107 protein-coding genes, 1 tRNA gene and 1 other RNA gene (1 of these 109 running past the window's edge) are annotated in these 115,343 nt (G+C 44.8%); 63 read left to right on the top strand and 46 right to left on the bottom strand.

Going from position 1 to position 115,343, the window contains the following annotated elements; all coding sequences use genetic code 11:
- The 3 genes in view from GVN20_RS22450 to GVN20_RS22440 are tightly spaced (at most 6 nt apart) and all read right to left on the bottom strand, a layout consistent with a single transcriptional unit that may run on beyond the window.
- Positions 1 to 344: the 5' portion of a Uma2 family endonuclease gene (locus tag GVN20_RS22450; RefSeq protein ID WP_166560507.1), read on the bottom strand. 247 nt of this gene lie to the left of the window's left edge; the window shows 344 of its 591 coding nt (coding positions 1-344); the start codon lies at positions 342 to 344; the stop codon falls past the left edge of the window.
- A gap of 4 nt (positions 345 to 348) precedes the next feature.
- Positions 349 to 924 carry a Uma2 family endonuclease gene (locus GVN20_RS22445; RefSeq protein ID WP_166560506.1) on the bottom strand — a complete coding sequence of 192 codons (576 nt, stop codon included), beginning with the start codon at positions 922 to 924 and terminating at the stop codon, positions 349 to 351.
- A 6-nt stretch (positions 925 to 930) separates the two neighbouring features.
- On the bottom strand, positions 931 to 2,100 hold the full coding sequence (locus tag GVN20_RS22440; protein WP_166560505.1) for a 1-deoxy-D-xylulose-5-phosphate reductoisomerase: 1,170 nt from the start codon (positions 2,098 to 2,100) through the stop codon (positions 931 to 933).
- Between the two features lie 275 nt (positions 2,101 to 2,375).
- On the opposite strand from GVN20_RS22440, the gene GVN20_RS22435 reads away from it, so the two are divergent.
- The 3 genes from GVN20_RS22435 (at position 2,376) to GVN20_RS22425 (ending at position 6,196) form a co-directional block, all read left to right on the top strand.
- The gene (locus GVN20_RS22435; RefSeq protein WP_166560504.1) at positions 2,376 to 3,158 is read left to right on the top strand and encodes a rhamnogalacturonan acetylesterase; all 783 of its coding nucleotides are present in this window, start codon (positions 2,376 to 2,378) and stop codon (positions 3,156 to 3,158) included.
- Between the two features lie 38 nt (positions 3,159 to 3,196).
- Entirely contained in the window at positions 3,197 to 5,704 is a 2,508-nt protein-coding gene (locus GVN20_RS22430; RefSeq protein WP_166560503.1) for a glycosyl hydrolase family 95 catalytic domain-containing protein, read from the top strand.
- Positions 5,705 to 5,776: 72 nt separating this feature from the next.
- Positions 5,777 to 6,196: a DoxX family protein gene (locus GVN20_RS22425; RefSeq protein ID WP_166560502.1), complete on the top strand. Its 420-nt coding sequence runs from the start codon at positions 5,777 to 5,779 to the stop codon at positions 6,194 to 6,196.
- 55 nt (positions 6,197 to 6,251) lie between these two features.
- On the opposite strand, the gene folP is transcribed toward GVN20_RS22425, so the two are convergent.
- Complete coding sequence (gene folP / locus GVN20_RS22420; protein WP_166560501.1) at positions 6,252 to 7,088, bottom strand: dihydropteroate synthase; 837 nt, start codon at positions 7,086 to 7,088, stop codon at positions 6,252 to 6,254.
- 123 nt (positions 7,089 to 7,211) lie between these two features.
- Between folP and GVN20_RS22415 the strand changes: the two genes are divergently transcribed.
- The 7 genes from GVN20_RS22415 (at position 7,212) to GVN20_RS22385 (ending at position 13,119) form a co-directional block, all read left to right on the top strand.
- Positions 7,212 to 7,763, top strand: coding sequence for a DUF1599 domain-containing protein (locus tag GVN20_RS22415; protein ID WP_114069833.1), 552 nt, complete (start codon positions 7,212 to 7,214; stop codon positions 7,761 to 7,763).
- Between the two features lie 66 nt (positions 7,764 to 7,829).
- A complete protein-coding gene (locus GVN20_RS22410) occupies positions 7,830 to 8,021 on the top strand; it encodes a hypothetical protein (RefSeq protein ID WP_166560500.1) in 192 nt (63 codons plus the stop codon).
- Between the two features lie 124 nt (positions 8,022 to 8,145).
- Positions 8,146 to 9,234 carry a BT_3928 family protein gene (locus tag GVN20_RS22405; protein WP_166560499.1) on the top strand — a complete coding sequence of 363 codons (1,089 nt, stop codon included), beginning with the start codon at positions 8,146 to 8,148 and terminating at the stop codon, positions 9,232 to 9,234.
- A gap of 65 nt (positions 9,235 to 9,299) precedes the next feature.
- Entirely contained in the window at positions 9,300 to 9,815 is a 516-nt protein-coding gene (locus GVN20_RS22400) for a shikimate kinase (RefSeq protein ID WP_166560498.1), read from the top strand.
- Positions 9,816 to 9,901: 86 nt separating this feature from the next.
- Entirely contained in the window at positions 9,902 to 10,546 is a 645-nt protein-coding gene (locus tag GVN20_RS22395) for a bifunctional 2-polyprenyl-6-hydroxyphenol methylase/3-demethylubiquinol 3-O-methyltransferase UbiG (protein WP_166560497.1), read from the top strand.
- Between the two features lie 7 nt (positions 10,547 to 10,553).
- On the top strand, positions 10,554 to 11,804 hold the full coding sequence (locus GVN20_RS22390; protein WP_166560496.1) for a DUF2029 domain-containing protein: 1,251 nt from the start codon (positions 10,554 to 10,556) through the stop codon (positions 11,802 to 11,804).
- A gap of 64 nt (positions 11,805 to 11,868) precedes the next feature.
- Positions 11,869 to 13,119, top strand: a complete 1,251-nt coding sequence (locus GVN20_RS22385; protein WP_166560495.1) for a hypothetical protein — start codon at positions 11,869 to 11,871, stop codon at positions 13,117 to 13,119.
- A gap of 26 nt (positions 13,120 to 13,145) precedes the next feature.
- Here GVN20_RS22385 and dapF read toward each other — a convergent pair whose 3' ends face one another.
- Positions 13,146 to 13,934 carry a diaminopimelate epimerase gene (gene dapF / locus GVN20_RS22380; protein ID WP_166560494.1) on the bottom strand — a complete coding sequence of 263 codons (789 nt, stop codon included), beginning with the start codon at positions 13,932 to 13,934 and terminating at the stop codon, positions 13,146 to 13,148.
- A gap of 79 nt (positions 13,935 to 14,013) precedes the next feature.
- Positions 14,014 to 14,370 (bottom strand): 50S ribosomal protein L19, encoded by a 357-nt coding sequence (rplS, locus tag GVN20_RS22375; RefSeq protein WP_041343967.1) that lies wholly within the window; start codon positions 14,368 to 14,370, stop codon positions 14,014 to 14,016.
- 247 nt (positions 14,371 to 14,617) lie between these two features.
- Here rplS and metF point away from each other — a divergent pair, with 247 nt between their 5' ends.
- On the top strand, positions 14,618 to 15,577 hold the full coding sequence (gene metF / locus GVN20_RS22370) for a methylenetetrahydrofolate reductase [NAD(P)H] (RefSeq protein WP_166560493.1): 960 nt from the start codon (positions 14,618 to 14,620) through the stop codon (positions 15,575 to 15,577).
- A 65-nt stretch (positions 15,578 to 15,642) separates the two neighbouring features.
- Here metF and GVN20_RS22365 read toward each other — a convergent pair whose 3' ends face one another.
- Positions 15,643 to 15,969 (bottom strand): hypothetical protein, encoded by a 327-nt coding sequence (locus GVN20_RS22365; RefSeq protein ID WP_166560492.1) that lies wholly within the window; start codon positions 15,967 to 15,969, stop codon positions 15,643 to 15,645.
- Positions 15,970 to 16,414: 445 nt separating this feature from the next.
- On the opposite strand from GVN20_RS22365, the gene GVN20_RS22360 reads away from it, so the two are divergent.
- Genes GVN20_RS22360 through GVN20_RS22350 form a run of 3 tightly spaced genes read left to right on the top strand, consistent with a single transcriptional unit; the run spans position 16,415 to position 18,427 of the window.
- Complete coding sequence (locus GVN20_RS22360) at positions 16,415 to 17,308, top strand: OmpA family protein (RefSeq protein ID WP_166560491.1); 894 nt, start codon at positions 16,415 to 16,417, stop codon at positions 17,306 to 17,308.
- 33 nt (positions 17,309 to 17,341) lie between these two features.
- Positions 17,342 to 17,863, top strand: a complete 522-nt coding sequence (locus GVN20_RS22355) for a hypothetical protein (protein WP_166560490.1) — start codon at positions 17,342 to 17,344, stop codon at positions 17,861 to 17,863.
- A 30-nt stretch (positions 17,864 to 17,893) separates the two neighbouring features.
- Positions 17,894 to 18,427, top strand: a complete 534-nt coding sequence (locus tag GVN20_RS22350) for a hypothetical protein (protein WP_166560489.1) — start codon at positions 17,894 to 17,896, stop codon at positions 18,425 to 18,427.
- Positions 18,428 to 18,485: 58 nt separating this feature from the next.
- Here GVN20_RS22350 and GVN20_RS22345 read toward each other — a convergent pair whose 3' ends face one another.
- From GVN20_RS22345 to GVN20_RS22335, 3 genes are all read right to left on the bottom strand, one after another.
- On the bottom strand, positions 18,486 to 19,760 hold the full coding sequence (locus GVN20_RS22345; RefSeq protein WP_166560488.1) for a mandelate racemase/muconate lactonizing enzyme family protein: 1,275 nt from the start codon (positions 19,758 to 19,760) through the stop codon (positions 18,486 to 18,488).
- Between the two features lie 44 nt (positions 19,761 to 19,804).
- The gene (locus GVN20_RS22340; protein WP_166560487.1) at positions 19,805 to 20,749 is read right to left on the bottom strand and encodes an RraA family protein; all 945 of its coding nucleotides are present in this window, start codon (positions 20,747 to 20,749) and stop codon (positions 19,805 to 19,807) included.
- A gap of 112 nt (positions 20,750 to 20,861) precedes the next feature.
- Entirely contained in the window at positions 20,862 to 22,001 is a 1,140-nt protein-coding gene (locus GVN20_RS22335) for a hypothetical protein (protein WP_166560486.1), read from the bottom strand.
- A gap of 53 nt (positions 22,002 to 22,054) precedes the next feature.
- On the opposite strand from GVN20_RS22335, the gene GVN20_RS22330 reads away from it, so the two are divergent.
- The 3 genes from GVN20_RS22330 to GVN20_RS22320 are packed head-to-tail and all read left to right on the top strand — an operon-like array spanning position 22,055 to position 23,731.
- Positions 22,055 to 22,549 (top strand): dCMP deaminase family protein, encoded by a 495-nt coding sequence (locus GVN20_RS22330; protein ID WP_114070497.1) that lies wholly within the window; start codon positions 22,055 to 22,057, stop codon positions 22,547 to 22,549.
- A gap of 58 nt (positions 22,550 to 22,607) precedes the next feature.
- Positions 22,608 to 23,204, top strand: a complete 597-nt coding sequence (locus GVN20_RS22325) for an ACP phosphodiesterase (RefSeq protein WP_166560485.1) — start codon at positions 22,608 to 22,610, stop codon at positions 23,202 to 23,204.
- Between the two features lie 26 nt (positions 23,205 to 23,230).
- Positions 23,231 to 23,731, top strand: a complete 501-nt coding sequence (locus tag GVN20_RS22320; protein WP_166560484.1) for an MOSC domain-containing protein — start codon at positions 23,231 to 23,233, stop codon at positions 23,729 to 23,731.
- On the opposite strand, the gene GVN20_RS22315 is transcribed toward GVN20_RS22320, so the two are convergent.
- Positions 23,728 to 24,624: a hypothetical protein gene (locus GVN20_RS22315; RefSeq protein ID WP_166560483.1), complete on the bottom strand. Its 897-nt coding sequence runs from the start codon at positions 24,622 to 24,624 to the stop codon at positions 23,728 to 23,730. The two genes, GVN20_RS22320 and GVN20_RS22315, sit on opposite strands and share 4 nt — an antisense overlap.
- An 89-nt stretch (positions 24,625 to 24,713) precedes the next feature.
- On the opposite strand from GVN20_RS22315, the gene GVN20_RS22310 reads away from it, so the two are divergent.
- Positions 24,714 to 26,546: a DNA polymerase III subunit gamma/tau gene (locus GVN20_RS22310; RefSeq protein ID WP_166560482.1), complete on the top strand. Its 1,833-nt coding sequence runs from the start codon at positions 24,714 to 24,716 to the stop codon at positions 26,544 to 26,546.
- 71 nt (positions 26,547 to 26,617) lie between these two features.
- The gene (locus GVN20_RS22305; RefSeq protein WP_166560481.1) at positions 26,618 to 27,703 is read left to right on the top strand and encodes a Gfo/Idh/MocA family protein; all 1,086 of its coding nucleotides are present in this window, start codon (positions 26,618 to 26,620) and stop codon (positions 27,701 to 27,703) included.
- A gap of 158 nt (positions 27,704 to 27,861) precedes the next feature.
- Here the strand turns inward: GVN20_RS22305 and GVN20_RS22300 are convergent, their stop codons facing one another.
- From GVN20_RS22300 to GVN20_RS22265, 8 genes are all read right to left on the bottom strand, one after another.
- On the bottom strand, positions 27,862 to 28,053 hold the full coding sequence (locus tag GVN20_RS22300; RefSeq protein ID WP_166560480.1) for a hypothetical protein: 192 nt from the start codon (positions 28,051 to 28,053) through the stop codon (positions 27,862 to 27,864).
- 61 nt (positions 28,054 to 28,114) lie between these two features.
- Positions 28,115 to 28,867 (bottom strand): amidohydrolase family protein, encoded by a 753-nt coding sequence (locus GVN20_RS22295; RefSeq protein WP_166560479.1) that lies wholly within the window; start codon positions 28,865 to 28,867, stop codon positions 28,115 to 28,117.
- Positions 28,854 to 30,200, bottom strand: coding sequence for a dipeptidase (locus GVN20_RS22290; RefSeq protein WP_166560478.1), 1,347 nt, complete (start codon positions 30,198 to 30,200; stop codon positions 28,854 to 28,856). The genes GVN20_RS22295 and GVN20_RS22290 overlap by 14 nt, the downstream gene beginning before the upstream one ends.
- 2 nt (positions 30,201 to 30,202) lie before the next feature.
- Positions 30,203 to 31,210, bottom strand: a complete 1,008-nt coding sequence (locus GVN20_RS22285; RefSeq protein ID WP_166560477.1) for a hypothetical protein — start codon at positions 31,208 to 31,210, stop codon at positions 30,203 to 30,205.
- Between the two features lie 180 nt (positions 31,211 to 31,390).
- Entirely contained in the window at positions 31,391 to 32,074 is a 684-nt protein-coding gene (locus GVN20_RS22280; RefSeq protein WP_166560476.1) for a hypothetical protein, read from the bottom strand.
- Between the two features lie 45 nt (positions 32,075 to 32,119).
- Complete coding sequence (locus GVN20_RS22275; RefSeq protein WP_166560475.1) at positions 32,120 to 34,600, bottom strand: hypothetical protein; 2,481 nt, start codon at positions 34,598 to 34,600, stop codon at positions 32,120 to 32,122.
- Between the two features lie 24 nt (positions 34,601 to 34,624).
- On the bottom strand, positions 34,625 to 35,995 hold the full coding sequence (locus tag GVN20_RS22270; protein WP_206023347.1) for a hypothetical protein: 1,371 nt from the start codon (positions 35,993 to 35,995) through the stop codon (positions 34,625 to 34,627).
- Positions 35,907 to 36,620: a hypothetical protein gene (locus GVN20_RS22265; protein ID WP_166560474.1), complete on the bottom strand. Its 714-nt coding sequence runs from the start codon at positions 36,618 to 36,620 to the stop codon at positions 35,907 to 35,909. Before GVN20_RS22265 ends, GVN20_RS22270 begins: the two co-directional genes overlap by 89 nt.
- 262 nt (positions 36,621 to 36,882) lie before the next feature.
- On the opposite strand from GVN20_RS22265, the gene GVN20_RS22260 reads away from it, so the two are divergent.
- The gene (locus GVN20_RS22260; RefSeq protein ID WP_166560473.1) at positions 36,883 to 38,256 is read left to right on the top strand and encodes a sigma-54 dependent transcriptional regulator; all 1,374 of its coding nucleotides are present in this window, start codon (positions 36,883 to 36,885) and stop codon (positions 38,254 to 38,256) included.
- A 3-nt stretch (positions 38,257 to 38,259) separates the two neighbouring features.
- Here the strand turns inward: GVN20_RS22260 and GVN20_RS22255 are convergent, their stop codons facing one another.
- The 4 genes from GVN20_RS22255 to GVN20_RS22240 all read right to left on the bottom strand — a co-directional run bounded on the left by GVN20_RS22255 (position 38,260) and on the right by GVN20_RS22240 (position 43,998).
- Positions 38,260 to 39,393: a hypothetical protein gene (locus GVN20_RS22255; protein ID WP_166560472.1), complete on the bottom strand. Its 1,134-nt coding sequence runs from the start codon at positions 39,391 to 39,393 to the stop codon at positions 38,260 to 38,262.
- Positions 39,394 to 39,511: 118 nt separating this feature from the next.
- On the bottom strand, positions 39,512 to 40,159 hold the full coding sequence (locus tag GVN20_RS22250; RefSeq protein ID WP_166560471.1) for an ABC transporter ATP-binding protein: 648 nt from the start codon (positions 40,157 to 40,159) through the stop codon (positions 39,512 to 39,514).
- Between the two features lie 48 nt (positions 40,160 to 40,207).
- Positions 40,208 to 41,566, bottom strand: coding sequence for a vanadium-dependent haloperoxidase (locus tag GVN20_RS22245; RefSeq protein WP_409033846.1), 1,359 nt, complete (start codon positions 41,564 to 41,566; stop codon positions 40,208 to 40,210).
- Positions 41,567 to 41,754: 188 nt separating this feature from the next.
- Entirely contained in the window at positions 41,755 to 43,998 is a 2,244-nt protein-coding gene (locus GVN20_RS22240; RefSeq protein ID WP_166560469.1) for a choice-of-anchor A family protein, read from the bottom strand.
- A 533-nt stretch (positions 43,999 to 44,531) separates the two neighbouring features.
- On the opposite strand from GVN20_RS22240, the gene GVN20_RS22235 reads away from it, so the two are divergent.
- The 8 genes from GVN20_RS22235 (at position 44,532) to GVN20_RS22200 (ending at position 54,622) form a co-directional block, all read left to right on the top strand.
- Positions 44,532 to 45,488 carry a PhoH family protein gene (locus tag GVN20_RS22235; RefSeq protein ID WP_166560468.1) on the top strand — a complete coding sequence of 319 codons (957 nt, stop codon included), beginning with the start codon at positions 44,532 to 44,534 and terminating at the stop codon, positions 45,486 to 45,488.
- Positions 45,466 to 46,827 (top strand): T9SS type A sorting domain-containing protein, encoded by a 1,362-nt coding sequence (locus tag GVN20_RS22230; RefSeq protein ID WP_166560467.1) that lies wholly within the window; start codon positions 45,466 to 45,468, stop codon positions 46,825 to 46,827. The genes GVN20_RS22235 and GVN20_RS22230 overlap by 23 nt, the downstream gene beginning before the upstream one ends.
- Positions 46,824 to 48,887, top strand: a complete 2,064-nt coding sequence (locus GVN20_RS22225) for a ComEC/Rec2 family competence protein (RefSeq protein ID WP_166560466.1) — start codon at positions 46,824 to 46,826, stop codon at positions 48,885 to 48,887. Before GVN20_RS22230 ends, GVN20_RS22225 begins: the two co-directional genes overlap by 4 nt.
- A gap of 292 nt (positions 48,888 to 49,179) precedes the next feature.
- A complete protein-coding gene (locus tag GVN20_RS22220) occupies positions 49,180 to 51,669 on the top strand; it encodes a TonB-dependent receptor (protein WP_409033845.1) in 2,490 nt (829 codons plus the stop codon).
- 117 nt (positions 51,670 to 51,786) lie between these two features.
- Positions 51,787 to 52,041 (top strand): ACT domain-containing protein, encoded by a 255-nt coding sequence (locus GVN20_RS22215; protein ID WP_166560464.1) that lies wholly within the window; start codon positions 51,787 to 51,789, stop codon positions 52,039 to 52,041.
- Between the two features lie 61 nt (positions 52,042 to 52,102).
- The gene (locus tag GVN20_RS22210) at positions 52,103 to 52,861 is read left to right on the top strand and encodes a DUF2490 domain-containing protein (RefSeq protein WP_310586845.1); all 759 of its coding nucleotides are present in this window, start codon (positions 52,103 to 52,105) and stop codon (positions 52,859 to 52,861) included.
- Positions 52,862 to 52,996: 135 nt separating this feature from the next.
- Entirely contained in the window at positions 52,997 to 53,605 is a 609-nt protein-coding gene (locus tag GVN20_RS22205) for a redoxin domain-containing protein (RefSeq protein WP_166560463.1), read from the top strand.
- A gap of 120 nt (positions 53,606 to 53,725) precedes the next feature.
- Positions 53,726 to 54,622, top strand: a complete 897-nt coding sequence (locus GVN20_RS22200; RefSeq protein WP_166560462.1) for a DUF1684 domain-containing protein — start codon at positions 53,726 to 53,728, stop codon at positions 54,620 to 54,622.
- 138 nt (positions 54,623 to 54,760) lie between these two features.
- Here the strand turns inward: GVN20_RS22200 and GVN20_RS22195 are convergent, their stop codons facing one another.
- Positions 54,761 to 56,047, bottom strand: coding sequence for an O-acetylhomoserine aminocarboxypropyltransferase/cysteine synthase family protein (locus GVN20_RS22195; RefSeq protein ID WP_166560461.1), 1,287 nt, complete (start codon positions 56,045 to 56,047; stop codon positions 54,761 to 54,763).
- Between the two features lie 768 nt (positions 56,048 to 56,815).
- On the opposite strand from GVN20_RS22195, the gene rpsF reads away from it, so the two are divergent.
- Genes rpsF through rplI form a run of 3 tightly spaced genes read left to right on the top strand, consistent with a single transcriptional unit; the run spans position 56,816 to position 57,907 of the window.
- Positions 56,816 to 57,190, top strand: a complete 375-nt coding sequence (gene rpsF / locus GVN20_RS22190; protein ID WP_114069875.1) for a 30S ribosomal protein S6 — start codon at positions 56,816 to 56,818, stop codon at positions 57,188 to 57,190.
- Positions 57,190 to 57,441, top strand: a complete 252-nt coding sequence (rpsR, locus tag GVN20_RS22185; RefSeq protein WP_013930944.1) for a 30S ribosomal protein S18 — start codon at positions 57,190 to 57,192, stop codon at positions 57,439 to 57,441. The genes rpsF and rpsR overlap by 1 nt, the downstream gene beginning before the upstream one ends.
- Positions 57,442 to 57,463: 22 nt before the next feature.
- Positions 57,464 to 57,907 (top strand): 50S ribosomal protein L9, encoded by a 444-nt coding sequence (gene rplI / locus GVN20_RS22180; protein ID WP_114069876.1) that lies wholly within the window; start codon positions 57,464 to 57,466, stop codon positions 57,905 to 57,907.
- Positions 57,908 to 57,970: 63 nt separating this feature from the next.
- Here rplI and GVN20_RS22175 read toward each other — a convergent pair whose 3' ends face one another.
- On the bottom strand, positions 57,971 to 58,279 hold the full coding sequence (locus GVN20_RS22175) for a YtxH domain-containing protein (RefSeq protein ID WP_166560460.1): 309 nt from the start codon (positions 58,277 to 58,279) through the stop codon (positions 57,971 to 57,973).
- Positions 58,280 to 58,494: 215 nt separating this feature from the next.
- Here GVN20_RS22175 and GVN20_RS22170 point away from each other — a divergent pair, with 215 nt between their 5' ends.
- The 4 genes from GVN20_RS22170 (at position 58,495) to GVN20_RS22155 (ending at position 61,048) form a co-directional block, all read left to right on the top strand.
- Positions 58,495 to 59,712, top strand: coding sequence for a cysteine desulfurase (locus GVN20_RS22170; RefSeq protein WP_310586844.1), 1,218 nt, complete (start codon positions 58,495 to 58,497; stop codon positions 59,710 to 59,712).
- Between the two features lie 61 nt (positions 59,713 to 59,773).
- Entirely contained in the window at positions 59,774 to 60,202 is a 429-nt protein-coding gene (locus GVN20_RS22165; protein ID WP_166560459.1) for a SufE family protein, read from the top strand.
- A gap of 42 nt (positions 60,203 to 60,244) precedes the next feature.
- Positions 60,245 to 60,556: an SUF system Fe-S cluster assembly protein gene (locus GVN20_RS22160; protein WP_114069879.1), complete on the top strand. Its 312-nt coding sequence runs from the start codon at positions 60,245 to 60,247 to the stop codon at positions 60,554 to 60,556.
- A 63-nt stretch (positions 60,557 to 60,619) separates the two neighbouring features.
- On the top strand, positions 60,620 to 61,048 hold the full coding sequence (locus tag GVN20_RS22155; RefSeq protein ID WP_166560458.1) for a BrxA/BrxB family bacilliredoxin: 429 nt from the start codon (positions 60,620 to 60,622) through the stop codon (positions 61,046 to 61,048).
- 70 nt (positions 61,049 to 61,118) lie between these two features.
- On the opposite strand, the gene GVN20_RS22150 is transcribed toward GVN20_RS22155, so the two are convergent.
- Positions 61,119 to 61,853: a bifunctional 2-polyprenyl-6-hydroxyphenol methylase/3-demethylubiquinol 3-O-methyltransferase UbiG gene (locus tag GVN20_RS22150; protein ID WP_166560457.1), complete on the bottom strand. Its 735-nt coding sequence runs from the start codon at positions 61,851 to 61,853 to the stop codon at positions 61,119 to 61,121.
- Between the two features lie 153 nt (positions 61,854 to 62,006).
- Between GVN20_RS22150 and GVN20_RS22145 the strand changes: the two genes are divergently transcribed.
- From GVN20_RS22145 to GVN20_RS22125, 5 genes are all read left to right on the top strand, one after another.
- Positions 62,007 to 63,110 (top strand): VWA domain-containing protein, encoded by a 1,104-nt coding sequence (locus tag GVN20_RS22145; protein WP_166560456.1) that lies wholly within the window; start codon positions 62,007 to 62,009, stop codon positions 63,108 to 63,110.
- Positions 63,111 to 63,167: 57 nt separating this feature from the next.
- On the top strand, positions 63,168 to 64,361 hold the full coding sequence (locus tag GVN20_RS22140; RefSeq protein WP_166560455.1) for a multiheme c-type cytochrome: 1,194 nt from the start codon (positions 63,168 to 63,170) through the stop codon (positions 64,359 to 64,361).
- A 187-nt stretch (positions 64,362 to 64,548) separates the two neighbouring features.
- Positions 64,549 to 65,124 (top strand): Crp/Fnr family transcriptional regulator, encoded by a 576-nt coding sequence (locus GVN20_RS22135; RefSeq protein ID WP_166560454.1) that lies wholly within the window; start codon positions 64,549 to 64,551, stop codon positions 65,122 to 65,124.
- A gap of 68 nt (positions 65,125 to 65,192) precedes the next feature.
- Entirely contained in the window at positions 65,193 to 65,984 is a 792-nt protein-coding gene (locus GVN20_RS22130) for an SDR family oxidoreductase (protein WP_166560453.1), read from the top strand.
- Between the two features lie 116 nt (positions 65,985 to 66,100).
- Positions 66,101 to 66,613, top strand: coding sequence for a GNAT family N-acetyltransferase (locus GVN20_RS22125; RefSeq protein ID WP_166560452.1), 513 nt, complete (start codon positions 66,101 to 66,103; stop codon positions 66,611 to 66,613).
- Between the two features lie 6 nt (positions 66,614 to 66,619).
- On the opposite strand, the gene GVN20_RS22120 is transcribed toward GVN20_RS22125, so the two are convergent.
- The 4 genes from GVN20_RS22120 to GVN20_RS22105 all read right to left on the bottom strand — a co-directional run bounded on the left by GVN20_RS22120 (position 66,620) and on the right by GVN20_RS22105 (position 70,787).
- Entirely contained in the window at positions 66,620 to 67,456 is an 837-nt protein-coding gene (locus GVN20_RS22120; protein WP_166560451.1) for an alpha/beta fold hydrolase, read from the bottom strand.
- A gap of 162 nt (positions 67,457 to 67,618) precedes the next feature.
- Positions 67,619 to 68,980 carry a dihydrolipoamide acetyltransferase family protein gene (locus tag GVN20_RS22115; protein WP_166560450.1) on the bottom strand — a complete coding sequence of 454 codons (1,362 nt, stop codon included), beginning with the start codon at positions 68,978 to 68,980 and terminating at the stop codon, positions 67,619 to 67,621.
- Between the two features lie 47 nt (positions 68,981 to 69,027).
- Complete coding sequence (locus GVN20_RS22110) at positions 69,028 to 70,272, bottom strand: competence/damage-inducible protein A (protein ID WP_166560449.1); 1,245 nt, start codon at positions 70,270 to 70,272, stop codon at positions 69,028 to 69,030.
- A 164-nt stretch (positions 70,273 to 70,436) separates the two neighbouring features.
- Positions 70,437 to 70,787: a DoxX family membrane protein gene (locus tag GVN20_RS22105; RefSeq protein ID WP_166560448.1), complete on the bottom strand. Its 351-nt coding sequence runs from the start codon at positions 70,785 to 70,787 to the stop codon at positions 70,437 to 70,439.
- 280 nt (positions 70,788 to 71,067) lie between these two features.
- On the opposite strand from GVN20_RS22105, the gene GVN20_RS22100 reads away from it, so the two are divergent.
- On the top strand, positions 71,068 to 71,973 hold the full coding sequence (locus GVN20_RS22100; protein WP_166560447.1) for an SPFH domain-containing protein: 906 nt from the start codon (positions 71,068 to 71,070) through the stop codon (positions 71,971 to 71,973).
- A gap of 47 nt (positions 71,974 to 72,020) precedes the next feature.
- Positions 72,021 to 72,464: an NfeD family protein gene (locus GVN20_RS22095; RefSeq protein WP_166560446.1), complete on the top strand. Its 444-nt coding sequence runs from the start codon at positions 72,021 to 72,023 to the stop codon at positions 72,462 to 72,464.
- A gap of 86 nt (positions 72,465 to 72,550) precedes the next feature.
- Here the strand turns inward: GVN20_RS22095 and GVN20_RS22090 are convergent, their stop codons facing one another.
- The 3 genes from GVN20_RS22090 to GVN20_RS22080 all read right to left on the bottom strand — a co-directional run bounded on the left by GVN20_RS22090 (position 72,551) and on the right by GVN20_RS22080 (position 77,141).
- Entirely contained in the window at positions 72,551 to 73,882 is a 1,332-nt protein-coding gene (locus tag GVN20_RS22090) for a Gfo/Idh/MocA family protein (RefSeq protein WP_166560445.1), read from the bottom strand.
- A gap of 176 nt (positions 73,883 to 74,058) precedes the next feature.
- Complete coding sequence (locus GVN20_RS22085) at positions 74,059 to 75,492, bottom strand: DUF1080 domain-containing protein (protein ID WP_166560444.1); 1,434 nt, start codon at positions 75,490 to 75,492, stop codon at positions 74,059 to 74,061.
- 140 nt (positions 75,493 to 75,632) lie between these two features.
- Complete coding sequence (locus GVN20_RS22080; RefSeq protein WP_166560443.1) at positions 75,633 to 77,141, bottom strand: VCBS repeat-containing protein; 1,509 nt, start codon at positions 77,139 to 77,141, stop codon at positions 75,633 to 75,635.
- Between the two features lie 35 nt (positions 77,142 to 77,176).
- Between GVN20_RS22080 and GVN20_RS22075 the strand changes: the two genes are divergently transcribed.
- Positions 77,177 to 78,286: an endonuclease/exonuclease/phosphatase family protein gene (locus GVN20_RS22075; RefSeq protein ID WP_166560442.1), complete on the top strand. Its 1,110-nt coding sequence runs from the start codon at positions 77,177 to 77,179 to the stop codon at positions 78,284 to 78,286.
- Here GVN20_RS22075 and GVN20_RS22070 read toward each other — a convergent pair.
- Positions 78,271 to 79,023 carry a hypothetical protein gene (locus tag GVN20_RS22070; protein WP_166560441.1) on the bottom strand — a complete coding sequence of 251 codons (753 nt, stop codon included), beginning with the start codon at positions 79,021 to 79,023 and terminating at the stop codon, positions 78,271 to 78,273. The genes GVN20_RS22075 and GVN20_RS22070 overlap by 16 nt on opposite strands.
- A 193-nt stretch (positions 79,024 to 79,216) precedes the next feature.
- Here GVN20_RS22070 and GVN20_RS22065 point away from each other — a divergent pair, with 193 nt between their 5' ends.
- The 4 genes from GVN20_RS22065 (at position 79,217) to dprA (ending at position 83,233) form a co-directional block, all read left to right on the top strand.
- Positions 79,217 to 79,654 carry a hypothetical protein gene (locus GVN20_RS22065; protein ID WP_166560440.1) on the top strand — a complete coding sequence of 146 codons (438 nt, stop codon included), beginning with the start codon at positions 79,217 to 79,219 and terminating at the stop codon, positions 79,652 to 79,654.
- A gap of 66 nt (positions 79,655 to 79,720) precedes the next feature.
- Entirely contained in the window at positions 79,721 to 80,563 is an 843-nt protein-coding gene (locus tag GVN20_RS22060) for a serine hydrolase (RefSeq protein WP_229599155.1), read from the top strand.
- A gap of 6 nt (positions 80,564 to 80,569) precedes the next feature.
- Positions 80,570 to 82,135: an FMN-binding glutamate synthase family protein gene (locus GVN20_RS22055; RefSeq protein WP_166560439.1), complete on the top strand. Its 1,566-nt coding sequence runs from the start codon at positions 80,570 to 80,572 to the stop codon at positions 82,133 to 82,135.
- Between the two features lie 9 nt (positions 82,136 to 82,144).
- The gene (gene dprA, locus GVN20_RS22050) at positions 82,145 to 83,233 is read left to right on the top strand and encodes a DNA-processing protein DprA (protein WP_166560438.1); all 1,089 of its coding nucleotides are present in this window, start codon (positions 82,145 to 82,147) and stop codon (positions 83,231 to 83,233) included.
- Positions 83,234 to 83,298: 65 nt separating this feature from the next.
- Here the strand turns inward: dprA and GVN20_RS22045 are convergent, their stop codons facing one another.
- Positions 83,299 to 84,783: a M48 family metalloprotease gene (locus GVN20_RS22045; protein ID WP_166560437.1), complete on the bottom strand. Its 1,485-nt coding sequence runs from the start codon at positions 84,781 to 84,783 to the stop codon at positions 83,299 to 83,301.
- A gap of 201 nt (positions 84,784 to 84,984) precedes the next feature.
- On the opposite strand from GVN20_RS22045, the gene GVN20_RS22040 reads away from it, so the two are divergent.
- Entirely contained in the window at positions 84,985 to 85,797 is an 813-nt protein-coding gene (locus GVN20_RS22040; RefSeq protein ID WP_166560436.1) for an aldo/keto reductase, read from the top strand.
- A gap of 62 nt (positions 85,798 to 85,859) precedes the next feature.
- Here GVN20_RS22040 and GVN20_RS22035 read toward each other — a convergent pair whose 3' ends face one another.
- Positions 85,860 to 86,987, bottom strand: coding sequence for a DegT/DnrJ/EryC1/StrS aminotransferase family protein (locus GVN20_RS22035; RefSeq protein ID WP_166560435.1), 1,128 nt, complete (start codon positions 86,985 to 86,987; stop codon positions 85,860 to 85,862).
- Between the two features lie 67 nt (positions 86,988 to 87,054).
- Between GVN20_RS22035 and nagA the strand changes: the two genes are divergently transcribed.
- The 4 genes from nagA (at position 87,055) to GVN20_RS22015 (ending at position 90,833) form a co-directional block, all read left to right on the top strand.
- On the top strand, positions 87,055 to 88,203 hold the full coding sequence (gene nagA / locus GVN20_RS22030; protein ID WP_166560434.1) for an N-acetylglucosamine-6-phosphate deacetylase: 1,149 nt from the start codon (positions 87,055 to 87,057) through the stop codon (positions 88,201 to 88,203).
- 49 nt (positions 88,204 to 88,252) lie between these two features.
- A complete protein-coding gene (locus GVN20_RS22025) occupies positions 88,253 to 88,684 on the top strand; it encodes a DUF5990 family protein (RefSeq protein WP_166560433.1) in 432 nt (143 codons plus the stop codon).
- A gap of 74 nt (positions 88,685 to 88,758) precedes the next feature.
- Positions 88,759 to 89,214 carry a hypothetical protein gene (locus GVN20_RS22020; protein WP_166560432.1) on the top strand — a complete coding sequence of 152 codons (456 nt, stop codon included), beginning with the start codon at positions 88,759 to 88,761 and terminating at the stop codon, positions 89,212 to 89,214.
- Positions 89,215 to 89,270: 56 nt separating this feature from the next.
- Positions 89,271 to 90,833, top strand: a complete 1,563-nt coding sequence (locus GVN20_RS22015) for a serine hydrolase (protein ID WP_166560431.1) — start codon at positions 89,271 to 89,273, stop codon at positions 90,831 to 90,833.
- A gap of 1 nt (position 90,834) precedes the next feature.
- Here GVN20_RS22015 and GVN20_RS22010 read toward each other — a convergent pair whose 3' ends face one another.
- Positions 90,835 to 91,893 carry a hypothetical protein gene (locus tag GVN20_RS22010; RefSeq protein WP_166560430.1) on the bottom strand — a complete coding sequence of 353 codons (1,059 nt, stop codon included), beginning with the start codon at positions 91,891 to 91,893 and terminating at the stop codon, positions 90,835 to 90,837.
- A gap of 225 nt (positions 91,894 to 92,118) precedes the next feature.
- Between GVN20_RS22010 and GVN20_RS22005 the strand changes: the two genes are divergently transcribed.
- From GVN20_RS22005 to GVN20_RS21995, 3 genes are all read left to right on the top strand, one after another.
- Positions 92,119 to 92,529: a VOC family protein gene (locus GVN20_RS22005; protein ID WP_166560429.1), complete on the top strand. Its 411-nt coding sequence runs from the start codon at positions 92,119 to 92,121 to the stop codon at positions 92,527 to 92,529.
- 259 nt (positions 92,530 to 92,788) lie between these two features.
- Complete coding sequence (locus tag GVN20_RS22000) at positions 92,789 to 93,772, top strand: kelch repeat-containing protein (RefSeq protein ID WP_166560428.1); 984 nt, start codon at positions 92,789 to 92,791, stop codon at positions 93,770 to 93,772.
- Positions 93,773 to 93,853: 81 nt separating this feature from the next.
- Complete coding sequence (locus GVN20_RS21995; RefSeq protein ID WP_166560427.1) at positions 93,854 to 94,693, top strand: amidohydrolase; 840 nt, start codon at positions 93,854 to 93,856, stop codon at positions 94,691 to 94,693.
- Between the two features lie 39 nt (positions 94,694 to 94,732).
- On the opposite strand, the gene GVN20_RS21990 is transcribed toward GVN20_RS21995, so the two are convergent.
- The 4 genes from GVN20_RS21990 to GVN20_RS21975 all read right to left on the bottom strand — a co-directional run bounded on the left by GVN20_RS21990 (position 94,733) and on the right by GVN20_RS21975 (position 101,062).
- Positions 94,733 to 96,943 (bottom strand): patatin-like phospholipase family protein, encoded by a 2,211-nt coding sequence (locus tag GVN20_RS21990; protein ID WP_166560426.1) that lies wholly within the window; start codon positions 96,941 to 96,943, stop codon positions 94,733 to 94,735.
- A gap of 276 nt (positions 96,944 to 97,219) precedes the next feature.
- Positions 97,220 to 97,915: an HAD family hydrolase gene (locus tag GVN20_RS21985; RefSeq protein ID WP_166560425.1), complete on the bottom strand. Its 696-nt coding sequence runs from the start codon at positions 97,913 to 97,915 to the stop codon at positions 97,220 to 97,222.
- A 38-nt stretch (positions 97,916 to 97,953) separates the two neighbouring features.
- Complete coding sequence (locus GVN20_RS21980; RefSeq protein ID WP_166560424.1) at positions 97,954 to 100,113, bottom strand: carbohydrate binding family 9 domain-containing protein; 2,160 nt, start codon at positions 100,111 to 100,113, stop codon at positions 97,954 to 97,956.
- Between the two features lie 94 nt (positions 100,114 to 100,207).
- A complete protein-coding gene (locus GVN20_RS21975; RefSeq protein ID WP_166560423.1) occupies positions 100,208 to 101,062 on the bottom strand; it encodes a fumarylacetoacetate hydrolase family protein in 855 nt (284 codons plus the stop codon).
- Positions 101,063 to 101,333: 271 nt separating this feature from the next.
- Here GVN20_RS21975 and GVN20_RS21970 point away from each other — a divergent pair.
- Positions 101,334 to 101,406, top strand: a tRNA-Lys gene (locus tag GVN20_RS21970).
- A gap of 163 nt (positions 101,407 to 101,569) precedes the next feature.
- Here the strand turns inward: GVN20_RS21970 and GVN20_RS21965 are convergent.
- Complete coding sequence (locus GVN20_RS21965; protein WP_166560422.1) at positions 101,570 to 101,791, bottom strand: hypothetical protein; 222 nt, start codon at positions 101,789 to 101,791, stop codon at positions 101,570 to 101,572.
- A 297-nt stretch (positions 101,792 to 102,088) separates the two neighbouring features.
- Between GVN20_RS21965 and GVN20_RS21960 the strand changes: the two genes are divergently transcribed.
- The 4 genes from GVN20_RS21960 to GVN20_RS21945 all read left to right on the top strand — a co-directional run bounded on the left by GVN20_RS21960 (position 102,089) and on the right by GVN20_RS21945 (position 107,441).
- On the top strand, positions 102,089 to 103,744 hold the full coding sequence (locus tag GVN20_RS21960) for a beta-N-acetylhexosaminidase (RefSeq protein WP_166560421.1): 1,656 nt from the start codon (positions 102,089 to 102,091) through the stop codon (positions 103,742 to 103,744).
- Positions 103,745 to 104,005: 261 nt separating this feature from the next.
- Entirely contained in the window at positions 104,006 to 105,313 is a 1,308-nt protein-coding gene (locus GVN20_RS21955; RefSeq protein WP_229599154.1) for a DUF4403 family protein, read from the top strand.
- Between the two features lie 98 nt (positions 105,314 to 105,411).
- An RNA gene (gene rnpB, locus GVN20_RS21950) (RNase P RNA component class A) lies at positions 105,412 to 105,816 on the top strand.
- A gap of 59 nt (positions 105,817 to 105,875) precedes the next feature.
- On the top strand, positions 105,876 to 107,441 hold the full coding sequence (locus GVN20_RS21945; protein ID WP_166560419.1) for an OmpA family protein: 1,566 nt from the start codon (positions 105,876 to 105,878) through the stop codon (positions 107,439 to 107,441).
- A gap of 123 nt (positions 107,442 to 107,564) precedes the next feature.
- Here GVN20_RS21945 and GVN20_RS21940 read toward each other — a convergent pair whose 3' ends face one another.
- Positions 107,565 to 108,857, bottom strand: coding sequence for a dienelactone hydrolase (locus tag GVN20_RS21940; RefSeq protein WP_166560418.1), 1,293 nt, complete (start codon positions 108,855 to 108,857; stop codon positions 107,565 to 107,567).
- Between the two features lie 134 nt (positions 108,858 to 108,991).
- Positions 108,992 to 109,714 (bottom strand): LytTR family DNA-binding domain-containing protein, encoded by a 723-nt coding sequence (locus GVN20_RS21935; protein ID WP_166560417.1) that lies wholly within the window; start codon positions 109,712 to 109,714, stop codon positions 108,992 to 108,994.
- A gap of 892 nt (positions 109,715 to 110,606) precedes the next feature.
- Here GVN20_RS21935 and GVN20_RS21930 point away from each other — a divergent pair.
- Positions 110,607 to 111,077, top strand: coding sequence for a hypothetical protein (locus GVN20_RS21930; protein ID WP_166560416.1), 471 nt, complete (start codon positions 110,607 to 110,609; stop codon positions 111,075 to 111,077).
- A 21-nt stretch (positions 111,078 to 111,098) separates the two neighbouring features.
- Positions 111,099 to 111,947, top strand: a complete 849-nt coding sequence (locus tag GVN20_RS30050) for a sensor histidine kinase KdpD (RefSeq protein ID WP_166560415.1) — start codon at positions 111,099 to 111,101, stop codon at positions 111,945 to 111,947.
- On the opposite strand, the gene GVN20_RS21920 is transcribed toward GVN20_RS30050, so the two are convergent.
- Together GVN20_RS21920 and GVN20_RS21915 are read right to left on the bottom strand one after the other, a co-directional pair.
- Positions 111,914 to 112,633 carry a LytTR family DNA-binding domain-containing protein gene (locus tag GVN20_RS21920; RefSeq protein WP_166560414.1) on the bottom strand — a complete coding sequence of 240 codons (720 nt, stop codon included), beginning with the start codon at positions 112,631 to 112,633 and terminating at the stop codon, positions 111,914 to 111,916. The genes GVN20_RS30050 and GVN20_RS21920 overlap by 34 nt on opposite strands.
- An 806-nt stretch (positions 112,634 to 113,439) precedes the next feature.
- Positions 113,440 to 114,999 (bottom strand): FtsX-like permease family protein, encoded by a 1,560-nt coding sequence (locus GVN20_RS21915; protein WP_229599153.1) that lies wholly within the window; start codon positions 114,997 to 114,999, stop codon positions 113,440 to 113,442.
- Between the two features lie 96 nt (positions 115,000 to 115,095).
- Here GVN20_RS21915 and GVN20_RS29775 point away from each other — a divergent pair.
- Positions 115,096 to 115,343 (top strand): hypothetical protein (locus GVN20_RS29775; protein ID WP_229599152.1); only part of this gene is annotated, 248 nt, incomplete at its 3' end.

The following is a 115,343-nucleotide window of genomic DNA, read 5'->3' as shown; positions in this document are numbered from 1 at the left end:
CAGATGGGAGCAAATTTTTTTCGTAATTCACGAGGTATTTGCTCCCATCTGTCTCTTCGAATCCATGCCACATCAGGCGACTTAATGGAGCTATCGGGGAGAGTAAAACCAGTAGCTGGGCCAAAAGCAACTCCAGTTTTATTTTGTTTGGCCCAATAGCCAACTTCAATAGCGATGTCTAAATCGCGTGCGCCTCCGATAGTTCCAGGGGGTGACATAAAAATAATGTGTCCGTACTTATCTCTTTCAAAATGCATCCCATTTAGGCGATTGGCTTCGCAAAGTGCGAAAAACTCATCGTCGTTCATGGTATCCATGGTGGGTATGTTTAAGACTTGAGGCATTATTTTATTGAATCCATTTAAGTTCAAAAACAAAATTGGGCAGAACCTCTTCACCATTGAGAACAGACTCGAACGTCTCTACAGTTTCAACGTCTTTATTTAGACGGTAAATGTACGTTTTCTCTTCTAAACGGTCGATGAGCCATCCCAAACGGCATCCGTTGGTAATGTATTCATTCATTTTGTCTTGCAAATACGTTAAACTATCCGTTTTGGAGCGGACTTCCACCACAAAATCGGGGCAAAGCGGAGCAAATTTTTCTTTTTGTTCGTTAGTAAGCTTTTCCCATCGTTCTTTTTTTATCCAAGCCGCATCTGGTGAACGAACGGCGTCGTTGGGCATTAGAAAGCCAGTAGATGAATCAAAGCAATAGCCAAGATTTGATTGTTTGTTCCAAAAATAAAGTTCACCCAGAATGGTTGAAGTAGTATTTCCAGTAGAAGAGCCTGTTGGTGACATACAAATAATGTTGCGCTCACTATCGCGTTCAAAGTCAAGGGTATCGTTCAACTGACAAAAAGTAAAAAACTCCTCGTCAGTCATTAAATCCCCCATTTTTATCAGCACCGGTGTTTGCATAATCTCCTAAATATGAATGTTGCCCCAATTTTCGGCTACTTTTCGGGTTTCGGCGTCGGTTTCGATGTAATCATCGAGCGTTGGCTGTTGTATAAACGTCACGCGTTGCATACAAGTTTCGATAAGGTCCGACATTTCCAGAAATCCAATCTCGTCGCGAAGAAAAGCGGCTACGGCTACTTCATTGGCGGCATTGACGATACAGGCCATGTTTCCGCCCCGCTCGATGGCATCAAAAGCGAATTGCAAATTACGAAAAGTTTTCAAATCGGGTTGTTCAAACGTCAGCGCGGGATAATTGGCGAAGTTGAACCGAGGAAAATCAGCTGGCAGGCGGTGCGGGTACGTGAGCGCAAATTGAATCGGCAAGCGCATATCGGGCAGGCCCATCTGGGCTTTGATGCTGCCATCCTCAAACTGCACCATAGAATGAATGATGCTTTGTGGGTGCACTACTACTTCAATTTGTGAAACATCTAAACCAAACAGCCATTTGGCTTCAATCACCTCTAGCCCTTTGTTCATCAGGGAGGCAGAGTCGATGGTGATTTTAGCCCCCATACTCCAATTGGGATGTTTTAGGGCTTGTGCTTTGGTTACGTGCAGTAGTTCATCGCGGGTTTTACCTCGAAATGGCCCACCAGAAGCAGTCAGGAAAATCTTTTCGATGGGATTATGAAATTCACCCACTAGGCATTGAAAAATCGCGGAATGCTCGGAGTCCACGGGATAAATGCTGACGCCTTTCTTTTGGGCGAGGGCCGTCACCAACTCGCCCGCTACAACGAGGGTTTCTTTGTTGGCTAAGGCAATCTGTTTGCCTGCTTCAATGGCTTTGACGGTCGGAATCAGTCCCGAATACCCCACCATTGAGGTCAAAACGGTATCAATGGTGTCCATTTGAACCACATCAGCGATGGCTTTCGAACCCGCGTAGACTTTGATACCGAGTGGGTCGAGGGCATCAAAAACCTTGTCGTATAAGTCTTCGTTAGCAATAACCACCACGTTGGGACGAAACTGTCCTGCTTGCTGAATCAGCAATTCAGCGTTGTTTTGGGCGGTGAGAATCTCAACGCAGAAGGCGTCGGGGTTGGCGGCTATTACGTCGAGGGCTTGGGTTCCGATGGAACCCGTTGAGCCGAGAATGGCTAAATGTTTTTGAGGGAACTTCATGCAGTAAGCAGATAATCGTGAGCAAAATTACACATTCTTCTCGCTTTTAGGTATTTGTGTGTCTGTTAATCGCTAATCGTTATCTATCATAGATGGTTATAAATTGATTATCAGTTGATTAGTAATTTTGATTACCATGTTTTCCGCCTAATACCTATCATTGCATTTTCTTTTTTGCGTAGTAATAAAATCAACTCACAACGAAAAGTACAAAACAATTCATAGTAAAAGAGTTGTTTTTACGCTCTTTTGAATTCTATAAATCGCTAAATACCATGAAAACTATCTACTCTTTGTTTGCCTCCATTCTTCTTCTCTGGGGAATCATCGCCGCCGTATCTCCCAAACCTACCCTGTACATTATTGGCGATTCGACCGTTAAAAATGGCTCTGGAAGAGGACAAGATAATATGTGGGGATGGGGAAGTTTTCTCCATGAACATTTTGACACGACCCGGATACACCTCGAAAATCACGCCATCGGAGGGCGCAGCAGTCGTACTTTTATCACGGAAGGTCGTTGGGATAAAATTCTGACCGACCTCAAGCCTGGCGATTTTGTAATTATGCAGTTTGGCCACAATGACAACAGCGCCATCAACGACTCCACCCGCGCCCGTGGAACCATCAAAGGATTGGGAGAAGAAACCGAAGAAATTGATAATCTTTTGACCAAAAAGCACGAGATTGTTCATAGCTACGGTTGGTATATGCGCAAGTATGTTGACGAAACCAAAGCCAAAGGAGCGATTCCAATTATCTGTTCGCCCGTACCGCGCAACAGTTGGAAAGAAGGCAAAATAGCCACTTCAGAAGCGGGGCATCGGCAATGGGCCGAAGCCGTTGCCGCCTCCAACGGAGCGTTTTACCTTGATTTGTTTGGCCTGATTGTGCCCCAATACGAAGCCGTGGGAGAGGAGAAAGTAAAGAATGAATTCTTTACTCCCAAAGACAATACCCACACCAATGAAGCAGGAGCAAAACTAAACGCTTCTTCGGTGGTGAAGGGATTGAAATCCCTGAAAAAATGTTCTCTGAAACAGTATTTGAAAAAATAATGCTGCTGATTTTAAATGATTAATTAATCTCAATCTGCATGAAAAAAAGCTTTTTCCCGCTAGTCTTCTGTCTATTAACGCTTTGCAGCGCCTTTGCTCAAGCTCCTATTTATTATAAACAACCCGCCCGTAACTGGAACGAGGCCTTGCCCGTAGGAAATGGCCGATTGGGGGTTATGACGTTTGGTAGGGTCAATGAAGAGCTGCTGCAGCTGAACGAAGAAACGCTCTGGTCGGGCGGCCCCGTGGAGAAAAATCCCAACCCTGATGCCATTAAACATTTGCCAGCGGTGCGGGAAGCGCTCAATCGGGAAGAGTACGAAACGGCCTCCAAAGAATTACAAAAGATTCAGGGCCTTTATACCGAGGCCTATCAGCCCCTGGGCGATTTGCTCATAAAACAGCCTTTCGATGCGCAGCCCAGCGCTTATTTTCGCGATTTAGACCTGCAAAATGCCACGGCGCACACGCAGTTTACGATTGAGGGTGTCACTTATAGCCGCGAGTTGTTTGTGTCGGCACCCGACCAAGTCATTGTGCTTCGTTTGACGGCGTCGCAAAAAGGAAAATTGAATTTTTCGGCGTCTACCAAAAGCCCGCACCCATTGCTTAAACAAATAACGGGGAAAAATGAACTCAGTATGCGCGGAAAAGCGCCCGCTCATGCTGACCCTAATTATGTGAATTACAATGCCAAACCTGTATATTATGAGGACCCATCGGGATGTAAAGGAATGCGTTTTGATTGGCGCGTCAAGGTGCAAACCACCGACGGAAAAGTAACTGCCGACACATCAGGGCTCAGCATCAGCAATGCCACCGAAGCTATTTTGCTCATTACTGCCGCTACCAGTTTCAATGGCTTCGATAAATGCCCCGATAGCCAAGGACGAGATGAGAAAGCGTTGGTGGAATCGTATCTAAAAAAAGCGTCAGCCAAATCTATTGAGTTGATTCGGAAGGCACACATTGCCGATTATCAGAAGTATTTTAATCGGGTAAAACTAACCCTTGGTCAATCGGGCGAAGCGGCATTCTTGCCGATGGATTCGCGGTTGGTTCGCTACGCTCAAATGGGAAATGACCCGCAATTGGAGGCGTTGTATTTTGATTTTGGGCGATATTTGTTGATTTCAAGTTCACGGCCAGGCGGCATTCCCGCCAACTTGCAAGGAATTTGGAATCCCATGACTCGTCCGCCGTGGAGCAGTAATTACACCACCAACATCAACGCACAAATGAACTATTGGCCCGCCGAAGCCGCCAACCTCTCGGAGTTGCACACCACCTTTACCGATTGGATAGCTGGCGCTGCCGCAACGGGACGCGAAACAGCCAAGAATTTTTATGGCATGAGCGGCTGGACAGTTCACCACAATTCAGACATCTGGGGGGCATCCAATCCCGTGGGCGACAAAGGCAAAGGGAGTCCGTCGTGGGCCAACTGGGCCATGGGCGGCGCGTGGTTGAGCCAGCATTTGTGGGAGCACTATGTGTATTCGGGCAACGAAGCCTACTTAAAAAACTATGCCTATCCGCTCATGCGCGATGCCGCTCAGTTTTGTTTGGACTGGCTGGTCAAAGATGCTAATGGTAAATGGATTACGTCGCCTTCTACCTCGCCAGAAAACATTTTTATTACTGACAAAGGCGTAAAACAATCCGTATCGGTGGCCACGACGATGGACATGGCTTTGGTCTACGATGTGTTTACAAACGTAATTCACGCGGCCGAACACCTCAAAGTTGACGCGGAGTTATGCAAGACTTTGGAAGAAAGACTACAAAACCTGTTTCCATTGCAGATTGGTAAAAAAGGAAATTTGCAGGAATGGTACAAAGATTGGGAAGATCAAGAACCGCAACACCGTCATGTTTCGCACCTGTTTGCGCTGCACCCTGGCCGTTACATTTCTCCCTTGCGGACGCCTAAGTTTACCGATGCCGCCCGCAAAACCCTTGAGTTGCGCGGGGATGGCGGTACGGGTTGGAGCAAATCTTGGAAAATTAACTTTTGGGCACGACTCCACGACGGCAACCACGCCTATAAACTCTTACGTGAATTGCTCAAAGTGACGGGCGTAGAAGGTACTGACTATGCCAATGGGGGCGGTACGTACCTCAATTTATTTTGTGCACACCCGCCGTTTCAGATTGACGGGAATTTTGGGGGCACTTCGGGCATTGCAGAAATGTTGCTTCAAAGCCAAGATGGGTTAATTAATGTGCTGCCTGCCTTGCCCGACGCATGGGCCACGGGCGAAGTAAAATGCTTGAAAGCACGCGGTGGTTTTGAGCTCGACATGGTGTGGAAAGACGGAAAAATCACGCGTTTAATCATAAAATCAACATTAGGCGGCAATTGTCGATTGAAACTGCCCAATGCACTGCCCAATGCCAAACTTCAGCCAGCCAAGGGCAACAACCCTAATTCGTTTTATGCCGTGTTTGAAAATAAATATCAAACCACTACCCCCGAAGCAAGTGGATTCGTTTACGATTTGACAACCGAAAAGAATAAGATTTACATCTTGGGCGGAAATTAGAAGTTAGTTTTTCTGTACACTGTGAACCCAGCATTTACCGTTTCTATTATTCCACTTAAAAATTATCCGGCTATGTTTGATTTCTTTAAACCAAATTCAAAAGTTGCCTACACGGATTGGGGTGTTTTGGTGTTGAGGGTGTGTGTTCCGTTGTTGCTGCTTACGCACGGATACGACAAGTTGTTGAGTTTATTGAACGGTGCCGATGGTTTTCCCGACCCCCTGCACGTAGGGGCGCAGGTTTCGCACGCCTTGGCGGTAGTGGGCGAAGTGATTGCCCCGATTTTGGTCATACTTGGGCTATGGACTCGGGTGGCCTGTTTGATTGAAATTATTCATTTTATGGTAGTGGCCTTTATGATGCACGCCGGCGAGCCGCTGAGTGAGAAAGAACACGCGCTTCTGTTTCTGATTCCTTATACAACGATTTTGTTGATAGGCCCAGGAAAATATTCGCTGGATAAATCTTTGTACCAAAAAAGAAGATTCTGACGGTATTACTTACCGACTTTCCAAGTTTTTTTAAACTTGGAAAGTCTTACTATTTTCAATAGTCGTGTCGTAGCAAACCCACCAATTTTACCGCTTCAACCGCTTCTCTTACATCGTGTACCCGTAAAATACTTGCACCGTTGAGCAGCGCCACGGTGTTCAAAACGGTTGTTCCATTGAGCGATTGGTCGGGCGTAATATTAAGTTTTCGCCAAATCATGGACTTGCGCGAAACCCCCGCTAGAATGGGCACATTGAGCGCTTTAAACGATTTCAGTTCGTTCAATAAAACGTAATTTTGGTCGGCGTTTTTGGCAAATCCAAACCCCATATCAGCCACAATGTCTTTGACGCCAAACTGTTGAAGTTGATAAATTTTTGCCTGTAATTCACGCAAGACATCCGTCACCAAATCCTCGTATTGATTGAGGTCTTTCATGGTTTGGGGCGTACCGCGACTGTGCATCAGGATGTACGGAACGTTGAGCGCCGCCACCGTTTCAAACATCTGTGGGTCAAGGTTTCCACCCGCAATGTCGTTGATGATATGCGCGCCCGCTTCTACCGCCTGCCGTGCTACCGACGCCCGAAAGGTATCAATGGAGAGGATAGCATTGGGGAAATTTTTGCGAAGCATTTCTACCACGGGCAAAATGCGTTTACGTTCTTCTTCCTCACTGACGGCATCAGCACCGGGCCGCGTAGAGTGTCCACCCAAATCTAGTATGGAAGCCCCTTCTGAGAGCATACGTTCCGCCTTCTTGTAAGCTTCGTCGAGTTGATTAACTCGGCTTTCTGAATAAAATGAATCAGGGGTAATATTCATGATTCCCATGACTTGCGGCGTTGACAAGTCCAGTAATTTACCACCGATGTTCAGCGTTTTTTTCATAATTTAGCGGCGAAAAAGTCACAAATTGTCATTTGTAGTCCACGTAAAGTCATAAAATTGATTAAAAACAATAAATGATGGATACACCACACTTGACCTTTTTTTGACGTGAATCTAATGACTATGAATGACCAAAGTAAAACCGAGCGCGAATATCGGAGTGTAATGACTCGTTGCAAAGATATTTTCACTAAAAAAAACCAAGACTACGGCCCTTCTTGGCGAATTTTGCGATTGCCGTCCATTACAGACCAAATTTTTATCAAAGCGCAACGCATACGGACGTTGCAGGAAAATGGCTTTTCGAAAGTAGACGAAGGGGAAGTGCCCGAGTTTATTGGTATCATCAATTATTGCGTTATGGCTCTGATTCAGATTCAGTTAGGAGATAACAAAAGGACAGATTTTACGGCGGCCGAACTGACTGAACTGTACGACGCTCAGATGAATGAGGTCTATGAATTGCTGTTTAACAAAAACCATGATTATGGCGAAGCTTGGCGCGATATGCGCGTGAGTAGCATGACCGATATTGTTTTGATGAAGTTGTTTAGAATCAAGCAGATAGAAGACAATGAAGGCGTAACTATCATCTCTGAAGGTGTAAAGTCAGGGTATCAGGACATTATCAATTATTCGGTTTTTTGCCTGATAAAACTAGGCTTGGCGGTTTAAGACTAAATAGGATTCTTTTCTGGCCTGATTTTTGAAATTTATGCAACTCAACAAAAGGAGCCTTTTATGAAGCGTAAAATAACCATCTTTAAAAATCTGAACGAACCTTATGAGGCGATGCTTCAACGGGGGCTACAGGAAACACCTGATGAGCGCTTTGTGCGGTTCTTTGAAGAAAGAGCGAAATTCAGGGCATTTATGGGGATAAAAAAATCGCTCAAAAGGGAAATTGTTATTCGCAAAGTTTCATGGATTTAGAAAACAATGAATTTTTGTTGTCCACAGCATAGTGATAGCCCACAGACCTCAAGAATTTGAGAGATGTGATTATGATTGATGATTTTTTAAAATTTCAAAAGATAAATAACGAACCCACTGATTAATGAAAATAGTAGCCCACATTGTTCGCTTCCTGGTTGGGGGCATTTTTATTTTTTCGGGATTGGTCAAACTCAATGACCCCGTCGGTACGCAAATCAAACTGGAAGAATACTTTGAAGTGTTTGCCGCCGATTTTCCAGCAATGCACGATTTTTGGATGTCGTTGGTGCCTTATGCATTGTATTTTTCGGTGTTGATGTGCGCCGCTGAGGTGATTTTGGGAGTGGCGCTTCTCGTGTCGTGGCGGCTTAAAGTGGTCAATTGGATTCTCTTAGCGCTGATTATTTTCTTTACGTTTTTGACGTTCTATTCTGCCTATTACAACAAAGTGACTGATTGCGGCTGTTTCGGTGATTTCCTTAAACTCAAGCCTTGGACTTCTTTTACCAAAGACGTTATCCTGTTGGTGCTGATTTTGTTCCTCATTTGGCAACGAAAAGTCTTCCGAAATCTTTTGACGGGCTCGTTGGTGGGCTTTTCGGCTATTTTTTCGCTGGCGTTGGCCATTTATGCCATTCGCTACTTGCCACCTTTTGATTTTTTGCCCTACAAAATCGGTAACAACATTCCGCAATTGATGCAGCCTTCGGAGCCGTTGCGCTACAAATACATCATGGAAAAAGACGGAAAATCGGAAGAGTTTGAGAAATTTCCGACTGATACAACCTATAAGTACAAAGAAATGGTGCTTATCAACGAAAATGCCAAGCCCAAAATTACGGATTATAAAGTGTGGAACAATGAGGGAGATTTTACGCAAGAAACCTTCAAAGGGAAAAAGCTCATCATCATCATTAAAAACGGCCCCGACCTCAATGGCGCTAGTTTGGCAAAGATTCGTTCGCTGGTGAATTCATTGAAAGGTACCGACGTTGAATCATTGATTTTAACCTCCAACAGCGATGCCGAAATTCAGGAAATCCGTAAAGCCTACGCGCTGGATGTTCCTTATTTCTTTGCCGATGGTACCGTACTGAAAACCATTTCGCGCTCCAATCCGGGTGTGTGGCTGCTCGACAACGGTACCGTTAAAGGAAAATGGCATTATAATAAAACGCCTGATAAAGAAGGGGTTGTAAGTAAATTGTAAAAAAAGTAGCGGGCTGTTAGGCGGTAGAAAAATTTGCCACACCTGACTCCCCGCTACTCGCTTCTATGAAAAACATATTCTTAGTAGGCCTTCCTTCGTCAGGAAAAACGACGCTTGGTAAACAATTGGCTCGGCATATTCGGTACCGTTTTGTGGATACAGATGTGCTCATTGTTAAAGAAGAAGGCATGAGCATCAATGAAATTTTTGCCCAGAAAGGGGAGCCTTATTTCCGCGAAGCCGAAGCCCGAATTCTGCGGGCCATTCGCCCCGATTCCAAATTGATTGTGGCAACGGGCGGTGGAATCCCTTACTTTCATGACAATATGGCGTACATCAAAGCAAACGGAATTAGTGTGTTTCTGGATGTGTCGCCCGAAGAAATTGTGGCGCGTATCCAACGGCACGCATCCAATGACCGGCCCACGTATCGTAAACAGGATACGCAACTTTTACAGAATCTTCAACAAAAATACCACGACCGTTTGCCGTTTTATTCGCAGGCTGATTTTACGTTGAAGGGAGAAAATCTTCAAATCAAACAACTGCTCGACGTTTTACAAGAAGTAGTAACTGAGTAATCATGGCCATTGTCCATTATTTGTATATTCTTTTAAAGGGTCGTTTCTTTGCGTTACTAACTACACTAAACTCTTTTTAAGTCCGAATGAATTACGAGAGAATTTACGAGTACCGCTTCAAGCAAGTAGCTCACGAGAAGAAAAAGGTGATATGGACCATTATCGCTGACTATTTTTATCATAAACTTGGAAAGCCACAACGTATTTTGGACTCGGCGGGTGGAATGTGTGAGTTTATCAACGCGGTTCCTGCTCCCGAAAAATGGACAGTAGATATTGTTGATGCCATTAAAAATTATGCGGCTCCCGAGGTAAATCTTATCATTGGCGATATTTTGAAAGTGGATTTGCCTGAAAATTATTTTGATGCGGTATTTATTTCAAATTTTCTTGAACACCTACATTCGCAGGAAGAGGTGGCTTTTTTTCTGGAAAGAATGTATAAATCGCTCAAACCCGGGGGGAAAATTGGTATCATAGGGCCAAATTTTAAGTATTGTTATAAGCAATATTTTGATTTTGCCGATCATACAGTCGTTCTTTCAGAATTGGGAGTGGAAGAGCATTTGTACGGAGCAGGATTCAAAATCAGTGAATCACACGCCCGATTTTTACCTTTGTCGTTTAGGGGAGGCTTACCTGTCCATCCGTTACTTGTAAAACTCTACCTGTCGTTGCCCTTCACGTGGTGGGTTTTAGGAAAACAATTTTTGATAGTGGGCGAGAAATAAAGGTGATATGTCAACACTTACGGTATTTTATATAAAGCTTGTATTGATTGCGTTTTCGTCGGCAGCCATTTGGTTAGGTGCTCGTTCGGATTCTTTTTGGCAACAAATTCACGAAAAGCGGCAAGAAAATCGTCTGCTCGGTCTTGGGCTCATTTTGTTCAGATTGTTGCCCTTCATTTTGGTGTATGTAGTAATGAATTATTCACCGCGAGGCGATGTGCCTTTTTTCTGGGGCAAAGCCACCGTAGCGTACCAAGGAGGCTTAGTTTATCGAGATTTTGCTTCTTACCACGCCCCGCTGTTTTCGTATATCATAACTCTACCTATTTTGCTTTGGTACACCCCTAAAGCCATAGTATTGTTGATGGTGGTGATCGAAGCTGCCATTATTTGGGGTACTTATCGTACTTATACGTCTTTGAAAACCAATGCATTTAAGCTGATAATGCTATACATGACGCTCTCTGCACCAGCGGTGATGGTTTTGTTGGGTGGACAAGAAGATATTTGGTTGTGGGGGATTGCGGTTTGGATGTTGTACTACTTTTTACAGATCAAAGACGACGGGTTAGGACTTGGACTTCGTTTTTCGGCAGGATTGATTGTTATTAAAGCCACCGCAGGTTTTTGGTTATTTCCGCTGTGGTTTTTGCTAAAAAAACGCTGGTCTTTCCTATTGGGGATGATTTTGGTCGGTGTTCCATCGTTGGTTATTTTGTATTTTTTGATGGAGATGGATTTTTTGATGCCCCTGCAAATGACCACCAACTTGTTGACCCCCAATCTATTTACGGTAGTGAGGCCACTCATCACCGCTGTGCTAGGACACGCGCCCGACCTGCCCACTTTTAGTTGGATTGGTATGGTGATTACGCTTTCTTCGGCGATTGGGATGGTATATTTTGCTCGACATAAACCCTTGACGCAGACTTTGCCTCTGGCGTTTTTGGCAACCTATATTGCCATGACTATTTTCCAACTTAGTTCGCCAGGCTATTATGTATTTACGTACATGCTGCCTTTGGTGATGGAGTTGGTAGATTGGAAAAAAAGCCGAGATGTAGCCATTTTGCTGATTTTCAACGCACTGCTTGTAGTGCAGCCTTTCCTCTTTACGCATTTGAATAGCCCCACCTACGACGATATTACTGTATTAGGCGAGCCTTTATTTCTGTTGGAATATACGTTACAGCTCCTCAACGTGGCTTGTTATGGGTGGTATTTTTTGAAAGTATATCAAAAGGCGCGCTTCGCTTGAGTAGTGTGATGTGAGTTTTTTGGTCTAACCATCGATTTTAAACTGTAAATCAAATATTTAATTAATGCTCGTTATTGTTGCAAAAACCATTGTATCGCTGATTTGTATAAGTCTGGTGGGTATTTTACTTGTCTATCGGACCGCAATAGAACAGTGGATTGTGCGTCAGAATGAGCGGTTATTGCTCGGTGGCGTTTGGGTGGCTACTCGGCTTGTGCCCTTTATCGTCATCTTTGTTATCGTTGGTTTTACGCCATTTTCAGACCTTGACGGTTTTTATAATCAGGCCCGTGAAGCGGTACAACTCAAAATGGTTTACCGCGATTTTTATTGCATGTATTCACCCTTCTTTCCGTACGTAAACGCGTTGGCATTGGGGTTTTGGATGGATAAAAAAGCCATTATTTTCATCATGATTCTTATCGAAGGTGGCGCATTGTGGGCTACTAATCGATATTTCCAAGCACTGTTGCCAAGTAGTGAACGGATTTTTAAAAGCTTGATTTACTTGTTGTTGCCTGGGTCGCTGGTGTTCTGTGTGTTTGGCGGACAAGAAGATGAGTGGATGTGGTTTTTGCTAATAAGTGCTTATATGGTGTGGCAACGTACCAAGCGAGTGGAATGGTTTGGGGTAGGGCTGGTGGTTGGTTTTGTGTTTACCAAAGCCGTTTTTATATTGGTGGGGCCTGCATTGTTGTTCTTGGTTCCTAAGCCCGTCAAATGGATTGGTGCGGCGGCGACGGCGGGAATAGTATGCTTAGGGGCGTTGTATTATTTTACCGAATTTCTGTGGTTGGAGCAGCCCTTGCACGAAGCCGCCACCCTTCGCGCACCCAATTGGCTTTCGGTTCTTAATCCGCTTACGTTTGGGGTGCTTCAAGCTGGGGCCAAAGGTTGGAATTGGTTAGGATTGCTGACTACAGTGGGTGTGGGTGTAGGTTTGGCGTATCGTCTACAAAAATTGGATTTCGTCCCGGCTTTTTCGGCGGTCTTTGTGGTGGTGTACGGCACCATGATGGTGGTGCAGCAAAGTGCTTACAGCAGCTATATATTCATATTTCTTTTGCCGCTTACGTTTGTCTGGGTTGATTTTAGTAATCGGAAAGAGATTGTTATGTTTCTGCTATTCAACGTATTGTCGGTCATTCACCCTTCTTTGTGGTGGCGGCTTAAAAGTCCTTATTACTCTTCTCCTGCCGCTATTTTTGTCCAGCCAATGTATATTCTGGACTATATCCTGCAAGTTGGTGTTGTGATTTGCACAATCTATTTTTTACGAATGGTTTGGAAAAAATCCCTTCTTCTGGCCCAATAATTCTGACTCAGAAGAAGGGATAAGGCCTATAAATCGTCTACTTTGAACACGCCTTCGAACACTTTGATGGCGGGACCAATGAGGTAAATATTGTCAAATTTTCCAGGGGCTTGGGCCACGAAAGACACCCGCAGGTTGCCGCCCCGGGTCTTGACGTTGATGGGTGATTCCATCTGTAAGCGGTCATGCGCCGACAGTGCGCAGGCCGTCACGCCGGTGCCGCAGGAGTAGGTTTCGTCTTCGACGCCGCGCTCGTAAGTGCGAACGTATAGTGAATCTTCGTTGAGTACTTCCACAAAATTGACGTTGGTGCCGCCAAGAGGACCATACACATCGCCATATCGGATTTTTTTGCCTTCATTGAAGACTTCGGCGGCTTCGATATCTTCAACGTAGGTTACCAAGTGCGGAGAGCCAGTGTTCATAAAATCATCGTTGCCGTCGTGTTGAATACCCGATACATCAATCATGTTGAGGAATATTTCGTCTTCACAGGCCACGGCTTTGTGCTCACCGTCTACCGCAATAAACGTGGTGTTTTCCTCAAAAAGACCTAAATCCTGCGCAAACCGAACGGTGCAGCGGCCGCCGTTGCCGCACATGCTACCTTCGCCGCCGTCGGCGTTGAAATACACCATCCGAAAATCATAGTTTTCGGCATTTCTCAATAAGATAAGTCCATCGGCTCCGATGCCAAAACGGCGGTGGCACAAAAAAGCAATCAGGTTTTTATCAACCGGAAACTGTTCGGCGCGGTCATCAATCATGATGAAGTCATTGCCGGTACCTTGGTATTTTGAAAATGAAATCTTCATTGTTGGTTTTGGGGTTAAATTAGGTACAAAAAAAGCCGCCTATAAAGACAGCTTTTTATGACCACTCTGTGAAAGGAAATTATTTCTTCTCCTTAACACGAGCGGCTTTGCCTTGCTTACCACGAAGATAGAACAAACGTGCACGACGTACTTTACCGCGACGAATTACTTCGATTTTGTCGATACTTGGTGACAAAATAGGAATGATACGCTCAACACCTACACCGTTTGAAATTTTACGAACTGTAAACGTTTCGCCGTTTCCGCCGTTGTTACGACGTTGGATAACGGTTCCGGTAAATACCTGAATACGTTCTTTGGCACCTTCAATAATTTTAAGGTGAACGCTGATAGTATCTCCCGCACCGAATGCAGGATGGCTGTCGCGTCTTCCTGCGAATTCAGCATCTACCAGTTTGATTAACTCATTAGTCATTGTTTTAGTAAAATTGTAGCTTTTTCCAGCGGACGGCTTATCGGCCTTCATTCAAAAAAGCGAGTTTATCAGAAAAATTGCCCGCAAAAGTACTGTTTTCTGCGGATAAATGCAATCGAAATGCAGGAGTTTTTAGCTTTAGTGAATGTTTTTTTTCCTGAATTGTTATCATACAAACGCAGGAAGCACTTTTTAGGCTAGATAATCGGCCACTTGTGTATCTTTGCATTCCAAATGAACAGCACGCATGACCAAAATTACCGACTACATTCAGCAGGCCAACGGAAAAACTTTGTTTTCACTGGAAGTTATTCCACCACTTAAGGGGAGCAGCATCAAGGAGTTATTGGCCAACATTGAGCCATTGATGGATTTTAAACCTCCATTTATTGATGTTACCTACCACCGGGAAGAGTACATCGAACAGATGCTCCCCGACGGGACCGTAAAACACATCGTAACGCGCAAACGTCCTGGAACATTAGGGATTTGTAGCTCCATCATGCACAAATTTGGCGTGGATGCGGTTCCTCACGTACTGTGTGGTGGATTTTCGCGGGAAGAAACCGAAGATTTTTTGATGGATTTACACTATTTGGGTATTGATAATGTGTTGGTTTTGCGCGGAGATCCCGCCAAGCCTTACAAGACCTTTAAACCCAAAACAAACGGCCACGAGTACGCCAGTCAATTGGTGGAGCAAGTAGCCAACATGAACAAAGGCCAGTACCTGCATGAAGGCGTAGAAGCACTGACACCGACAGATTTTTGTATTGGAGTGGCGGCGTATCCTGAAAAACACTTTGAAGCGGTTGATTTCGATGCTGATTTTGAATATTTAAAACAAAAAATTGCGCTGGGAGCCGATTACATCGTTACACAGATGTTTTTTGATAACAGCAAATATTTTGAGTTTGTAAAGCGCTGCCGAGAAGCGGGCATTACGGTTCCGATTATTCCGGGTTTAAAGCCGCTTTCAACCAAAAAACAACTAAGTGTTTTGCCGCGTATTTTTTATCTACACATGCCCGATGATTTTGTGAAAGCAGTTGAAGCTTGTGAAAACGATGTGCAGGCCAAACAGGTAGGTAATGAATGGTGTACGCAACAATGCAAAGAATTGATGGCGTTTGGCGTGCCTGTTTTGCACTTTTATACAATGGGTAAGTCTGAAAATATTTACAAAATAGCGTCTCAGTTGTATTAATCTGAACGTAGAGAAACGAGAAAAGCCGCTCATTGAGCGGCTTTTCTCGTTTTGTTAGGTGTTGATTACTTATCGCCAGTACGACGAATCTCAACTTTTACTTCTGCCTTTGGGGCAATCATGGTGTCAGTTGTTTTTTTGGCAATCTCCGTTTTTTCATCAATGCTGATTTTGGTATCTACGACTGTATCCATGGTTGGGAGTAGAGAAATCAGGCGCTGCTCGTTAAGTGAAAAAACGGGGGCCGTTGGTGTATACGTATCTTGCGTTGGTAAAGAAGCCAACAATTCTACAATCTGATTTTGGGTGCGAAGGCTCTTTCCATCTTGAGCTACGGCAATATGTCCAAGTGATAAAACACTTAAAGCGGCGGTGATGATGAACGTTTTCATAATGGGTACTTTGTTTTAATTTAACGATTTAGTATTTGTTATTGGCTGTTATTCCTTTTTTGACACTGCAAAGGTGCAGGGTTCTGTCGACTTCGAAAAGTGAAATTGGATGAGTGGGTATTTTTTAGTGATGAATGGTGTGAAATTTTCGGTCAAACCAAAATATATTCTGTTTTTGTCTGTATAATTGTATGTTGTAAATAAAAAATTATATATTAAATACGTTTTATTATATATTTAACAGAATTATATTTTGTTTATAATTTGTTGAAATATGATAATGGTGTATTCTAATTTCCTGTTTTCTTACCAATAAAGTTTAAGTTATTTTATTGTACTATTTTTATTACTTTTTGTAAAAATCATTGTTATTGAGATACTTATTGTTATTTTCACAGTCATAAGTGCTGTTATTCTATTCTTCCCTCTTTAACCTCTTATTTCTATGGCTTCAAGTGTCAAAACGCTTGCGTGGATTTTGCTCATTGGCTGGATGGGCGGGTCCACTTACTGGCACATTTGCAAAATCAAAATGTTATGTGACGGTCCTTCCGAAGTAAGTACCGCTACGCCCGCTGGTTATTCTGTCCCTGCCCTCAGTATAGTGGATGGAAACACTCTTAGTTTATCTTCGGCGATGAATTTTGGCTTTAAAAAGTCGATGCCCGAGCCTAATTATGCCAATGTTAAAAAAGAGTTGGACTCATTAGCGGCCTACCTTAAAGTAAATTCTGGCCGAAAACTGACAATTACTGGGCTTTATTCTTCTGTTGAACAAAATGACACCTCCTTCCCTGATTTGGGCTTAGCGCGTGCGGATGCCCTGAAACAGTATTTGGTACAGGCGGGAGTGCCAGGAAGTCAGTTGGCGACGACAAGTAAATTGATTGACTTAACCTTTAGCGCCGATGACTCTACGCACGGGATGGAGTTTGGGTTTGACAGTTTGATGATTCCAAAAACGGAAGAGGCGCTTGCCGCGGCGGAGAAATACGAAAATGTATTCAAAACCATGGATTTGTACTTCAAAACCGCCAAAGCGGATTATATCAAAACGCCCGAGAATGAGAAATTTATCGAAGAAGCAATCAAATACCTAGCGGCCAATAAGGATAAAAAACTTGCCTTAACGGGTCATACCGACAACGACGGTACGGATGAAACAAACCTGAAGCTTTCTAAAATCCGGGCAGGAAGTGTGAAGGCATTATTGATGAAAAGAGGAATTTCAGAAGCCCAGTTGGTGACTGATGCCAAAGGTGAGTCGCAACCAAAAGCCTCCAACGACACTCCTGAGGGCCGTAAAGCCAACCGTCGGGTAAGTATTATTGTGCAATAAATTTGTCAATTCGGTAAAACTCCTATTTATATTATGTACTCACATTTTAATCCGTTTGCTTCGGGAGATGCCTGGTGGCAACATATATTGATGCTGGTGATAGCGGCTGTATTGGGTTACATCATTGGCTATATTTCGGCAAAAAGTAAGGCCGATAGTTTACGGGCAGAATTGCAGGCGCTCGAAATCGATATTGATGAATGTCAACAGAGCAAAAAGGAAATAGGCGCGGTTACTCCGCCGGTCGCAAAGGCGGCCGCTATTGTAGCTCCCTTTCCTGCACCCGTTGTTGTTACTACGCCCGATGATTTGAAAGTCGTGGAAGGGATTGGGCCGAAAATTGAGAAACTGCTCAATCAAGAAGGTATTTTGACCTTTGCTCAGTTGGCGAAAACCTCGCCTGAGCGAATCAAAGAAATATTGGTGGCTGCGGGGCCCCGTTATCAAATGCACAACCCCGCTACGTGGCCCGAACAATCAGCACTAGCCCGCGACGGCCAATGGGACGCGCTCAAGACATGGCAGGATGAGCTCAACAAAGGCCGTACACATTAATGGTTTTACCCTTAAAATAGATTAATCACTATGATTATACTACAAGCTACTTCAATAAGTCAGAACTTTTGGATTGCAGGATTGGAGGCCCTCGCCCTGTTGGCCTTAGCCGCTTATATTGGCTGGTGGATTGCCCGCCGTACTTTTGCGGTTGAGTTGGCCAGTCTGGAAGCCGACGTTCATACGCGTCATAAAGAACTCAATGATTGCCACAAGAGCAAGTTGATACACTCAACGCCTGCCCCAGGCCGAATTCCAGAGCCAGTTCAACCAGAAAGTCTTAAAGTGATGCCCGTAATTCCGAGTGAACCCGACGATTTGGAAATTATTGAGGGCATTGGACCCAAAATCGAGGAGTTGCTCAATCAGAAAGGGATTTTGACGTTTGCGCAGTTGGCCCAAACGCCCGCCGAATCTATCAAGGAAATACTCAATGCAGCGGGGCCGCGTTTTCAGATTCATGACCCTACTACTTGGCCAGAACAAGCTTCTTTGGCCCGTGATGGGAAATGGGATGAACTCAAAAAATGGCAAGATGAGCTGAATAAAGGCAGATTGGATTGAGGTCATTTATCAATCAGAAAGCCCCAATTTTCGGGGCTTTCTGATTGAAGTAGAGGGCTTATTCAAAGAAAGGAACCCCTTTTGGGGCGTATTTACGCATTCCCTCTTCGTTGATTTCCACACCGACCCCTGGTTTTTCAGAAAGCGGAATATACCCGTCTTTCACCATTGGCCCGTCAAACGTCACGATTTCTTTGAACATCGGTTCTTCGTGGAAATAAATCTGCCACTCCAAAATCAAAAAGTTAGGTACCGAAGCGCACACGTGGCTGGAAGCCATGGCCCCCAAATACGAAGCCACCATGTGTGGTGCAAACGGCACGTAGTATAAGTTGGCGAGGTTGGCTATACGCTGGCCTTCACCGAGCCCGCCTGCTTTTTGGAGATCGGGCATCACGATGTCTACTGCCCCCAACTCCAACAGTTTTCGGAAGCCGTGCGCCAAATAGTGGTTCTCTCCCGCACAAATGGGCGTTTGGGTAGAGTCCCGGACTGTCTTATAGGCTTCGGGGTTTTCGGCGGGAAAGGGCTCTTCCAAAAACAATAATTTCAGCGGTTCCATCATCTTAGCTACACGCTTGCCAGTGGTGGTGTCGTAGCGTCCGTGCATGTCCACACAAATGTCGATTTTGGGCCCGACTGCTTCCCGAACAGCGGCAATTTGGTTATACATTCGTTCCAGTTCTCCATTGCTTGCGGTCCAGTTGTAAGCGTCGTACTTGTTGGGGTCATTGCGCTCGTCAATGTCGTATTTTACAGCGGTAAAGCCCATTTTGACAGCGGCTTTGGCGCTTTCGGCAAAGGCAGCAGGGCCTGTTTGGGTGGTTCTGTACGCACCAGTATCGCAATAAACGCGGATTTTGTCCCGAAATTTTCCGCCCAATAACTGATATACGGGCATTCCGAGCGCTTTGCCAGCCAAATCCCACAGGGCAGACTCGACCGCAGACAAAACGGCAATGTACATCCCCGCCTGCGCTCCTTCAAAAAAACCAGCCCGGCGCACATCTTCAAACAAGCGGTGTACATTGAGCGGATTTTTTCCCTTGATACGCTCGCCCATCATTTTGACCAGATGGTAGGTACCAGGCGTTGCATCCACGCCTTCACCGCAACCGTGAATGCCCTGATTGGTATAAATTTTAACAAATAAACTGTGCCCGTTACGGATAAATCCACATTTAATATCGGTGATTTTTAAATCAGAAGGGGCAGAAGATTGGGGCGTGCGTTGGAGTGCAGTTTCAAGTCCTTGGCCATAACTGCTGAGGGTTGAAAGCCCCAAAGCAGTGGTAATGGCACTTTTGGTTAAAAAGTCGCGGCGGGAGGTCATTGGATTTTAGAAAGGTTAAAAATGGAAGGAAAAGGGTTTACACTTTACCAAGTGCGATTTTTCAAATATTCTTGAATTTGTTCTTTCGGTACAGGAAGCTCATTGATGTGCGAATTGAGCCATTTCGAAAAATCTTTTTCAATCTCGTCCGACCAGCGATTGTCGATTTGGCCCGCCGTGTATTTTTGCTCGCGGAGCCGTTCGTGGCCAAACATGTCCCGCAGGCGCACGATTTCTGAAGTAGTTACTACCTTTTCGGCCAAATGCGGCGGAATAAACGTCACGGCCCCGTCGCGCCCCAGCACTACGTCGCCGGGCATGACCATTACCTTGCCAATGCGCGTGGGGTGATTAATGCCCACCAAGGTAGTATTCAGTTCACCATCAGGATTATTGAGGTGGTGCGAAGGGTGATAAGTGCGGAAGAAAGAGGTAAAACCGCCGATTTCTTTCAGACCCGCAATGTCGCGAATGGCACCTTCGTACACGATGCCGTTGCCCGTTTTGGCGTAGATAGAATTTCCTAGATTATCGCCAATGGTGGGGCCGTTTTCGTGCGCTCCGAATTGGTCCACCACGTACACATCGCCTCTGACGAGCAGGTCAATCGGCCATGAATTCTGGGACTTGATGCGCCCCTCTTTTTCGTGCCCTTTTTTATCAATCACGCGGTGAACATCTGGCCGCCCGGGCATAAACGTTGCGGTCAAGGCTCGGCCCACCAACACGCTGTCGGGGTTGATGCATTGCCAGCCTTCGGCATATTGAAATTTATAATTTGCCCCTTTCATCACCGCCCATGCTTCTTCGTGGGTGACGAGCCTCATGCGTTTGAGGAGTGCATCGGAAACTTTGGGGCGACCGTCGGCAAAGCGTTCTCCTTTCCATTCGGGGGTCAGAAAAAGGAGCTCTTCTTTGGAAATTTGTTGGGCAAATAGGGGTAAGGTAAGTACCCCCCATAGAATAGCGGAGAAAAAGAGTGGTTTCACAAGATACTAAGTTGAAGATTAAAGGTTTTACTTTAAAAGCATGTGCTCCTCAAAACTTACTTTTGCGCTATTTTTTCTATTAATGTTTCTGTTTTATGGATTAAAATTAACCCTATTTTGCTGAAGGTTTTATTCCGTAACTGTGCAATTCGTCGCGTATCTTTTTTACCCAACTTGCCTGCATTCCTTGGTTGATTCCGTGGTTGGTTTCGTCGTCGTATTGCTGCTGAAGCTGCGTATGAAGCCGAAAATATTCCAGATACTGATATTGAATCTCGCTACTAAAGTCTTCGACCGAAAATGTCATGCTTTGTACTTTTCTTTTGAAGCGCTCCGCTATGATGCGAGTTACGTCAAAATGAAGCTGTTCGTGGTCGAGAACGTAGGCGTTTTTGGAATCGGGCCGAACCCATGAGATGGTTTTGTCAATCCAAACTTTGGTCCGAACCCGCAGCTCTACGGTGCGATTTTTGACGGAGGAGCGAGCTTCAAATCCGAAACTCGTAAACACCTGCGCTGCCCAACGGTTAAATACGCTGGGGGCACCCTGAAAATCCAACCACGTAAGCGGGCGATTGGGGTTATAATACACCAGTGAGTCGGCTTTGGCGGGCGCGATAAGGCTATCATCCTCGATAATGACAGTGACACTTTTCGCAAAAATATCGGATACGTTCACGCTTTGGGCGTACCATTTACCGAACCCCTTCAATTCATTTTCCAATAACCGCCTGATTTGGGGCTCAATAATATCCTCGGGCGCAATCCCGCTGCGGGTGTAGGTCGTGGTGGCATTGCCGCCAGTAAGGAAGACTCGTTTGCCGTCACGGTATGTTTCAAAGCCTAGGTTCATTTTGATTTTTCCAGTTACTTTGGCGGGAGGTAGCAGGGTTTCACTCACTTGTAATTCTTTGATTACAAGAATAATGGGTGTTAGTGAGTCGGTGTTGGTGGGGTTGAATTGCCGCCTTAAAAACTTGTCGATGGCGGGGGCTGTTCCACCTTGAAGCACGGTGGTTAGGGGCTGGGGCTTACTCCAAACCGTCCCGATATTGGTAGTAATGGGGCGGCTGTCAATGACTTCGACGATAAAAAAACCTTTGGGCTGTACGTTGAGCCTTTCGGATTTCAGGGTGATGGTTTGGGTCTGCGAGAAGCACGGCGTTTTGAGGGCATATTGCACGATAAAAAACAACAAAACCCATGCGATACTACGCTGTATACCTTTCTTATTTGTTACTTTGTCTTTCATTACGTACAAATTACAACGAATACACGACACTTTTAAACTCACTGTTCAAGAAAATGCGTCCTGCTTTTGACGATATATTTATGGAATTGGCCCAAAATCTGGCGCGGCGGTCGCATTGCATCAAAGCGCAGGTAGGGTCTGTCCTCACCAAAGATACGCGGATTATTTCAATCGGTTATAATGGCCCTCCGTCGGGAACCCACAATTGTGATGAAGAATTTCCGGGCGTCGGTTGTCCACGAGATTCAAAAGGAAGTTGTTCTTTGGCCTTACATGCGGAGCAAAATGCCATTTTGTACGCGGTCAAAAATGGCGCAAATCTGGAAGGAACCACGCTGTATGTAACACTTTCGCCCTGTATCGCCTGCGCTCGGGTGATTTTTACGATGAAAATCAAGCGGGTTATTTATCTAAATTCTTACGCTGAATACAAAGGCATCGGTATTGATGAAGGAGTAGAGTTTTTGCGCAAGTTTGGGGTAGAAGTAGATCGGTATATTCCGAAAGAGAATGTTGAAAGTCAATTGTCTATTGACCATTTAAAATAACATTTTCTGCGCTTTTTCTGACAAAACCCCATCGGTCATCCGTAATTGAACCTCGCCAATGAACTACCTCGCCCATTTTTATTTGTCTTTTGAGCAGGAACCATTAATCATTGGCAATTTACTGGGCGATTTTGCCCGTGGCCGCCTTGACCACCCGCGCAATGACCGATACAATTCGTCTATCAAGCAGGGAATTTTGTTGCACCGCCAGATTGATTCATTTACTGATTCACATCCGTTGGGTCAGGCCTGCCGGCAGGCATTACCCAACCATTTTGGCAAATACAAAGGCGTGATTACGGATATGTATTTTGATTATTTTCTGGCAAAACATTTTGCCGATTACCATCATTTATCACTAAAACACTTTACGACGTACGTGTACGGGGTGTTGGAAAAACACCGTTCGGTCTTGTCACAGGAAGCGTTCGGGTTGGTAGATTCGATGATTAAGTACGATTGGTTGTACAATTATCAGTTTCTGGAAGGCATGAATCGGTCGTTTGGTGGAATGTCGCGGCGATACCCTTTTTTGGCGGGCATTGAGCGGGCAGGAGCGGAGCTTTCTGAAAATGAAGCCCTCTATGAGCCGTATTTTCGCGCGTTTTTTCCTGATTTAATTAGCAGCTGCAAAGATTTTCTTTCGTACGATTAGATGAAATTTATCTAACTACTTTAACCATGTTTAATGAACCTACCCCTTTAAAAGAACTGATGAGCCACTTTCCGCAGGCGGGAGAGGTAATTTGGATTGGACTGCGTACGGCTACGCGACAAGAGATTAATATTGTTGAAGAAACCTACGCCCGTATCGGTACGGGATTGGAAGGCGACCGCTACAAAGGTACTGCCGATAGCAAACGCCAGGTGACGCTCATTCAGGCCGAACATTTGGCGGCGGTAGGGTCATATTTAGGGCGTGGAATCATTAACCCTGTGCTGACGCGACGCAACATTGTAGTGCAGGGAATCAACCTATTGGCACTCAAAGACCATCAAATACAGATTGGAGATGCTGTACTTGAGATGACTGGGCTGTGCCATCCCTGCAGCCGCATGGAAGAAGTCCTAGGGCCAGGAGGCTACAACGCCATGCGCGGCCACGGTGGTATCACTGCGCGCGTGGTGCAGGAAGGAAGCATCAAAAATGGAGATAAGGTCACTGTTGTGGGTAAACCTTAAAGATTTACAAAATCTTTGGTGGCGAGATGGTATTTTTTAGTGCCCAGGTGGCCATTTGCTTTTAACTCCTGAAGTTTAGTTTTGAGGGTTTTGATACGCTCTGGATAGTGTACTCGCCCAAGTTCTAACAAGTTTTGCAGTGCTTTTTGGGTATTGCCGTTGGTATTGAGGGCGCTGATAATGTGGCTACTTCTGGCTCTTCCCTGATGCCTAATATCACAAATGACCAGACAAATTTCGTCCAAGACCCCGTCTAGGTTGTATTGGCGGGCATAGCTAGCCATGTTGTTTTTGAAAAGTGAAATGCCCACCTCTACCTGCAACTTGCGATGGGCGGGGTCATTCATGGCCCAATGTACAAACCTGGCGGCAGTGATGAGCTCCTGAAACTCAATTTCATCCAGAGAGGGATTGAGGTATTTCATCAATGCGGTATTTTCCTCTGCACCGGGCGCTGGTTCAAGTGATGAAAGTGTACCATTGGCATTGAGGTAATGAATTAATCCCTCCTTCAGTTGCAATCGTGGAAAGTACTCACGGGCTGCGTCCAAACCCAACAACTTTCTTAGAAAAATTACAAAATCGCCGTTGGGGACGTGGGCCGCATATTGCATAAAACTAAAGGTGAATTTGGCGCGGTCATAGGTATTAAGGCAGAAAAAAGAGCCTTGGCTTTCACACATTGCCGTGGGCGTAATAAAGTAAGCCCAGAAGCCAAATTCTGCTTCATAATCTTCGGGTTTATAAGAAAGCCCGGGGCTGACAGTAACGTTAAAAAGGCCGCTATTGCCCTGATAAACCGTTTCTCTGCCAATCAAAAACTTATTGGGCGTACCGATTACTTTTCCGAAATGGGAAGAATTCTGCTTGGAAAATTCAAAGTTGAGAGCCATGAAATTGAGGTTTAGGAAGATGAGTTGAAATTAAATTGAATTTCTAAAAACTCATTTACCGTTTAATAAATCTTGCGTAACTTGCGGCCATGGCAGACAATTTTGTAGTATCGGCTCGAAAATATCGCCCCGTTACGTTTGATACGGTGGTCGGACAGTCGCACATTACCACTACCCTCAAAAATGCAATTCGTACCAATCACCTTGCACAGGCTTTTTTGTTTTGTGGCCCGCGTGGGGTAGGAAAAACGACCAATGCGCGTATTCTAGCCAAAACCATTAATTGCCAGAGCCTTACGGAAGATGTTGAGCCCTGCGGTGAGTGTGAATCATGCGTTGCGTTTCAAAACAATGCCTCTTTCAACGTGCATGAATTGGACGCGGCTTCCAACAACTCCGTCGATGATATTCGAAATCTGATTGACCAGGTACGATATCCGCCACAAACGGGTAAGTACAAAATCTACATCATTGACGAGGTCCACATGCTGTCTTCGGCGGCGTTCAATGCGTTTTTGAAGACGCTCGAAGAGCCACCCAGCTACGCCATCTTTATTCTGGCAACCACGGAAAAACACAAGATTTTGCCGACGATTCTGTCACGTTGTCAAATCTTCGATTTTAACCGGATTCAACCGCGCGACATTGCCGACCATATTGAGCAAATTGCGAAGAAAGAAGGCATCAAAACCGAGCGCGAAGCCCTCGAACTTATTGCCCAAAAAGCCGACGGTGGGCTTCGTGATGCGCTTTCGATGTTTGACCTCAACGTGACCTTTTCGACCGATAATACGGTGCGCTACAAAGAGGTTCTCCAAAATCTTCACATTCTAGACTACGATTATTATTTCCGATTGACGGATGCGCTTTTGGCGGGAAATCTTTCGGAAACACTTTTGATATTTAACGAAGTTCTGAAAAAAGGCTTTGACGGGCATTTGTTCGTAATTGGAATGTTAGAGCATTTTCGTAACCTGTTGGTATCCAAAGATGCAGCCACGGTGCAGTTGCTCGAAGTATCCGAAACCGCCAAGAATAAATACCTTGATCAATCAACGCGGGCGTCGCTTTCCTTCTTATTGTCGGCCCTGAGCGTTGGGGGGCAGTGCGATATTAACTACAAAGCCTCTAAGCAGCAACGGCTACACGTAGAGCTGTGCCTAATGAAAATGGCCAAGCTTACCGAGGTGCTGGACTTGGAAGCCCTCGCGGCCGACGAAAAAAAAAAGCCTAACGTAGGGGCAGGCCTTGCGTCTGCCCAACCAGGGCTGGGCGGTGTACCGCTTGCGTCTGCTCAAAACGGTAATAACGGTTCTTCGCCAAACGCGCAGGCAAGCCCTGCAAATAGGATAGACGCCAATCCCGCATCCTCGTCGTCGTTGCCCACAACGGCTGAGCCTACCATAACCTATCAAAATGCACCTAGCGGCAAAGGATTGCCGTTGGGGAAACTGCGCTCAACGGTCAATTTAAGCACCTCCATTACCGATACACCCGCGCCTACGCAGGTTTCCAAACCCGTAGAAGTCGCGCTGGATGCCTTGCCCGAAAAAGACCTTCCCGTGACTATGGAGGCCCTGAAAGAAGTTTGGGCTGAATTTTCTCGAATGCGTGAGCAAAACGGTGGTGCCGTGAGTGAGCAGATTATGCTTAATCGTGATTTTATATTTGAGAATATGACCATTGAGTTGGTATTGGACAACCTGCATCAGGAAACCCTGCTCAATGAAATCAAACCGACGTTATTGGGTTATCTTCGCCGAAAGCTCCAAAACCGTCAGATTCAGCTTTCTCACCAAATTGCGCAAAGTGATGGGAAGCGCAACCCCTACACGCCGCAGGAGAAATTCAACGTATTGGCCGAGCGCAATCCCGCCCTCATTGACTTGCAGCGGCTGCTAGGGCTGGAGGTTGATTTTTAGGGATTTTTGAGTAGATTAAGAGGATTATCGCGTTTATTACTAAACGTTTAACCCTCTTAATTATCTTGTCTATGTTCTCTCGTCGCGACTTTCTCATTCAGGCTGCTTTAGGTGGTGCTGCTTCGCTTATATCTCCCAATACGTTGTTTTCGGCTACGCGCCCCAAAAAAGATAAATTGGGCGTGGCATTGGTGGGGTTGGGCTACTACAGCACCGATTTGTTGGCCCCTGCTTTGCAATTGACCAAGAATTGCCAGTTGGTAGGAATTGTGACGGGTACGCCTTCAAAAGCTGAAACCTGGAAAAAGAAATATAATCTCGCCGATAAAAATATTTATAATTACCAAAATTTCGACCAAATCGCCAACAATCCCGACATCGACATCGTCTATGTGGTGTTGCCGCCCAGTATGCACCGCGAATTTGTGGTGCGGGCTGCCAAAGCGGGCAAGCAGGTGTTTTGCGAAAAGCCCATGGCACCGAGCGTGGCGGATTGTGAAGCCATGATTAAGGCTTGTGCTAATAACAAGGTAAAATTGGCGATTGGGTATCGCTGTCAGCATGACCCCAACACGCAGGCGTATCAGAAATTTGCCAAAGAGAGCACCTTCGGCAAAGTTCGTATGGTGACCTGCGGCGCGGGATATTTTGACGCTCGTACTACGCACTGGAAACAAAACAAAGCCCTCGGGGGCGGTGTCATGGGCGACATGGGTGTGTATGCCCTTCAGGGAGCGCGCTTGGCCACGGGCGAAGAACCGATTTCGGTCACGGCGCAGTTTCATACTACACGTCCCGATATTTACAAAGAAGTGGAAGAGACGGCTACGTTCCAATTGGAATTTCCGAGTGGTGCATTGGCGGCTTGCCATACCAGTTTCGGTATCAATATGAATTATTTACAAGCCAATTGCGAAAAAGGTTGGTTTAAAATGGAGCCGTTTTCGAGCTACACCGGAAACAAAGGAAGTAGCCCGCTGGGACCCATCAATTTCCCCCTCGAAAATCAGCAGGCCCGACAACTCGACGAAGATGCCGAAGCCCTCATGAAAGGTACTGCGCTGATTGCCCCTGGCGAAGAAGGTCTGCGCGACATTCGCGTGGTAGAAGCTATTTACAAATCCGTAGCTGCGGGCGGGAAGATGATTAAAATTTAAGTCGGGACTTTATTCAACTTTATAATAGGGGGCGAGGCATTTGTCTCGCTCTTTTTTGTCATAAGGATTTCGTATTCTAAATGCTCCGCGTCAGGCTTAGGGAACCGAAAAACTGCAAAATGAAAACCGCAGGACGGCCCCGTGTAAAATGCAAAAGACTAATCAGTTACTTTGTTTAGCATTCCTACGCCCACAAACAAAAACAATGCGCCGACGATAAAAGGCACGAGGGTTTCCCATTTGGTGAGTGTGAATCCTAAGACTGCTTTGTCGGACATGAAGGCGATACACGCAAAAAGTATAAAAATGATGCCCATGCTGGTGAGAATTGTTCCAATCGTACGTTTCATTATCAATGTTGGTTTATGGGGGCGAAAATAGGTCTTTTAAGGTAAGTATCCAATTTGTGCATCAATAGGCGGATTGTTTTGTCTTAACCTTAGACGTTAATTTTAGAAAATTCTCACCCAACATGAGCTGAAGGTCTTCTTGGGGCGCTTTCAGCGCGTATATTTTTGCGATTTCAACGGCAGGATGCAGCCACGGCCCATCGGTTCCGAATAAAATCTTGCTTGCACCCGCTCGTTGATAGGCCATTTCCAACAAATCGAAACGTCGTACGCCAGATGTGTCGGTGTACACATTCGGGTGCCGGGCCAAAAGGTCCAGAAAAGCTAACTGCGCTCGCCAATCATCGGCAAAACTGCTCAAATGGGGAATAATAAAGTTGACGTCCCGGTACTCAGTTGCGATGAGTTCAATGGTCGAGGTTTCGCCAGTGGGGTCGTACAAAACGGGAATGTTGAATGTCCGGGCGGCGGTACATATTTCACGTGAGATGCGGGCGTCGTGTCGATGTACCTTGATACCGCAAAAGCCGTACTCTTCTACGGCCGTTTGTACCATAGAATGAATTCTACCCCGGTCGCGCTCGGCATGAACAAACGCAAATCCATAAAAACGCGCTGGATAGCGACCGACGATTTGGGCTGTTTGGGCATTGGCCTTGGCATAATCGGTGTGAAAAGCGGCAAATAAAACCGTTTTTTGAATTCCCGCTTCGGTCGACCATTGCATAAATTTTTTCAACGGAGCGCGGGTATCCCAAGGGCCCGTAAGCCCGTCGCCCTCCCCGGCGTGGCAGTGGCAATCAATGATAAGCATGGTGCTCAAGGTTTTTGATAAACTGTTTGGACGTTTCTACCCCACGAAAGAAATTGGGAATGTAAAATCTTTCGTTTGGGGCGTGCAGGTTGTCGAACGGAGAAGCAAAACCCATCATGACTACGGGGAGCTGTAACTGTTCTGCCAAGGTGCTTACGATGGGAATGCTGCCTCCTGAGCGCAGCAATACAGGTTTGCGACCGAATACGGTTTGACAAGCGGAAGAAGCTGCCTGAAAAACACCTTCGTCGGGATTCACTTGGTAGGCGTTGCTTTGGGCCGTAACGGAGACTTCTACGCGCAGCCCAGAGGGGCACTGTTGAGCAACATACCGCGATAAAGATTGGGCTACCTGCTTAGAATCCTGATGAGGAACCAACCTGAAATTTATTTTTGCCCGGGCCTGCCGAGGAATCACGCCCTTGCTGCCTTCTCCTTCGTATCCTCCCGAAATGCCCGTGACGGTGAGAGAAGGCCGAATGGTAAGTCGCTCGTAGGCGGTATAATTTTCTTCACCTTTGCCATCCGCCATTTGTATCTCCTGTCTTAGCTGGGCATCAGAGGGGCCATTTTTTCTCATATATGTACGTTCTGCGGCCGAGATTTTGAATACGTCATCATAAAAGCCGGGTAGTGCTATTTGTCCTTTCGAGGTATGCAACTTGGCAATGATATGAGCTAAACCGTGGATTGGGTTTGATGCAATTCCGCCGTATATTCCAGAATGCAGATCGGTACCTTGGCGTGTTACCAATAGCTCGGCGTGGATATTGCCACGAAGGCCGTAGGTTAGGGCGGGTTGGTGCAGGTCCAGCATACGCATATCTGACACCACGGCGCAATCAGCTTTAAACAAAGCTTGGTGTGTGCCTAAAACATTGCTTAAATGTTGGCTTCCGATTTCTTCTTCACCTTCAAATAAACACTTAATATTGATGGGAAGTCGATGTTCGGCCATGAGGCTTTCCACGGCTTTAAGGTGTAAAAACAGTTGACCTTTGTCGTCAGAAACGCCCCTCCCGTAGAGATAATCGCCCCGAATTGTAGGCGCGAAAGGGGGTGTTTCCCATTCGTTTAATGGGTCGGGGGGCTGTACATCATAATGCCCGTAAATCAATAAGGTAGGTTTGGCAGTATCAATCCACTCTTCGGCATATACGACGGGGGGCGCTACCCCAGAGGTCAATTGTGCTACCTGTTGCATTCCCATCTTCTGGAGATGCCTAGCCAGCCAATCGGCGCAATCAAACAGGTGAGAACGATAAGCAGAACCTGAACTCACGCTTGGAATTCGAACGAATTCTTTCCATTCGTTGAGCGTGCGAGTGTACATGTTCAAAAGAAATTTACTGCTTCAAATTCCAGTTCTTTCGATAGTCCGAAGTGTGCCTTAAAGTTAGGGATGTTGCGCAGTACCCCGATTTTTACGCCTTTACCCGTCCGCGAAGAGGGCAAAAAGTTTCGATCTTCTTTGTAATCGAAGTAAGTCGGATTGAGTACGATTTTTTGCCCTTTAAATTCTCCCATTCTTTTCAGCACGTTGATGATGGCGGCTTTCTTTTGGTCTTTGGTCGTTTTGCCCGCAACAGCCTTGTCAATCGCCGCCCCTACGATTGCGTGAGTGGTGGCAGAGAGTGGAATGGTTTGTTTATTCAACTGCTCCAGCGTAACATTGTCAAACAAATCGGCATATTTGAAAGGAATCCAGTGATGTACTTCAATGCCAATGGGTTGAAGTGAGGTAGGGTTGCCAAAGTGATGTTTTCGGGCGTCAAATCGGGCGCTGGCCTTGATGGCATTTTCGGCTTTGAACCCCTGCGTTTTGATGTCCGACCATTTTTTGGTTTTGTTTTGCTCGTAGGTTTCTAATTCTAGTGCTTCCAACAATATTTCCGCCAATATCGATTGAACCCCGCGGACTTCTTTCAAGCGGTCGTATATTCCACTTAGTTCATTGACCAATACCGCCATTTCATAGTCTTGATTTAGTGCGTTTTTGGCGTAACTTTCGGTAAGAATTTCGCCCAAAAGAGTGTTCTCAAGCTCTTTACCGCCTGCGGGGGTGTCTTTTTTGGTTGTTTGCTCGGTATTGTCTTTTCGTCGTTTGTCCTGAACTTGCTGCCAGTCGGCTGCGGCGGTATGCTGTACGGGTGGCTTTGTATCTGACGGAGTGCCTGGTATTAGCCGTGCCAGAATACCTGCTACCGCACCTAATTTTTGGGCTTTGGCTTTATTGCGTCTCCAAAAGGTAGAGAGACTTTCGCGCCAAGTTTCAAACTCGGCTTCCAATTCAGCATTGATTGAGGGCGATGCTTGAGAGGGAGGGATGTGATAAGGCTGCATTGTTTTTAGCGTTTAGAACGGCGTCGCAGTTCGATGAATACTGGTTTTTTCATATGGGGTGGTACGGTTTTTAGGAGCACTTCCCAAGTGCTGAAAAGAATCGTACCGTACTCAGGGCGTGCCGGTATTTCAGGTAAAAATAGCATGGTTGTAAATGAATTAAAGGGTAATTGACTCGGATTAGCGTGTCGACCAACGGTTTACTTTAGGCTGATAGCGTCTTTCCCGAAAGGTAGCAAAGCGGTTACGCGGTTTTATCCAACGAATCCTGACATTGGCATTGGCGGGAAGCACCTGCCCCATGGATGATTTAAGGCCGTTAAGGCAGCTTTTGCAGGGGTGATCCTGAATCAGCATCTGGACTCTCTGAATGTTATCGGCAAATAATGGGTTTACCTGGCGCTGTCGTTTCAGCCATTCAATGGCTTGGCTTTCAGGGTGCACGTGTGTGGTGGCTGAAGTGGGCTGCCATGTGAGCATGTTTATAGCACTGATGTCGGGTTCGGGCAAAAAGATTAGGCCGTTTCTCGATTCATCGGTGTACAGGTACGGGGCAGTCGGCGTTCCAGTGTTTGTTCTTCGATAGACGGTCGGTGGATCGTCGCTGAAATGTTGGAATACCGATGAGGGTAACTGTCGCCGAAAAATGATGCGGATGACCGCCGATGACCGCTCTGGTGGCTTATCCCAACTATCGTTAAGATCGAAGGGACGGAAATCATCCGCATTGTCCAATAACGTGGTTAGGTGCTGCCAGTCGTCCTGCGCTACGGGTTCTTCCACTGGCTCATCGTAATCAAAAGGCTCGTTTTCGTCAAAGAATTGCATGATGCTGAAAAACGTTTTGAGTTCTCTCTGAATCATTGTTTTACGAAAAAAATAGATTCAGAGAGAAACGTGAATACTTGCTTAATAACGTGTCTGCTGGCTGGGGCCTACAATTCGGCTGTTGCGTTGCGGACCGTTTTTCTCGGTCATTAAACGACGCTGAATCAACACCGACGGCTGCATATAACTAGCTTCGGATTGCTGAGCATCGGCCGAAAGGTCTACTCCCGTAACCGTGCGGTAGGAGTGAATGTAGCGCTGAATATTGTCGCGAAAGTTGGTTGCCCAGCTACCAGCTACGATGGTACTTTCTTCGTTAGACCAGTCATGCACACGAATCGAAAGCAGAATGATTTCACCGTACTGCGCCAAATCGTAATAATGGGTAATACTCGTACTGCCCCAGTTCTGAATTTGCTTCATCCGGTCTACGCGATCCATCCAACCCTCACGATATGGCACCATGATACGACCGCCTAAAAACTCCCTCATTTCTGGCCGAGCCAGCAGATACTGTTGGAGCATCATCTCCTGACGGGCGGTCCAAGTTAGGTTTCCGTAGGCATTGTGGTTTCCTTCGGCCAAGAGTAAATGCACTTCTCGCAGGTTGTTGAGGATGGGAAAAGCATCTGCAATGCGGGTCGTGTCGTCAGATTCTTTGAAATAAATTGAGGCGCCGTGTAGTAAATTATGAAAAGCTTCCAGAAACTTTGAGCGACTATCGACTGATTTGAAGGTAGGCACTGCCCGTCCCTGCAACGACAATCCATAGGTATGGTCGTATTCATAGGCGCGGCGTTTGATGGTCAGAGTGTGTTGTTCGTCCTGAATATATCCCCAAAATAAATTGGCCAGTGGGCGCAGCGGGTCAATGTCTAGTTGGGATAAAGGATCGGTGCCTTGGTTGGTGGAGACATTCTGAAACCTTAAACTGATGGCGTTCATGGTTTGGACCAACATTCCCTGCTCTACCCAGTAGCTCCAGATAAGCTCGATGCCTGGCAAATAATTGATGCCAAAGACATTTGGGGCCAACGGATGGCTGACCAACAAATCATCGCGCCATTCATCAAGTCGACTCAGAATGTTTTGGAGGTAAGGCGTGTAGTCACTTTCGTCTGCGTTGGAACTTGGATAACTGTCGATGTAAGAATCAATGGTACCCGTATAAACATTGTTGGTGGCCCACAAATAAGCTTGCGCCGCTGATTTGAGCAGTCGATACGCATTAATGTTTGTAAATGGCAACGGATGAAGTTGCTCGTTGCGGTTTGCCACCTGATTAGCAATTCTTGAGTTTTGCCCAGTTTTTCGCAAATCAGCAAGACGGGCCGAAGGGGGACGAAGTGTAATGGGTGGAACCTGTCCAGTGCTTTGTCCGCCCAGAATTCCATCCATCAGACTGTCAAAAAGCCGAAAGTCTGGCACTCGGGCCTTGAGAGCGTCCCATAGTTGTTGGGTGGAATGTTCTAAATCTTCGGTATTTGCCCTTTGTAGATATACTTTCGAGCCCCGATTGAGTACTTCTTTTACGTTTTCTAACCCTTTCCGCATCCCAGTGTCCGTTCCTCCAAAAATGAGTTCCTGGGGGGCATAATACCGGTAGTTACTTAGATTTCCTTTTGCATCATACTCTGGAACGGATGGTACAAATTTGATACCGCCAAGTTTACCGAATTTTTGAAATAGGTTTTTAAACTCTTCATTGGGAAGTGACCAAAGTAGCTTTTCAGGTTTTTGGGTATTACTCAATAACTGATATTGCTGCTCCCTAAGCAGGGTATCAAGTGCAATATCATGCTGGAGGTCAATCTTTCCGCACTGCGTCACTTTAAAAACAATGTTGTGCTTTTTGATTCTTTCCAAATCTGTGACGGGTTCTCCGTTGATATGGACCGTCATGAAACCCATCAGCGGTTGATTGGTATTTTCGTCAATGACCGAATCGCACAATTCGAACACAAGAGACGTCACATCTTCGGGGACCTCGGCTTCTGGGGGGCATTTTTCCTTCAGGCATTCTTCGATTTTGTTGCCCAATTTTTCAAAGTTTTGGTCAAACTTGGCACCGAGCCCTTCAACTTTTACTTTGATTTCTTGGACGTCCCACTCAATGCGTTTTACATCCTCTTTGGTGCTCTTTAAATCACTGTTTATGCTTAGTAAGTTAAGTGTGTTGCCTTTGGGAGGTGTTAATTTAACGGTGGACGGCTCACAGTATAAGGGATTGTTGTCTTTGTCAATACACACAAATAATACTTCATATGTTCCAGCCCCGTATCGTTCAGCCACTTCCTTCAATTCAGACATGGCCATCGGGTAGGCAACGGACGGTTCAATGGAACTATCGGTGGCTAAAAAACGCTGAATTCCCTTGTCTTCTAATACATCACCCCCGTCTTTTCTGATAATGAAATTCCAGCTATAGTCATTGAGGGCGTCGAGCAGGATGGGAGTCCCGTCGGAGGCTAAGACCTGAAACATCAGTTGCCAGTAAGCAGTATTCCAATTTGGAGGGGTCGGAGGAATTAGTAGGATTTTGGAAGGTGTTTTATTTTCCATGATTTTAATTGTTTTAAATAGGAATTAATTCAAATTTCCTCGGCTTTCGGCCCTTCCCAAGGCCCAACGATTGAGGAATCGGGAAAGAAGATAGCTTTCGGTGGTGGCATTGACACGCCCATCGGCCCGGGCCTGCCCAATGACCGCAAAGGTCAGGGAAGGAGGGAGGTCGCTCTCATCGGTTGCTGGTTGGCTGGCGACGGTTGAATAGAGCTCCCTCAAACGCTCTGGTTGACGGTGCTTGTACGGGAAAATATCCTTCAATGATCTGTTTGCAAGGTATTTGGAATGATGGTTGGTCAACAGCTCGGCGAATTCAGGCATGACCTCTTCTAGAGCCCTAATGATGTCCCGTTTATCTTGCTCCAAATCTTCCAAAGGATAAAGCTGTTGCCAGAGATGCTCAAATCGTTGCCATTGCGGGTCGGGATAGAGCAAAGCGCCTACCGACATACTCAGCTTTACACGAATCCAGGGAAAGGGATGAGGATCATCGAGTTTGATACGAAACATGAAATACCTTGGCAAACTCACAACATTCATCAAGCCCTGCGTGGCGGTAATGCCCAAATGGCCCGTGGCCCAAAAGTCAGCAACAATCTCCGAAATCCATCGTTCATAAAGGCTCCAAGCAATGTGTTGTGAGGGAGGGGCTTGGGCGATTTTATTTTTGAGTTCTTTTCGTAATGTTTCTACCAGATTCAGCAACGCAGCGCCCTGATGGCCCACTTCATGAATCAATGACGAGGCTATTCCGCTACCAATCATTCGTTCCCGTGGTACTTGGATGATGGCTACTGGATTGTAATCCCCCCCCGGCAGGCGGGTGCGGGCGCGTCGAATGGCCGCCCCGTGGCCCCGTTCCAAAAAACACATGACTGGAGGAACCTCATATAACCCCTCTTGCGAGGCCAGCGCGTCGGTTGCTACTACATCTAAACCCGCAATCCATACGCCTGTTTGGTGTTCAGAACGTTGGGTGAGAACATCGGCAAAAATATCTAACTGATCGAGTATGTTATTAAAACGAAGCTTTAATACCGCATACGCTGCCTGCGCTTCGGCGGCATTGCCAAAAGTTTCGTCAGCCTCTCCCCGCAGTTGAGCCAGATAGGTTTGTACCTTTTGCCGGAGTTCAGTTTTAGCGCTCACCAAATGGTTTGTGATGGCCCTGAGTGCTTCGTTGGAAGGCCCAGCTGCGCTTACCATGGGTGTACTCAAAGAAAAAGGTTGCAACTGACCTAGCCGGGTGAGCATCGAAAGGGCTTCGTTTTTTAGATAGTCCCGAATCATGTCGGAGGGATTTTTAGATGCCGTAAATGATAATGCTACTTCCCCGGCGTACCCAGCGCCCGCTGCGGCCGCCCCCAGTTGGAGGGGTGCTGGGGTAAGCATTGCTACCGTACGAACTTGGAGCACTCATCAAACCTGGTGCATACCGACGGGCAGATTCTATCATGGCGGTGCGGGCCGCCTGTTGGGGCTGATACGAAAGCTGAGGCGAGCGGGCGGTACGGCGGGCGGCGTCAGAAGCAAAACGCACATAAGCCCGGGCAACTTCAAATTCACGGTCTTCGGCGCTTAATCCTTCCAGCTCCAACCCAAAGGCTTTGCCAGCCATCCCTGCCAATTTTCCGCCGATGGCTCCTCCTACACCAGGCGCTACTAAGTTACCTAATGCAGCACCAGCGATGGGCAAGGCTTTCTTAGCGACACTTTTGAGCATTCCTCCCAAGGCTTTGCCTGCCGATGATTTGGCAAAGTTGCTTACCCCGCTCGCTACTTTTTTGAACAGACCTCCCAGAAATTGTTCTAACTCGGCTTCATTGCTGACCGAGAGCAACTCGGTGGCTAATTCCATTTCGAGGGCTTCGTGCATTTCGCCCGACATCTCGTTGCCAAACTCAAAGGTTTCATTGCCAAATTCAAAGGTTTCGTTGCCAAATTCGAAAGACTCTTGTCCGAATTCATTGCCAAACTCAAACCCTGTTTCGCCGACGGTACGATCAATGTTGTGCATGATTGAAAAAAGTTAAAGTGAATTAAATTGTTTTGATCTTCCTGATTACCAATGCCGTGCCAGTGGATCAAAACGCCCTTTTGGGTCGTTTTAGGAAATAGACGCGAAGTGTTGTTCGCTTTTTTTGAGCTGGGATGCGAACATTTTTTCGCACAGTATTTAGGGCAATTTACCGTTTAGTAAGTAGTCAGGTCTTTTGCTTGTTCTCGAAATCATTTTTAGTATTTTCGTTACCCCGTATTATTTTTTACCGCGCAGAATTATGAAATACCCAACGATTTGGTATAAGGATTTCACGCGCCATTCTCAACGTTCGCGTGACGCTTTATTGAAATCACTTGCTACTATCAAGGCATGTGTTAAAGACCATTTTGTGGCCTCTGCTCCCGGATTGATTTTGCTGGATACTACGGATACCTCGGACGCCGTCTGTGGTTTATTGGAAGAAGCGTTTCAGCGGCATGAGCGGACGATAGTGGTGATTTTTGACAACGAGATGTACCGCTCGGAAGTGATCTGGGAGTTGCTGTTTGCGGGAGCATCGAAAGTGTATGATTTTGAACATACTCCGTTGATTCATCAGGTAATTGAAGAGCAGCTTAATCGTTGGCATACGATTGAGGGGTTGATACAAACCGATTTTGTGAAAGAAAACCTCATCGGAGAGTCTGCCATTTGGAAAAATACGCTTCGTGAAATGATCGAAATTGCGACGTATTCAGAATCTTCGGTATTAATTATCGGAGAAAGTGGCACTGGTAAAGAGATGCTTTCCAGATTGGTCCATCATTTTGATCCACGTCGTCCCAAAGGAAATATAGTGCTGGTAGATTGTACTACGATTTCGCCAGAACTCTCAGGAAGTGAGTTTTTTGGGCACGAAAAGGGGGCTTTCACGGGCGCCGTCAATGCCCGTGAAGGTGCGTTTTCATTGGCCAATAATGGCACCCTTTTTTTGGACGAAATCGGCGAATTACCCCTGCGCTTACAGGCGGAGTTATTGCGGGTGGTTCAGGAAGGTATGTACAAACCCATCGGAGATAATTTTTGGAAAAAAACTGTTTTTCGGTTAGTAGGTGCCACCAATCGACTGCTGGACGAAGAGGTTCGTAACGGAAGATTTAGGCTAGATTTGTATTATCGCATCTCGTCGTGGGTTTGTAAAGTACCATCTTTGGAAGAACGACGCGAAGATATACCGCTTTTGGCGCAGCGTTTTTTTGAAAAATCTTTCCAAAAAAGGGATTTGCCGTCTATTGATGCTTCACTTATGGCTTATTTGACTTGCCGCTCTTACCAAGGCAATGTGCGTGAATTACAACAATTAATTCAGCGGATTGCCAATCAGCATGTAGGCAAAAGCCCGATTACATTGGCCGATATTCCGAGTCTTGACCGCCCTGAGCGTCAGATTTCGGCGGAATCGTTGCCTTCTTCAAACGATGAGTATCAGAGTGCCATTCAGAAGATATTAGAACGGGGGTTGAACTTGCGAGAACTTAGGGATTTGACCACTCAAACGGCAATTGAATTAACTTTACGCCGCGAGAAAGGGCGTGTGGCCCAGGCGGCCAATCGTTTGGGTATTACGAGCCGAGCCATTCAATTTAGGAAAACCCGAAAACAGGAGGAGTAACGGCTAATCTTCTGGGCGAGGATCCAGTGCCTTGGAATCAATCAAGTATTCCGAACGATAATAATGCCGATGAAACAGGAATATCCCAGAACCAAGGCATAGGGCGACAATCCCCCAAATGGGTACTCGAAACATAATTACAAAGTAGAGCGCAATGAATGTGTAGATACCAAGCTTTAGTAAATGCTCCATGGTATGGTGTTTCTGTAAAAAACGCCCGAAAATCAGCCATAGCAGACTGAGTAGCAGCCCAAACCACTCAACTATATACAAAAAACCTATTCCTTTGGGGAGGTAACGAAACAAAAAAAGTGTTTCGGGGAGCATAAGTAATGCAAATAGACCGCTGTATTTGTAAAATCGCTGTGCCAATGTAAAGGGAAGGTTGCGGAGCATAGGTAGCTGGACATGCTCAAATTCATATAAATGCAGTAGTAACACTACTTGCACCATACCAATGGCGGCCCCCGCGAGCGAAAACAGGCGCTCATCGTAGCTATCGGTGGGGTAGATTTTACAAACTCCCACGACCACGATGCAGGTAAAAACTTTGGTCAAAAACAGTAAAATGGGCGCTTTATTGAATAAATATAACACAAAATACGACCAATAAGGCTTCGTAAATCGGCGATTGAAAAAGGCTGAAAGTTGATTGAGGCGGGTGTCTGGATTGGGGCGAAATAGTCGGTACTCGTACGCCCATACGCCCGTAATTGGCAAAATTAGTAAATAACCAGCCGTAATAATGACGGCTTCGGGTTGGCCCAGTTTCCAGCCATAATAACCCACAAAGGCGGCATACGCCAATACGGGCATCCAAAGCATCATTTGGATGCCCCAGAGTAAAAGCCAACGGGTGGATGGGGGAATCAATACCAATTCGAACAGAAAAGAGTGAGAGTCCCACAAGAAACGTTGCCGTACAAAAAAGAGGGTTTTAAGGTGGTACAACGCCCAAAGTCCAAACACCAACACTAGCAAAAAAGGGGAGGCAAACACGTAGGCCGACAGGGCAATGTGGTCTTCAGGACGAAGAATACCAAACCCAAACATCAGGCTCAAAAACAAAAAGCCTGTGTTTTGGCGGTAATATTCCCTTACGAGGGTTTTATAGAGGATGTTCCAAAGTGAAAGCAAGGGATGAAGGGGGATTGGAAACTAAAAAATGTGAAACCGAAAAACCAAAAAATGAAAAACCGAAAAAGGGGGGCGCTACGGGGTGCTTTGCGTCTGCGCAGTATTTAACCGAACGTACTTAGTGCCGATGGGTTGGGATTGATTCTGGTTGGATTGATTGATTTTTAACGCGAAAAACAGTTTGAATCGGCAGTTTCTCAAACATAAAATCCTGATGGGATGATAACAGAAAACTGACTCCTTGGGCGTGGTAATCGCGGACAAGTTCATATACTTTCAACACTGTAGAATCGTCAATTGTAATGAGCGGTTCGTCCAAAATAATTACTTTAGGATTGCCCAAAAATGCCAACGCCAACGACGTTTTTTTTAACATTCCGCTTGAGTAAGTTCCCGAAGGTTGATATAAAAACGGCTCAATTCCGAGGGTGTCAATGAGTTGGTCTACCTGCTCAGCTTTGGCTTGCTTGGCGGTTGCCACGAATTGAATGAGGTCGTTGGCCGTTAAAAACTCAGGATAATCGGGTTCAGCCTCGCCATAGTTGATGCTGAGGCGGTAGGCGGTGTGGGAGCGGCGGATGTCCATTCCGCCGAGGGTAATTTCGCCCTCAAACGGCAACATTCCCGCCAATGTTCTGAAAAAAGTGGTCTTCCCCGAGCCATTTGCCCCTTTGAACCAGTGGATGCCTTCTGTCAAAACCAAGTCGGGCACTTGGATAACCAAATGCCCGCCGTAGGATTTTTTAAGATTTTTAATGACAATCATGTTCTGCGAGGTGAGATAGAAAAACAAAAATAAAGTAACTCTACTTTGCTACTGTACCTGCGAGATTACTTTTTGTTCTTTTCGGGTACGGGCCACGGCCAGAACGTGTTTGCCGATTTTAACGCCGCAGCGATTGCCCTCATCACAACCCGAACGGTAGTGAATCCCACCGTAAAGTCGGCTGATGTTAACACTCATTGCGGCATCTCTGAACGATTTAAAGGACAATACCCCGTGTCCATGTTTGAATTCAGTAGAATCAGTAAAAGCAATGGAATCTCCGTGAACAAAACTCAACACCTCAGCGGCGGCGGCTGAGATGGTACTGTGCCCGCTGGTGTATTCAGGAAAAGGCGGAGTTTGCAGAAAAGGTTGCCATTTGGGGTCAATATCGGTATTGATAACCGTTTCTGGACGCACTTTTCGGGTGCGGTATTTTTCTTCCCAACAGCCAATAAACCCGTCAATCAACGCAATGGAAGTGAGGGCGTATCCTTCAACGCTTTTGTCAAAAGAGGCTTTAGTCTTTCTCGAAACCGTTTCATGAATGGCTAGCCAGTGCCCTCCGGGGGTCATTTTTTTGTTAGCAAACATCACGTGCCCTACCACATTCATCACAAATGGATTGTCATCCCAAAACCAAGCAATCCGTTTTTGTTCATCGGTAAGGTTTTTACCTACTTCATATACCTCACGGGTTTCGCGCCAAAATTCACTGTTTTTATCCTTGGTCCACATGGGTGGGCGAGGGGGCATGAATTGGGTGGCGGAGTCGAGGGTTATTGTTCTGATTTTGTGCCATTCAGGCTCGCAGGCATCCGCGTAAGCGGGTGGGGTGGGGACCCAAGTGCCAGGTTCATTGGTGACTGTAAACCGGATGCCTCGGGTTTGTTTATAACGATCCTTTGAGGAATACCGCATTATGTGCGCGGCCACGCTATCGCCGTAGGCCAGGGAGTTTTCAATGACCTCGCTGGGCACGCCCATGTCCTCATATTTTTTGTAAAATTCTTTTTCGTATTCGTCAAAAAAACTAGCCGAAAAAGTAAGGTTTCGGGCTACTTTCAGAAAAGCCCGCGTACTGGCCAACGGAAAGCAATATTCCTTGTCGGCATCTGGAGCGGTCGGGGCGGTAAAGTCTTTGAGTTTTCCACCCAATGATTCATAAGCAGGATAGCCAGGAACCATTGCTTCATAGCCTGCAAGGTTGGCGTATACATAAATGCGACTCGCCACCGGGGGCTTGAAAATGTCGTGAATGATAACTTCAGTAAGCAATTCGACCGATTGATGATAGAGTTCGGGGTCAGCGGCTTTGGCGTTATATTCTTCGGGAGGTAATTTGGGTTTACAGGCACTCATCAGCAAGTAAACGACTCCCACGCTTACCAGTAAAGACTTTCTCAACATAGCTTCTGAAAAAAATCAAAATTAAAATTCAAAAAAACACACCTTCAGAATGCAAATTTACGAAACGATACCGTCAATAAATTGATTTTTATCAGTTATTTAGGCCGCGACTACTAGGCGGAGGTTTAAATACGAAAAAAGCCGCTATTTGATGAGCGGCTTTTAACACACATATTCTGTGGTCTTTATTTTTTTATTTTCTTGGCTGTATACGGAACACACATTACGATGCAGCAGTTAGCACTGGCCTCTATAATGATGGGGCAGCACCCTTCCGCTGGGCAAGTGCCTGAACTTGAGGTGTATGTGTATGTTCCGCTTTCTTCCAATAACACCTGATTGCCCTGAGCGATAGCCGTGGTAGAGCCTGTTTTGAACCACTGTACACCCGTAAATTGGCTTGGGATGGTCAGCAGGGCTTTTTCGCCACCGCAAAGCTTGATGGGTACGCTAAAACATTGACGGTCTAGGTCATCTTCCGACTCTGATTGATTGGAAGGCATACTATCTACATCCTTTTCGTTGGCCTTGCTGATTTCGGCAGTATTGAACCACACGCCCTGTGCAACCACTTTTACTTTGATGGTCAAGGCTACCGTATCTCCGTTTATACCAATAGCGCCGATGGTCCATTTGGAGGTTAGGGGATCGTAACTGCCAGCGGCTGTATTGTTAGATAGGCGATTAGTAGAGCTGCTGAGGTATTGTACACCCGCATTGAGCGAGTCGATGACCTCTACACCCGTGGCAAAACTGGTGTTTTCGTTCCATACTTTGATCGTGTATTGCAGGGTATCTCCGATTTGTACAAGTTTTTTACTGATTGATTTTTTGAGTTTTAAATCAATGAGACTATCACAATCCTGCACCGTTACGATAATCGGGGTTCTCAATACACTGATGCCACCGCAATTTTGGGTAGTTCCGCGTGCCTCTACGTAGAATGTATCGGTGACACTGGCGGTGCCAGTAGGCTTATAACTTAGCACTCCCGTGGCTATTGCGGAGCCGCCCGTGGCGTTGGCGTACCAATCGGCAGTTACCCCGCTCAATACGGTTGCTTTTAATGTTGGGATTGTATCACCTGCACAGGCAAACACATTTGGGCTGATAGCCACTGGGGCAGCGGGGGTACAGTTACATGCCGCAGGGGCTAAAATAGTGGTGTCAAACTTACAGATTGAGGTCAGACTGTCCGTGATTTTCAAACTTATCGTTGGAGGAATATTGCTTACGGTATAAGGACCATTTCCGTTGCCTGTTAGGGTACCCGCATTGACTTTGATGGTGCCGTTTTTTTGGGTTACGTTAAACGTTACGCTGTATGATTTTTTGTCGGGCGCACAGGCGGGTGCTGTAAACGTAAAACTCGTTTTCAAGCAGGCAGGAGGGCAGGGAAATTCGCCAACAAAAGGATAATTATGCACTTCACCCCCAGATGCTTCATGGGTAAGGTTGCCGCCTACTACTAATCGACCGTCAAAATTACCTCCCGATAAAGTAGCGTTTCCGTTTGGAATAATGGCCGAGCCATAAAAAGTACCTATAAACGTAACGTTTGTAGCTTGGTGAAAATTAAAGAGTAACCGAAACAAAGAGGGAGAACCTGCTGCTGGCGTAACTGCATTTACCAAGGGCATTTGAACGTTTGTGTGGGTTGAGCCGCTGACGTTTACCACGACAGAAGCACCAGAGGGGATATTTTTAAACACAAAGTTCTTCCAACTTGACACATTAAATACCTGCACCGACGAGCTGTTGTTTCCAATCAATGTATCCCCGCTCAGGGTTCCAGTAGGGGTAAGCGTGGCCCAATAGAGGCTTTTGGTAGAAATATCGATTAAACAACTGTCGATGTTTAGTCCTATTCCGCCTATCCCAAGACTATCGGTGACGGTGATGGAATTGGGCAAATTGCTCTGATACGTGCCCCCCATCGCGATGCCTGTTCCGCCCACCCCGAACATATTGGTCGAGCCTGTGATGGTTCCACCAATCAATAAGGCTGGTAAATTGGTGGAGGCAATCACGTAGGTTCCGCCACCCGAAGAGCCAATTCCATAATAAGTGTTGTAAGGAATGCTTGGGTTGCCAAGGATTAAATTGCCCTTAATGGCCACACGCCCTTCGATTTCGGCGGGTACACCTTGGCCTCCATCTTTTACATTGAAATTGCCACCAACCAATACATTAAAGACTTGACTGTAGGCCCTGACTTGATTGTTTGGCCAATTGAACGGAAGGGGGAGATAAGTGGTATTTATAGGGTAGCCGCTTTGGTTGTTGTCTTGAATTAAGTCATTGTTGGCGTCGGGTGCTAATGTTAGTGGAGGGCAATCGACACCCACACATCCGCTCAACTTAGTTCCTAGTCCGCAGTTTTGAGCTTGCGCTCTGGATAGACCTGAACTTAGTAAAAAATAAGCCATTACGAAAGACGATAGTAGATTTAAAAATGTCCTTACAGTTAAAGCTTTTGGGTTAGATAGTAGGTGTTGCATTGCCTTGGTTGTTTTAATTTTAGCTTCAAACCAAGGCCTCTCAATAAGTGTGCCATTTTTTTAAATGGGCTAATTATTTATGTATTTATATCCCTATTTGGTTATTTATTTGAATTTTTAGGGCTAAAAAAGGTTTTTAAAGATAAAATGGATATTTACTTTGTTTTGGGCTTCTTTGTAGGGTAGAATCGGGAGATACGTCAATCAATATCCCTTGGCTAACGGGTTTTATGCGCTACATTTTGCCGTTTATTGTTCCAACAAAAAACAATCATTCTGGCGGTTTTTTATTTTATTCAACCCTTTCATAATCAAAGTTTACGGCAGGGTTTTCTCTGGAAAATCGCTTAAAAAGTTGTAATTCTAAAAACAAAAACGTATTTTTCACCAAGCTAAAACTAACAACGCAACGTTTTAGGTAAACAAAACGTAATCAATCATTATTAAACCACTTACATCGTTTGGTAGAAAAAATAATTTCCTTGGAAGATGTGTCACTTGTTGACTTTCTCGGCGTAGAAAACAACCACATCAAAGAAGTTGCTGCCGCTTTTCCAATGAGTAAAATCATTTCACGCGGCAACGAAATACGTGTAATGGGCACTCAGCCCGAGATTCTCCGCATCAGCGATATTCTGGAGTCCCTTCTGCAACATTACCAGAAATACGGCAAAATCACCAACGAAAACGTACGTCATTACCTGACCGCCAATGGAGGTTCCGTGGCGCCGCCGCACGTATTGGAGGACGAAAAAGACGTGATTTTGTACGGTACCAAAGGAGTGGTAGTGAAGGCCAGAACCGCCAATCAGCGGTTGATGGTGGAAAAAGCGGCTGAAAGCGATTTGCTGTTCGCTATCGGGCCCGCAGGAACGGGTAAAACCTATACCGCAGTGGCTATCGCGGTGCAGGCGTTGAAAGAAAAAAAAGTAAAAAAAATCATTATTACCCGGCCGGCCGTGGAGGCAGGAGAAAATTTAGGGTTTTTGCCAGGCAATCTGGAAGAGAAAATTGATCCGTACTTGCGCCCTATTTATGATGCGCTTGACGACATGATTTTGGGTGAAAAATTGAAGTTTTACCTTGAAAACCGAATTGTCGAAATTGCCCCCCTCGCGTACATGCGCGGGCGAACTCTAAATAACGCTTTTATCCTGCTCGATGAAGCTCAGAATACGACTCCTTCGCAGATGAAGATGTTTTTGACGCGGATGGGCCCCAGTTCAAAAGTGATTATCACGGGCGATAAAACCCAGATAGATTTACCGAAAAATCAAAAGTCCGGTTTGAAAGATGCGCTTGAAACCCTGAAAGATGTGAAGGGGATTGCCTTTGTCGAGCTTGATGGACGTGATGTAGTGCGCCACCGCCTCGTCAAAGACATTTTGGATGCATATGAAAAGAAAGAGAAAGAATAGTGAGCAGTTGGCAGTGAGTAGTCGGATAAAAAGACGGCTCACTGCCAACCGTTTTCTTCGTGTTTTTTTACTTCTGAATTTTTTACACCTTGCTTCTTACGCGCAGCGCTGTGCTGCCGTTCAATATGATTCAGCCATTGCGAAGCGCTACCCTTATTGGCGCCTAAAACGCACAATGCTTGAAGATTCCATTCAATCTTATTTAAAAAATGCTACCACCGACCGCAGGGCTCGGCAAGCGGCGCTTTGCGCCCAAGTGCGTATCCCGGTCGTTGTGCATGTGGTCCATAATAATGCCGCCATGACGATTGGTGGGCGTGATAATGGCAACATCTCGGATGATCAGATTTTGGCTCAAATCAGAACCTTAAACGAGGACTATCAACGAAAGCCTGGAACGCGTGGCTTTAATACCAACCCAGTGGGAACTAATACGGGGATTGAATTTTATTTGGCCAATGAAGACCCCGACGGAAATCCGACCAACGGTATTACGCGCCATTATTATAGCGCTAAAAGCACTTTTGATATCTTCACTGACGACCAAACGCTCGCTGATATTGTCAGTTGGCCCACCGACCGCTACCTCAATATCTGGGTTAGCCGATTTGGGAATAATTACCTGGGAATCGGACAGTTTCCATCGGCCACTGGCGTGAAAGGGCTAGACAGTGCCAATGAGCTATTGGAAAAAACGGATGGGGTTTTTATTGACTACAAAGTGTTTGGTTCGGGCGGGGCAGTAACGAGTAGATTGTACAGCCTTGGACGTACCACCACCCACGAAGTGGGGCATTGGCTGGGATTGATTCATACATGGGGAGACACCGATTGCGGCGATGATTATTGTGCTGATACTCCCCCGGCTCAGTCGGGCAATCAGTCAACCAACTGCGGGCCGTTGTTTTCTACCTGTTCGGGTGTTCGTACCCGCAACATGACCGAAAACTTCATGGATTATTCGCCTGACTCCTGCATGAATATTTTTACTGTCAACCAGAGTGAACGAATGATGGCCGTGATTGAAAAAGCCCCCCGTCGGGCGCGGCTGGTCAAATACTGGTGTTCAAAAGTCCCTTTTGGAGACACGTTTGACGTGAAAGTGTTCCCGAACCCAGCCTCTGACCAAGTAAATATTCAAATCAACGTTACTGAATTTACGGATTTTGAGGTTGAATTGTACAGCATAACGGGACAATTGGTAGGCAATCAAAAATTCACTGATTATCCAAGTTGGTTGGTTACGTTTCCAACGACCAATATTGCGCCTGGGGTTTATATTGTACGGGTTAAGACTGAAAAAGAGACAGTTAGTAAACGCTTGGTCATTACACGATGAATGTTCTGCTGCGTTGTTGTATCGCCTTCTGTTGTGGAATCCTTCTGCATAAGGCGCTTCCCGAACATTGGTTGACCGTCATCAACGGGCCAATGATGGGCGGCGTTGCCGTTGTCTTCATTGCCTTTTTTTTCTTGGTTCTTTTTTCGCGCGGCAACCGTTATTTGTCAGGAACGCTGATGATAGTACTCTTTGCGGGATTGGGTTGGTTGCGAACGCCGCAGACTGTTTTGGAAAAAGATTGGTCACAACTGACGGCTTATGAAGCCGTGGTGCTTTCTCCATCCGAAACCCGCGCCAAAACCTACAAAGTTGAAGTGGAATTACTTCGGGGCAAAGGCGAAAACGGCTGGCATCCAATGCAAGGTAAGGTCCTGATTTACCTTGATAAAATGGCGAAAAAACCACACTATGGGCAAATTTTGTTGGTGAGGGGCCAGCCTCGGCGGGTGGAGCCTCCGCAAAACCCTGCGCAGTTTGATTACCAAAAATTTCTGGGTCAAAAACAAATTTATCATCAGCACTACCTGAAATCCTCTGATTTTTTATTTACAGGTGACTATCTAGGTGTACGGTATAAAAGCTGGGCTTTTGCTGTAAGCGAATGGAGCGATGCGGTGTTGCGGCGTCTCGTTGTTCCTGACCGTGAATATGCCGTTGCGAAAGCGATGATTTTAGGACTTCGTGATGAGATGGACAGCGAACTGATTAAGTCGTATTCGGCCGCTGGGGCCGTGCATGTACTGTCGGTATCGGGTTTTCACATCGCCATTTTTATTTCGATTTTGACTTTTATGCTCAAACGCTTGGAGAAACGCCACTACGGGCGGTGGCTCTCGTTGGGCATTACGCTCGTTACCATGTGGTTTTATGCGGTGCTCACGGGCCTTTCGGCCCCCGTAATTCGTTCGGCGCTGATGTTTACGATTTTTTTGCTGGCAAGTCCTTTGAAACGGAAAGAAAATGGCGAAAATGCCCTCTTTGGCTCCGCCCTCATTCTGTTAGCCATTGATCCGTTATTGTTATATTCCGTAAGTTTTCAGCTTTCATACGCAGCGCTGGGGGGGATTATTTTTCTTCAACCTGTTTTGAATCAGTATTTTACTCCCAAAACATGGTTGATGGGTAAATTATGGGAAATGACCACCGTAGCACTCGCTGCCCAATTCATAACCTTTCCGATTGCAGTTTATTATTTTCATCAATTTCCGACGTATTTTTTGTTGGCTAATCCTTTTGTGGCGCTTTTGGCTACCGCTATGTTGCCAGTTGCGATGGTGGCGCTGGTACTTTCGTGGGTACCTTACTTATCGGTGCTCCTAGGTTGGGGGCTGACTGGAATTACGTGGTTATTAAATGAAATCGTTATTTGGACCGATTTGTTGCCCTTTTCTACCCTTAAAGGTTTGTCTTTGTCAGCAGTCGAACTGGGCTTGGTATACGGAATCATGGCCATGTTATTGGCATTGGTGTATTACCGAGAAGTTCGTTGGGGAGGATATGCGCTGGCCTTTAGTGTCTTGCTGTGTGTTTTGCAATTAAAGGAAATGGCCCATTTTAGTCAACAAAAGTTCGTGGTCGTTCATTCCGTTTCCCGTCAATCAGTCATTAGCTTCGTAAATGGGAAGGAGGCTTTGTTGCTCGCTGATTCTGCTTTTTTTCAACCAAACCAACAACCATTCAACTTTTACCTCAAGAATTTATACGACGAACGGAACGTTCGCTCCATTCAACAACAACCGTTGGCTTCATCCGTAAACCTCTCCCGTTTTGTTAAAAATTTACCCTTCGGCAAGCTCATCGTTTGGCAAGGAAAAAGCTTTTTGCTGGTTGAAAAATCAGTGCAGACCACGATTCCTCCTGTGGTAGATTACGTGGTTATTCGAAATACAGCTTTTCGAAAAGTAGAAGAACTTCTTCCCGTTTTTGGAAATCAAAAGCTCATTTTTGATAATTCCAATAAATTTTACGCCTTGGAAAACCTCCGTAAACAAGCCAAAGAGCTGGGCCTTCCGTGGTATTTTGTTCACAATCAAGGTGCATTTTTGGCTTTTTTATAAGATATAATTAAATATTTCAAAGAATATTTCAGGACAATTTGTTTTTATAAAAACAGTTGTTTTACATTTGCATACTAAATCAATAGATATAAAGTATTAATACTTCTTGTACTCTATCCAGTATAGGTATTAAGCTTTACTAACAATTCGAATAATTGTATTTTTAAAAAAAACTACTAAATCTATATTTTTACTTTTTATGAAAAATTTCTTCCCACCCAGTTTAATCAATCTGTTATTAGTGGTTGTTTCTGTTTTTTTACCTTCTTATTTATCCGCTCAAAATACGCCAATGATTAATGCGACGGTATCGGGCAAAATACTTGATGCCCGTAGTGGTGCTCCATTGATTGGCGCGACGGTATCAATCAAAGGCACCACCAATGGCGCGGCGACTGACGTGAATGGAGAATTTGCGCTGATTACGGGCCAAAAACTTCCCTTCATCCTCCTTGTATCGTCGGTAGGTTATTTAAAAAAAGAAGTTCTGATTAGTGACAGCAAAGTAGAAATCAAACTCGAAGAAAGTGCCAATCAACTTTCGGATGTGGTAGTAACCTCCCGCCGCCGTCAAGAAGCGGTACAGGATATTCCGATTCCGATTTCGGTTATCAGAGGCGTAACGGTAGAAGACCAAGGTGCTTTTAACGTAAACCGTTTGAAAGAATTGGTGCCTACGGTTCAGTTTTATGCATCAAATGCACGGAATACAACGCTCAATATCAGAGGTTTAGGGTCTACTTATGGTTTGACCAACGACGGAATCGATCCTGGGGTTGGTTATTATGTCGATGGCGTATATTATGCTCGCCCAGCGGCTACGGCACTTGATTTTATTGACATAGACCAGGTAGAAGTACTGCGTGGTCCTCAGGGAACATTGTTTGGCAAAAACACCACGGCGGGAGCATTTAACGTAACATCTCGTGCGCCAAGTTTTGACCCCACCGCCAGCTTCGAACTAAGCTATGGCAACTATGGCTACATTCAGGCAAAAGCCTCTATCTCTGGGCCTTTAAGCAAAAAACTTGCGGCAAGGGTTTCGTTTGTCGGTACCCAAAGAGATGGGTTATTGTACAATAGCCGCACGCAAACAAATATCAATGATATTAATAATATTGGGGTGAGAGGTCAGTTTTTATACAAACCTACCGACAAGATAAATATTACGTTTATTGCAGATGTTACCGATCAAAACCCTGTGGGGTACGGATGGCCAGTGGCCAAAGTTGTGACAACCAAACGGGCTGCTTACCGTCAATTCAATGCTATTATTGCTGATTTAAATTACCAACTTCCTTACCAAAGCGCCTTTGAAAGGACATTGGACTTAGATACTCCTTCAAGAGCAGGTAACGAACTGGGCGGATTATCGTTGAATGCTGATTTTAAGATTGGGAAAGGTACATTGACTTCTACCACCGCTTGGAGATATTGGAAGTGGGATCCTTTGAACGACCGTGATTATACGGGTTTAAATTCTTTTTCTATCTCTGCTGGAACCTCTGCCCACGACCAGTTTTCCCAAGAACTCAGGTATTCGGGTCAAATAAATGATAAAATAAACGGTGTAATTGGTGCTTTTGGTTTGTGGCAAGATTTAAGAACCGACCCTGTTCACACCGAAGAAGCGGGCTCGGCACAGTGGCGTTTTGCCCAAAGCTCCACGAGTGCTCTTTGGAAAACGCCCGGTTTGTTTGACAACTTTGGCATCAAAACCACCTACGGGATAAAGAGTTCGAGTGTGGCATTGTTTGCGCAGGCTGACTGGGCGATAACTGACAAATTGCACATTTTGCCCGGGGTCAGATACAACAATGACACCAAAAAAGTGAACTACAGCCGAGTAACGTATGGTGGCTTGACTACGACTGACCCTGCTTTGTTGGCCCTGAAAAACGGGGTTTACAGTAACCAAACCTTTGATATAGATGCTTCCGAAGGCAATTTTTCGGGTCAGTTGACCTTACAATACAAATTCAATAAAAACGTCAATGCCTTTGGCACGTATTCACTCAGCTACAAGCCTATTGGGGTAAATGTGGGGGGCTTGCCAACGGCCAGCGGGAGAGTCTTGACTGAGCTGGCGACGGTAAAACCAGAAGCGGTTTCTCATGTTGAATTTGGTATCAAAACCAAACCAACGTCCAACTCTGTATTGAACGTTGTGTTCCACAATACCGACATAAAAGATTATCAAACGCAAGTACAAACGCCTGAACCAGGGGTAAACCGAGGGTATTTGGCCAATGCCGAACAAGTAAGGGTGATTGGTTTGGAAATAGACGGTAACATCAGGGTAAATAATCACGTGACCTTTACTGGTGCCTTTGCTTATACCGATGGTAAATACGTCAAGTTTACCAATGCCCCTGTGCCCATTGAAGAAGTAGGAGGAGACCGGGCATTTAAAGATATATCGGGTGGTGTACTGCCAGGGATTTCAAAATATGCGGGTTCGTTTGGTACTGAGCTAACGGGAAGAGGGAATTTATTGGGCCTAAAAGGTAACTTCTTCGGCGGGCTTGATGTCTACTATCGTTCTACGTTTTCTTCAAGCCCATCTCCGTCACAATTTTTAGACATTGAAGGTTATGCATTAGTAAATAGTAGAGTGGGTTTCAGAGCTTCCAATGGTATTTCGTTTTTTGTCTGGGGTAGAAACTTGGGCAACCAGGATTATTACGAGCAGCTTTTGGTTGCTCCAGGTAGTGCGGGCCAAATTGGGGGGATTTTAGGAGATCCACGTACCTATGGAGTTACTTTGAGATACACTTTTTGATTAAATAACCAATTGATTGTCAGGTAGTTTTATTAATAATGGTTGAAACTGCCTGACACCTATCAAAAAGCAGCTTTCGAGCGTTATGAGAATTTAACCTTTTAAACAGCCAAGACAATGCAAACACAAACACATCATCATACCCGCCTCACCCATTTGGAAATATTAGGTTTTGACCGGGTAGGTTTTGTCGAAGAAGTTACTCGTTTTATTGCCGATTACGGACACATCATAAGTGCCAAATTTGAAGCAGATGGCGTTCGTTCTGAAGGCTCATTAAGTATCATACTTGACAATAACGAGCGCTTGGACAGCCTACTTGTGCGCTTGAAAGCCATTACGGGATTGGTGAAAGTCAAACCAATTGTGTAAAAAACTAAAATTATTGCCTCGCATATTCTGAATATTGTGACTGCATTTTAAAGTTTATATTGTGAAAAAAATATATTTGGCATTGATAATAAGTGCTTTAGCTTTGTCTGGGTACGGTCAGATTACCAAACAGGTTAAAAGCAGTGAGCAGATTTGGCTGGGTTATTTTAATCAAACTCGATTGAGTGATAAGTGGGGCCTGTGGACTGATGTGCATTTTCGTACTACTGATGGTTTTGTGGGGGAGCCGTCCAAATTTTTATTTCGGACTGGATTGATGTACTATTTAACCGACGATTTTAAGCTGACCAACGGTTACAATTTTACCAATCATTTTCCCGAAGAAGGTCATGCCAACGTATCTATGCCCGAACACAGAATATGGCAGCAGCTTCAGCTCCATACCAAATACGGCAAAGTACGTACCATGCAATGGCTGCGCTTGGAAGAGCGTTGGCGACGAAACATTAAGAATGATAACGAGCTAGCCGCTGGTTACCGTTTTGACACCCGCCTGCGATTCAATTACATGCTTAATATTCCGTTGAGTAAAAAAGGGATTGTTTCGAATACATTTTTTGTGGCAATTAACGACGAAATATTTGTTAATCTTAGCCGAAAAGTAGTGTATAATACATTCGACCAAAATCGGTTTTTTGCGGGATTAGCCTACCAAACCAGTGCTCATTCTAACCTTCAATTGGGATACATGAATGTTTATCAACAGTTAGGAGTTGGTAATCGCTACCAAAATTCGCATACAATCAGGCTGTTTTATTTTCAGAATTTAGACATACGTAAGAATAAAAAAGTGCACTAAAGCCTTATAAATCAACATTTTGCTTTTCTTATCTCTTTGTCATTCATTGTTGTTAATAAAAATGTTTAATATATAGAAAAAGTAGGCAAATGTTGACCTCATTTATAATTTAAGAATCCGTAAAAAGTATAAAAAATGAAATCAATCATCAAAATCGTCGGTGAAGACTACATTATATCTTCTCTGCCAAAGTCGTATCAAAAAATTCAACCCTTAAAAAACCGAGACACCCTTCCTCTGGTTCGCATCAATTTAGAATTAGGTGTTTGGCAATATCTCCCGTCGAGCTTGCAGACCGCTGGTACGATGTATCTTCATCAGTTGTTGCAGGATGGGCCGTTGGTGATTAGTACTTACAGTCCCGACTGGAATGAGTACGGAGAGCGCCACTTAAAACTCCTCAACGGTATTTATCCGCGTATCCGCGCGCTCGGTGGAAATTTGCTCGTGCTGACTACGGAGTACTTTAAAAACATCGTCCACACGATTCAAGAACATGACCTTGGGTTTAATATAGTACAGGATTATGAAAACAGAATCAGCGAAGCGTTGGGCGTTTATTCTAAATACGAGCCCGTCTGGGACCGAATTGCGGGTATCTCAGAAGATGTGCCTTTTGCGGCCACGTTTGTGGTCAACGCCGACCGTCGCATTGTGTACAACTACGTTGACCCTGATTTTGAGTATGTTGTATCCGATAAAGAAATTGAAAAGGCCGTTAAAATTGCACGATTATTTGGGTAAATAAGACTAATCGAGTAATACTTAAATTGAGTAACTGTTCTTTTTTTATTGACACGCAATTTTTGCATTTTGTACGTCAGAATACTCTTTTACAAGCGCAATTTTTAAACCTAATCAGAAATGAAAGTTTCTTTAGAATTTAAACTTATTTTTTGCCTGTTCTCAATCTTGATTTTGACGGGGTTTCAGCGGATTTCTGACGATAATACCTACGTAAATGACCTTAAAACATGGCATCAAAAACGCATTGAAGGCCTCAAAGCCGAGAATGGTTGGTTAAATCTAGCGGGCCTGTTTTGGTTGGAAGAAGGCAAGAACAGTTTCGGAGCCGATGCTAAAAATAAAGTGGTCTTTCCAACTGGAAAGAGTGCTCCTTTGCTGGGCTATTTTACCCTCAAAAACGGTGAAGTTTGGGTTGATATTGAACCCCATGCGAAGGTATCGGTCAATAAAAAACCTGTTACCTCGCTTAAAATTTTTCCTTCTGAAACTAATATCGTACTCGAAAGCGGGTCTTTGCGGTGGTTTGTGATTAAGCGTGGGACTAAATTTGGGATACGTCTTCGGGATTTAGAGAGTCCAGAATTACGGCATTTTGCAGGGGTAAAAACCTACTCAATTGACCCCAAATGGCGCATAGAAGCCAAACTAGAACCAGCGACAACTGATAAAAAAATCGCGATTACGGATGTAACGGGCCAAACATCGCTGCAAGCGTCTCCCGGTACGTTGGTTTTTACTGTTGATGGAAAAGAACACCGTTTGGATGCCGTAGAAAGTGAAGAGCAATTATTTATTCTTTTTGCCGATCAAACCAGTGGCAAAGAAACCTACGGAGCAGGGCGTTTTTTGTACGCCGAAAAGCCAAACGAACGCGGAATCACCGTTCTGGATTTTAATAAATCTATCAATCCGCCTTGTGCATTTACGACTTTTGCAACCTGTCCGTTGCCACCCAAACAAAATCGCTTATCTATTGCGGTGACGGCGGGAGAGAAAAACTATGGAAATCATTAAAACCGTACCTACGAAACTTAGCTCTGGTACACATGTGACAAGAAAGAGGTAATTCGAGTGTGTATGTCTAATTTAAAAGCTCCAAATCAGCGATTTGGAGCTTTTAAATTAACCCACCTATAATTAAAAAGTTTACACTTACAGCTTGCTTAATGCTTGCTCAATATCGGCCTTAATATCGTCGATATGCTCAATGCCGACCGAAAGACGTAGTTGGTTGGGGTCAACTCCCGCCGTAACTTGCTCTGCTTCCGAAAGTTGAGAGTGTGTGGTAGACGCAGGGTGAATGATGAGCGTTTTTGAATCGCCTACATTGGCCAGATGACTGATTAACTCAAGACTATTTACAAACTTCTCAGCCTGTGCTTTATCACCTTTTATCTTAAAAGAAAGTACTCCACCAAAGCCCCGTGTGAGGTATTTTTTCGCTAGTTCATGGTATGGACTGCTTTCCAGTCCTAAGTAATTAACGCTCTCAACGGCAGGGTGTTGTTGTAGCCATTTTGCCAGATTTAGTGCATTTTCGCCGATGCGCTCTACCCTTAGCGTCAGGGTTTCTAAACCTTGCAGCAACAAGAATGAATTGAACGGTGATTGAGAAGGCCCCCAATCGCGCAGGCCTTCTACGCGGGCGCGAATGATAAACTGAATGTTACCAAAAGGACCGCCGATGCCAAATACGTCGTTGAGTACCAACCCGTGATAACTTGGTGACGGAGCGGTAAATTGAGGGTATTTACCGTTGCCCCAGTTAAAGGTGCCTGCATCGACGATCACCCCACCCATGGTAGTGCCGTGGCCGCCAATCCACTTCGTAGCCGATTCTACCACGATGTGCGCGCCGTGTTTGATGGGTTGTGCAATGGCACCGCCTGCTCCAAAGGTATTGTCAACGATTATGGGTAAGTCGTATTTCTGCGCCAGTTTGGCAAATGCGTCAAAATCAGGGACATTGAAGCCCGGATTTCCGATGGTTTCCAAGTAAAGGAACTTGGTTTTTTCGTCAATCAATTTCTCAAAATCTTCAACTTTATCACCCGATACAAAACGGGCTTCTACGCCGATGTTTTTGAACGAGTTTTTGAATTGATTGTAAGAGCCACCGTACAGAAAAGAAGTTGTAACAAAATTGTCGCCGACGGTTGTGATATTATTGATCGCTAAAAATTGTGCCGAATGCCCTGATGCCGTCGCCAATGCCGCAACCCCACCTTCGAGCGCCGCTATGCGTTTTTCGAAGACATCGTTTGTGGGGTTCATGATACGGGAGTAAATGTTTCCGAACTCTTTGAGTGCAAATAGATTAGCCCCATGTTCGGCATTGTTAAAAACGAAAGAAGTCGTTTGGTAAATAGGGACCGCGCGGGCATTGGTGGTCGGGTCGGGGGCTTGTCCTGCGTGAAGTTGGAGCGTTTCAAATTTCATAAGACTGTTTTTTGATTAGATGTAAAATGAATCTGAGTGATTGGAAAAACGAGAAAAGGTTTTTTCACGAAGCACTTCTTAACTAAAGACAAGCAACTGCCTTTTTTCTTAGTGTTTCGTAAAAAAAGACAAAAAATTGTGCGTTGGCTGTTTTGATGCCAGCGAGAAATTCTAATAATTCACCCAATTTAGCTATAATATTAAGGAGTAGGTGAGTTTTGATTCGAGAACTGACATGGTCAAGGTGTTTTGTGTACAATTGAATAAAATGGTATAAAAATCTAGCCTTTGGGGGATAAACTAATCTGTTTTTAGGTGTAAAAGTACCGTCGCGCAAATTTGCGCGACGGTATCCCCGCATTTTCAGTATTTGGCAGCGTCATGTGCCGCATTGGCCGCCAAATTGACATCTAACTGAAAACCTTTAACAACAAAACTACAAAATCAGACTTAGGTAAAAATTTATTTAATATATATATATAGTATACTAAAATAAAGACTAATTTAATATTTAGTTCCAGCTAAAGTGTACGATTAGACCGAGTTTGTTTATTCTCTTTAACGTCTAGCGATTTAATTCCATTGCAAATATGGATAAAATTGCCTGAAAATTCCAAGGGTTACTCTGAAAAACTTTATGATTTTTGTTTTACGGCTCATATTTTGCTGGGTTTTTTACACTATTTTTTGTGCTTTTCTCAAAAAAAGCTACCTTTGCGCCCTCATTTACAATGAGTTCATTAGTATAACCATTTAACAATTCTCAGTATGTTTACAAAACAGTATGAGATGGTGTTCATTTTAACTCCCGTTTTATCTGATCAACAGATGAAGGACACCATTGAGAAGTTCCGCAAAATCCTTACCGACAACGGTGCGGAGCTCGTACACGAAGAAAATTGGGGCCTAAAAAAATTGGCTTATCCAATTCAGAACAAGAACACAGGTTTTTATCACCTCATTGAGTTCAAGTCTGCGCCTTCTTTGATTCAAGTCGTTGAGACTGAATTCCGTCGCGATGAGCGCGTAATGCGCTATTTGACGGTAGCTATGGAAAAACACCACGTAACGTATGCCGAGCGCAAACGCAGTGGATTAGTTGGAAGAAAACAAACCGAAACAGCTAAGGAGGGCGACGCATAATGACACTAGTAAACGAACCAATCGAGCGTAATCAAAATCGCAAAAAGTATTGCCGCTTTAAGAAAGCTGGTATCAAATTCATCGATTACAAAGATCCTAACTTCCTTTTGAAGTTGATCAACGAGCAAGGTAAAATTTTACCTCGCCGCCTGACAGGTACCTCTTTGAAGTACCAACGTAAGGTGTCGCAAGCCATCAAGCGTGCGCGTCACTTGGGATTATTGCCATACGTAGCTGATCAATTAAAGTAAAAACGGAAGGAGAAAACTGACGATGCAAGTTATTTTAAGAACTGATATTGCCGGACTAGGATATAAGAATGATATCTTAGAGGTGAAAGCCGGTTATGGTCGCAACTATCTTATTCCGCAGGGATTTGCGGTAATGGCGACCGAGTCCAACAAGAAGCAATTGGCCGAAAACTTGAAGCAAGCTGCTCACAAGGCCGAAAAAATCAAAAAAGACGCCGAAGATTTGGCCGCAGCCATCGGTGAAATGACCGTTGAAATCGCCGCTAAAGCGGGTGACAGCGGCAAAATCTTTGGTCGTGTAACGAGCATCCAAATTTCGGAAGCCCTCAAAGCCAAAGGATTTGACGTTGATCGTAAGAAAATCACGGTTGAAGACGTAAAAACCATCGGTACCTACAAAGCTACGCTTGACCTTCACAAAGAAGTGAAACATGCCGTAACGGTAAATGTAGTAGCTGAAGCGTAATCTACGCTCAATATAAAAAAAGTGGCGCTACCGAAAGGTGCGCCACTTTTTTTGTGCCCTGCCCTAAGGGGTAGGAGGCGTTGTGGTTGGGGCAGAGCCGCCTTTGCCTCGGATATTGTCGAGCAAATCCTGAAGAATTTTCTCGACTTCTGGGGAATATTTTTTGAGGGTATCAGAGCCCTGGTTTTTGAGCTGCTCGAAATACTCCGGAATCTTTTCAAGGGAGTCTTCGGCCTCCGTTTTCAGGTCGCCCGCCTTGGATTTAAGGTCTTCGACCATTTTTTCGCCTTCGTCTGTTTTTAAATATTTGTGTAACGCTACCCCGGCAGCGGCTCCCAGAATAAACGTAGCTAAGTGTTTGGCATTGACCATGGTATTTGTGGTTTTAGTTTAAAAACATAAACAATATAGCACGATTAGATGACGCAAAAAATGATTTTTACACCAACGGTTGGCTTTTTATTTAGACTTTATAAAACTCAACTCTAATTTTGTGTGTTTTATTTCTATACAACAACGTTAATGTCGGCTACTTTACTATTTTGTTGACTATTAACGGGAATTACTCACCACTAATTTTCCATAAAGTGCTTGATATCCAAAAAATTCGGCAGGACTTTCCCATTTTAAGCGAAGTAATCAACGGAAAACCGTTGGTCTACTTTGACAATGCCGCTACTACTCAGAAGCCACTACCCGTTTTGAATGCCCTGACGCGTTATTATGAGCATTTCAACGCCAACATTCACCGAGGAATCCACCATTTAGCTGAAAAAGCCACGTCCGCCTTTGAGGCATCGCGCCATAAAATTCAGACTTTTTTGAACGCCCGCCACGTGGAAGAAATCATTTTTACCTACGGCACCACCGACGGTATCAACTTGGTTGCTCAAAGCTACGGACGAACCTTTTTGAAAGCAGGCGACGAAATCATCATCAGCACCATGGAGCACCATTCCAACATTGTGCCTTGGCAGATGTTGTGCGAAGAAAAGGGCTGTGTGCTTCGCGTGATTCCCATCAATGACGAGGGTGAATTGCTAATGGACGAATACGAAAAGATGCTTTCTGAGAAAACAAAATTCGTTTCGGTTGTCCACGTTTCCAATGCCCTCGGAACCATCAACCCCGTTGCTGAAATCATTGAAAAAGCCCACGCAGTGGGGGCTAAAGTGCTGATTGACGGCGCCCAGGCCAGTTCACACATTGACATTGATGTACAGTCCTTAGATTGTGATTTTTACGTATTTTCGTTACACAAACTTTATGGCCCTACGGGCATGGGTGCGTTGTATGGCAAAAAAGACATTCTTAACGCCATGCCGCCGTACCGTGGTGGTGGCGAAATGATTAAAGAAGTAACATTTGCCAAAACTACTTATAGCGATTTACCCTATAAATTTGAAGCCGGTACACCCAATATTGCCGATGTGGTAGCGGCCTATACGGCCGTTGAATATGTAGAAAAGCTTGGTAAAAAACAGATTGCAGACTATGAGCATGAGCTGCTCGTTTATGGTACTGATGCCCTGCAAAACATTGAAGGATTGACACTAGTGGGGACGGCCAAAGAGAAAGTGAGCGTCATTTCCTTTGTGATGGATGGGATTCACCCGCAGGATGTGGGCGTCATTCTCGACCAACAGGGCATTGCTGTTCGGACGGGGCATCATTGCACCCAACCTTTGATGCAGCGACTCGGAATTCCCGGAACTTCCAGAGCCTCCTTTGCGGTTTATAATACCAAAGAAGAAATTGATAAATTAGTCGTAGGTTTGGAGAGAGTTAAAAAGATGTTGAGTTAAGAAACGTGATTTGGGTTTTAGCGACTCGGTATTCAAATCGAAAACAGGATTTACAGGCAATATGACAATCAACGAAAAACAAGACGAGTTAATTGAAGATTTTGAATTGTTCGACGACCAGTTGGACAAAACACAGTATATTATTGACTTGGGTAAAAAACTTTCGCCCATTGCGGAAGAATATAAAACGGATGAAAACCTGATTCGCGGGTGTCAGTCGAAAGTGTGGCTGCACTCCGAAATGCGCGGTGATGTGGTGCATTTTGAAGCCGACAGCGAACCGACGGCGCAAATCAGCAAAGGTCTAGTGAGCCTTTTGATTAAGATATTGTCGGAAGAAAAACCCGAAGATGTTGCCAATGCCGATTTGTACTTTATTGATAAAATAGGCATGAGTAGCATCATTACGTCTCGGCGCGCGGGTGGCTTGGCTTCGATGATTGCCCGAATGAAAGAGTTTGCGCAACGTGCCGCCGAAAAAGTTAGTTAATACAATTGCATTCAGCGCTCATTAAGATTAACCCTAACAAAAATGACCGAATCAGAATTAAAAGAAGAAGTTATCAAAGCCATAAAGTCGGTTTATGACCCCGAAATCCCCGTGGATGTATGGGAATTAGGCCTGATTTATGACCTAAAAATATTTCCTGTAAACAATGTCTACGTCGAAATGACCCTCACGTCGCCGTCTTGTCCATCGGCAGGGACGATTCCTGCCGAAATTGAACAAAAAATTCGGGAAGTAGAAGGCGTCAATGATGTAAGTGTAGAATTGACTTGGGATCCCCCTTACTCACAGGATATGATGAGTGAAGAAGCCAAACTTGAACTTGGATTTTTGTAAAACCTTCTCAGAGAAGGGATGTATACCATTAAAAAACTATAAACTTAAAACTGTAATCTGATTATGTATCCTCCTCACTTAGTAGCTCCGATGAAAGAAGATCTGACGAGCGTAGGATTTCAACAACTCACCGACGCGGCCGATGTTGATAACTTCATGGCCAATGCCAAAGGAGTATCGCTCGTGGTGGTAAACTCGGTCTGCGGATGCGCAGCGGGTGCTTGCCGCCCAGGTGTAAAAGCAGCATTGGCGTTTAGCGACCTAAAACCCGACAATTTGGTGACGGTTTTTGCGGGTGTTGACCAAGAAGCTACCGCCAAAATGCGTGAATATCTGTTGCCATATCCTCCTTCATCTCCTTCCATTGCCATTTTTAAGGATGATGAATTGGTGCATTTTATTGAGCGTCACCACATCGAAGGCCGCAATGCCAAAATGATTGCGGAACATTTGGTGATGGCATTTGAAGAGTTCTGCGGAGAGAAAGCATAAGCTAATTTTTTTGCTTTTACTGCCAGAAGCTAACTTCCCGAAAGTTTCATACTTTCGGGAAGTTTTGTTTTTAAAATATCTTTACCCCTGCGCCTGTGTGTTTACACAACACTGCATACGCATTGGGTTTTACCTGACGCAAAGGGGAATTTTCGAGCAAAAATGCCTTTGTTTTGTACACCAGCCGTTGCTTCCAGTCTTTCATTAGGTAGGAGACGACTTCGTCGCTGAAGAACAAAAACAATTCGTCAATGACCTCAAAACCTTCTGATTTTAGTAAGAACTTAAATAGTGCGGGCGTATAAATATTGATGTGTCCGTAGGAAAGAAAATGGTCTATTTTGCGGTCTACGAATAGGCTAAAATCAATCGGAACCTCAAAAAATTGGTACTCCGACACGCGGGCAATCTCTCTCAGCAACAATCTCGGATGCTCCACGTGCTCAATAACATGCGAGCAGGTAGCCAACGGGAACGCTTTATCTTCGTATGGAATCGTATAACCGTCAAACAGTTTTACTTCTCGCAACGATTTCAACTGACGCTCATTGATTTTTTCAATGCCGCTGCCTGAGATTTCTACCGCGTGCAGGTTTTCCGTAAACCCACGGCTGTCGAGTTCTTTCAATACAGCTCCGTCGCCCGCCCCGACGTCTAGTACCTTTTTAAAGTTAAATTTTTGGCATAACTTTATAATGTCATCCGCTTTTTGACGCGCGCCAATCTCACGCCATTGGGCATCAGAATTAACGTATTGTTGGTCGTAGACAGTTTGTATCGAGGAGGAAAGCGGGGCGTTTGGCATAGTTCAGAAGGTAACAAATACGATTTATCTTCCCCAAAATTAATTAAAAGCCGTGAAATCCCCGTAGATTATCCAAAAGTCCCTAAACTTCCTGGGGGATTTGAGTGTTAAAATAACGTAGAACAGTTCTCATCCTTAACTTGACAATCTCTCATGCTTGGTCATCGTTTTTCGGAATTTAAGCCCACGGAACAAACCGGTAAAAATAAATTTGACGAGTTGTTGAACATCTTTCAGCAACTTCTGCTGATGAATTCGGGTGATGTAACCCAAGCCATGGCTTGGATGAGTCAACTGGACCGTCAGTATAACCTCACCAACGACGAATACGGCATTGGTGATTTCTTTGAAGACCTCAAACGCAAAGGTTACATTACGGAGGAAAACGAAGAAGGGAAGGTCATTATGACCCCCAAAACCGAGCGGAGCATTCGTCGGAGTGCGCTGGAAGAAATTTTTGGTAAGCTCAAACGCTCCAAAGCGGGCGGCAACCATCACACCCCTTATACGGGCACAGGCGATGAGCTGAGCAGCGATGTACGTGATTTTCAGTTTGGTGATACCCTCGACCAAATTGCCATGACCGAATCCATCAAAAACGCCCAAATTAACCACGGAATCGGCGAATTTTTTCTGGTAGAAAATGACCTCGAAGTGGTGGAAAAAGAGCAAAAAACCTTCACCGCTACGGTGTTGATGATTGATGTAAGCCATTCCATGATTCTTTACGGCGAAGACCGCATCACTCCCGCCAAAAAAGTGGCCTTGGCGATGGCGGAGTTGATTAAAACCAAATATCCCAAAGATACGCTCGACATCATCGTGTTTGGCAACGACGCGTGGCAGATTCAGTTGAAAGACCTCCCATACCTCGAAGTGGGTCCGTATCACACCAATACCGTAGCTGGCTTGGAGTTGGCAATGGATTTGTTGCGCCGCCGCAAGACCAAAAACAAGCAGATTTTTATGATTACCGACGGCAAGCCGACTTGCTTGAAAGAAGGCCTTCGGTACTACAAAAATAGCTTTGGCCTCGACCGAAAAATCGTGAGCAAAACCCTCACGCTGGCGGCCCAATGCCGTCGCTTGGACGTGCCAATTACGACCTTTATGATTGCTTCCGACCCATATTTAAAACAATTTGTGCAGGAATTTACGCGGGTCAACAATGGCCGCGCATATTATAGCAATTTGCAGGGATTGGGCGGTTTTGTACTGGAAGATTTCCAGCGCAATCGTCGGAAAAATATGAAGTAATTGATGTGAGCGTTGGAAAGTTTTCAGAACTTTCCAACGCTTTGTTTTTGATAAAAAATGCAAAAAAAGATTGTTTACCTATCGCTGATTGTTTTTGCAGGTATCGTAGCCTATCAAGTATTCCTAAAAGCAACCGAAAAAGAAATTCATCCCCTGACCAAAAGCTGGGAAAAGGCTGTACCGCACCAACAAATTCCGCAGGGATTGGCGTCGTTGAGTGCCGAGCAGTGTGGTGCGTGTCACGTAAAGCATTACGAAGAATGGCAACATTCTACCCATTCGCACGCGTGGACGGACTTGCAGTTTCAGGCCGAATTGAAAAAAGAGTCTAGTCCTTACTTATGCATCAATTGCCATATTCCGCTCCAAAATCAACAGGAGTTTATTGTGACGGGACTGATTGACGGTGATATTTATCAGCCCGTCAAAGAGAAAAATCCTCATTTTGATAAAAAACTTCAGCAGGAAGGGATCAATTGCGCGAGCTGCCACGTACGCGACAACGTCGTGATTGGCTCCACTGGCACCACGAAAGCCCCCCATGCCACCCGAAAAGACCCCGTTTTTCTTTCCGAAAAGCTGTGTATTTCGTGTCATAATGCCAATGCGGTCGTTACGTCTACGTTGGTGTGTTCTTTTGAAACGGGCGATGAATGGAAAGCCGGACCGTATTATGGGCAAAAAAACTGCATAAGCTGCCACATGGAACCCACAAAGCGAGAGGTTGTGGCGGGCTTTGGCGAGCGATTGAGCCATTTGCATTATTTTGCGGGCTCGGGCATTCCTAAAGTAAAAGGAGCAAAAACCAAAGCGCTGAACGGCTTGGCTTTTTATCCCTCTAAGGTGGAAAAATCTTATGCTGTTAATCAAGAAATTGTTTATCATCTCAAACTGAAAAACGAATTTGCGGGTCACCGAGTCCCTTCGGGAGACCCCGAACGATTTTTCGGTATTTCAATGGAGTTATTGGATGAAAATGGTAGACCAATCGCTCAAAAAACGGATAGGATAGGGGAGAAGTGGGAGTGGTATCCAGCGGCTAAAAAGTTGGAAGACAATAATTTGAACCCAAAAGAAGAGCGCACTTTTGCCTTTGCTTACAAACCTACAAAAAAACAAAAACTGACACTTGCGGTCAAAGTGACCAAAAATCGCCTAGACCAAAAGTCGGCCGACTATAATAAACTGGATGAGCGTTATCCTTTGTTTATCACCGTGTTTGAGGAGAAGTATGCGATTGAGGTAAGGTAAACGCTAATGTACTGAAGGTATCCTCAACGACCCGAAATTTTTTAACCACGGAGAGACAGAGTAACGCAGAGGGTTAATGATATGAGACAGGATTTTCTCCGGTGACCACATATCGGCTCTTTAACCAAGGTGTAAAGAGAGGGGAAATTGGCTGAAATAATCAGATAGTAAGTAAAACAGAATGAATATGTCGTATTCAAAGTTAGGGGCATTGCTAAATCAATTGGTAGCGGTGACGGCTGCGGATATGGAATTGGCTCATTCCATGTTTGAACCCCTGGTGTGCGGCCGAAATGAACCTTTGGTGGAATATGGCAAAGTAGCCAAGTACATGTATTTCGTCAATTCGGGATTTGTCCGGGCTTACCATTTGGAAAAAGGGGTGGAAATCACCAATCATTTGGCGGGAGCGAATACATTTATTACGTCTTACAACAGTTTTACCGCGAAAACCATCGCCGACGAAACCGTCCAAACCATTACCCCATGCGACCTTCTGCGTATCACCAAAGATAATCTGGATCGGTTGTACCGTAAAAGCCATCATTGGGCACTGGTGGGTATTATGATGGCAGATAAGTACCTGGTTTTTAATAATCAGCGCGGCAAAGATCTCATCACACTGAGTGCCGAAGAGCGGTACCTGAAATTGATGCAGGAGGAGCCTGCCATTATTCAAAACGTTCCGCTGCAATACATTGCTTCGTATATCGGCATTGAGCCCCAAACATTGAGCCGAATTCGGCGAAAGATCATTTCTTAACTTTTGTTCAGCAGATTGGTTTTGGGGGCGCCTAGTTTTGCTTCATAAATCATCCAACAAAAGAAATCATGAAGAATTTGATCAACAAAACGGCGCTCATCACGGGTGCCTCTTCCGGGATCGGTGAAGCATTCGCGTACCAATTGGCTAAGTTGGGCGTCAACGTCATCATTACGGCGCGCTCAGAGCAAAAGTTAAAGGACATAGCCCAAAGGATAAAAAGCACTTATTCGGTAAACGTTCTGGTGCTTTCAGAAGATTTGGCTGCCAAAGGAGCCGCTGAATCACTCTTTCATAAGATCAAAGCGGAAAATTGGTCCGTTGACCTCCTGGTCAATAATGCCGGTGTGGGAAAATGGGCGGGTTTTCTGGAAGAAACTGTTGAAAATTATGAAGAAATGATCGAATTGAATATCACTTCTTTGATGAAGTTAACGTATCTTATATTGCCCGAAATGCTCCGAAAAGGAGAAGGCGGCATCATCAACGTTGCTTCCACGGGATCCTTTCAGCCCTGTCCGTACATCGCGGTGTATTGTGCTTCTAAGGCTTTTGTGTTGAGTTTTTCGGAAGCCCTTTACGGAGAATATCGCTCAAAAGGCATTACGGTCACCGCTCTGTGTCCCGGCAATACCGCCACTGGATTTCAATCCTATGCCAATGCCGATACCCGGGGAATGCGCAGCGATACGCCCGAACGCGTGGCAAAAGAAGGGATAGCGGCGCTGCAAAAAGGGAAAAGTTATACAATAGTGGGAATGGATAATTACTTTCAATCGTTGTTGCCGCGGTTTTTACCCCGCAAAGCAGTCATCAATATAGTAGGCGGGATGATGGGAAAGAAAGTGAATAAGAAATAAATACTTTCATAACCCCTTGCCGGGCAGACAGATTGAGATACGTTTTAGTTTCCAGAGCGTTATTCGACGTGAATGCAGTACTTTTGTTGTTATACCAATCAACCTCTCGACTGTTCATGATTATCAGAAAATCTACCCTGGAAGACTTACCTTCCATTCTGCAATTGTACAAAGATGTAGCCCGTATTTCGGGTGGAATTGCACGAAAAGAACACGAAATTTCAGAAGCCTATATTCTAAACTTTTTGACCAAAAGTCTCGCCAATGGCTGCTCAATGGTAGCCGAAGATAATGGAAAAGTTGTGGCCGAAGTGCATACGTATTCTTTGGGAATAGAGTGTTTTACACATTTATTTGGCGACACTACCATTTGTGTACATCCTGATTATCAGGGAAAAGGCCTAGGGAGAAGAGTATTTTCAGCCTTGTTAGACTATGTCAAGCAGGAGCGTAAAGATATTTTGCGGGTAGAGCTTCACGCCCGCGAAAGTAATGCTGCGGCCATCGAATTATATAAAAAGCTGGGTTTCAGGGTCGAAGGACGCGCGGTGGGGCGCGTCCTTGACCCTGACGGCCGCATCGTTGCCGATGTACCGATGGGATGGTTGAACCCTAATTTTGTACAATAATCCCACTTATTCCATAACAGGTACCGGCTGCTGAATAAACGCCGCCAAGTCGTGGTTTAATTGGGGCCAGTTGGTATAGAAAAAGCCGTGGGGGGCGTCTTCGTACGGGATTAGCTGAGAACCAGCAATGCCTGCGTGCAAGATTTTGGCGCTAATATCAAAAGGTACGATTTTATCGCCCGTGCCGTGGATAATCAACGTAGGAACATTAATTGAGGCCAATTCTTCGCTTAAATCGGCTTGACTAAACGTCAGAATGCAGTTGATGAAAGCCCGAGGCGATGATTTCATGGTTAACCCGTGAAACCAATCCATGAGTTTGCTGCTCAGGGGAGAACTGATGATTGTAGCCCCAAAAAAGTCTTTCGAAAAAGATTCCATGAAGGCAGCGCGGTCTTCAATGGCGTTTTCAATCATGCCGTCAAACACCGATTTTTCAACGCCGTCTTCAAAGGCAGGTGTTTTTAGTAAACGTGGAGCGGCGGCTCCGAGCAAAACCAATTTTGCGATGCGATTGCTGCCGTGTCTGCTGATATAGCGAATGGCTTCGGCGCCTCCCATCGAAAAACCCACCAATACAACATTGTGTAAATCAAGTTCTTCAAAAACAACCTGTAAGTCATCGGCGAGCGTGTCATAATCGTAGCCCGCCCAAGGTTTATCGGATTGGCCAAAGCCACGTCGGCCAATCAGGATGCAGCGATAATCGTTGCCCAATTGATTGATTTGATATTCAAACATTTCGTGGCTAAGCGGCCAACCGTGCAAAAATACGACGGGTTGTCCCTGACCCCAGTCTTCAACGTGGAGCTGTACATTGGGTGCGGTGGTTATTTTAGGCATAATAGAACGAAGTTAATAGCAGTCAGTAGGCACAAACTGCGGTTGAAACAATAGTTCTATTTCCGTTAAACAAGTATGCCGCCCATGGTTTCGGCAAAAAAATCCCCAACTTGGTCAAAGTTGGGGATTTGAGGCTGAATCAATAAATGCCCTGCTTTTTTCCTAAAAAGGAGAGCGTTTCAGGTCAAATTTTTCTAAATAATCAGAAACACGTTTCACAAACATTCCGCCCAGTGCACCGTCTACTACGCGGTGGTCATACGAATGCGAAATGTACATCATGCTCCGTACACCAATTACGTCACCTTGGGGTGTTTCAATCACCACGGGGCGTTTTTGAATAGCACCAAAGGCCATAATAGCTACCTGCGGCTGGAGAATAATGGGTGTCCCCATGATGTTTCCGAAACTACCGATATTCGAAACCGTGTAGGTACCGCCCGCTAGGTCGTCGGGAGTAAGTTTATTTTGACGGGCACGATTGGCCAGTTCGTTCACTTTTTTGGCTAACCCAATCAGGCTATATTGGTCAGCGTTATGGATGACGGGCACAATGAGATTTCCGCTAGGCAATGCAACCGCCATACCGACGTTTATATCCCGTTTTTTGATAATATTTTCTCCCTCTACGGAAATATTAATCAACGGAAAATCTTTGATGGCCTTCACCACAGCTTCTATCAGAATGGGGGTGAAGGTGATGCCTTCGCCCGTTTGTTTCTTAAATTCATCCTTGATTTGATTCCGCCAAAGAACAACGTTGGTCATGTCGGTTTCTACAAACGAGGAGACGTGGGCCGAAATTCGCTGTGACTCCAGCATCCGCTCCATAATAACGCGCCGCATGCGGTCCATCGGAATAACCTCAATGCCAGTTTTGCGAATCGAGGCAGGCGATTGCGGACTGCTGGCGTGGGATGCTTCTTGGGTAACAGCTTTGTTTTGGGCAGATGCAAGATTTTGGCTAGATGTGAGATTTTGGACAGACGCAAGGCCTGCCCCTACGGGTTGGTGTTTCCTTTCTTCCAAATACCCCAAAATATCTTTTTTGGTCACGCGGCTATCGGTGCCCGTTCCTGCGATTTGGTCAAGTTCTTGACGGGAAATGCCTTCGGTTTGGGCAATGTTGAGCACCAAAGGAGAGTAAAAACGACCACTTGAAGGAACCACCGCCGTGGATTGGATAGGGGAAGTGACCAACGATTGGAATTGGGTTTCCAACGCAAGGGCTTCTTCGGGAACCTCCGCAATGGGCGTAGGAGAACCGTTTTGGGGCGTAGTGACTTCTGTTTCGATGCGCATTACGATGTTTCCGATGGCCACGACGTCGCCCTCTTTCACCAATATTTCTTTGATAATGCCGCTGTAAGGGCTAGGTACTTCGGTGTCTACTTTGTCGGTAGCTACTTCCATCACAGAATCATCGGACTCGACAGCATCACCTACTTTTTTAAGGATGCTGATGATGGTACACTCCATGACGCTTTCTCCCATTCGGGGCATCACCATTTCTACAATTGCCATTTGTTTTCTTATTAATTCCTATTCCAAACGTTCAAAAAATCAATGATTTAAAGACCAAGCAGTTGTTTGCGCAACAGGTTCAGTAAATAAACGCCGGTGTATTGGATGTTTTGTTCGCGAAATTTTCCAAGTTGTAATTTTTGGGTTACGGTGCCGTTGGGGCCTGCGCTGGCAATCCAGATGGTGCCCACGGGTTTTTCGTCGGTGCCGCCGTCGGGGCCTGCAATTCCGCTGGCCGCGATGCCGTAAGTAGTGTGGAGCCGTTGGCGTACCCCTTCGGCCATTTCAACGACGGTTTGCTCGCTTACCGCTCCAAACTCCGCCAAAGTGCTAGGTTTAACGCCCAATTCTGCTATTTTGACTTCGTTGCTGTAAGTGATTACGCCTCCTACAAAATACGCTGACGAGCCAGGTACTTTTGTTATCAAATGCGACGCATAGCCGCCCGTACAGCTTTCGGCGGTAGACAGGGTTTGGCCGCGCTCTTTCAAGATTCTTCCCACTACGGTTTCAATTTCGTCGTTATCGTACCCAAAAACGTTGACGTCAATCAAGGGCAATACTTTTTCGACTTCGGCTTGTGTCTCTTTTTTGAGTTGCTCTAAGTCGGTGCCTGTGGCGGTGAGACGAAGCCGGACTTGTCCAAAATTGGGTAAATACGCCAATTTGATGTGAGGTGGCAGGTTATCTTCCCAATCGGCGATGCGCTCGGCCAAAAAAGACTCTCCGATACCGATGGTGCGGAGCATTTTATGGTAGATAATCGGCGTTTCAAAAAAGGCCTGCAATTTGGGCAGGAGCGTGTGCGTCATGAGGTTTTTCATTTCAAACGGCACGCCGGGCATAGAGATAAACACTTTCTCGTTGCGCTCAAACCACATGCCTGGGGCGGTTCCCCAACGATTGGGGATGTAAGTGCAATTGTTGGGCACTGCTGCCTGTAAACGATTCAGTTCGGTCATTGGACGTCCTCTTTTCTCAAAAAAAGCGGTGATGAAGGCCAATGCTTCTTCGTTGATGGAAAGTTCGGTATCGAAATAAGTACAGAGTGTTTTTTTTGTAATGTCGTCTTTGGTAGGCCCGAGCCCACCCGTAATTAGAATGACATCCGCCCGGCTTTCGGCTTCGGCAAGGATTTCTAAGATAGCCTGCTCATCGTCTCCGACCGACGATTTTCGGATGGTTCGAATCCCGATGTTGGTCAATTCGGTGCTAATCCACTGGGTATTAGTATCGGTAATCTGTCCAAACAATATTTCGTCGCCAATCGTAATTACTTCTGCTTTGACCATGAATTCAATTTTTTGTCAAAGTTAGCCAAAATTCTGTTTTGGTAGGAACGTTGGCCTTCCTATACCGCATATTGTTCCAAACTCAATTATGGATTTGGAGGTATTTTTCACTTGACCAGCCTGTGTTTGTTTCCAAACCGTATTAATATTGTCTTTTTGGTCGCTTAATCTTTCTCTGTGTTGGCCAAGATTAAGGCCCCTCCTGCAATGCCGAGGTCTTTAAGAAGGCTTCCCATGGCCTTTTCATCCCCTCCCAAAAAAATGGGTAAGTGCACAAAAATTACGAATGAGATAAGCATAATGCCGAGCAGAATCGCGGCGGTTCTCGCCCATTTTTGCAGGATGATTGCCAAAGCCGCGGCCAGTAAAGCAACGCCCGTGATGTAAACCCAAACGATACCTCCAGGTAAGTAAGCAGGAATCATTGCGGATACATTGCTAGCATTCATAAGATGGAACACGCCGAAAATTGCCATTGGGATTGCCAGCAACAGACGGCCGAGCGTTGAAAGCATACATTTATAAGGTTTAGGGTGAAAGAAGGATAAAGCAGGCAAAAATAAGTGTAATTATAGCTGATTACTTAAATATAAAAATAAAAATTATAAATATATTGAGAAAAAAGGACTAAAATCAACTTTTTAGGGTTGAAGAAGGGCGCTTTTTCGGATGAGTTTGCCGCTTAATAAACATTTACACCGTTCTTGGAATGTTTTATTATCTTCATCCTTAAAGCATTGTAATACGTCGCTTATTCTGGTATTTTCGTTCAAAATTTAAACCTTAACTATCCTCATGATTGCATTTATCATTATTGTCGTTTTGGCCCTGCTTATTGTGTTAATGACGGTCAAAGTTGTACCACAACAAACGGCCTATGTTGTTGAACGCCTCGGCAAATTTCATGCCGTGTTGCAGCCGGGCATCAACTTTATTATTCCTTTTTTTGACCGTACGGCCTATAAGCACAGTTTGAAAGAAAAAGCTATTGATATTCCTGAGCAGATTTGTATTACTCGCGACAACGTTCAGGTAAGGGTAGACGGGGTGCTTTTTTTGCAGGTAATTGACCCGCAACGTGCCTCTTACGGAATCGGAGATTATATTTTTGGGGTTACGCAATTAGCCCAAACCACGATGCGTTCGGAAATGGGTAAGATTGATTTGGATAAAACGTTTGAAGAACGGACAACGGTCAATCAGGCCGTGGTTCATGCCATTGACGAAGCGGCGATTGGCTGGGGTGTAAAAATGTTACGGTATGAAATTAAAAACATCACCCCTCCGCAAAGCGTATTGCACGCCATGGAAAAGCAAATGCAGGCCGAACGTGAACGCCGCGCATTGATTTTGCAATCAGACGGTGAAAAAATGGCCGCCGTCAACGTAGCCGAAGGCCAAAAGCAAAAGGTGGTATTGGAGTCAGAAGCATTGAAAACGCGTCAGATTAATGAGGCAGAAGGACAGGCTGCCGCCATTATGTCGGTAGCAGATGCTACCGCCGAAAGTATCCGGGTCGTGGCCGCCGCCATTCAAGAAAAAGGCGGAATGGATGCAGTACAACTTAAAGTGGCGGAGCAAATGGTACAGCAGTTCGGAAACTTGGCTAAATCGACCAATACAATGATTTTGCCAGCCAATTTTGGAGACATGGCCTCGATGATTGCGGCGGCCATGAGCGTAGTAAAACAACAGAAGTAATCAATTGGGCTAGAATAGCCCGCAGTGTATAAATTTCTATAAATCAGATGGATTCGACACAGATTTGGGTAATAGTTGGAGTCGCTATGCTGATAGCAGAGCTACTTTCGGTAACGTTTGTTTTCTTGTTTTTGAGTGTTGGGGCATTTGTGACCGCCATTTTATCATGGACAGGTCTTACGCCAACCGTCAATTCCCAGCTTTTCTGTTTTTCGGTAGTTTCGGTGCTTTCCTTGTTGGCTTTGCGAAAACCACTGCTCCAGTTTTCGCGCCGCAAAAATAAGTCGCTCGAATACTCTGAGTACGTGGGCGACAAAGCTACGGTGGTACAAACGATTCCCTCAGATGGAGAGGGACGGGTTTTTTACCGTGGAACAGAATGGATTGCTTTGACCCAAAAAGGGCATCCTATCGCAATGGGTTCGTCGGTTATTATTAAACAACTTGATGGCATCAAATTGATTGTTTCGGAGCCAGAAACTGCAGAATAAAGCATTTTATGGCTTAAAAATAAGAGGCGGCACCGTTCAGTGCCGCCTCTTTATGCGATGTTATTCGCTTACAGATTACGTTGTTTTTAGTACTTAAACGGTTTTCCGCCGGCCAATACTTCCTGCGTTTTTTCATCAAATGTCACGCGCTGACCAGTACGGTAGGCGGCGTTGGCCATGATGGTGGCAATGGAGTGCTGGTATCCAGCCTCAATCGGAGCGTTGGGCTGTTTGCGGCTGCGCACGCATTCCATCCAGTTTTTGATGTGATTGAACGTCAAAGGGTCACCGCCAGTGTTGGCGTCGGTAGCTACCTTTATACCTTCGAGTTTTGTAGGCGTAATTAAGTTGGCTTTCAGTCCCATGGCGGCGGCTTCGCGCTCGCGCAAACCACCCGTTGAGCTGATTTCGTTGGTATCTAAGTTAATCATACCACCGTTTGAGTAGTACAATTCTTTGGTTTCGCCAGCAGAATTGGAGAAACGGCTGGTAAATTGTACCTGAAAGCCCGAAGTAGGGTCGTTGGCTGGGCCATAATCAAACACTACCGTGAGGGTATCTGGATTGGTCCGACCATCTTTCCACTGATAAATCCCGCCGTTGGCTACGGCAGAACGCGGATGTGATAATCCGCTGAACCAGTGTACGGTATCAATTTGGTGACTCATCCATTGGCCTGGGATACCCGATGAATACGGCCAAAACAGACGATACTCAAGGTATTTGCGGGGGTCAAAAGCCACTTTGGGGCGATTCAGTTGGTAGCGTATCCAGTCTACATCCGATTCTTTCAAATCTTTGGTTAATTCTGGTCTGCGCCAGCGGCCCGGTTGATTGACGTTCCACATCAATTCTACCATGACGATAGGACCGAATTTGCCTGATTTGATAAATTCATCGGCGGCCCAGTAGTTTTCTCCGCTGCGGCGTTGCGATCCTATTTGTACGATTTTTCCCGAAGCTTTTACGGCCTTCAATACGGCGCGGTTGTCTTCCATGGTTTCGGCCAAGGGTTTTTCGGCGTATACATCGCAGCCTGCCTGCACGGCTTCAATGGTATGAAGGGCGTGCTGAAAGTCGGCGGTGCTCATAAAAACAGCATCCACCATTTTGGCATCGTACATTTCTTCGTTATTGCGGAAAACCTTTACGTTACCTCCCAACTGCTTGTCCAAATAGGCTTTTCCTTCGTCACGACGGCGATTCCAAATATCGGAAAGCGATGTGATTTCAAAGTTCATTCCTTTAGACAATTCTTTGAAAGGGCCTACGTGTGAAGCGCGGTGACGATCAGAAAAGCCCACAACACCCACGCGCACGCGGTCGTTGGCTCCGATGATTTTAGAATAGCTCGTGGTCGACATCGCGGTCGCTGCACTCGCTAAAATAGATTTTTGTATAAATTCTCTGCGTTGCATTGTAAAAACAGGTTTTTAATATAAAGGCACTTAATTCTTTTCCATACCCCAAAACTCCGTTTTTTTTCTCAAATCGGCAACTGCCAAAAACGCACACATTGCTGATTGCCAGAATAAACCGCCTTGGGGGAATAAAAAAAGCCACCGCATCAGGTGGCTTTTTTATGGGTAATTAATTATTTCAACTCCCGAATTTTGATACTGCGGTACATGACAAGGTCACCGTGGTCTTGCAACAAAATGGGGCCTTTGGGGGCTGAACCAAATTTGTCGCCCCAAACGGCGTATTTGCTGCGCTGTACGAGGGCTTTATAAAAGTCTGAGTTGCGGTTGTATTCCACCACTTTGAATCCGTTGAGGTAGTGCTCTACATGATTGTTGGGATAGACCACGATGCGTCCTTGATTCCAATCCCCGATTTTTTTGACCGCGCCTCTGCGATAACCCGTTTTGTCGGCAGGAATGAGATCGTAAAGCGAGCCAATGGTGCGGTTGCCACCAGCGCCCATTTTGGCGTCGGGATGTTTGGCATCGTCCAACACCTGAAACTCCAAACCAATGGCCGAGCCTTTTTTGATGTAATCAGCAGGCACAGTCATCGGCTCTCCTGGCTGAAATTCGTGGGTATATTGGAGTAATTCATTGACGAAATATTTTACGCCAGAGTTGGCTCCTTCGGTGAGTTTGAAATCGAATGTAAGTTCAAAAGCGCCGAATTTTTCGGTGGTCAGGATGTCGCCGCCGTTGGTTGATTCAGCTCCGTTGCCTTTATCTACGCTCAACACGCCGTCTTTGATGCTCCAGCCCCCTTTCGGGAATTCTGTTTTGTAAGCACCACGCCACCCGTTGGTGGTTTTTCCATCCCACAACAAACGGATTCCCAAGGCTTTTTCTGGTTCAGAAACCGTGTTTGGAATCCAGTTTTCGATGCGAACGTTGCTGGCGGGAGTCGGTTGCAGATTAGTGGTTTGAATCCGCACGTTGCGCCAACGTACCTGCTTGCCTTCATCTTCTTTGCGGTTTCCGATGGAATGAACCTGTAAACAAATGAATCCGCTCAATGTGACATCGTCGATTACGTGGCTGATTTCTACGCCGTTGACAAACGTCCGTAAGCTGGTGCCGATGGCTTCGATGCGGTATTTGTTCCACTGGTTGTTGCGCAAAAATACGCCTCTTGACTTAGGGTTTACCTCTGGAACGTACAACCATCCACGGCGCGCCTCGTCGTAGATTCCGCCCGATAAATCGCGGTCGGTGGCGTCAATTTCCATTTGATAACCGTGTACGCGGCCATTGTTATAGTCGGGTTTTGACAATGACCGAAATTGAATGCCTGAATTAAGCCCTTCATCGACGTTTACTTCGCATTCAAAAATAAAATCACCGTAGTCTTTTTCGGTGGTTAAGAAGGAGTTGGGGGTATTGGCCACGGCTGTTCCGACAATGACGCCGTCTTTCACTTCATATTTAGCTTGGCCGTTTAGCTGTTTCCAGCCTTTCAGGGTTTTGCCGTCAAAAAGCGGTGTCCAAGTCGCTTTTTGGGCCTGAACCGCATCGAAACAATGCGAAATCAGTAAAGTAATGATTGCAAAAAGTGTCTTTTTCATTTTTAAATGGATGATTAAAATCAAATTGAATAAGTAAGAAGTTGCGGTTTTCTAATGAGAAATTGAGTCGAATAAATGCAACGCCAACGCTTCATTACCCAACTGTTTGAATCTGTGATAATTATGTAAAATTCTGATTGTTAGTTAGTTGTATTTTTTGTTAATGTTTTATTTTCAAGAATCTGTAAGCCCGTCATTCCCGCGGGCAACGGAAATCTGTAAGGTGGGCGTTCGAGATAGCCCAATAACAGGTCTTTGTCGCCGTCTTGGTCATAATCCGCTTTTTCGAGGAGCATCCATTTGTCTTGCCGAGGCTTCGGGAAGGTTTTAGCGGCAAATTTCAACTCTCCTTGGTTTTCAAAATACACAAATCCTTCTTGTGGGTTGGAAGGAAAGTAAGAGATAGCCGCAATGTCAATGTCGCCGTCATTGTCAAAATCATCGGCGAGGGCTTTTGAGGCACCGTGCAAAGGGAAAAACCATTTTTCTTGAAACTGATTTTTACCGTCGTTTAAGAAAATACGTACGCCGTGATAAGGTTTCAGAATCATGGAATAATCGGCATTGTCGCCGTTGGTGTACACAATGTCAACCCAACCATCGCCGTTGACGTCGGCCAAATCGGCGTAGCTGGAGCCGTATACGGGTGGGAAGCGCAACAGGATTTGTTTCTCGTATTTTCCACCGCCTCGATTATAAATGACAGATACCTGTTCGTCACCCTGCGCCATCATTACAAAAAAGTCCAGTTTGCCATCACGGTTAAAATCATAAGGTTGAACAAATCGCGCCCCGGGAGCGGGGTCAAATTTAAACACCTGATAGGTGTGGTCTTGTTGCTGTTTAAACCAAGACAATTGACCTACATTGTTGCCGTATTCGCACATCACGATGTCTTCAAGCCCATCGCCATCTACATCCATAAAAGATTGATTTACGGGGCGGCGAAGTTTTTGGAGTACTGGAGTTAAGGCCCATGTTTTGCCATCGGCCGATTTGCGGGCTTTTTCTAGCGTACCTCGATTGTGGTCGTTGGGGTCCATGATTCCCATCAGCAATACATCCAAACTCCCGTCGGGGTAGGCGCGTAAGTCAGAGGGGGGGCTGCTCACTTTGAGGGAGTCAATGCGTTTGAATTGTTGGTCAAATACCGTCACCATTCCTCGCCGACTACCCACAAATAGCTTCTTGCTAAGGGAGTCGTACTTGAGGAGCGAAACAAAAGGCTCCACCTGCGGAGTATTGGCTTTGGGCAAAAATCGGGAGAGGGTGGGAGAAATAAGGGTTTTTCGGGAAGAGTCTGGCAGTTTATCGGGAGCATTTTTGACGTAATAATTCACGATGCTTTCCCATTGTTCGGGTGTTACGATGGGGGTTTCGGGAAAAACATTTGCTTGGGTAAACGCCACAATCTCTTCGGTAGAAAAGTCCTGATAGAAGCCGATGTTTTGCTGAACGACGCCCAACCGCAGTGCCATTTTGGGCAGTACACTTTCTTTCCACGTTTTTTTGTCGAGCAAATCGGGCGTTGGCATGAGGTGACAGCCTCCACAGTAACTCTGGGCTAATTTTTGCTCCTCCGATTCTTGGGAGGTATTGCAGGCAATGAGAATTGATAATACTAAACCAATAGCAATAATTTTCGTCATGGAATTGTTTACTTTGCAATTAAAACGCAGTGCCAGTGAAAAACTACGCAATGAAATCCAAAACTCCCCTTTTTTGGCGTATTCAGCAATTATTTTTTTGCTTTACCTTACTCAGTTACACGCTTACCTATTCTGCCATTACGGGGCATTGGCTCGCGGGCTTCATCATGATGAGCCTTCCTTTGCTGCTGGTTATTCATATTGTATTGGTTGGTTTTTGGCTGGTGTTTAGTCCCAAAAGAGTATGGCTTTCGGGATTGGCCTTGTTGTTAAGTTTCCCTTTTTGGGCAAGAACGTACGGACTAGGGCCAGCAGAGGAAGAAACGGACTCTTCTAAGACTGAGATTAAGGTGCTGAGTTATAACGTTATGTCGTTTGATTCATACAGTTATTTAGTTGATAAAAATCCCCAAAATACCAATAAGCTGATTGAATGGGTGAAGAAGGAGGATGCCGATGTTAAATGTTTTCAGGAGTTTTTGAATCACCGAGACCGAAAGGATTTGCAAACAGTTGCGCAGTTGAAAAAAGAGGGCTATTCTTATTACGTATCTATGCAATCTATACAAGATCAGGGGAAAGATTACTCAAATGGGCTGGCGATTTTCTCAAAATATCCGATTATTAAACAGGAGCAAATGGAATTCAGTAATCAAAATGGCATCATTTACGCTGATATAAATATCAAGGGCGATACGATTCGGTTTATCAGTGTGCATTTACGCTCGATGATTGTGCGCGTGGGAGGGATTAAATTGGCGGTCAAAGAAAAAAATCTTGGACTGGGACGCTATGAATTGGCGAGTACCTTCAGAAAATTAAAAGGTGGCTTTGTACATCACGAAGTGGAGTCTAAAATTCTGACAGACTGGATTGAGAAAAGCCCGCACCCTGTGGTGGTATGCGGTGATTTTAACGAAGTTCCGTACAGTTATGCCTACGGACAGGTTCGTAAACGCTTGTCGAATGCTTTTGAAGAAGCGGGTTCAGGGTTTGGGTTTACGTACAGGAAGGCTCCAGGGTTTATCCGAATTGATAATCAGTTTTATGATAAAAAAGGCCTGGAAGTGATTGATTTTCAGACAAGAAAAGATGTTAAATATTCAGACCATTATCCGATTGTTGCCCGTTATAAGCTGTTATAATACGCAAATACCTTAGTGATATCGGGCCGAGATTTAAGGCTGAGTTTATTAGTTTTTATGAATTCTTCTACATCATCAGCACGGTCGGCCATCGCATCCAACAGTTTCTTTTTTGAGGTTCCAATGGAAATTAGGGTGTTTCCTTTGACGACGAAGTATTGACTGTTTTTGACGATTTTGGTGTCTTTGGTGCCCAGCGCCATTGCATCGTTGTAAGTGGGTTTGATGATTGATAGCTTGGTCAACTCGACCAGCGACAAGCGTCCTCCTTTGATTAATTCCACAAACCCTTTCATATTATCTTCTGACCTGAATTGGTTCACGTTAAGAAAAATACGCCGCTCCAGCCCCTCAAGCGTGAAAAAACGAATATAATCTCCAGCGAGGACTCTCGTGTCGTTGGTGCTGGGGATTTGAATTTCCAGTTCATTAACGAATAAATCAAGACGGAGAGGTACATTAGCTATGCTGTCGCCTTCACGCCCAGGAGGGCCTATTTTTTTGTATAATTTGATGGAACCCGTTCGCCAGGTTGAGTCCAAATACGGGTCGCCTATGAGGTTGCCTTTGGGACCTTTGATGCCAAAAAGTCCCGTATTGACGTTATTAGCGTTGATTTTAAACCCGTTTAAATTAATCAAATCGCGGGCGGTGTTTGTTAATTGACTATCCGTTTGTTGGGCAATAGCGGTAAGGGAAAAACCGAAAATTAACAAGGAAAAATAAGCGTTCAACATTTTCAAAAAGAGGGTTAGTGAATCAACTTTGCTGTGTAACGTAAAGCTACAAACTATTTTTATGCGGGAGGCTGCTCCTTTCATTTTAATTTCTCAATACCTGACGCTAGTCAGTTTTGTTACTGACCCACCTCATACTCAAAGCTTAAAATAAAGCAGAATTTAGAACCATTCATTTAACCACGCGCGAATCATGGCACGAAACACTAAATTTGATTTACATCGCTTTCATTTTGAGCATAGACTCTGGCTCAACGAGGTCAATTTTGTGGACCAAGAAGTTGATTTTTTTGGACATTTGGTGCATGAAATGCGAGCCTTTTTGCCGGTAGAGGAAATGGAGTCTAATTTTGCCGAAACCCTTACCCATTTTGAGCATGAGTTCGACCATTTCAAACGCACCGTTAACAGCATTCAGGCCGATATTCGTGATCAGGAGGGGATTATTGCGAACATTATTAAGGAAGAAACCACCCAATTTAACGACGAGGTCCGCGAAAGCCAGGCCTATTTACGGGAGAAAATGTCTTTTTTTCACGACAATTACCGAAAGTTAAAAACCGAATTTAAACTTTTTATGGGCAAAGATTTAGAAAAACATATCCATGTTCCCGCCCCACCACAAGGATAGGATAGGTAACATCCCTTGATTTTTATTCTTCCTGTGCGTAAGTTGTTGCCAGAAACCCTTTTTCTGATGCGACAACTTATTTTTTTATGCTTCATGCTGCTCCCATGCGTGAGTATTGCCCAAAAACGCCCATCTTTTTCTTCTCTTGAAACCTATCTTGCACAACTTTCACCCACTACCATTGTCAACCTTCAGGTAGAATCGCTAAAGGGTGAAATCTTTTTCAGCAAAGGGCCTGCGGAGCCGGTGCCATCGGCGAGCATTATCAAAATTCCGATTTTGGTTGAGCTGATGGAACAGGTAAAAGCGGGTAAAGTGGACCTCAACAAAACCTATACGCTGGTGGCTACCGACAAAACGGGCGGCGCGGGAGTGATGGCCTCGTACGCCGATGGCCAACAGATGTCGCTCAAAGAGGTGGCCCGCTTGATGATGATTGCGAGCGATAACACAGCCACTAATATTTTTATCCGAACATTGGGGCGGGAAAAAATCAACGACCGAATGAAACTCCTCGGTTTGGCGAGCCTCCAGTTGAATCGGGTGATGATGGACACGGCGGCCGTAGCGCGAGGAATTGATAATTACGTAACCGCCCGTGACATCAATGCATTATTGCGTCTTATTTATAGTCATAAAGTAGCAACGCCAGCTTTATGTGAACAAATGATGGAATTTTTGTTTGAAAATCGGGACACGGTTACGTTGCCGAGGCTCATTCCCAAAACCATCAAAATAGCGCACAAAACAGGCGGACTCACGTACGTACGCGGCGATGCGGGCATTGTGTTTGCGGCCACACCCTTTGTGATTTCAGTTTTTGTGAGAGGAACTCCTGAAAAAGACGCCGAAAAGATAATTGGTGAAATCGGTGAAATTTGTTTTAAAATTTTCAACAAGAAAAACTAAACCCCAATGAATACTCTTTTGAATTGGCTTGCGCTCATTCCGTGGTGGATATGCTTTCCCATCATTTTGGCAATTGTTGCTATTTTGGACATTACTCAAAAAAAGCACACCGTTTTGCACAACTTTCCAGTCATTGGGCACCTGCGGTATTGGCTAGAAACGATTGGACCGGAGTTTCGGCAATATATTGTGGCCAACAACCGCGAGGAATTGCCGTTCAATCGCCGTCAGCGATCGTGGATTTATGCTTCGTCGAAACGGGAAAATAATTTTCAGGGTTTCGGGACCGACCAGGATGTCAACAGTGCAGGTTTTATCTTTATCAAACCCGCTTTGGTAACCAAACGATTGGCCAAAGACCATCCTTACCGCGAAAATCCGTACGTTTTGCCAGCGCCCAAAGTGATTGGGTTGAGCCATAATCGCCGCAAACCCTACCGTCCGAAGCAGGTCATTAATATTTCAGGAATGAGTTTTGGGTCGTTATCGGCATCGGCGATTACCGCCCTCAACGAAGGAGCGGCGAAGTTTGGCTGTTACCACAATACAGGAGAAGGAGGGTTTTCGCCGTACCACGATAAAGGCGCCGACGTAGTGCTCAACATCGGCACAGCGTATTTCGGTATTCGTGACGACGACGGAAATCTTATCATGGAAAAATTGGTCCGACTGACGCAGAAAAACCCCGCCATTCGGATGCTTGAATTGAAACTCTCGCAAGGAGCAAAACCTGGTAAAGGAGGGGTATTGCCAGCGGCCAAAATCACGAAAGAGATTTCGGAAATCCGCCACGTGCCGATGGGGAAAGATGTCATCTCTCCAGCAGCGCACAGTGCCTTTTCTACCCTGCCCGAAATGTTGAATTTGATCGAAGCTATGGCCGAGGCTACGGGGCTACCCGTAGGTATCAAAGCGGCCGTAGGAAAACTGGACATGTGGGAGCAACTAGCGGAGCTAATGGTGAAAACGGGCCGTGGGCCAGACTTTATTACTATCGACGGTGGGGAAGGAGGAACGGGTGCTGCCCCTCCGTCGTTTGCCGACCATGTGTCTTTGCCGTGGGTGTATGGGTTTTCGAGTGTATATAAAATCTTTAAAAAACACGGACTTACCGACCGTATAACGTTCATTGGGTCGGGGAAACTAGGTCTACCCGCGCAGGCAATTATGGCGTTTGCGATGGGCGCCGATATTGTCAACGTTGCCCGCGAAGCCATGATGTCGATTGGGTGTATTCAGGCACAGATATGCCATACCAACCGCTGTCCTGCGGGGGTAGCTACGCAAAATAAATGGTTGCAGTCAGGCCTTGATCCAGCGCTTAAAAGTGAACGTTTTTACCATTACGGAAAAACATTGACCAAAGAAATTCTCGAAATTGCCATTGCCTGCGGCTATGAACATCCCTGTCAGTTTACGATGGAAGATGTAGACGTAGCCATGGGCGACAATAACCATACCCGCTCATTAAGAGTGGTTTATGACTACGAAAAAGCGCCTGTACCCTACGACGGCATTGATACACTTATCAATTGCCAATACTTGGGAGGTGGCCTTAAAAAAGAACATTAACATTCATTCATGGACCAACGTCTTTATCAATTAGGATTGCACTTGACCCCCGGATTGGGCGGGGTATTGATTCGTTATTTGATTGCTCACTTTGGAGATGCCCAAAAGGTATTTGAAGCCAACTATAAAACGTTGATTCGCGTTACAGGCGTTGGAGAGGCAATTGCCCGGACTGTTCTGCAAAAAGAAGGTTTGAGAGCAGCTGAAGTAGAACTTCTAAAATTGGAGAAGTTAAACGCTAATATGGTTTTTTATACGGATGCCCACTTCCCGCAGAGGCTCAAATCCCTTTATGATGCCCCCGTTTTGCTGTACACCAAAGGCAACATTGATTTCAACAAGGGCCGTTATGTGTCTTTGGTTGGTACCCGAAAAGCGACCGATTACGGCCGAAATATCACTGAGCAGATTGTAGAAGGGCTTGTTAACCATGACGTAACGATTGTCAGTGGATTGGCGTATGGTATTGATATTGCGGCGCACCGGGCCAGCGTAAGGAGTCAAATTCCGACGATTGGTGTGATGGCTACGGGGGTGGATGTGATTTATCCTGAAGGGCATATCAAAACAGCCAGAGAGATGGAAATCAACGGTGGAATTGTGACGGAATACTGTTTAGGAACCAAGCCTGATTCGATGCGTTTCCCCGCCCGAAATCGCATCATTGCTGGGCTATCTGACGCGGTCATTGTGGTGGAATCGGCTAAGAAGGGTGGGGGATTGCTTACGGCAGAGTTTGCCAATAATTACAACCGGGATGTATTTGCCGTGCCCGGCAATTTGTCGAACCCTTATTCTATTGGCCCCAATAATCTAATTAGCGCCAATAAAGCCCAGATTTTTACGGGCGTAGAAAATTTACTTGAATCATTAAGTTGGCTCACTTCCAAAGCATCCGTAAAGGCCACGTTGCCCGACCATTTTACCCAGGAGGAAAGCCAAATTGTGGCGTTATTGCGTCAAAGAGGCGAAATGCACATTGATAATCTCACCTGGGAAAGTCAGGTCTCGACGGGAAAATTGGCCACGCTGTTGCTCAATCTTGAATTGCAAGGCTACATTCGTTCGCTGCCCGGTAAACGCTATGCTTTGGGGTAGGTTATTAGTAGTGAGGAGTAGTAGTTTTGCTATTGACTCCTCACTACTTAATTATTTCTCACTCCTTATTTTCCAATTACTTTCAACAACATTCCCTTCTGAATTGGGCTGTCGGCTTTCATACTATTGACCACGCCCAATTCTTCGATTCGGTTGGCGGGCATTCCCAGCCCTGTCATGATTTCCTTAAATGTACCGTTGCGCGGGGCATTTTTTACAAATATGCGTTCGGGCTTGCGATTCAGTTTGTCGGGGTCGTTCAATAAACGAAAATTTTCGGCCGTATTTCGAAACGTAGGGTACAAGTTACCAAAAACATCGGCGGTGGTTACTCCGTGAATGGCGTAAATCAAACCGTTATATTGAATGAGCCACGTGGCCAGCTGAACCGTGTTGGCGGGCGTTTGGGGTTGTTGTTGTTGAGTTTGCCCCTGTTGCTGCTGCTGAGGTTGTTGCTGCGAAATCATGACGATGGCTTGGTTGCCGTGAATGGTCTTACGAGCAGATTCCAACACTTTTAAATTGTACTGCCTGACCATATTTTGAGCGGCCGAATCCAGCGTACCGCCCTGTGCTACATTGAGCAACATCTCTGCTTTACCATCTTTGGGCGCCATCACAAATTGAACAGGGGAGTTTTGGGTTTGCCAACCGTTCGGTATAGGAAATTGAAAGCGTAGCTCTGGATGATAAAAAACGCTATTTTCAACAAAGCCCTGTTTGGGGTCTTCACCGTACACAATACCATTAATCATTTGTAAATAACTTTCACGATTTACGGCGTAATTACCAACATTTTTGGCTTGCCAATCTTTGGCCATTGCGTGAACATTGTTGAAACGGTCGCCTGGATCAGGGTGCGTCGACATTATGTTGGGAATAGATTGGCCAGCGTTATCCGAAATACGTTTAATAGTGCCGAAGAAATTAGCCATTTGGTGTGCATCATAGCCTACTTTGCTCGAATATTCCACCCCAATTTTATCAGATTCGGATTCGTGGGCACGGCTGTAGCTGAGCATCAGCATTTGTAGACCCTGCATGGCTTGTTCACCAAATTGGGCTAGTTTGGGCGAAATGACCATGCCAGCAATCAGTCCCACAGTGCCTAAAATTTGGCTGGTCTGTTGCCGGGCTGAGTGTCTCGCCGTAACGTGGCCGATTTCATGGCCTAAAACACCCGCAAATTCAGCTTCATTGTTGAAGTGCGCCATAATGCCTCGGGTAAAATACACATAGCCTCCAGGCACGGCAAATGCATTGACAACTGGAGAATCAATGATGTTGAACTGGTAAGGAAGCTCTGGACGGTGCGAAATTTTAGCCATCGCCATCCCTTTTTCAGAGATAAAACTTTGCAATCTTTTATCTTCATATAAGCCCATGGAAGCAACAATGGAAGGGTGAGATTGTTGGCCCAACGCAATTTCCTGTTCGGCCGACATCAGGATGATTTCCCTTTTGCCTGTCACAGGATTGCGCGAACAAGATTGCAATACAACTAAACCCATCACAAAGGGTATCCAATTGAAACGAAAGAGTGTTCTCATAATAAGAAGTGGTAAAATCAACAACGATTTATTTTCTGATGGACGAAGTAGGCGCAAGAACGTCACTTTTGGTTGCAAGTTTAAAAAATGTTTTATCGCTAACAATAGGGATATGGGTTAGCCATGAAAATCTTCTATTTTTGAAAAATTGAATACATCTCCTCAAAGATAGGACATCCTGGCTTAAAAACACTAACTGATATGCTTCCACTTATTACGCTCAATAACGGCATTACAATGCCCCAATTTGGATTGGGTATTTATGACCCGCAACCCGACCAAGACATCAAACAGGCGGTGTTATGGGCTTTTGAATTGGGCTATCGACTGGTAGATACGGCAGCGGCCTACAAAAATGAGCGTGACGTAGGTCAAGCTATACGCGAAAGTGGACTGGCTCGTGAAGAAATATTTGTTACGACCAAAGTCAGGAACGAAGACCAAGGCTACGCATCAACGTTGCGCGCTTTTGAAGAAAGCCTTCGGCAGCTACACACGGATTATGTGGATTTGTATTTGATTCATTGGCCCGTAAAAGAGCATCGTATCCAAACTTGGAAAGCGTTGGAGCAAATTTATACGGAGGGAAAAGCCCGGGCCATCGGGGTTTCCAATTATTATATCTCCCATTTTGAGGAACTGTGGCCAGAGGCAGAAATCATTCCTGCCGTCAATCAGTTTGAATTGAGCCCTTATTGCTATTTGCCCGAACAAATACAATACTGTCGTCAACGGGGTATTCAGGTAGAAGGCTATGCGCCGTTGGTCCGGGGGCTGAAAGCAAACGATGCTAGGCTGGTCCAAATCGCTGAAAAATACGGCAAAAGTACGTTTCAGGTATTAATTCGCTGGTCGTTGCAACAGGGTGCTATTACGATACCAAAATCGGTGAGTAAAAGTCGCTTAGCGGCAAATATAGATGTGTTTAACTTTCAAATTTCGGCCGAAGATATGGCCGAAATGAATACTTGGCACGACAATACACGCGTTGCCGACGACCCGATGGATTATTGATTTTCCAACGTCGGCGAGGTTTCGAACGGGGGCACCTAGCCCTCGCCGACGTATTGCCGATGTTAAGAAAAGCACTTTTTAATTCCAGTAGTCACTCTTCCCAATTCCTCTTGGGTGAGGTTGGAACCTGAAGGAAGGCAAAGTCCATTTTCGAATAATCGCTCTGAAATACTTTTGCCATAATAGGGTGCGTCTTGAAAAATGGGCTGTAAATGCATCGGTTTCCACAACGGACGCGCCTCAATATTTTCGGAAGCCAACGCCAACCGCATATTCTCGCGGGTGATGCCGCCCGTCAGTTTGGGGTTAACAACCATGCAGCTCAGCCAACGATTGGAAAAACTACCTTCGGCTTCGGGCTGAAATGTGATACCTTCAATACTGGATAATTCTCGTTCATAAAACGCAAAATTGGCACGGCGTTGGGCTACGCGCTCGTCAATCACTTCCATTTGGCCGCGCCCGATGCCTGCGCAGATATTGCTCAGGCGGTAGTTGTAACCGATTTCGGAATGTTGGTAATGCGGCGCATTGTCGCGGGCTTGGGTAGCTAGAAAACGGGCTTTTTGAATAAAGGCTTCATTGTCAGAAAGTAACGCCCCGCCTCCCGACGTGGTGATGATTTTATTGCCGTTGAAAGAAAGGACATTCAGCAACCCAAAATTTCCCATTTTTTTGCCTTGATACGATGCCCCCAAGGCCTCGGCGGCATCTTCAATGAGCGGAATGTCGTGCAGTTGGCAGATTTCCTGAATTTCACGCATTTGAGCGGGCATTCCGTAGAGGTGCACTGCAATGACCGCCTTCACGTTTTTCCCTTTTGCCTTTTCGCTTTTGATGGCCGTTTCGAGGGCGTCAGGGTTTATATTCCATGTGTCAAGTTCCGAATCAACAAAAACGGGCGTGGCTCCCTGATACGCAATGGGATTGGCCGAAGCGGCAAAGGTAAGTGATTGACACAGAATCACATCGCCCCGTCCGACACCCAGTAAGATGAGTGCCAAATGCAGGGCGGCTGTGCCCGATGAAAGGGCCGCAGCGTGACCCACCCCCACGTAAGTACACAAATCCTGTTCAAACCCATCGACATTGGGGCCCAGTGGTGCAATCCAATTGGCGGCAAAAGCCTCCTGTACGTATTTTTGTTCGTGGCCGCTCAAATGCGGCGATGAAAGCCAAATTTTATTCATTGTTAGTTGGAAAACTTCCCGAAAGTTCTACATCTTTCGGGAAGTTCCCAAAAAAATCCACCAATCAATGCACGCATTCACAAACTGTACTATTTATACTGGTGAAGAGGTTTTGGCCAATTACGCCGTTTTGATTGAAAATGAAATCATTGTGGACGTTGTGCTACAAGAAGATATTTCAAAGGATGTTTTCTGCTTTGATTTACAAGGGTTTGACCTCCTTCCTGGCTTGGTTGACTTGCAACTTTATGGGGGAAAAAATGGCTTTTTCGTACGCGATTTATCGGAAGAATCGCTCACGGATATGGTCCAAACGCACCGTCAGGATGGCACAGTTGGCTTGGTTCCTACGCTTTATTCTACCTCGCACGAAAGGATTTTAAAAGCAATCGAAGTAACCAAATCGTACATTGGAGCGGGTAAAACGGGCGTACTGGGGCTGCATATCGAAGGGCCGTTTATTAATTTTACCAAACGCGGTGCTCACAGTGCCCATGCCGTACGTGTACCAACCAAAGCAGAAATTGCCGAAATTATTGCCAACTGTGAAGGTTTGCGCACAATCATGACGATTGCGCCCGAAATCTGGCCCGAAGAATTATTGCAACTTTTACAAGAAAGTGACATTATATTGTCATTGGGGCACACCAACGCAACGTACGAACAAGCCAAAGGCTACTTTAACAGTGGGATTCAGTTGGCAACGCACCTATACAACGCCATGCGCCCCTTTGAAAGCCGCGAACCGGGCGTAGTAACGGCCATTTGGGATACGCCTACGGTCAGCGCTAGCATCATTGTCGATGGTTATCATTGCGACTATGCCACGGTGCGGATTGCCAAACAGCTCATGCGGGAGCGCCTTTTTCTGATTTCAGATGCTACTTTGGCCAAAATTGAACCGATGCGTTTTGAGTTTGAAGATTTTATTGCCAACTATGATGGTCACCGCTTACTCAACGATGAAGGTAAGCTTGCAGGCTCAGCCATTACGCTCCTCGACGCGGTGCGCAACTGCATTCACAACGTAGGAATCCCCAAAGACGAAGCCTTCAGAATGGCCACTATGTATCCTGCCCAACACTTGGGCCTTGGCGACAAATTCGGTCGAATCAAAGCAGGGTATTCCGCCGATTTGGTAGTGTTGGACAATACTCAAATGCCACAAAGCCTCGGAACGGACAGCCGTAGTGGAGGAGCAACCATTGTAGGATAAAGAATTGTAAACATTCAAAAAGCCTCGACGGAGGCGCAACTTTTGTAGAATGGAAGTTAAGTTTCAGATACGGTTGGAGAAACCAAACGCAGGAGTTGATTTTGGCATTCAGCAAGGAAGTGGGTCAAATTATGTGACCCTCCAAAAACAACGTTCAACGGGAGAAGACCTTGTTTTTGACTTTTTGCTGACCCTAAAATCACAAACGGGTGAGTTTCCTATTTTTATAGGGGCCATGGCCCAAGGTTCGCCGCAGGAGCGATTTGTATACATTGACATCGGCACTGCCGCTGGGCAAATGGGCACTGTTTGGAGCCGTCGGTTGAAAGTACCCTTGAAGAGTATCACGTGGGAGATGCTTCGGCAAGTACAAACTGACACAACGGCGGTGCTAGAAATCACAGTGCCAGGAATCGGTAAAGACGGTGGACCCACATGCGGTAGTGTAAAAGGAGGCGAAGGCTGGAAGGTAAAAGCCTGAAAATGATTGAGGGAGTTAACAGGGGAGAAAAATGTTACATTTGTTAACATTTACTGCTCAATGTCGACGTATCAATGGCTACCAAAACCCTTCTCCTGAACCATTCATTTACTGGCGATTTGGCTCGTGTCTACGATTCTATCCTGGATTTTAGGAAATTTGGCCAACTTCATCCGTACATGGTCAATGTCCATGAACTAAAAAAAACGGATATGAATGGCATGGCATACAAAGTGAATGAAGAAGTACTATTGTTGGGCTTTCTGAAAATGCGCCCCGAATACAATGTAGAAGTTCTGGAAATAGAGAAAGATAAACACGTACGATACGTCAGTAATGTCAAAGGAGGGATCTTGTTGGTGATTGATTTTAACTTTGTGTACGATAAAAATACCAATCAGGTTGAACTTGCAGAACACATAGTAGTTAAAGGAAATCGCTGGCTGATTGCTTATTTTATCACGGTATTAAAAAAAGCGCACCTCCAATTGTTTGACAATCTGGCGAGGAGTCTTTGGACAAAACACTGATTTTGTCGCAAAATACATTCCTTCACAACCGCGTAAAACCAAACCTACAAAAAAACATGAAAAAGCATCTTTACTTTACCGTCTTACTTTTTTTCGGTCTCCAATCGTTGCTACTAAATGCTCAGGTAATTACTTCCCCTGAGATTGATGCATTGGTTGAAAAAACCTTGAAGACGTTCGACGTGCCGGGAATTGCGGTGGCGGTGGTTAAAGACGGTAAAGTGATTCATGCCAAAGGCTACGGCCTGAGGTCGCTCAATACGAAAGCGAAAGTAACCGAAAACACGCTTTTTGGTATTGCCTCCAACAGCAAAGCCTTTACTTCAGCGGCGCTCGGGATGCTGATGGATGAAAAAAAACTGACTTGGGATACCAAAGTGACGGACATTATTCCCGAGTTTAAAATGTACAACCCGTTCGTGACCGAAGAGTTTACCATTCGCGATTTGCTTACGCACCGCAGCGGATTGGGCTTGGGCGCGGGGGATTTGATGTTTTGGCCCGACCAGAACAATTTTACCTTGAAAGACATCATTCATAACCTCCGCTACCTCAAACCTGTTTCGGGATTTAGAACCAAGTACGATTATGACAACCTGCTCTACATCGTAGCAGGCGAGGTGGTGGCGCGGGTATCAGGAATGCCTTGGGAAGATTTTATTGAGAGCAGAATACTCAAACCACTGGGCATGAATGCCACGGCGGCTTCGTACAAACGCCTGAAAGACAAGTCGAACGTGATTGACCCGCACGCGCCCGTGGAAGGAGTTGTCAAAGTAATTCGTCGCGATTGGAGTGAGGTGGCCAATGCCGCGGGCGGAATCTATAGCAACGTGACCGACATGAGCAAGTGGATAATCATGCAGATGGAGAATGGTAAATTTGATACCAATAAACAACTTTTCAGCAGGGGAGTACACGATGAAATGTGGACACCCCAGACCATCATTCCCGTCAGAGGCACTAACTCCTACAATACGCATTTTTCGGGCTACGGATTGGGCTGGTTTTTGAGCGATGTTAAAGGATTCAAACAGGCTACTCACACGGGCGGATTGGCGGGTATCGTAACGCAGGTGACGTTGCTGCCCGAGCTGAAACTCGGCATTATTGTTTTTACTAATCAGCAATCGGGCGCAGCATTTACGGCCGTAACCAACACCATTAAAGACAGTTATTTGGGTATTAAAGGCTTAGACCGCGTGAAAGAAAACCACGACCGAGTACTTGCCAATGAAGCCGAAGCCAAAAAAATAACCGCTGAGATTTGGTCGGCAATTGAGAGTCAACAAAAAAGCAACGGGGCCCAAACGGAGACAAACTTGTTTTTGGGAACTTATCAAGACGCGTGGTTTGGCGAGGCGGTGATTTCAATCAAAAACGGGAAGCTATGGTTTGATTCCAAACGTTCTTTTCAACTAACGGGAGAGTTGTTGCCGTATAAAGGCAATACCTTTATCGTCAAATGGACTGAGCGCAGCATGGATGCCGACGCCTACGTGATGTTTGAGTTGGACAATGAAGGCAAAGCCTCAGGCTTCAAAATGAAGGCAATTTCTCCCTTGACCGACTTCAGCTTTGACTTCCACGATTTGGATTTTAAGGTGAAGAGCAAGTAGTTTAAATAAAATCCAGTGCTACTACTTTTTCGCAATACATCTCGTTGAGGTTGTCTTTGTTGACCTTAAAAATCATCAAAAACGGGGCGTCGTTGAGGGGAATATCGCGCTCAAAATCCTGCTTTTTCTGAATGATTCGCCAGTTTTGACATAAATAAGTAGTAATGGCGAGGGTAGACTTATTTTCGATTCCACAAAAAAAGTAGCAGTTAATGGTTTCGGAAGAGAATGTTACGGGAAGTTTCAACAAAAATCCGCAGTCAAATCGCTCGTTGCTTTCGTAGTAATCGGTCCAAGCCGCTTTCTGGGTTTGGGCATTAACATACTTTACTCTGAACCGTACGGGGCCATCGGTATATTCTATAAAATTGGCAGCCTGTTTTTTGAGTACCCACCTGAAAAAGTAGTTAGAATAAAACCCAATCGAAAAAATGCAATTTGTTTTGTTTAGGTTTAAATTCGTTTCCTTAAAATCTAGTTTTCCATCCGTAACTTGAATCAAATCTTGGTCATACATCCTTTTGGGAAGGGTTTGATTGTAATCATGAAACAGGGTAATCAATTCCAATAAACATTCAGTGTCTCTCGAATCAACGGTTTGCTCATTGGCCAGTGGAAACTTTCCCATCATGTCGGGAGGAGGAACGTCTTTGTTGGCGTCAAAAATGGGTTGGATTACCACTATTTTGCCCTCTTTTTTGATGCCAAAAAAATGATGAAGCGTCAACGAAAACTCGCTGATATAAGCCTGAGGATTGGCATATCCCAAAAACTTTGTAAATAAATTTAAGTAATCCTCCTGAAAATTAACCAGTTCTCTAGTTTGTACTTCGTTGCGCTTGCGCCAGAGGTACATTGTATTGAAGGTAGAGGAAAAAGATAAATGGGTGGCTTCTTCTAGAATGGATTGAAAGTAAGTGACGTTGGTTTTGGGATTGGTTAATTTCCAGATGAATGTTTCGGAGCCTCGGTAGGTCATTCCGCGTTTTACGAACTCCTCCTGTAATTTGGTTTTAACGTCCAGATAAAGTTGTTCACACAAGTTTTTATTGATGTTCATCGGTAGGGCAATTGTGTTCCATTTTGTTCCGAAAATAGTTTAAAATTTTGTGATAAATTAACTAATAATAGAATAAATAGGATAAAAAAATGTGTTTAAAGTCAAATACATTTGTCATAAATTAACCTATGATAAATGAATAACGAAAGGTTGTCTTTGCTTTTTAAGACAACCTTCTGTTCTAAAAATGGATGATTTATTACCAACTAAATTTCTAGAAATCGAATGAATCTTACATTAAAACGTATTCAGCACATAGGTATTCCAGTTACTGATTTGGCCCGTTCCGTTGCTTTTTATGAGCAATTGGGCTTTGAAAATGTAATGTCGTCTTCGTTTGAATTCAACGGTGGTCAAGGCAATGTTGCTATGATGCAAAGTGGGGAGATTATCATCGAAATCTACCAGATGCCCGATAGTGAATTGGCCGAAATCAAAAATAGAAAAGACGGACACGTAGATCATGTTGCTTTCGATGTCGAAAATATCGACGAAGCGTTTGAGCAACTTAAAGCGGCAGGCTTTACCATTTTGGAAGAGGCACCCGTGTTTTTGCCTTTTTGGAAAAATGGCTGTAAATATTTCAATATCAAGGGGCCCGATGGCGAACGTTTGGAGTATAATCAGATACTGTAAGCGATAATAAAAACTAGGGTTTTATATAAGAAATTTTTGAGATGATGCCCACCGAGCGTCGTTGAAAATCAAGATTCAGCAATGGTGTAACCCACCAAAACTGATAGGTTAAAGTGAACAGAAATGGCAGCGGCGATGAGCAGCTGCCATTTTTTTAGGCCAAAAAGAGGAGCGTTTTTACTTTTTATCAACGTATAAAACTGTTTTGAGTAAGTAAAAAAAGGCATTATTTCAGTTTTAAGGATAACCTGAAATAACCATGCAAAGAAAACTTACCTCGATATTGATGGTCGCTGGTAGCCTTTGCGCTTCATTTGCGCAGGCTCAAACGGCAAGCAGTTGGGAAACCGTTCAGTCGACCACAAGCTGCACCGCGCGGCACGAAAACGCCTTCACCAAAGTAGGTGATAAGCTATACCTGATTGGAGGACGCGGCACGCGCCCCGTAGACGAGTACGACCCCGCCACCAACACCTGGAAGCAATTGGCCGCGCCTCCCATCGAAATGAATCATTTTCAGGCCATTGAATACAAAAATGAAGCCTACGTAATGGGGGCTTTTATGGGGGCGTATCCGCACGAAAAACCCATTTCGAGTATCTATATTTTTAACCCCGCCAAAAATGAATGGCGCGTGGGCCCTGCCATTCCTGCCGACCGTTTGCGCGGTGCGGCGGGCTCGGTGGTGTATAAAAATAAACTTTATCTGGTCTGCGGCATTCAGGATGGGCATTATGACGGGCACGTGGGTTGGTTGGATGAATACGCCCCCAAAACCAACACCTGGCGTAAACTCCCCGATGCGCCGCACGTTCGCGACCACGTTTCGGTCGCTATCATTGATGACAAACTCTACGTAGCAGGTGGGCGACGCTCCACGGCGCGCATCAATCAAGTGCTAAACCTGACCGAACCCGCCGTGGATGTGTTTGATTTTAAGACCAATACGTGGACGACCCTGCCCGAAAGCCTGAATTTGCCCACCCAACGAGCGGGTAATACGGCCGTTCCGTTTGGGTATAAATTGCTCATTATGGGCGGTGAAAGCGCCGCGCAAGTCGAAGCTCACGCCGAAGTGGAAGCCTTTGATACAAAACAAATGAAGTGGGAAAAACTGCCCAACCTCAACAAGGGGCGTCACGGGACAGGAGCCACGGTCTACAAAAAGAAAGTGTACGTGGCGGCAGGCTCTGGCAACCGAGGCGGCGGCCCCGAACTTACCACAATGGAAGTATTAAAATAGTCTTTCCTGTATTCCATTTACTTTCTTTGTGTACTATTTTTTGGTTTATCACATTTCTGTTTACTATTTTTCGGTTCACAAATGACCATCGATTCTCACCAACATTTTTGGATTTTTGACGCAGTACGCGATGCGTGGATTAATGACGAAATGAAGCGTATTCAGCGCAATTTTTTACCTGAAGATTTATGGCCCGTTTTACAAGCCAACGCCGTTGACGGTTGCGTAGCCGTGCAGGCTGACCAATCGGAAGCAGAAACGCTCTTTTTGCTGGCTTTGGCCGAAAAATATTCCAGATTCGTCAAAGGCGTGGTGGGATGGGTGGATTTGCGAGCGTCCAATCTCTACGAAAAGCTCGAATACTATTCACAATACGAACTCCTGAAAGGGTTTCGTCACGTGGCGCAGGCCGAACCCGACGATTTTCTGGCTCGCCCCGAAGTCATCAAAGGCATTCGACAATTAACGGCTTTTGATTTTACGTATGATATTCTGATTTATCCTACCCAGCTAAAAGCTGCGCTGCACTTAGTGCGGGAGCTGCCTCAGGTAGATTTTGTGGTTGACCACATTGCGAAGCCTTACATCAAAGATGGTAAATTAAACACATGGTCCAATTATATGCGGCAATTGGCGGCGCAACCGCAGGTTCATTGTAAAGTGTCGGGGATGGTAACCGAAGCCGATTGGAAAAACTGGACGAAAAAAGATTTTTATCCCTATCTCGACGTCGTATTTGAAGCATTTGGACCTGACCGACTGATGTTTGGCTCCGATTGGCCAGTGTGCCTTGTAGCGGCTGAATATGAGCAAGTTATCGGGCTAGTCCGTGACTACATGATAAACGTTGGTTTCTCGATAAGCGACCAAGCCAAGGTTTTTGGAGAAAACGCTACGCGTTTTTATCGACTGGAAGAATAAATGATGGCGAGACCCTCGCCATCATTTAAGGCGGTACAACTAAATAGGGCTTTTAATATGGGTTATCAGTTTTGACAGAGTATCCTGATTATTCAGCCGGTGGTTCATCTTCATTTGGTAATATTTTGAGATTGCCCAGTTCATGGGATAATTTACGGCATCGTTTGGCCGGTAAAGATGAATCGGAATGTAGCCTCCGCCAATTTCTTTCAGTGCATTGATCAATCTCAAGTCATTGACTGTGGTCTGAGTTCCATAAGCCCCCACGAGGGTAACAATCGGCGCAAACAAATCATTTTTGAGTGGGTGTACTAGCTCAATTTCAGAAATGTCAACGGGCGAATTGGTGGCGTGAATTACGTAGAAACGAAGCTTATTAAACAGCGCTGGATCAATGGTCGTGTCAGATTTTAATTCTTTAATTTTTTGCAACATCTCATTTACCACACCCGCGCCTGAATTGTCAAAATAACCTCCGTCAACATAATAGCTATTGCCAATTAACCCGGCAGGACTGATGTAAGGGAAACGCGAGCTCAAGACCATCGCCGTGCTTAACCGTAAATCCTGAGTACTGTCCAGTACATCAATTCTTTTGCTGAAACTGTTAACTTGAATAGTGCTGATGACCCCGGGCATTCCATCCTGCATCCGTGTGGTATTGAAACAAACAATGGGAAGTAGATTACGGGTGGTCGGGATAAAATGAGTGATTGGTTCGGAAAAAACGTCATGTTGGGCGTATAGCCCTTTTGCCGCATATTCCATGGCTTCTTCCAAGGCTACTGCCCGGTCTTGGCCCACGGAGATTCCAGCTAATTTGATTATATCGGGTCCTAGCATGCGAGCTAGGGTAAACGTTAAAAAATTACTACTCAGCAACTGTTGGGTGGCCGATTGAAAGGTGCTGTCATGGGCTGGCAGTAAAGACGCGTTTTTTAAGGCCGCCAAGAAAGTGCCATTGCCTACACTTCCACCGGAAGCGCTTGCAAGACAAAAAATATGTTCAGAAAAAGAAGTTTTATCTTGGATTTTCCCCCATACCGACGCCGCCCAGTACCCCGACCGGGAAGCTCCTCCGTCGGCCATAAGAAAATATACGGGATAAATGCTATCCTTTTGAATGGAGTCTTTTCGGCGGCTTACCCATTGCCTGAAGTACTCGTCAAAAGTGGGGCGGATTTCTTTTGGACTTGATTGTCGCGGGAGTGTTCTGACGGCATGAGGGTCTTTCTTTTGGAGTCCGCCAAAGGCAAGCATTAACAGTAAGATAATGATGTAAAAATTGACTCGTTTGGCAATTGAAAAAATCGAAATTAGCCCCGCCCCGCCTACCAGAACGCCGAATGCCAGTAAAACAAACGTGAAACTGCCGATGGTTTGACCAGCAAAAGAAACACTGAAAATAGTAATGGTATAAAGAATGAGGCAAATGACACTGATGATATTGAATGATAAAAAAAACCATCGTTCTGAGAAAGGAATATTGGCATAATAAAGCAAATAATGATACCAATAAACGGGGTCTTTTCCTTCGCTTTGCGCCCATATTTGAATAGAGGAATAGCTAATAGGCATTCGCTCGGCATCATCGGTGTCCCGTTGTTTTCCGCGTCGAAAAATGACCCCAAACAGGAATAAAATTTGAAGGAGAATGACCGAAAATACCATGAAATTTCCGCTCATGCCGATACTCGAAGGGGTCAATAGAAGAATCATAACGCCCAACCAGATATAGCGCAGCAAACGAAAACGGTTTTCGGGGATAATCACATCCCTTAGGTACGTAAATAGCCAGGCCCAAAGGCCGTACCATCCCGTACCGATGAGCAGCCAGAGCCATAATTGGTAGTGGAATCCTCCCCAATCAAACCCGTAGTAAGCATCCGTAATGGGAAGTTGAAAGTAAGCCGCTGCCACCAACCCAATGCCCGTGAAACCTAGAAAACGGGGAAGGTGAAAGCCGATAAATCGACTTCGGGTAGTGAAAAATTTTTTTTCGCGATAAATCAAAATTCGCCCGCTGTACCAAGTGACCATAGCCCAAAATAGTAGTGCCAACAGCATTGACCAGCGAGAAGCGGGATGCTCTAAAATGGAAATCAGTAAGTCGCGCCCCTGCGGTAAGTACCACGTACTGTACCAGAGGGCAATGGCGGAGAGAGAAGCAGGAAATAATAAGTAAAATGCACGCAGTAAGTCAAAAAAGCGGTGAAGCCACTTTTGAAGTGATAGTAAAGAGCTTTTCATACAAATATGCCGTGTTTAGAACAGAAAGACATAATTACAGCATATCATACATATCCTCAAACCGCTTAATAACATTTTGGTAATGAGCGTGTTCTTGAATAATTCTCCTCTGGTAAAGCAATGTGGAAACAATCAATAAAATTAAAAGGGAATTTAAGTGAACGGGCATATTGAAAGGAGACTTTTCAAGTGGTCGACCGCACGGTTTAAAGCTGTTGATTATGAACTACTTAACGAATCAAGCTTGGAAAGAGGAAGTTTATTTTGCACTGTTACTTACTCTTGACCCATTAAATGAGGGAGAATTTCACTTATGTTTTTGAAATCTTTGAAACGGTCATGTTCAACTCGATGCTCAACATGCTCATACGCCCAAGTGGTATGGAATGGAATGTGAAAACCGTGCCCGCCAATGGCCAATACGGGTAAGACATCTGATTTGAGCGAATTGCCAATCATCAAAAATTCATCAGTCTCAATGTCAAGGTGTTTGATAAGCTTTTGATAATCGGCTTCCTTCTTTTCGCTCATGATTTCGATGTGGTGAAAATAATGCTCTAAGCCCGATTTACGCAATTTTCGTTCTTGGTCGAGCAAATCCCCCTTGGTCGCTACCACCAACCTGTAATGTCCCGAAAGTGATTGCAGGACGTGTTCAACATCTTCCAGTAATTCAATGGGTTTTTCGAGCATTTCTTTGCCCAACTCAATGATTTTTTCGATGACAGGTACGCCGAGGGTATTTTCGGAAATGCGCAGGGCTGTTTCGACCATGCTTAAAATAAAGCTTTTTACGCCGTAGCCGTACAACGAAATATTTTGGACTTGGGTCTGGTACAACTCCGCCGAAATGCTGTGGTGGGGAAGGTAATCTTCGAGCAAACCGCAAAATTTACGCTCAGTTTCCTGAAAAAAAGGCTCATTGACCCAAAGGGTATCGTCGGCGTCAAACGCAATTACTTTAATACTCATATCTATTTTAATGACTAGCGGTCATTGAAAATCAATTTTTAAACATTCCACCAATACGTCAATTTTAAGACAATGGCGCGGTTCTTGACCATTAGGTTTTCGGGTAAATAATTATCAGTGTATACGATAAACAGGTCAGAAGCAGGCTGATAGCGCCATTGAAGGCGAGTGTTCAGGTTGATGTTTTTTGCTTGGCTGTTGTACTGCACAAAAGTAGTCCAGAACAGACTGTTGGTAAATGTAATGTCTACCCTAGGGCCTACGAGCCACAACTCAACGGGGGTTTTCAGGTAAGGAACCTGAATGTTGTTATAATCTACCGAAAACTTGGTGGCTACATAAGGTTGAAAACGATACCCGAGGGTTGTTTTTAAATTTAGGCGGCTTCCGTTGGCAAAAAAGCCACCGTAGCGGGCGCTGAAAGCGTACGTTAAGCGTGCGCGTGGGCTGGAGGTAAAATCCATTCCTGCCGATTTCCAATTGTGATTTGTACCAGCTGCTAACTTCTCCCGCCCCGTATTTGTGGGGTCAAATGGAGCCAAGAGCTGCACGTAGTTGGAAGCAACGCCGACAACACCAATGGCTCTATTTCGAAAGTTAAAGGTGTAAGTCAACGTCGTTTCATTATCGGTCAACTTATTTGATTTGTTCCAAAACAAGGTCGTTTGGAGAAGCGGTCCGTGGCTTATGAGGCTTTGCGAATTGACAAAAAATAAATATCCTACATTGGGGACGGCCATTTGATACCCGCGCCGGGCGGCGTTAGGCACATAGCCTACTTCGGCGTTGTAGTTCTCACCGACGTATTCATATCGCCATTGCCAAAAGAGATTTGCTTTGTTGAAGTTGAGCAGGCTCGAAATGGCCACATCGTTGCCCGATAAGTGTGGACTGAACGACTTGAGCACGGTCGCTTTGCCCGTCCAGATATTATTGGCGGAGGCCAAGTTGAATTCGGCGCCTATGTTACGGTTATATCTTCCCGTTGTTTTATGGATTTGCTCATCATAGCCCAATGATTCTTTGTTGACCATCAAGATCCCGACGTTGGAACGGGCGAACACCTTGCGTTGCAAGGCTACGACGGCAAAGTTCTGGGCGGGCAAATCTCCCTGCTCACGGGTTTGGGTATCCAAAACGCCGATACGCCAGTTTTTATCCAATTTACCACTGAGCCTTGCCCCGAATAAAATCGGAACGCCCAACCCAATACGTCGTGAGAAGAAGGGGCGCAGGGTCGAAAAACCAAAACTGGCAAACAAGTCGGCATTTTCTAAAAAGAACTGCCGTCGTTCGGGAAAAAATAGTTCAAAACGGTCTAAATTGGTTTGTTGAACATCCACCTCCACCTGCGAAAAGTCTGGATTGACGGTCAAATCTAGGTTAAGGGATGAGTTAAGGGCAATTTTCGCATCTCCTCCAATGGCGGGCTTCCAGTCGGCAGGAGTCTTCTTAACTTGGTCTTTCGATACATTCGTGAGTGCGTAGGGAATCAGTGAAATGTTCTTTCCTGCAGGAGGCAGCGGCTTGTCCCACACCAATACGCCAGCATAGCCCAAATTGGCCGATTGAAATTGACGTGGAACGGGTGCCCACGCCGATTTTTCGTTGATGGTTAGTTCGAGACGGCTAAAATTGATGCCCCATCGGGTTTGGTCTGGCCGGTAGCGTATGCTTTTAAAAGGAATGGCGGCTTCCCATACCCAGCGGTCATCGTAGTTTTTGGTAGCTCCGTGCCATTTATTATCCCAATTAAGGTTGATGAATGTCCCGTCGGCCTCTTGTCCGTCCCAATAAGCACCTGCGGCACTGGCCCCAAACGAAAAGCCGTTGGTTAAGTCTTCAAACGTGTCCAGAACGATAAAAAAATTGTCATTGTTGCCAAAATTGAAGTCTCTTTTCAGGGATTCTACCACTAGGGCGCCCTTTACAGGCTTATAATTGATGGCAATGATATAGAGGTTATTTTTATCATAACACATTTTAACCTCCGTTTTAGCGCGCGACAAGCTGGTGTCCATCGGCGTAATCATAAAGAAGTCTTTGGCGGTTTCGGTGGTTTGCCAAGCGGCATCATTTTCCAGACCGTCGATTTTGAGAGGAGCCTCTGCTTCCCGAATGTGGTACTGGTAGGATTCATTTTTCTTTTGGGCAAAAACCGTTACCCCACACAGTAAAAACCACAGAAACAGACGCATTTGTAGCATTTGAAAAGATGTAATAATAAAGAATGAAAGGCGGTTAGAGTCGGGCCCTAACCGCCAAAATGTTTGGTGTGTCTTGAAGGCTATTTTATTGGTACGCCACTGCTACCTGACGCTGGGTGCCGAGGTGGTCGATGCCCAGTTCTACCACGTCGCCTGATTTGAGGTAGCGAGGAGGTTTGAAACCAAGACCCACCCCAAACGGAGTACCCGTAGAAATCACATCACCAGGCAGAAGCGTCATAAATTGGCTAAGGTAGCTAACAAGCTTGGGGATTTTAAATACCATGTCGTCGGTATTGGAATCTTGCAACATTTCGCCGTTTACTTTCAGCCAAAGGCGTAATTTGTGCGGGTCGGCGATTTCGTCCTTGGTTGCCATAAACGGCCCCATAGGCGCAAAGGTGTCGTTGCTTTTTCCCTTTACCCACTGACCGCTGCGCTCAAGTTGAAACTCACGTTCTGAATAATCATTGTGTAAAATATAACCCGCCACGTAATCCATAGCCTCGGCTTCATCGACGTAGCTAGCTTTTTTGCCAATCACAAAGGCTAGTTCCACTTCCCAGTCGGTCTTGACGGAGTTTCGGGGAATGACGACATTGTCAAAAGGACCGCAGAGCGCCGTGGTAGATTTAAAGAAAATAACAGGCTCTGGGGGCACCTGAGCGCCTGATTCAGCGGCATGTTTGGCGTAGTTCAGCCCAATGCACACGATTTTGGAAGGACGCGCTACGCAGGAGCCGAGCCGAATGCTATCGGATACTTCTGGACAGGTGTCTGCGTTTGCGGTCAGCCATTCTGCCAAACGATGAATACCGTTGCTTGCAAAAAAAGCTTCGTTGTAATCCTGACCGAAGGCTGAAACGTCAATTTTACGCCCATTGGGGAGAATTACGCCCGGTTTTTCCTGTTCAAAAGTGCCAAAACGAAAAAGTTTCATGGAATTAGGTGGTGTTTTAAAACTATCTCTGTGAGAAATAACAATTGTTTGAAAGATTCATCTTTCAAAATAAGCAGTTTTAGACCGATTTCTAACGCAGTAGAATAGTGAATTAAAAAAAATAAAGTTTTTTTTTAGTCGTAATTCGCTGATATAGGTTAACTTCCAATTTTTCTTTATTTTTTTTTTAGTTGAGGTCTTGCGTCGTATCCATGTTTCGCCTACTTTTGCACCACAATTCACGGGAACAACCACCGAATTGTAAAAAAAAGATTCTGTAGCTCAGCTGGTAGAGCAATACACTTTTAATGTATGGGTCCTGGGTTCGAATCCCAGCGGGATCACAAAAAAATGAAAAAACCCTCAAAACACGCTGTTTTGAGGGTTTTTTGTTGTAGAATGAAATGGAGCAAACCCAAAAATTGGGATCAAGTACAAAATTTGTTGAGAGCGTTGTATTTTTTTAGGTTTGTGTTTTCATCAAACCTATCTGTTTTAGAAAGTTTCCTACCTATCATTCAGTTTACGCTGCCCAAGTTCATTCTGGCCTAGGCGTTCCCAAAAACTTTCGAATTGACTGCCATTGACCGCATCCGTGGACATAAGGTCTTTTTTTACATTAAGCGCCGCCGAAGGCTCAGTACCCAAACAGGTAAAGTAGTTTACAGAGACTTGACAGTAGTAGGTCAAGGAAGGGGGGGGGCAGTCGCAAATGACGAGTGAATTCATACTGTACGGTGCCGCGGCTTTTTTTTAAAAAATCGGTCGATACAGGTGTCAGTACAATTAAAATACTAATGCTTCTGCCGAATCTTTTGATGCTAAGCGTTTAGAAGTCAGTTCAGAAGGGTAAGAAGTGTAGAGTTTTTCCTTTACCGACTAACTCAGTTATATGCTTAATCCAAATTCCTCCACCAATTTTGGAATTGATTCCTGCTCTTGCGTGCAGTGTACCCAACGCCTCCGTCTAACCTAAAAGTTTGATTGATCAGTCATTTATTCATGCCCAAACCGTTATCCCAATTTATGAAAAAGAGCGTTCAGCTTTTTATTTTGCTGTCATTTTGGGTACTATACCCAGTTTTGGCACAAACGTCCTACCCAATTCTTCCGAAGCCGTTACAACTAGTGCCAAAAGAAGGAACGTTTATTCTCCCCCCGAATCCAGTAATTGCCGTAGCAAGCACCGACCCCGTACTGCGCCGCCTAGCCGAAGCGCTGGCAAACAAGATTGGGAGTGTCACAGGCAAAGATACGAAGGTATTTGCTGGTAATTTTCGGGTCAAGGATGGTATCAATTTTGTCACCACAAAAGATGATAAGCTCGGCGACGAAGGATATTTTTTGGAAATAACGCCCAAGCGGATTATCATTACGGCCGAGCAACCCAAAGGTTTTTTTTACGGAATTCAGTCGTTGTTGCAGTTGATGCCTGCTGAAATTTATGGTGTGGAAAGGGCTGAAAATATAAAATGGAGTATTCCCTGCTGCCTGATTGAAGACCGACCACGGTACGCCTATCGTGGATTGATGCTTGATGCTGCGCGTTATTTTTATCCCGTCTCGTTTATAAAAAAATACATTGATTTGATTGCGTTGCACAAAATGAACACCTTTCATTGGCACCTGACGGATGATCAAGGGTGGCGCATTGAAATCAAAAAATATCCCAAATTGACCGAAATCGGCGCGCAACGCCGACAAACCATGTTGGGCCATTACAGCGACCAAAAATACGATGGTAAGCCCTATGGTGGTTTTTATACCCAAGATGAAATCAGAGAGGTAGTGAAGTACGCACAGGAGCGTTTTGTGACCGTTATTCCTGAAATTGAAATGCCCGGACACGCATTGGCAGCGCTGGCGGCCTATCCAGAATATGGGAATAACCCCGACAAAATCTACCAAGTAGGCACGAAATGGGGAGTACATGAAGATGTTTTTGCCCCTAAAGAAGAGACATTTCGCTTTCTGGAAGGCATTCTGGCCGAAGTGCTTGACTTGTTTCCCAGCCAGTACATTCACATTGGCGGGGATGAGTGCCCCAAAAAACAGTGGGCAGAAAGTCGTTTTTGTCAGGAGTTGATTAAAAAAGAAGGCTTGAAAGATGAACATGAATTACAGAGTTATTTTATCCGCCGTATTGATAAATTCATTACCTCCAAAGGGCGTAAAATGATTGGCTGGGATGAGATTTTGGAGGGAGGGCTTTCGCCTAATGCTACCGTAATGAGCTGGCAGGGAATTGAAGGGGGAGTGGCGGCTGCCAAACAGCGCCACGATGCCATTATGACGCCAGGGAACTTTTGCTATTTAGATCATTATCAGGCCGATGCCAAAACACAACCCATTGCTATCGGAGGGTTTACGCCCTTGGAAGAGTCGTATTTGTACGAACCTACCCCCTCCAACCTAACTCCCGATGAAGTTAAACACATTATTGGCGTTCAGGGAAATGTCTGGACCGAATATATGCCCACCTCTGAATACGTCGAATATATGACTTTTCCGCGAGCGTGTGCATTGGCAGAAGTAGGTTGGACGGCAAAAAACGGCAAGAATATCGATGATTTTAAAAAACGCTTAGATGTTCATAAGAAGCGCCTTGACCATTTAAACGTAAATTATTTCGAAGCACCAATTAATCATAAATTTACCTATCGGTGGCCGTTGAAAAAATAGAAATAGGGTATTTTAAAGATTGATAAGAGGACTTATAAGGTTGTTTTAATAACTTTGTGAGTCCTTCATTTACTTTGATTTATTCCCATGTTTTTAGATAAAATTGGTGTTAAACCTTTAGATTTGCGTTATACTTTTTCCTGCCCTTTCTCTTCGTTAATTTACCTTTCGGTTTTTGTTCTTTCTGTATGGGTCATGGGCTGTAAAACCCCAACCACTACCCAGCCAAAAGCACCTGCGGAGGCATATCAACACACTAACATGGAAATTCAAAGCGAGAAACATAAATCGGTTGTTCATGTACCCATCGAGTTATCGATTGCTGAGGTAACAAAACATCTGAATGTACAGGTGCAGGGATTGATTTATGAAGACAACAGTTTCAGCGACGACAACCAAGATAACTTTAAGATTAAAGTTTGGAAAAGAGCGCCAATCGTTGCGGAGGCCAGAGATTCATTGCTTTATTATACCGTACCCCTGAAAATATGGGCTGAGAAGGCCTATAAAATAGCTCCGTTGGGTATTGAGATTTCGGGTAGTCAAAGTACTGAATTTCAGATAAATATGAAATTTATGACCCGTGTCGGTATAGATCCCGACTGGACAGTGAGTACCAATACCGTTTCGGCGGGCTTTGATTGGGTGACCAAACCGAGCATTAAAGTAGCGGGAATAGATATACCCATTACAGGGTTGGTAAGCCGTAAAATTTCCGAAAACCTAGGCACGATTTCAAAATCCATTGACGATAACGTACGGAAAAATTTTATCATTAAACCCTACGTCATCCAAGCCTGGAATTTAATTCGTGAACCGCGATTACTCTCCGAAGAGTATAGGTCGTGGCTTGTGGTGACTCCGACCGATATTTTGGCTTCACCTTTCGAAATTAAAAACGGCAAAATCAGTGCAACCATCGGAATCAGGGGATTTACCCAAACCCTAGTTGGGGCAAAACCAGTCATGAAGCCCGTCGTTGATGTACCCAATCTGATTATAACCAATGACATACCTCAAGGCTTTCAAATCGGATTGATTGGGGTGGTGCCCTATGAGGAGGCCTCTCGATTGGCGGCGACTCAATTTATTGGGAAAACATTTGATTTTAAAGACGGAAAATACAAAATTGAAGTGACGGAGATTGATATTTATGGTCAAAACGATAAACTTGTCATTAAAGCAGGATTGAAGGGAAGTATAAACGGGGTTATATATCTCAAAGGTGTTCCCTATTATGATGCCACCACGCGCCTACTTTCTTTGAAGAATGTAGATTATGATTTAAGTACCCGAAACGTACTTGTTCAAACGGCCAATTGGCTGTTGCAGGGGCGTTTTGCAAAACAAATCGAACAACAATTTGTGTTTCCAATAGGCACCCAAATTGATGAAGCCCAAAAAGCTATTCGTCAACAACTTACTAACCGTAAAGTAGCCAAAGGGGTAGATTTGGGAGGGCGTTTAGACACCTTGGTTCCTGATCAAGTTTATCTGACCCCAACCTCCTTAGTAGCGTTAGTTGTTGCAAAAGGGCGCATCGAAGTTAAAATTGATGGGCTCCTGTAAGTCAAAAAATTGAATGACAGTTTATGGTTATTACGATTTTTTTCTGTTTATTTGATTTTTAAAGAGCACAACTCTTCATAGATTTGTGCCCAATAGTGAATCAGGTCCGTCTTATCGTTCCAAATTAATTTTGGGAAGGAAAGTCCGGACAGCGCAGAGTACCGTACTTCCTAACAGGAAGGCAAGTCGTTGGTGACGGCGACTTGACAGCAAGTGCAACAGAAAGCAAACCGCCAAGTTTCGAACTCGTTCGAAATTGGGTAAGGGCGAAAGGGTGGGGTAAGAGCCCACCGCTCGGTTGGTGACAAGCGAGGCATGGTAAACCTTACGGGCTGAAAGACCAAATAAGTGCCGATTTTGGAGTTACTCGCTCCAATCCTCTTCCAAGGGGTATCGGCATGGGTAGGTTGATAGATTCGGACGGCGACGTCAGAACCAGATAAATGATAAGAGTCCCGATGAAAATCGGGAAACAGAATCCGGCTTATAAGACTTGATACACTATTATTTAAGAAAATGTTAGTATTACCTTTTTGTAGTAAATAACAATCATTCATTGCCCATGAAAAAAGTCAACTTTCTGTCCACTCTATTAATTGTATCGTTTGCATTGACGAAAATTAATGCTCAGGCCCCCGCACCCAAACGCGCAGGCTATGAAGGTCCTAATAAATTGAATACATGGGCACTTACCATCACCCCCGCCCTGACTCAATTTTACGGTGATTTACGTCAGCACGACTTTAAACTGGGGCCAGAAGAACATCTAACGGGTGGTTTAGGCCTGGGGTTACACAAACAGGTATCTCCTATTTTCGGCGCAAGTCTTAACTTCTGGACTGGAAACTTGAATGGCTCCAAACAGCGAATTTACAATGCTCACTTTGAGTCGAAAGGTTTTTTGCAAACTTCAATCAACGCTCATGCCAATCTCAAGCCTATTCTGTTTGGGTATGATAAACTCAAACGTTGGAAATGGGATGTCTACGTAGGTTATGGATACATGTGGTTCAACTCCAAAGTGTACCGCTTGGGAACCAATAATGGCACGCTCCTCATTAGCAGTAACACGAATAGAAGCTCGAAAACGGCGGGGGAATGGGAAAGAGATGGATCTACCTACACGCGTGAAATTGTAGTTCCTATTGGGTCGGCGATTCACTTTGAAGTTTCTCCACGTATTGATATTGGCTTAGACTTTACCTTAAACCATGTCAATTCCGAAAAATTGGACGTTACGTATGGTGGTGGAGGTGCTGAGCAATACCCAAGACAAGATATTTGGTTGTTTAGAAAAGGGGATTCAAAACAGGATAAATGGGGGAGTGTCGGATTGGCAATTACCTACAAAATGGGCAAGAGTGCAGTAATGGCCAAGAAAGATGCCAAAGGTAATTGGGTGCACGATCCTGCCAAAGGCCGTTATCATTTGCGTTATACCAACCCTTTGTCATTGATTCCGCCACCGTATAATCCTACGATGAAAGAAGCTGACTCAATTGCCAAAGCCAATATGCCAAAGCCCGTTGATCCGCGTTTATTTACAGACTCAGATGGTGATGGTGTTGCTGACCTTTTCGACAAAGAACCAAGTACTCCTGCCAACAGCATTGTATCAGGTGGTGGGGTAGCAATGGACCTTGATAAGTACATCAAAGATATTATTGCCCGTAATTTGCCGAAAGAAGAATGTGAAGCAATGTTTGGTAACATTGAGTTTGATACCGACAAGGCAATTGTAAAAGATCCTTCGCAGCAGATTCTTCGCCAGGTGATTGACTTACTCAATCTTCGTCCAAATTGCCGGGCGATTATCGTAGGCCATACCGACGCTCGCGCTTCTGATAACTATAACGTACAACTTTCGAAACGCCGGGTAGAAGCCGCCAAACGTTACTTGATTCGTAACGGTTTGCAGGATCCAAGCCGTATCACGCTTGAATATTACGGAGAGCTTCGGCCGCTTGCCGATAACAAATCAGTAGAAGGAATGAGCCGTAACCGTCGCGTAGAAATCAGAATTTTACCGATGAACGACTTGCGCTCAACTTATCCTGCAGGTTTCCGTACGGGTAAAAAGAAAGAGCAAGAGGCAACTAAGCCAGCCCGCGAAAAACGTCAGAGATAAGAAATTCAAAATATAATTGATACAAAAAGGGTCATTTTGCTTTGCAAAATGACCCTTTTTGTAAATGTTGAGTTTCTGTTGTAAAGAAAAATAAAACCTCCTGTTTTTTATGAGTCGGGCAGTTTAAGGTTTGGCATGTCTTAATTCCAAGCCCACTGACGTACGAGGTTTAAATCCAGTCCATGTTGCTTCATTAGAATTCTCTTTTAACTCTAAATACTTTTTATAGTCTAAGCCTTTGAGTTGTACGCCTAAAAACGCCGTTACAAAATGCTGATTGATATTATTGATACGACGTTCGTTCCAAGCAGGTTCAGCATATCGCAAATATTCATCAAGGGGGAGGCCGGGCGTGATAGATTCGGTTGGTGGAGGGTTGGGAGCTACATTATGACGGGCATTAATGTAGGTTAGCATATAACGGTCGGCGTTGATTGCTCCGTCGTAGATGGCCTTGATTCCCTTCTCATATCCTGAAATATCATCTTGACTGCCTGCAACAAAAAATGTAGGGACGGTAAGCCCTTTTAGTCCTTCAGCATCCCAAACGCCCCGCTCCATTCCCCAAGGCGCAAAAGCGACAACTGCCTTGATTCTCGGGTCAAGGGAAGCCGAAAAGGCAGCATTTCCTGACATCCTTTTTTCTAAGGCCTTGCTACCGCCTGTCATTTGGCCAAAAAACTTTACGGCTTGGGCACTGTAACCCGCACCAGCGGCATTGAGTGCCCCATAACCACCCATTGAGTAGCCAATCAAAGCCGTATTGTTAGCGTTTACCAACCCAGACAAAAAAGTTTTACTTTCTTTATTCCCCAATCGAGCCATTTCATTGAGAACAAACAAGTCATCGAGCGAACGGTTGAGTAATGTGCTGGCAAAACTTGCCGCATCACTAAAGGTAGATTCTGTATGGTCAATGGCCACGACAATATAGCCTTTGGAAGCTAAGTTTTCGGTCAGGTAAGTAAGTAAATACCGAGAACCTAAGTAGCCGTGAGAGACAATTAAGAGAGGGTAGGGCCCTTCGGTCTTGTCGGCTTGGGCATTGCGTAAAGCCCGCCCCATAAATTTGAATGGGATTAATGGCCTTTTGGGATCATTACTAGAGCCAAGTACCTGGTCATATTCTACGAGTTGTTGCTTATCTGACGGAATGATGGCAGGATACCAAATTTCTACGGTTAAAGGACGATTATAGAGGGAGTCCTTCCCGTTTTTTGAATGGAGTACATCCAACTGATTATTGTTGACCAATTTCAGGGTTTGGACCCCAATGTTATACTTGCCCCTCGCTGAGAGTTCAGGGGCATCAGGAAGCAAATCACCATTTACAAAATTTGTTTGGGCGTAAGTGCTATCAACAAGAAAACACTGGGCAAAGACCAATAGAGAGAGTAAAAAGGTTTTTTTTTTCATAAAAGGTTATTTGGATAAGGAAAATATAAATTAAGGGACAAACGATATGAAGAACTGGACCCCGATGAATTATAGAGCTAATGGATAGTCAGAAACAAGGGTTAGAAGTGAAAATCAAACTAAAGAGTAAGTTTTTATTCACTGAGTAACCCACTGCTTTTTAGTTTTTGTGTTACTTTATCTTTGTAAGACATCCCGATGGGAAGAAAGTAGGTGCTGACTCTCAGCTCATTGGAAGAGATACGATTGATATGATTCATGTTTACAATAAACGAGCGATGGATTCGTATAAATGGCTCCTGAGGCAATACCTCTTCAATGTTTGAGAGCATCTGGTTTACCACTACTGTACCCTCTGGAGTGACAATTTTAACGTATACGCCGTAAGCTTCAATGTACAGGATGTCGCTATAATTAAATCGAACCGTTGAGCGGCCTGTTGGAAGGAAAACATAGTTTTTAACGGGTGTTTTCTCCGCAATAACTTGTTGACTTGGCATTTTTTTAGTGGCACGTTGGATAGATTTTAAAAGACGGGTGTAAGAAAAAGGTTTTGTAAGAAAGTCAATAACATCAAAATCAAAGCAATCCACCGCTAACTCTACGTGTGAAGAAGTAACAACGACTGGCGCATGTGCTGGAAATAGTTTCAATAACTCTAACCCAGACAGATCAGGAAGTTCAATGTCTAAAAAAATTAGATCGGCCGTTTTTCTATTCAGATATTCAAATGCTTCGGTAACTGTTCCACACACAACAGCGTCTTCAAACATATTGGTTTTAGTGAGGAGATAGACTAGGCTTTTTTGAGCAAGTGGGTCATCTTCTACAATTAAAGGGACAAGTTTATGTTCCATATCGTTGAATAAATATGTATATATTAATAGTATGCTTAAAAAATAATCAGAAAATAGTATCTCAAAAAAGAATGGATGCGTTAATATAGCAAAGCTTTTTAACTTTAACCTGCCTTATTTTACTCATTTATATATTTAATTGTAGGTTTTACATAAAAAAAGGTCTTGTTCGTTAGTATTTTATGAATGGTAAAAATACCCAATGTATTTTTGTACCAGCACTTTACCTTACTTATACTTCCTCAAATTATTATCAAACTTCTTAGTGAATTCAAAACAAAACGTGCCAAATAAATTACGGCATTGTTTAATGAATCCAAGATATATTTTGGTTTTTCGAATAATAATCTTTAACTAGAGGCTAAATTTTATTGAGAAAATATACGCAAGTAGCATCCCATTCTGAAAATGCGGTTAAAAGGCATATTTAGAAAAATCCTTGGAGAGGTCTAATAAGTGGTTGTTATCAAAAAAACATAATACATCTCTAGTAACCCTCATATAATGAACCTTTTTGAGCGATTAGTTCGTGTTTTGGTAGGATGCCTGTTGGTGATTTGTTTAATCATCGTTTCTCCTCTTCTTTTTCCCTACTTGGTTGTTAGTCAACCTTTCTCTCTGCCAAAGTTTAACTAAGTTTTTGAGTTATGCTTTTGTACGTTCATTTTTGGTGAAATGAACGTATCCATAACATCCTAACACGAATCTTGGGATGGTTGTTTGTGCTTTTTTTTTAAGTTTTTTCTTTTTCAGTGAATTTAAGAAGATAGCACAATTTCATTCTTTAAGGGCCTCATCTTATGACTACGTTGAGTATAATGCGTCGAATGGAACATTTATTGACGTATATATCCCTATGGGTTACATTGGGCGTCGGAAAAAGAGTATAATTATGAAAAATTTGTCTTGGAAAAACCTATGTACTACAGGGGTACACCCTAGCTTATCGCCATTGGATGAACAGCGTATTCTTTTATGTAATGTGCTTAATATCTGCTGTTTAGTGTTACAGATTGTTCTTTCTTTGATGGATTTTTTTTGGGGAGATGGGACCATTACGGTTATTTTAATGGTTGTTTTTGCCATTATAAATTTACCACTTTATTTAATGCTTAAAGCATACCATTACCGAGTTAGTTTTGTTTACATATTTGCGGTTACCCACTTCATTTTAATATCAGTTGCCGTTTATAATCAGAATTTGGGCAAAATCGATGATTTGCAAATCGTAGTTATTGGCCTATCCGCCATGGGCATGGTACTTTTTGATAGGTATCTTCAAGCAGCGGCAATTGTGTTTAATGTAGCGGTTTATTGGGTTATTGTGTTGGTTATCAAAGATATATCTCTGGGTTGGACCTAAGGTAATTACTATTCAGTAATTGTGAATTTTATAGTTTGTTATTTTTTTATCTGTGTTTGCGTCTATTTTAATAAGTCAATTTTTAGACAATTTCAGGCGTTGTTAATCAAGAGAAATGAACAACTATCTCAGCAGACGGTTGATTTGCAGGAAATAAATCAGTACAAAGACCAGTTATTTGCCGTAATCAGTCATGACCTTCGCGCTCCTCTGTATCATTTGCAGTCAACCATTAGACGGCTCAATGAAGGTGACCTCACTGTAGAGCAATCTAAGCAGATTATTAATGAAATAGATTTTAAAACTAAAGATGTAGGCCTGCTGCTGAGTAATTTATTGAATTGGGCAAATTTGCAGCTGAGCGGATACAAAAGTGTTGTTGTTGAGATACCCATCAGGGAAGTGGTGGAAGAAGCTATTCTTTTTCAAAAGGAGGAAATAAATGCTAAACAGATGCAGGTGCTCAATAAAGTGCCTACCAGAACCTTAGGATGGGGTGATGAAAATCATTTGCAGTTGATTTTGAGGAATTTATTGAGTAATGCAGTTAAGTTTTCCTTCCCTGCGAGCAAAATTATCATTGAAGCGGAAGAAAAATCTGATAAAACAGTCATTTCGATTCAGGATAAGGGTATTGGGATTGGGGCAGAGGATTTAGAAAGGGTCCTAACGGGCGCTTCCCGTTCAAGTATACTCGGTACAAATGGAGAAAAAGGTAACGGAATGGGACTTTGGATAAGCCAGGAATTTGTTCGTAAAAACGGGGGAGAATTATGGGCAACTAGCCTTGAAGGAGAAGGCAGTACCTTTTATTTTACAGTCCCTAGCCGAAAAATTCAATCAAGTATCCCATTATTTTTTAGTGTTTGACGTACCTTATCTTTGTGTGACAAGCCAATCGGAATTTGATAACTACCAACCCACAGGTCATTGGATTCGATTCTATTGAGATGTTCAAGATTAATTAAGAAAGAACGGTGAACTCTCAAAAAAGAGGTGGGCGGAAGGTCCTTTTCTATACTTGACATTATTTGGTTGACAACTGAAACCCCCGATTTTGTTATTACTTTTACATAAATGCCGTAGGCTTCGATGTATAAAATATCATTTAACTCAAACCGCTCCGAGGCACGCCCTGTCTGTAAAAAAATATGTTTTTTTAATGACGCATCTTCTCCTGAGATATGGGTGGAGGGTTGTTTTTGGATTGCACGATGAATACCCCGCAACAATCTGGTATAAGAGTAAGGTTTACTTAGGAAATCAGCCACGTCAAACTCAAAACAATCAATGGCTAGTTCGACATGGGAAGACGTAATGATGACGGGTGGTGGGCTTTCAATAAGCCTTAATAGTTCTAACCCTGAAAAATCGCGTAGCTCAAGGTCTAAAAAAAGGATGTCTACCGTTTGACCGACGAGATAGCTGTAGGATTCCATTACTGAGGTAAAAACAGTAGGTTTCTCAAACATATTTGTTCTACCTAAATAAAGAGTCAATTCTGCCTCCGCAACAGGGTCATCCTCCACAATAAGAGCAGCGAATTTATTCTTCATTAGATAAGTTAATTTTCTAAGTAAAAAAGGCACTCATCAAAAATAAACAGCTTTTATTGATTTTCAGGCATCCATTCAAATTTTCATAGCTTTCATATAAAAAAAAACACGATTCATTATATAGGAACAGATTAATATGAGTTTTAACATATATTTGTAAAAAAAAATGGTCAATTAAAACACATTCTTAAAAATAATTGTTAATACATATATTCTCGGTTTCACTTAACAAAAACAAAATAATTAAGTAGTTTTTTTTCGCTGAGATGGAGGGACAGAGGGGATGTTAAAGCGACAAAAAGGGTGACTTACCGTAAATAAACGACGATTCTTTCCTAAGTAGTTCCGAACAAAATTCCTCATGCCTCGATAGCATAGAGTCATTTTTCGGATATAAAAATTTTTCATAACGTTGAGTATAGTAGTACAGGCACAGTGATATACACTGTGCCTTGTCTTTTTTAGGATCTGATTCGTACGGAGCTACCTAAGCGAATAATAACCAAAAAATTTGCGAAGGTAGAGTGCTGGAGGATGAATGGCTATCTCTAAAATAGCTTCAACCTAATTAATCATGTCTTTCAGACCTGCAACATAATTTATAAAACATGTTTTAATGGTCATCGACTACAATCAGTTCGGTCTTCTATGGGGTGTGGTGCTACGTACCATCCCTTACGAGCTACCCTCCATCTACCTTAAGTTGCACTTGGTTTCCGAAACTCAGGTAACTGGAGCTTTTCTACGTGTTTGCCCTTGTGGGCGTTAGCTTGCCAATTGCGCTGGATAGGATAAATGGGTAACTCTTATTCGCTCTTGAGGACCTCCACTGGATTGCTCCTCGCTGCCTTCATCGTCTGCGAACCGATCATAATAAATGCAATCAGCAATACCACCAGCAAACCCACCAACAGCTCCGTGATTTGGACGGGTGTGTGATACGGAAAATGGGTGAGCACAACGTTTTCGAAGAAAAAGTAAGTTACGGGCAACGCGATGAGTGTCGATAACGACAGCTGTATGAGGAAACTGCGGCTCAATAAGTAAATAAGGGTAACAGAGCTTGCGCCCATCACTTTGCGGATGCTGATTTCCTTCAGCCGGGTTTCGGTCGTAAACGCCACCATGCCGAACAATCCCATTGATGCAATCGAAATGGCTAGGAATGAAAGGAAGCCAATGATTTTGATTATGGTTGAGAATTCGCTGTATGCCTCTTCTATTGCTTGGTCATAAAATTCAGCCTGAAATGGATGGATACGGTCGATTTTCTTCCATGCCGATTCGATTTTAGCCATGGTCGTCGGAATATCCCTACTTTGTATTTTGGCATTAATGATTGCTCTATCTTCGGGTGTCCAGAACATGAAGGCTACTGGCCCCACAAGGTTGTCGACCTTTCCATAGTGAAAGTCTTTCATTACGCCAACAATGGTCATCTTGCGTGTTCCGTGGAAACTACTGAATGTGATTTCTTCCCCGATTGCTTTCTGGGGGTCGTTGCTGCCAATGTTAAATCGTTTTAAAACTTGTTGGTTCACGATTACTTCTGTAGCGGCGGTGGTTGTAGTGGGTCGTGCCATAAAATTTCCGCCCGCCACGAGCTTGTATTCGTGCAGCGTCAAATAGTTTTCGTCGACGTGGTTGGTCATAACCAAAACGGAGTCTCGCGAATCTTTGTATTTCATAAATCCACCCCAGGCATTTCCAACGCTGGTGATGATTAACGACCGCGACAGTGCCGTTACTTCTGGTATCTCGCTTAGTTCTTTGAGAAGTGCATCGGGTTTATTACCCTGCATATTGATGTTCAGGATGTTTTTGGTGCGGTATCCCAGGTCGAAGGTAAGGATGTTTTTATACTGAACGTAGCCAATAGCGGTTGTGGTTATAAAAATCAAAGTGAGCGAGTATTGAATCACCACCAGGGCGCGTCGGAGGGTGACGTGTTTGAACACTTTTACCGAAGATACATTCCTGAGCGCACTGATTGCGCTGACTTTTGAAAAGAATAGTGCGGGCATAAGGCCTGATATCACACCTACCGTAACCGAAAAGACGATAAAGGCTGCGACCATAAGCGGAGTAAGCTCCAGCTTCACCGTGCGCTGCATCTCTGGAGCTAGATTTATCAGCAGGGGGCGCATGACGAGAAAGATGAAGTATGAAAGAAAAAGGGCGGCTAGGGAAATCATAATTGCTTCCACTAGAAATTGTTGCCATATCTGACTCTTTCCAGCGCCGATAGCTTTGCGAAGCCCAACTTCCTTAAAGCGGCGCATGGCACGTGCTATCGAAAGATTGGTGTAGTTGAAACATGCCGACAATATCACAATGAGTGCAAGCCCGCCAAGTATCCACAGCATGACCAGAGGCATGTGAGGGCCTACGGAACCGGGCCCACCCTCGGAGTGACGGAGATTCTCTCCGACCACAATATCATATAAAGGAAGAAGCTCAAGTTGGATTTCAGTGTTTTCTTCGGCGAGATTTTCTTCCTTTGCAAGGGCGTCAAGCTGCGACTGGATAGAAGCTCTGTCGACATTTTCGGGCAGCAGAAGGTATACATAGTTCGACGACATGCTTGTCCATTTTTCGAAGCTGTTGTTGGTCTTATTGAGCTGCACGGCGGTCGAGAGCGATACCAGCGCTTCGAAATTGATGTGCGAAAAAAAGGGGACGTCCTTCATTACCCCAGTCACCTTGTAAT

This window comes from Runella sp. CRIBMP (assembly GCF_009905605.1).
Taxonomy (GTDB): domain Bacteria; phylum Bacteroidota; class Bacteroidia; order Cytophagales; family Spirosomataceae; genus Runella.
This window is presented reverse-complemented; position numbering and strand designations above follow the sequence as displayed.

Bases quoted from the DNA above. Each gene is read 5' to 3' on its own strand.
- GVN20_RS21965 (WP_166560422.1), bottom strand. From the start codon at position 101,791: ATGAATTCACTCGTCATTTGCGACTGCCCCCCCCCTTCCTTGACCTAC.
- GVN20_RS22300 (WP_166560480.1), bottom strand. From the start codon at position 28,053: ATGAAACGTACGATTGGAACAATTCTCACCAGCATGGGCATCATTTTT.
- GVN20_RS22295 (WP_166560479.1), bottom strand. From the start codon at position 28,867: ATGCTTATCATTGATTGCCACTGCCACGCCGGGGAGGGCGACGGGCTT.
- GVN20_RS22145 (WP_166560456.1), top strand. From the start codon at position 62,007: ATGCTTGGTCATCGTTTTTCGGAATTTAAGCCCACGGAACAAACCGGT.
- GVN20_RS22070 (WP_166560441.1), bottom strand. From the start codon at position 79,023: ATGTTGAACGCTTATTTTTCCTTGTTAATTTTCGGTTTTTCCCTTACC.
- GVN20_RS22280 (WP_166560476.1), bottom strand. From the start codon at position 32,074: ATGATTCAGAGAGAACTCAAAACGTTTTTCAGCATCATGCAATTCTTT.
- GVN20_RS21995 (WP_166560427.1), top strand. From the start codon at position 93,854: ATGACCATCGATTCTCACCAACATTTTTGGATTTTTGACGCAGTACGC.
- GVN20_RS22365 (WP_166560492.1), bottom strand. From the start codon at position 15,969: ATGAAAACGTTCATCATCACCGCCGCTTTAAGTGTTTTATCACTTGGA.
- GVN20_RS22065 (WP_166560440.1), top strand. From the start codon at position 79,217: ATGGCACGAAACACTAAATTTGATTTACATCGCTTTCATTTTGAGCAT.
- GVN20_RS21955 (WP_229599154.1), top strand. From the start codon at position 104,006: ATGGAAATTCAAAGCGAGAAACATAAATCGGTTGTTCATGTACCCATC.
- GVN20_RS22415 (WP_114069833.1), top strand. From the start codon at position 7,212: ATGAATGACCAAAGTAAAACCGAGCGCGAATATCGGAGTGTAATGACT.
- GVN20_RS22150 (WP_166560457.1), bottom strand. From the start codon at position 61,853: ATGCCAAACGCCCCGCTTTCCTCCTCGATACAAACTGTCTACGACCAA.
- GVN20_RS22320 (WP_166560484.1), top strand. From the start codon at position 23,231: ATGTTTAATGAACCTACCCCTTTAAAAGAACTGATGAGCCACTTTCCG.
- GVN20_RS22440 (WP_166560505.1), bottom strand. From the start codon at position 2,100: ATGAAGTTCCCTCAAAAACATTTAGCCATTCTCGGCTCAACGGGTTCC.
- GVN20_RS22015 (WP_166560431.1), top strand. From the start codon at position 89,271: ATGAAAAAGCATCTTTACTTTACCGTCTTACTTTTTTTCGGTCTCCAA.
- GVN20_RS22250 (WP_166560471.1), bottom strand. From the start codon at position 40,159: ATGATTGTCATTAAAAATCTTAAAAAATCCTACGGCGGGCATTTGGTT.
- rpsF (WP_114069875.1), top strand. From the start codon at position 56,816: ATGTTTACAAAACAGTATGAGATGGTGTTCATTTTAACTCCCGTTTTA.
- GVN20_RS22110 (WP_166560449.1), bottom strand. From the start codon at position 70,272: ATGGTCAAAGCAGAAGTAATTACGATTGGCGACGAAATATTGTTTGGA.
- GVN20_RS22360 (WP_166560491.1), top strand. From the start codon at position 16,415: ATGGCTTCAAGTGTCAAAACGCTTGCGTGGATTTTGCTCATTGGCTGG.
- GVN20_RS21980 (WP_166560424.1), bottom strand. From the start codon at position 100,113: ATGCGTCTGTTTCTGTGGTTTTTACTGTGTGGGGTAACGGTTTTTGCC.
- GVN20_RS22225 (WP_166560466.1), top strand. From the start codon at position 46,824: ATGAATGTTCTGCTGCGTTGTTGTATCGCCTTCTGTTGTGGAATCCTT.
- GVN20_RS22325 (WP_166560485.1), top strand. From the start codon at position 22,608: ATGAACTACCTCGCCCATTTTTATTTGTCTTTTGAGCAGGAACCATTA.
- GVN20_RS22395 (WP_166560497.1), top strand. From the start codon at position 9,902: ATGAATTACGAGAGAATTTACGAGTACCGCTTCAAGCAAGTAGCTCAC.
- GVN20_RS22085 (WP_166560444.1), bottom strand. From the start codon at position 75,492: ATGAAAAAGACACTTTTTGCAATCATTACTTTACTGATTTCGCATTGT.
- GVN20_RS22155 (WP_166560458.1), top strand. From the start codon at position 60,620: ATGTATCCTCCTCACTTAGTAGCTCCGATGAAAGAAGATCTGACGAGC.
- GVN20_RS22125 (WP_166560452.1), top strand. From the start codon at position 66,101: ATGATTATCAGAAAATCTACCCTGGAAGACTTACCTTCCATTCTGCAA.
- GVN20_RS22040 (WP_166560436.1), top strand. From the start codon at position 84,985: ATGCTTCCACTTATTACGCTCAATAACGGCATTACAATGCCCCAATTT.
- GVN20_RS22000 (WP_166560428.1), top strand. From the start codon at position 92,789: ATGCAAAGAAAACTTACCTCGATATTGATGGTCGCTGGTAGCCTTTGC.
- GVN20_RS22330 (WP_114070497.1), top strand. From the start codon at position 22,055: ATGCGTCCTGCTTTTGACGATATATTTATGGAATTGGCCCAAAATCTG.
- rplS (WP_041343967.1), bottom strand. From the start codon at position 14,370: ATGACTAATGAGTTAATCAAACTGGTAGATGCTGAATTCGCAGGAAGA.
- GVN20_RS21915 (WP_229599153.1), bottom strand. From the start codon at position 114,999: ATGCTGTGGATACTTGGCGGGCTTGCACTCATTGTGATATTGTCGGCA.
- GVN20_RS21985 (WP_166560425.1), bottom strand. From the start codon at position 97,915: ATGAGTATTAAAGTAATTGCGTTTGACGCCGACGATACCCTTTGGGTC.
- GVN20_RS22100 (WP_166560447.1), top strand. From the start codon at position 71,068: ATGATTGCATTTATCATTATTGTCGTTTTGGCCCTGCTTATTGTGTTA.
- GVN20_RS22025 (WP_166560433.1), top strand. From the start codon at position 88,253: ATGGAAGTTAAGTTTCAGATACGGTTGGAGAAACCAAACGCAGGAGTT.
- GVN20_RS22055 (WP_166560439.1), top strand. From the start codon at position 80,570: ATGAATACTCTTTTGAATTGGCTTGCGCTCATTCCGTGGTGGATATGC.
- GVN20_RS22435 (WP_166560504.1), top strand. From the start codon at position 2,376: ATGAAAACTATCTACTCTTTGTTTGCCTCCATTCTTCTTCTCTGGGGA.
- GVN20_RS22350 (WP_166560489.1), top strand. From the start codon at position 17,894: ATGATTATACTACAAGCTACTTCAATAAGTCAGAACTTTTGGATTGCA.
- GVN20_RS22275 (WP_166560475.1), bottom strand. From the start codon at position 34,600: ATGGAAAATAAAACACCTTCCAAAATCCTACTAATTCCTCCGACCCCT.
- GVN20_RS22430 (WP_166560503.1), top strand. From the start codon at position 3,197: ATGAAAAAAAGCTTTTTCCCGCTAGTCTTCTGTCTATTAACGCTTTGC.
- GVN20_RS21920 (WP_166560414.1), bottom strand. From the start codon at position 112,633: ATGAAGAATAAATTCGCTGCTCTTATTGTGGAGGATGACCCTGTTGCG.
- GVN20_RS22160 (WP_114069879.1), top strand. From the start codon at position 60,245: ATGACCGAATCAGAATTAAAAGAAGAAGTTATCAAAGCCATAAAGTCG.
- GVN20_RS22355 (WP_166560490.1), top strand. From the start codon at position 17,342: ATGTACTCACATTTTAATCCGTTTGCTTCGGGAGATGCCTGGTGGCAA.
- GVN20_RS22115 (WP_166560450.1), bottom strand. From the start codon at position 68,980: ATGGCAATTGTAGAAATGGTGATGCCCCGAATGGGAGAAAGCGTCATG.
- GVN20_RS22045 (WP_166560437.1), bottom strand. From the start codon at position 84,783: ATGAGAACACTCTTTCGTTTCAATTGGATACCCTTTGTGATGGGTTTA.
- GVN20_RS22265 (WP_166560474.1), bottom strand. From the start codon at position 36,620: ATGCACAACATTGATCGTACCGTCGGCGAAACAGGGTTTGAGTTTGGC.
- GVN20_RS22285 (WP_166560477.1), bottom strand. From the start codon at position 31,210: ATGCAGCCTTATCACATCCCTCCCTCTCAAGCATCGCCCTCAATCAAT.
- GVN20_RS22305 (WP_166560481.1), top strand. From the start codon at position 26,618: ATGTTCTCTCGTCGCGACTTTCTCATTCAGGCTGCTTTAGGTGGTGCT.
- GVN20_RS22130 (WP_166560453.1), top strand. From the start codon at position 65,193: ATGAAGAATTTGATCAACAAAACGGCGCTCATCACGGGTGCCTCTTCC.
- GVN20_RS22080 (WP_166560443.1), bottom strand. From the start codon at position 77,141: ATGACGAAAATTATTGCTATTGGTTTAGTATTATCAATTCTCATTGCC.
- GVN20_RS22310 (WP_166560482.1), top strand. From the start codon at position 24,714: ATGGCAGACAATTTTGTAGTATCGGCTCGAAAATATCGCCCCGTTACG.
- GVN20_RS22200 (WP_166560462.1), top strand. From the start codon at position 53,726: ATGAAAGTTTCTTTAGAATTTAAACTTATTTTTTGCCTGTTCTCAATC.
- GVN20_RS22105 (WP_166560448.1), bottom strand. From the start codon at position 70,787: ATGCTTTCAACGCTCGGCCGTCTGTTGCTGGCAATCCCAATGGCAATT.
- GVN20_RS21960 (WP_166560421.1), top strand. From the start codon at position 102,089: ATGAAAAAGAGCGTTCAGCTTTTTATTTTGCTGTCATTTTGGGTACTA.
- GVN20_RS22230 (WP_166560467.1), top strand. From the start codon at position 45,466: ATGAAAAGAAAGAGAAAGAATAGTGAGCAGTTGGCAGTGAGTAGTCGG.
- GVN20_RS22120 (WP_166560451.1), bottom strand. From the start codon at position 67,456: ATGCCTAAAATAACCACCGCACCCAATGTACAGCTCCACGTTGAAGAC.
- GVN20_RS21975 (WP_166560423.1), bottom strand. From the start codon at position 101,062: ATGAAACTTTTTCGTTTTGGCACTTTTGAACAGGAAAAACCGGGCGTA.
- GVN20_RS22315 (WP_166560483.1), bottom strand. From the start codon at position 24,624: ATGGCTCTCAACTTTGAATTTTCCAAGCAGAATTCTTCCCATTTCGGA.
- GVN20_RS22260 (WP_166560473.1), top strand. From the start codon at position 36,883: ATGAAATACCCAACGATTTGGTATAAGGATTTCACGCGCCATTCTCAA.
- folP (WP_166560501.1), bottom strand. From the start codon at position 7,088: ATGAAAAAAACGCTGAACATCGGTGGTAAATTACTGGACTTGTCAACG.
- nagA (WP_166560434.1), top strand. From the start codon at position 87,055: ATGCACGCATTCACAAACTGTACTATTTATACTGGTGAAGAGGTTTTG.
- rpsR (WP_013930944.1), top strand. From the start codon at position 57,190: ATGACACTAGTAAACGAACCAATCGAGCGTAATCAAAATCGCAAAAAG.
- GVN20_RS22410 (WP_166560500.1), top strand. From the start codon at position 7,830: ATGAAGCGTAAAATAACCATCTTTAAAAATCTGAACGAACCTTATGAG.
- GVN20_RS22390 (WP_166560496.1), top strand. From the start codon at position 10,554: ATGTCAACACTTACGGTATTTTATATAAAGCTTGTATTGATTGCGTTT.
- GVN20_RS22005 (WP_166560429.1), top strand. From the start codon at position 92,119: ATGAATCTTACATTAAAACGTATTCAGCACATAGGTATTCCAGTTACT.
- GVN20_RS22090 (WP_166560445.1), bottom strand. From the start codon at position 73,882: ATGCAACGCAGAGAATTTATACAAAAATCTATTTTAGCGAGTGCAGCG.
- GVN20_RS21990 (WP_166560426.1), bottom strand. From the start codon at position 96,943: ATGAAAAGCTCTTTACTATCACTTCAAAAGTGGCTTCACCGCTTTTTT.
- GVN20_RS21935 (WP_166560417.1), bottom strand. From the start codon at position 109,714: ATGGAACATAAACTTGTCCCTTTAATTGTAGAAGATGACCCACTTGCT.
- GVN20_RS22270 (WP_206023347.1), bottom strand. From the start codon at position 35,995: ATGCTTACCCCAGCACCCCTCCAACTGGGGGCGGCCGCAGCGGGCGCT.
- GVN20_RS22385 (WP_166560495.1), top strand. From the start codon at position 11,869: ATGCTCGTTATTGTTGCAAAAACCATTGTATCGCTGATTTGTATAAGT.
- GVN20_RS22095 (WP_166560446.1), top strand. From the start codon at position 72,021: ATGGATTCGACACAGATTTGGGTAATAGTTGGAGTCGCTATGCTGATA.
- GVN20_RS22020 (WP_166560432.1), top strand. From the start codon at position 88,759: ATGGCTACCAAAACCCTTCTCCTGAACCATTCATTTACTGGCGATTTG.
- GVN20_RS22205 (WP_166560463.1), top strand. From the start codon at position 52,997: ATGAAATCAATCATCAAAATCGTCGGTGAAGACTACATTATATCTTCT.
- GVN20_RS22175 (WP_166560460.1), bottom strand. From the start codon at position 58,279: ATGGTCAATGCCAAACACTTAGCTACGTTTATTCTGGGAGCCGCTGCC.
- GVN20_RS22165 (WP_166560459.1), top strand. From the start codon at position 59,774: ATGACAATCAACGAAAAACAAGACGAGTTAATTGAAGATTTTGAATTG.
- GVN20_RS22425 (WP_166560502.1), top strand. From the start codon at position 5,777: ATGTTTGATTTCTTTAAACCAAATTCAAAAGTTGCCTACACGGATTGG.
- GVN20_RS22445 (WP_166560506.1), bottom strand. From the start codon at position 924: ATGCAAACACCGGTGCTGATAAAAATGGGGGATTTAATGACTGACGAG.
- GVN20_RS22035 (WP_166560435.1), bottom strand. From the start codon at position 86,987: ATGAATAAAATTTGGCTTTCATCGCCGCATTTGAGCGGCCACGAACAA.
- GVN20_RS22010 (WP_166560430.1), bottom strand. From the start codon at position 91,893: ATGAACATCAATAAAAACTTGTGTGAACAACTTTATCTGGACGTTAAA.
- GVN20_RS22135 (WP_166560454.1), top strand. From the start codon at position 64,549: ATGTCGTATTCAAAGTTAGGGGCATTGCTAAATCAATTGGTAGCGGTG.
- GVN20_RS22345 (WP_166560488.1), bottom strand. From the start codon at position 19,760: ATGACCTCCCGCCGCGACTTTTTAACCAAAAGTGCCATTACCACTGCT.
- GVN20_RS22220 (WP_409033845.1), top strand. From the start codon at position 49,180: ATGATTAATGCGACGGTATCGGGCAAAATACTTGATGCCCGTAGTGGT.
- GVN20_RS22060 (WP_229599155.1), top strand. From the start codon at position 79,721: ATGCGACAACTTATTTTTTTATGCTTCATGCTGCTCCCATGCGTGAGT.
- GVN20_RS22240 (WP_166560469.1), bottom strand. From the start codon at position 43,998: ATGGCTTATTTTTTACTAAGTTCAGGTCTATCCAGAGCGCAAGCTCAA.
- GVN20_RS22335 (WP_166560486.1), bottom strand. From the start codon at position 22,001: ATGAAAGACAAAGTAACAAATAAGAAAGGTATACAGCGTAGTATCGCA.
- GVN20_RS22195 (WP_166560461.1), bottom strand. From the start codon at position 56,047: ATGAAATTTGAAACGCTCCAACTTCACGCAGGACAAGCCCCCGACCCG.
- GVN20_RS21945 (WP_166560419.1), top strand. From the start codon at position 105,876: ATGAAAAAAGTCAACTTTCTGTCCACTCTATTAATTGTATCGTTTGCA.
- GVN20_RS22215 (WP_166560464.1), top strand. From the start codon at position 51,787: ATGCAAACACAAACACATCATCATACCCGCCTCACCCATTTGGAAATA.
- GVN20_RS22405 (WP_166560499.1), top strand. From the start codon at position 8,146: ATGAAAATAGTAGCCCACATTGTTCGCTTCCTGGTTGGGGGCATTTTT.
- dapF (WP_166560494.1), bottom strand. From the start codon at position 13,934: ATGAAGATTTCATTTTCAAAATACCAAGGTACCGGCAATGACTTCATC.
- dprA (WP_166560438.1), top strand. From the start codon at position 82,145: ATGGACCAACGTCTTTATCAATTAGGATTGCACTTGACCCCCGGATTG.
- GVN20_RS22140 (WP_166560455.1), top strand. From the start codon at position 63,168: ATGCAAAAAAAGATTGTTTACCTATCGCTGATTGTTTTTGCAGGTATC.
- rplI (WP_114069876.1), top strand. From the start codon at position 57,464: ATGCAAGTTATTTTAAGAACTGATATTGCCGGACTAGGATATAAGAAT.
- GVN20_RS22400 (WP_166560498.1), top strand. From the start codon at position 9,300: ATGAAAAACATATTCTTAGTAGGCCTTCCTTCGTCAGGAAAAACGACG.
- GVN20_RS21930 (WP_166560416.1), top strand. From the start codon at position 110,607: ATGAAAAATTTGTCTTGGAAAAACCTATGTACTACAGGGGTACACCCT.
- GVN20_RS22290 (WP_166560478.1), bottom strand. From the start codon at position 30,200: ATGTACACTCGCACGCTCAACGAATGGAAAGAATTCGTTCGAATTCCA.
- metF (WP_166560493.1), top strand. From the start codon at position 14,618: ATGACCAAAATTACCGACTACATTCAGCAGGCCAACGGAAAAACTTTG.
- GVN20_RS21940 (WP_166560418.1), bottom strand. From the start codon at position 108,857: ATGAAAAAAAAAACCTTTTTACTCTCTCTATTGGTCTTTGCCCAGTGT.